We start from the raw sequence: 99,525 nt of genomic DNA, 5'->3' as shown, positions 1-99,525 counted from the left end.
ATACCTGTTACTGTTTTCGGTCTCTCTCGAGACCGGTCGCTCACTCAAAGCTGACAGGAATTTGAATTGCTTCAAAAACCTGACTTACTTTAGTGTGAGACTCTTGATACTTTTGCTGCTCCTGATTTCGCTCCGAAGAACGACGTCAGGTCGCCACCGCATCAAGCGCCCACACTTATCGGCTGTAAATTTTTAAAGAGCAATTCGTCTTAATCGCTTCGTTTTCGTTCGCAGCGATCAGCGAAGGAGGCGAATTATGCGGGTCATTCCGGATATCGTCAAGCGACTTTCGAATATTTATTTTTGGGGCCGCTACGCCGATTTTCGGCAGCCACCGGCACTCACGCCTGTGGGGTCGCCTCTTCTGTCACCAAATCGGGGAATGGCAGCTGCGCCCTGCCCTCAGCACAATCGGATTCGAACGCACTAATGTCGTTGCCGATCAAGCGCCGACGGTCTCGACGGCGCCTTCGGGAAGCGGCTGGGGCAACCCGACACAAAACCCTTGCGCGTAGTCGATGCCAATCCCGCTGAGGCGCCCGATGATCGCCTCGCTTTCCACAAACTCGGCGATGGTCGCCTTGCCCGCGGCATGGGCCACCTGGTGAATGGACTGGACGATCGTGCGATCGAGGTCGCTGCTGGCAATCCCGCGCACGAAGCTGCCGTCGATCTTCAGATAATCCACGGGCAGACGTTTGAGGTAAGTGAACGAGGACATGCCGGAGCCGAAATCGTCGAGCGCGAATCGGCAGCCGAGTGCTCGCAGGCTCTCCATGAGGGCAATCGCTTTCGAGAGGTTGGTGATCACGGCCGTTTCCGTGATCTCGAAGCAGACGCTTTCGAAACTGATTGCGCAACGCTGCTGCTGCTGCACGATGTACGCGAGCAAGTCCTCGTCGCCGAGCGACGCGCCGGAGAGGTTGATCGACCAGACGTTTGCCGCAAGATGGCCCGCCGCGATGGCTTCGAAAGCACGGCCGATCACCCATCGATCGACGAGCGGCATCAGGTTGAAGCGCTCGGCGGCGCCAATGAAATATGCAGGAGGAGTCACATCACCCGATTCGTCGACCATGCGCAGCAGCAACTCGACGTGCACTTCCTCGCCGGGACCGCCCTCCTTGAGCGACTTGATCTGTTGCGCGTAGAGGCGGAAACGGTCGTGCTCGAGCGCCGCCTTCACGCGGGCCACCCACTCCATCTGCGTATGGGTGGTCGACTGGAGCTGATCTTCCAGGCAGTACTGGTGCACGCGGTTGCGGCCTTTTTCCTTGGCCATATAACAGGCGACGTCGGCCGCCTTCATGATGTCCCATGTCGAGATTTGCGTGTCATCCACCTCCACCACGCCGATGCTCACGCCAGTCGTCAGCAAACGCTGGTCCCAGGGTAGCCGGATGACCGTCACGGCCTCCCGCAGATCCTCCGCGACCCGCAGGGCGTCGTCGATGCAGCATTCCGGCAGCACGACGCCGAATTCGTCACCGCCCAGGCGTGCGAGGATATGGGCGACACGCAGTTGTTGCTTCAAGGCGCCGCCCACGCTGCGGATCAATTCGTCGCCGGCCGCGTGGCCGCACGTATCGTTGACGACCTTGAACTGATCGAGGTCGAGGAACATCACCGCATGCGAGCGCGTCCCGGCCTTCTCGAGCAAGCCCGATAGCCGGCGCTCGAATTCGCGGCGGTTCAGCAAACCCGTCAGATGATCGTGCGTCGCCTGATATTCGAGTTCGGCGGCATGCTTGCGCTCCGTGCTCGCGTCTCGAAGCACCATCACCGTGCCCAGCATTTCCTCTTCGTCGTCGCGAATCGTCGCCACAGAGCAGGCCACGGGCAGGAGCGAGCCATCCGGGCGCGTCACCGAGAGTCTGCGCTGCGCGTCGTCGTCGGCCGCCGCTGCCCGGTTGCGCAGGCATTGCGCAGTGACGATATTGCCGGAGCGCTCGTCGTAGAGATCACAGACATCGAACAACGGCTTCTGGCAGATATCGCGCGAGGGACGCCCGAGCATGCGCTCGGCGGCGGCGTTGCAATAGGTCACGCTCGCCTGGTTGTCCATGCGGATCACGCCGTCGTCGATCGAAGCGAGCGTGGCTTCGGTGAGGCTCTTTTCCTTCGCGGCTGCCGCTTCCGCCCGCTTGAGTTCGGAGATATCGAAGAGGCAACCGACGATGCGCGTGGCCCGGCCGCTCTCATCGCGTATGGCCTTGCCGCGTCCCCGGCACCACAGGTATCGACCATCGGCCATTCGCAACCGGTATTCGACATCATAGAGGCTGTCATGCTTCAGATGGTTGATGATGGTCTCGCGCAAGCGGAGCAGATCCGCAGGATGCACGAGCGCATTGAAAGCGCGGGTATCCATGGGGAGGTCACCTTCGCCATAGCCGAGCTGCTGGTACAGATAGCGGGAATAGTAGGCACGGTCGCTGACGAGGTCCCAGTCCCATAGTCCCGCATTGATGCCCTCGAAGCCGAGGCTCAAGCGCTCCTCGCTCAAATGCAAACGGGCGGCAAGGCGCCGGGAGAGGCGCAGCAGTAACAGCATGCCGATGCAAGCGAGCACCGCAACGGGCCACGCCATGACAGCACGGGAGTACTGGGCGAGCACGGCCGCCGCTACGGCACTCATCCACACAGGGAGGAGCACCACAACGATTCGACCGCGGCGGTTGCCTTCGGTAAGCCAGCTCACTGCGCGTGTGATCAGTCTCATGGCTGATTTAGTATTCTTCTTGGTTCAGCTTCCATGCGTCGCGTGCGCGCGGCACTACGAGACAGAGTCACAGTAAAGCGTGACGGCGTGGATCCGGAAAACGCGCAAACGGAGGAAGGCCCACGGACGGGTGGCCAAGTCTACCCGCTTTCCTTATTCCGAATGAATGGGGATTACCCGCGGAAGTTATTTATGTTTGCAGGACCAGGCATTTGCGTTCTTGCGCGCGCGAATGATAGATACAGAAAGACTGGCGAGTTTGATTTTGAACCGGCTCGCAAACGTTCGCGAGCCGGCCTTCTCGAGAATAGAAAACTGAGGCCGCCAACGCGGCCTCCTGCTTACCGGCTCTGCAGGCGGATATCGCGCGACGAAGCCCCCACATACACCGCGCTGCCAGCCACATAGGCCCAGTCGTTATGCGTCGTGTCCCAAACACTCTGCGCACGTTCGGTGATCGTCACGCGCACCGGCTGCGACTGACCCGGCTTCAGGAACACCTTCTGAAAACCAACCAGACGACGCGGCGGCTCGCCGGCATAACTCACACCCAGATACACCTGTGCCGTTTCCGCACCGGCTACGCGGCCATCGTTGCGCACCGTGAACGAGGCCGTGAGCGTATGCCCCGGGCCCTGCTTCACGGTCAGTCCCGAATAGCTGAAGTGCGTATACGAAAGGCCATAGCCGAACTCGTAAAGCGGCGTGATGTTGTTCGCGTCATACCAGCGATAGCCCATGTCCAGCTTTTCGGCATACACGGGATCGGTCGCGAAGGCGCCGTTCGTCCCCCACGTCGGCGTGTCCTGGTCGTGCACCGGGAACGTAACCGGCAGCTTGCCCGAAGGGTTCACCTGACCGAACAGCACGTTCGCAATCGCCATGCCGCCGCCCTCGCCCGGATACCACGCCTCGACGATTGCCGAGACCTGGTCCTTCCAGGGCATCAGTACCGGATTGCCGCTCTCGATGATCACGATCGTGCGCGGGTTGGCCTTCGCAACGGCTTCGACCAGCTGGTCCTGATTCGACGGGTTCGCGAGGCTCAGGCTTTGCAGATCGCCGAAGTCCTCACCCGCAGGCTGCGCCACGACGACGATCGCGACATCGGACTGGCTGGCGAGCGTCGCGGCCTGGGTGATCTCCTGCTGCGTATAGGCGCGGAACGGCTGCGTCTGATCGGTATTGCCCGCGAAGCTCACCTGCGCCGTAGGCGCGAGCTGCTGGATCGCCTGGGTGATAGGCGTATTGAGCTTGAGCCACGGGTTGGTCCACCAGCCGCAGCCCGTAGACGAAGCGAACGCGAGCCCGCCACAGCCCGAGAAGTTGCCCGTGACCGGATCGCGCGTATTGCCCGAGCCGCCGCCGCTCAGCACGGCCGTATCGGCGTGAGCGCCGATCACCGCGATCTTGTGCAGGCTCGGTGCCGAAAGCGGCAGCTGGCTGCTGTCGTTCTTCAGGAGAACGATGGATTGTTCTTCTGCGGCCTGCGTGAACGCGTTGTACTTCGCGAAGTCGATCGTGGCACCGCCCTGCGCCGGATGGTCCAGCACGCCCGTGCTGATCATCACATAGAGCTTGCGCCGCACCATGTCGTCCAGACGGTCCTGCGAAACTGCCTTCGATGCGATCGCCTGTTTGACCAGGTCGGGCGTGAGGTAGACCGTCGGGCCCACGTCCTCTTCCTCGTCGAGACCCGCGTTGATCGCTGGTGCCGTGCTATGCGTCGCGCCCCAGTCCGACTGCACCTGCCCCTGGAAACCCCAGTCCTTCTTCAGCACGTCGGTCAGCACATGCGTGTTCTCGCACGCGTAGGTGCCGTTCAGGCGGTTGTAGCTGCACATCACGCTGCCCGGCCGCGCTTCCTTCGCCGCGATTTCGAACGGCAGCAGATAGAGTTCGCGCAGCGTGCGCTCGTCGATCTGGCTGTTGCCGCCCTGGCGCCCCGTTTCCTGTTCGTTGCCGACGTAGTGCTTGATGGTGGCGATCACCTGCTGGCTTTGCGTGCCGATGGTGCGCGCCGCCAGCATTTCGCCCGCCAGCACGGGGTCTTCGCCGAGGTACTCGAAGAGGCGCCCGCCGCGCGGTTCGCGCGCGAGGTTCGTGCCGCCGCCCAGCCCCATGCCGAATCCTTGCTCGCGCAACTGGTCGGCGATGCGGGCGCCGAAGTCGCGCGCGAGGTACGGGTCCCAGCTTGCCGCGAGCGCGATCGTCGCCGGAAAGGTCGTGCTCTTCTGGCTCGTGCTGCCCGAGCCCGTTGCGGAATCAACCATATTCAGGTCGGGAATGCCCAGACGCGGCACGCCCTGAATATAGCCTGCGCCGCCGCCCGGCACGGCGCTCATCTGGTATTCGGAATGGATGAACTGCAGCTTCTCGTCCTGCGTCATGCGCTTGAGCAACAGGTCGGCACGAACGTGCGCGCCGAGGTTCTGGGGGACGGCCATCAACGGCATCGGCAACGGATAAGGTACGTCGTTGCTGCTGTCGCCGGCATGGGCGGTAGCGGCCACCGCAACCAGCACGGCGGCGGTGGGCCAACGGGTGATCCTCATATGTCTCTCCGGGAGTTCGAATACGTTATGGAGTACTGATCAGACCGGTAAGCAGGGTCTGGCAGAGCGGCCGGCCGCGTCAGGCGCCGGCAAACTTCCTGCGGGGAAACCGGTTGAGTTGCAGCGCGCAAACGTTTGCTTTTATGCATCCGCTTGGGCTTCGCCGGTTGATGTAGCAAAACTCCGAATAATCATATAAAAACTATTGAGTACCCTTACGGACTTTTATCTCAGTATTTTCCCGGCTGGCGGTAGCTAACACGCATGAAAGGCGCGAAACCGACAGGCAATCGTAAGACGGCGGTAATGTGATTGTTGCGAACGCAACGGAAATTCGAAATTCGATGTGATTTGCATGACGCCCGCGAACGCCCAGCGGCGCCCTGTGAGCGCAGCGCGCAGAGCGCGTCGCGGGCCGAAAAAAGCTAATCTGTTACGAGGCCTGCGCAAGCGGCGGCGCCCGCGCCTGCGTGCGCGAAATCGACATCACTGTAAGGAGTGGCCACGATGGAAAGGCAACGCAAGGTTCCCCGAATCGCTTCGACCCTGCTCGCTGCAACGTGCGCATTCGCTCTGGCAAGCGGCGCACTCGCGCAAACGGGCATGCCCCAAACGGAGCAGCAAGGCGACATCTCGTTCGTGTCCGGCGGCGTTGGCCGCGACGAGTCCTCCGCGCTGCGGCACGCGCGCAGCCAGTGGCCGCTCTCGATGCTGTTTACCGGCCCCGGCTCGAGCTATGTGGCCGACGTGCATGTGCAGATATCGAACGCCGGCGGCACGTCCGTGCTCGACACGCGTTCGCACGGCCCGTACATGCTCGTGCGGCTGCCCGCCGGACGCTATACGATCACCGCCACCTATAACGAGGTCACGAGGACGCAGCGCGTGAACGTCGCCGGCAACGGCAGCGCGCGTGCGACGTTCTCGTTTCCGGGCAAGCACTGAGCACGAATCGCGTCTCCAGCCTGTCGAGACGGCTCACCAGGGAACGACTCTCCCGAGGTAGTCGAGGTAATGCAGGCCGGTGCGGCCTGCGTACGCTTCGATCGTGCTGACCAGGTTGGGGACGCTCTCCTCGATGCCCAGGCGCGCTTGCGGGCCGCCCATGTCCGTGCGCACCCACCCGGGTGCCATGAGCAGCAAGGTTTTCGCGTCGTCCTGATGGCGCGCCGCATAGCTGCGCATGAACATGTTCAGCGCGGCCTTGCTGCCGCGGTAGACCTCGTGGTTGCCATTCGTGTTGTTGCTGACGCTGCCTTGCCCGGACGACATGACACCTATCGTTCCGGCCGGCTGCACGAGGTCCTGAAATGCCTCGACGACGCGCATCGGACTCAACGCATTCGTCACCATCACGCGAACGAATTCATCGGTTGAGACATCTGCAATCGTTTCACGATGGTCATTCGTGACGCCGGCGTTCACGAAGAGCAGGTCCACCCGGCGATCCTGAAGGCGATCGTGGAGTGCGGCGACCTGCTCCGGCACCGTAATATCGACCGTGTCGATTTCGAGCGCACCTTGCGAGGCCTGCGCCGCCTGTGCAAGCCGGTCCATCGAACCCGCCCTGCCGGTGGCGATCACGCGCCAGCCCCGCTCGAGGTATGCCTCGACCATGGCGAAGCCGAGTCCGCGCGACGCGCCGATGAGAAGGACCGTCTTTTGATGGGGTGATTCCTGCATCGCTATTTCCCTGTATTCAGTCGATATGGGAAATATAGTGGCGCCTCACACATGGCGGAAGACGCATGGCTTGCAGCTATGAGTTGCACGCAACGCCATGCCAAAAAGTGCCGTGCTAGCATCGGGCATGTCTGAACCCGACCTGAATCTCCTCATTGCGCTCGACGCATTGCTCGACGACGGCAGCGTGGTTGGCGCGGCGCGTCGACTGGGCTTGAGCGCCTCGGCAATGAGCCGGACCTTGACCCGCCTTCGCGAGGCGACCGGCGACCCGCTCCTCGTTCGCGCCGGCCGCGCCATGGTGCTCACGCCGCACGCCCAGGCGCTGCGCGAGCGCACGCGAAACGCGGTTCACGAAGCACGCGCCGTCCTCCTGCCGTCGGCCGCCGAGCCCGATCTCGCCACCTTGCAGCGGACCTTCACGATTCGCGCCAACGATGGTTTCGTCGAGGCCTTCGGCGCGCCGCTCATCGCCGCGGCTCGAGCTGCCGGTCACGACCGAAAACATCACGGTGTCGCAGATGTGGCATCCCCGCATCGAGGCCGATCCCGTGCATCGCTGGCTGCGGCAACTCGTGCTCGCCGTATGCCGGCAACGCGTGCCGCTGCGATGTCGCCGCGATCAATGCGCCGCGGCCTAGGCGACGATGAAGTCGATGAATGCGCGCGTCTTCGCGGGCGTGTAGTGGCGCGACGGATAGTAGACGTATAGCGGGAAGCGTTCATCGGGCCAGTCGGGGAACAGGTTCACCAGCCTGCCATCGGCAATCAGAGGCTCGGCGCCGAGCAGCAGCATTTGCGCAATGCCGGAACCGGCCAGGCACGCATTGAGCAAGGCGCCCGGATCATTCACGGTCAGCCGCCCATGCGTCGCCAGCACGACATGCTTGCGCTTGCGATGAAACTCCCACGGATAAGGCTTGCCTGTCTCGGGGTCGCGGAATTCGAGGCACCGGTGAGCGGGGCCTTCGAGATCTTCGGGGCGCAGCGGCCGGCCCCAGCGCGAGAGATAGGCCGGCGCCGCGACCGTCACGACGGCGGTATCGAGCAGCTTGCGGGCGACCAGCGTCGAGGAGCGCGGCTTGCCGAATCGCATCGCGACATCGAATCCCTCCGCCACCAGGTCGCCAAGACTATCTCTTGCGATCAGCTCGATCTCGAGTTCGGGATGAGCGTCCATGAACCGGTCGAGATCCGCGCCGAGAATCGCCCGATAGCACACCGGGTCCAGATTCACGCGCAGCCTGCCGCGCACCGCCGACGCACTCCCCGATGCCGCGATGGCCGCTTCCTCGAGCCCCGCGAGATGCGGGACGACCTGCTCGTAGAAACGGCGCCCGCCTTCGGTGAGTGAAATCGATCGCGTCGTGCGATTGAAGAGCCGGATATCGAGCCGTTTCTCCAGCCTCGCAATCGCGCGGCTCACGCCGGGCGGCGACATGCCGAGCACGTCTGCCGCGGCGGCAAAGGTCCCCGCGTCGACGACGGCGGCAAACACGCTGATCGCGCCGGAAATGTTCTCGAGTGTCGTTGTTCTCAATGTCGTCGTTCCAATGGCGGCCGGTACGGCGGCCCCTGGCAGCCTTTGGCGATGATGGCCCGGCCATCCGATTCGTGCGCCCGAGTCACTGATCTCGTGCCCTTCGCGGCATTTTGCTTCGGCCGCCCTGCGTCCAGAATGCGTCTCACCGAAACGGAACCAGGCAGCACCTCGCTGCCATCGTGTTCGGCATTTTCGACGAATTCGTCGTCGCATGCGGAGGGTTTCAAGTGTACGCAATTACAGGCATTACCGGAAAAGTGGGCGGCGCACTCGCCCGTGCGCTGCTGGCCTCGGGGCAACCGGTGCGGGCAGTCGTGCGCGACGTCGCGCGCGCCGCGTCGTGGCAAGCGCAAGGATGCGAACTGGCCACGGCAAGCATGGAAGACGCCGCCGCGCTGACCGCTGCATTCAGCGGCGCGCAGGGCGTGTTCATCCTGCTGCCTCCGCAGTTCGATCCCTCGCCGGGCTTCCCCGAGTCGCGCGCGGTCATCGACGCCGTTTGCACCGCAATCCACAACGCACGGCCCGCGAAGGTCGTGTGTCTGTCGACCATCGGCGCGCAGGCGCAAGAGAGCAATCTGCTCACGCAACTCTCGCTGATGGAGCAGGCGTTGGCCGCGCTGCCTGTGCCGGTGACTTTCCTGCGGCCCGGCTGGTTCATGGAGAACGCTGCGTGGGATGTTGCGAGCGCGCGCGACGATGGCGTGATCGAGAGCTACCTGCAACCGCTCGACCAGGCCGTGCCGATGGTCGCGACCGCGGACGTCGGCCGCCTCGCCGCCGAATTGCTCCAGCAAACATGGAGCGGCACGCGCGTGGTCGAGCTGGAGGGACCGCGCCGCGTGAGCGCGAACGACATCGCTTCTGCGTTTGCCCGCGTGCTTGGCAGACCTGTGCGCGCGGTGGCGGTGAACCGGCAGGAATGGGAGTCGCGCTTTCTGGCACAAGGCATGAAGCATCCCTTGCCGCGGATGCGCATGCTGGACGGATTCAACGAGGGCTGGATCTGTTTCTCGAAGCCCGCCGACGAGATCCTTCGCGGGCATGTCGAACTGGACGCCGTGCTCGAAGCGCTGGCAAGCGGTGCGTGACGAAAGGCATTGGCGCGAATGACGCCAAAGTTGGCGGGTTCGGCCGTGGCCCGCCGAACCCCGCCTCGTCTAGACTAACCTCGCAATCCGTTCACATTCTCTACTGGAGCGCGAATCATGTTCGATGTGCTGGCAACGAAACCTGCGGGCAGCAAAACCGCGCTCGACAACGTGCCAGGGCACGCGCTGACCGGCCGCCAGCGCCATCTCGCCGTTGGGAACGCGCGCGCAGTGCGGTATGCGCCCGCCGTCGCCCCCTTTGCGGCGATGACGGACACGACGCCTGAATCGTTCGACGCCCTGCGAGGCCTGATCGAAGAGCACGCACCCGTCGCCCTGACCACGCTGGATGCCGTGGAGCCTCCCGAGGGCTTCGCGCTGATCCGGCACGCCACGCTGCTGCAAATGGTCTGGCAAGGCGAAGCGCCTGCGCCCACCGCGCTGGAGCACGTGCGCCTAACGGAACATGACGTGCCGGAAATGCTCGCGCTGGCTGCGGCAACGCAGCCCGGCCCGTTTGGTCCGCGCACCATCGAATTCGGCGGCTACCTCGGCGTGCGCCGGGAGGGCAAGCTCGTCGCCATGGCCGGCGAGCGTATGAAGGTCGAAGGCCATACCGAAATCAGCGCCGTGTGCGTGGACCCGGCCTTCCGGGGGCAAGGGCTCGCGGCGGCCCTCATGAAGCTGCTGATGGCGGCAATCTGCGCGCGCGGCGAGACACCCTTCCTGCACGTGCTGACGTCGAATCACGGCGCCATTTCCATCTATCGCACCCTGGGCTTTGTCGAGCGCCGCGAGATGCATCTCACGGTGCTCGGCATCGCGCCATAAAGAGCCCGCTCGTTCACAACAAGTCGGTACGCAGCTCCCGCACGCCTCTTCCCAGGCGCTGCCGCAACAGGCTGCGCAGCGTCGCGCCGTCGCCGTAACCGACTTCGGCGGCGATCCTCTCCAGGTCGAGCTTGCCGCTGCGCAGCAGCGACTGCGCGTGCTCGACCCGCAAATCCTGAAAGTACGCCAGCGGCGACTTGCCGAGCACCTCCTGGCAGCGGCGCTGCAATGAACGCGAACTCGTGGCCAGCGCCTTCGCGGCGTCCTGCAACGAGAATCCCGACTTGAGATTTTTTCTCGACCATTGTTCGAAGCGCTGAATGAGCGGATCGGCTTGCGCCAGATGATTCGGGATGATGTACGGCGCCTGCGAAGATCGGATGTCTGCGAGCAGATAGCGCGACACGAGCGACGCGAGTTCCGGGCTCGCCGAACGGATCAGCCAGAGCGCGAGATCGAGATGCCCCATGGCCGCGCCGGCCGTCACGCCGATATCCGAAGGCACGAGCATGCGCGATTCGTTCAACTGAACATGCGGATAGCGTTGCCGGAAGAACGGTGCGAGCGACCAGTTGGTCGTGGCTTCGCGGTGATCGAGCAGCCCCGCCTCCGCGAGGAGGAACGTCCCCACGCACGAAGCGCCGACTCGCGCGCCCCCCGTTTGCCATTCGAGCAAGCGCGCCATGCCCTCCTCGACGTCCCGCCGCTCGAACGACTGGATCAGCTCCTGTGCGGACAACGTCACCAATGCCGGCACGATCACCCAATCGGGCTTCGCATCCGGCGCGACCGTTTGCACCGGCACCGCGAGGCCGTGAGCGGAGCGCACCCGCTTTCTCACCCCCACGAGCGCGACGTCGAAACGCGGCACGCCGCCCATGGTCGTGGCCGAAAGCTTGTTTGCGACCGAGAACGCGTCGAGCGTGACGGAGAGCCCGGTATCGAAGACGCCGTCGAGAGCCAGGATAGCGATGCGCATGGCGTAAATGCCTCTAAAGTTGTCGTTTGTGACAGTACAGCCGACGAGACCCCAACGATACACTCAATCGCGTTGCAAGTCGCAACAAACATGGATCAAGGAGGTTGTCATGAAGGTTCTCGCCATTGGATCGATCGTCAAGGAACTCACGCCCGCGCAGCGCGACGAGATCATGCCGCACGAAGTGCCGGCCACGCTCAAGCTCTACCTGGACGACAAAATCGAGCAGTACTGGTTTCGCCAGGACAAGCCGGGCGTGGTGTTTCTCATGAGTTCGGGCTCGGTCGACGATGTGACGGCCACGCTGGATACGCTGCCGCTCGTCGAGGCCGGCATCCTCGCGTTCGACCTGCTGCCGGTGGGCCCGCTCGCGCCGCTCGGCCTGCTGCTTCAAGGAAAGTAAGCGCTACCCAGGAGGCGCCGTCGACGCATGCGCCATGGGTCGTCGGCGGCCTCCTGGCAGCCTTCTTCTCCTCGCCGGAGATTTCACCTACAACGTACTGATCCGCCGCTTGTTTTCGATGCCGTCCGGCGGCGGGCGCAGAACCTTGGGGAACCTGCAGCACCTGGCAAAGGGAAGAAGGATGAAAACTAACGGTAAATACCAGATCGCCCGCGCGCTGGTCCTCGCGGCCATCGCGAGTGGCGCGGGCTATGCACATGCACAAACGGCGGCGAGCGCGCCCGGCGAGGCGTCCGCTCAGGAAGGCGCGCCCGCACAATCGGCCAGATCGGACAGCGCGTTGGTGCGCGACGTCCGCCGGGCCTTCACGCGCACCACGGGACTGAATTTCGCCAGCATCCACGTGACGGCGCATAGCGGCGTCGTCTCCCTGACGGGGTCGGTACCGCACCAGTCGCAGATCGCGCGTGCCGGCGACGCGGCGGGCTCGGTGCGCGGCGTCACCTCGGTGGAGAACCACCTGACCGTGCGGACGGCCCGCGGCAGCGGACCTTGATTGACGTATCCACAAGCGGACCTGGAAGCGGAGTCTTCGGAGGATTTGACCGGCGGCACAGCAGGATCGTCCTATTCCTCGCGCGCGCGTCCTGTCAAAGTGAGACATCGAACTTCGTTCAAGCAGCCCGCCGTATCCGGCCAGCCTGCGTCCTCGAGCCTCGTCTGCGAGACTTTCACCGATTCCGACATCGGGGGCGCCCACGCGCTTTCCCTGCAAATTCCGCTGGCCGCATCGTAGCGACCACTGGCGTTTCGCCGCCGCGACCGGACAAGCGCATCGAGAAGACGGAGCACGGCGCGCCGTTGCACGTCGATACCCAGTTCAGGCAGTTTGCAATCACGAGCCAGGCAGTGTGGTGAGCGCGGCCGCGTGGACGGCATCCGGCGTGCTACCACCCGGGCAGCGAACGGATTACCATTAGGATTCTCGTCTCGAGGGTGACGGTTATGGCTACCTATGGTATCGACGGTGTCCGCATCAGTTCCTCAACGGACCGCGTAACGCACGTGCGCTGGGCGCTGATCGACCCCCAGACGCACGACTGGCTCTCGACACCCACCATCTCCGAGGTGGCGGCCGTTACCAGCGACATCCGCTCGGGCGCCGTGGTTTATTCGGTGTTTACGCTGGGCGGCATGCGATTTCTTGGCCCGAAGATCAAGCCGGTGCCGCATCCCAACGGAATCGATGGAATCGATCTGGAAGTGCCGGACGGTAACGTCGAAAAATCCATTGACGATCTACCGCGTGTCTAGCGGCGCGTCGATTGTTCTGCCGGCTACCGGATAGAAGAGCGCGATGCGCCCGGATGGGCGCACATCGGCCGCTTGTCGACAACGTCGAACCGTTGAATCGCCGAATCAGATAATTCGGAATACCGAGTATTTGACCCGGCAATCAAACTAGCGAACGTTGCTTGTCAGTTGTAGCCCAGTATCGCCGACGTAGCGACATCTGCGCGGTCGCTTGGGTTGCCAGCCAGTACGACGGTGGGTTCGTGCAATAGCGCACGATACGGATGCAGAAACGGTTCGTTTTCCGGATCAACGTCGTCCTGTTCGATCTCCTGGGAGTGGCTGTACTCACGTTTATCCATGATCGTCTCCTGATGTAGGGTCTAGTTGTTCGACCAGTAGGGTTCCCTACACACCGACTCAGCAAGTTTGATGCCGTAGCCGCAACTGCGGCGGCCCATGCCGGGCCATCGCACGGATCCGCGCGGCCGCACGCCTTGTCCCCAAATCGCCACACGGATTCGGCCTTGCATCGACTGGCGAACTCCCTGGATAGATATTACATCACATTGTGATGCTTATACTTTCTATCCCTGCCGAGGAGTTTCTTCTGCCGCGCCCGACTATTGCGAAGTCGTGAGCTTCAGGTTCGGACGCAAGTCGTGCGTAACCGCTTCACGTTGCCCTTTGCGCAGGTCCGACACCTGTTCGATGCCCGCCTTCAGCACCTCCTCGCAAAACGCAATTCGCGTGCGGTAATACTCGGCCTGCAGTTGCGCATCCAGAACCCGCTGTTCGGCCTGGAACAGTGCCATGCGCAACTCACTCATCGCGCGTTGAGCCTGCTTCTCCGGCGTTGCGGCATTGTGGGCAATCAAGTTTGAAAGCCAATGCAACATGGATAAGCCCCCCTGTCTTCGATTTCACGATCGCACGCGTCAAGTTTGATAACCGCCCGAACTGTCGCTGGGAAAAGACTATCAGAGGCGAAGAAAACCAGTGTGTGTGCAAACGAACGTGTTGTATAAACGATGCAAAAGGTCGTATCCACGACGCGCTTTCATAGCGTGTTTTCATCGCGCGCTTTCGTTGCACGCTTTGCTCGCAAATGGGGAGCGATACATGTCCGTGGTGCCGGATCAGCCGATCGAGATGGGGCGCAACCGTGACTATCCACAAACTGAGGGTTCGCACACTCGCGCTCTGCATCGCGTTCGCGTTACTGGGCCCCGGCGTGTGTCTGGCTGACCAGGTGAAAGTCATGATGTCGGGCTGGTTTGCGCCAGCGTATCGTGATCTGGGCCCGCAATTCGAGGACGAGAGCGGCTATACGCTGGCCACCGTCTGGGGGGCGGCAACAGGCAACGCCCTGAATGCGATTCCCGTGCGGTTTGCGCGCGGCGAGTGGGCCGACGTGCTGATCGTGGTCAGCAATGCGCTCGACGACCAGGTTCGGGCCGGCAACGTGGTGCCCGGCAGCAAGGTGGACTTCGCACGCTCGCCAATCGGCCTCGTGGTGCGCGACGGCGTGCCGAAACCGGACATCAGCACGGTCGACGCCTTGCGCCGCACGCTGCTTGCGGCGAAGTCGATTGTCTATCCGGATAGTGCGAGTGGCGCCTATATCGCCAACGAACTGTTTTCGCGCCTGGGCCTTGACGGGCGCGTGAAAAGCAGGAGCCGCATGGTTTCCGCCGAGCGGGTCGCCACTGTCGTCGCGAACGGCGACGCGGAGATCGGCTTGCAACAGGTCGTGGAACTGTTGCCGGTGAAGGGGATAACGGTGGTCGGCAGTCTGCCCGCGGAAGTACAACGTTACACGGTGTACTCCGGCGGCATTGCGACCACGGCGAGAAATCCGCTCGGCGCAGCAGCGCTGATCCGCTTTCTGTCCTCGCCCGAGGCGGCGGCCGCGATTACGCACAGCGGGCTCGAACCGATCACGGCGCCGCAACCTCCTCCGCTGCCGCTGCCGCTGCTGCAGCCACAGCCGCAACTGGCACCGCAAGCACCGCTGCAACCGGTACCGCCGCCGCAACCACAACAGGCGCCACAAGAGCAGCAAGCGCAACCTCAACCTCAACCTCAACCGAATTGAGCGAAGCAGTCGTCCCGCCGATCAGCCATCACCGAAAGCTGGACTTCAACTCGCCGCCATCCCTTTTTCGGCCAGTTCTTTCTTCGCGCTTTCGTTCTTGGTCAGGTGCGTCAGGCCCATGCCGCGCAGGACGTTCGGCGCCTTCGTGAACTGGATGTTGTCGTAGCCCACGATCTCGATGCGATTGCCCCAGGGATCGCGAAAATCCAGAAACGGACCGTCGAGCGGTTTCACGCCCGCCGCCGCGAGCGCGGCGCGCGCCGCCTCCTTGTCGTCGACAACGAGGCCGACATGCCGGCCGTCGTCGGCGGGCTGTTTGCGTCCCGCCTGCAACGCGATGAACTGATCGCCAAGATCGATGAACGCCATCGTCCTGCTCTTGCCGCGCAACTGAAAGTCGAAGATGCGACCATAGAAAGCCAGCGCTTCCTCGATATCGCCGACTTCCAGCGCGACGTGATTGAAGCCGATGACGCGCGGCCTGGTGGTTGTGGTGTCAACCATTTCCCTCTCCTTCTGCAGCCAGTGCATAGCGTTCGCAAACTCGCCCGGAACCGAAATTCCGGCGAGACACCTCAAGTATGGGGATTGAAGTCGACTCACACTAGCGGGTCAAACAAGATTTGTTTGAGGTATTTTTGAATAAGAATCGTACCCGATGCGGCGCGCGTGCGAAGCGTAACCTATGATGGTTCGAGCGCAATGAGCCGGCAAACCGTGAGGGCACCAGCACCATGGACAGGACAGAGCGAACCATCAAGTGGCGCAGTCTGCCAAATGTAAGCAACGGCGCGAGCGAGCCCCGCAATCCGCTGCCGGCGGTCTGCGACGTTTCGGTGACGAACGTTTGCAACGCTGCGTGCGACTTCTGCGGCTTTTCGCGCGAGAAGAAAATGGCAGGCCCGCGCCGCTATCTCGATCCCGATGCGTTCGCGCGTGCCATGCCGATGCTGCGCAGACGCAAGATCCGCTACATGACGCTCCAGGGCGGCGAGCCGCTGGTGCACCCGCAAATCGAATCGCTGGTAGGCTCGGCCACGCAAGCCGGCATCCAGTGCGGCGTGATCACGAACGGCTGGTTCCTCCCCCGCCACATCAAGCAGCTCGCTGAAGCCGGCCTCAAGCGTCTCCTGATCTCGATCGATAGTGCGGACATGAGCGAGCACGAGCGCAATCGCGGCTTGCCCGGCCTCGCGGCCCGCATCCGCGAGGGCATCGCCCAGGCGCACACCTTCGGCATCCCGGTCTGCGCAACGGTGACAGTGAGCCATCTGGTCCGCTATGCAGCGCTTCCCGAAACGCTCAGCCAGCTTGGCTTCGATTCCGTGGTGTTTTCCTACCCAAGGCGCGACGCATTCGGTTCCACATCGCTGGTTTACGACGAGAATTCGAAGCTCGTCGACCTCAGCCGTGACGAGCTGCTCGAAGCATTGAGTGCCATCGAGGCCCTCAAAAAGCGCTTTCGCGTGATGGATCCGGGCGCCGCACTGGACGAAGTCGCGCGGTTCGTGCGCGGCGAGCGGCAACTCGTTCCGTGCATCGCCGGCAGCAAGTATTTTTATATCGACTGGAACCTCGACGTCTGGCGTTGCGAACCGTGGCATGAACCCATGGGCTCCGTGTTCGACCTCGACCGCCTGCCCGATCAACGCGAACCGTGCAACGCCTGCATGATGGGGTGCTACCGCCACGCCAGCGTCCTGATGCACGGTGCCAAGGCCGTCACTGACTCGGTCTATGCGCTCGGCAGGGGCGAGCTTCGCAATGCTGTCGGCTTCTTGTTCCAGCGCGGCGTGGCGTATTCGCTGTGGGCACTGGCCACTGAAGAATTACCTCGAACGGCGTTCACCGCATTGGCAGGACGGACCGGCACGCGCCGTTCATCGCCGCAAGGCGCATGAATCGAGGCTACGGGCAAATCACCGTCATGTTGAACGGGCCGCCGTTCGCCGCAGCATGAGCGACGGCCTCGTTCGCATCGTCGAGCGCGAAGGTCGTCACATCGAAATGGCCCAGATCGAGCAGTGCGCCGCGAATCAAGCCTGACATCAGCGTCACGGCGTGCGTGGGGTACATCCACTTGCCCCGCACCGTGATGTCATTGCGCATGAGCCACGGATATGGCAGTTCAAGCCCGGCTCCGCCGAGCATGCCGACACCGCCCATCAGGACCACGCGCCCGTAAGGGCGGACCGCCATCACCGCGGCACGCACCGTCGTCGCCGGAACCGAGGGCGGCATCAGGTCCATCACGCAGTCGATCGGCCCAGGCGCCGCTCGTTGCATGCGTTCGCGGTCCGTTGCTTCGTCGCCGGAAAGCGCCACGGTTCGCACGCGCTCGCCGAATTTGCGCGCCAGCTTCTCGAGCGCCTGCACGTTGCGTCCGGGTGCAACGACGCAGCGCGCGCCCATGGCGAGCGCGACCGCAACGCACGCGCTGCCGAAGTTGCCGGTCGCGCCACTCACGAGCAGGATTTCGCCGGCCCGCAGATCGGACGCGAGCAGTCCGCCATACGGCACGAGCAGCGTATTGAGCGCGCACCAGCGCGCGGCCTCGGCCGGATCGATATCGCCGATACGCACCGCGTTCTCGGTCGGCACCCTTACCCGTTCCGCAAACGGGCCGTCATGAAAATAGCGCTGCAATTTCTGGCCGCCCTCGCCCCGCGCGCTCCAGCCCTGCAGCACGATGTCGGGCATGAGTGCGTCGTCGCGCGCACGCACCGTCGGATCGCAGAACACCCAATCGCCCGGTTGCAGCTTCGTCGTATCCGGGCCGATGGTTCGAACCCGGCCGATCGCGCCGCAGCCAGGCACGATCGGCAGCGCGATGGGATAGCGGCGCTCTCCGCTGAACACTTCCTGCGCATAGGACAACACCGGCGCCGCAACGACGTCCACGATGACCTCGCCGGTGCCGGCAGAGGGGTCCGGTATCCGTTCGATCGCGAGCGGCGTGTCGAGCGTTTTCAGAATGGCAGCTTTCATGGCGCTTCCAGAAGGGGGAACGAGCCGATTCTGGCAGGCTTAGAATGGGCAACAAGGCCCGCTGCGATCCCAGGATTGCGCCGTCCCACCCTGCACGAAGCGAACGCGATGACAGCCACGACACAAACCCAATTCGGCGATTTTCTGCGCTCCCGGCGCAAGAAGCTGAGCCCCGACGACGTCGGCCTGGGCGGCGGACGGCGCCGCCGCACGCCCGGCTTGCGGCGTGAAGAAGTCGCGGAACTCGCGGGCATCGGCGTCGACTGGTATGTCCGGCTCGAGCAGGGACGCGCGGTCAGCCCCTCGAATGCGACGCTCGATGCGCTTGCCCAGGCATTGCGGCTCGACAAGGCCGAAACCGCCCATTTGCGCGCGCTCGCGCAGCGTGGCGAGGCACGCACTTTCGCGCGTGAGAGCGTGCCGCCAACCCTTGCGCGAATCGTCGCCAGTCTCGCGCTGCCGGCCTACGTGACCGGCCGGCGCTGGGACATCCTCGTGTGCAACGAGGCCGCCTCCGATCTGCTGGGCTTCGATCGCCTCGCTGCGAAAGACCGCAACATCATGGTCTACATGTTCATCGAACCCGAGGCACGGCGGCTCTTTGGCGCGGGCTGGTCCGACGAAGCCCGCCGCATGATCGCGCTGTTTCGCACGAGCCACGACCTCCATGCGGGCGACCCGGCGTTCGTCGAGCTGGTCGAGCGCCTGCGTTCAGGCAGCGAGGAGTTCGCGAGGTGGTGGAGTGCGCACGACGTGCGCAGCGGCGCGTCGGGCCAGAAGGTCTTTGCGCACGCGAAGCGCGGTATGCAGCGCTATGAGTACGCGACGTTTCAGGCGAACGACGATCCGGCGCTGAAACTCGCAATCTATACGCCGATCGATGCGGATGCCGTTTAGCCTGTCGCGGCAACCAGCGTATGGTGCGCCCGCTTGCCGGCGTGGTGTTTGACGCTCTGCCGGTGCGCACCGGACGTCGGGGCGCTCCGGTACGATGCGAGCCGCACCCTGACGCCGTGCGAACGCGCGAGCGTCGCATAGTGATGATGCGCACGGGCGCTTGCGTAATAGCGCGGTTCGACGACCGGCGTGTCTTCGCCGTTCAGCCAACGCCGTATCGTGACGAGATCGGCAGAGCGTCCCCACGAGGTTCGCGAGCCGAGCAGCGCAATCATCACCTGCCCGTTCGGCATGTTCGCATCGACCACGATGCAGCGCCCCGCCTCGCGGATATAGCCTGTCTTTGCGACCAGCACGTCCCAATCGGCTGAGCTCACTATCGGGTCGGTGTTGTGATAGAACCGCGTCCTCGTGCCGATCGCCTCTTCGTAACGGGGAAGCGTCGTGTATTCGCTGATCAACGGATAGCGCGCCGCGGCGTCCGCCATCTTCACGACATCGCGCGCCGTCGAGAGATTCTCGGGCGAGAGCCCGGTTGGATCGTCGAAGTGCGTATTGGCCATATGCAGCGCGCGCGCCTTTTCATTCATCAGGCGGATGAACGCCGGCTGGCCGCCCGGGAACGCATGCGAAAGCGCGGAGGCAGCGCGGTTCTCCGACGCCATGAGCGCAAGACGCAGCATCTCTCCGCGCTCGAGCGACGCACCGACAGGGAGGCGGGACCCCGTATGCTTGAGCCGATCGATGTCGTCGTTGTCGACGGTCACCGTGTCTCCCAAGGGCTGGGCGCTGTCCAGCACGACCATTGCCGTCATCAGCTTGGTGAGCGACGCGATCGGCTGGGCCTCGTCGGCGTTCTTTTCGAGCAGGACTTCGTGGCGCGCGACGTCGTACACGATCGCGCTGTGTGAATGGAGCAATGGCGTCTCGCCCCACGCGACGAACGGCGCCGAAGCGAGCAATAGCGCGCTGAGGAATTTATTCATGGCGTTCACACCCTGGGACGGCAATCAGGCGATGGCGGGTCCAACGTGCAACTGATCCCCAACGATTCAACTGTAGTTGCTCGTCGCACGAATGAGTGTGGGAAAGAGGACAGAATTCTTGTCCTTCAAAGCGGCTATTCAGCGCCTTGCGAACATACCTCCGACGTCTTGAGCTAGTGCTAGTGACGCGCGCGAGGCGTGCCGCGTTTCCTTGCGCGCCGCCCTCGCCCGTTCGTCTTCCAGTTCAGGAAGCTGGCCACGGCAGCCGCAATGAATGTGACGAAAGTCGAGGCCGACGAAGCGAGGAGCGTGTATTCCCCTGGATTCATCGAGGGCGTTGCCGACTGGAATCGGGATGCGGACGAGGATGGGACTGCCGGGGCGCTTCTCGGCGAGGCTGGCGAGATGCGCGACGCTGACGCGCCTTTGAGCTGCACGACGGTTGCTGGCGGCAGCGGAGCCGCCCACTTGTAGCGCACAAAGAGGGCGGCCGTGACGCAAAAGAATCCCATGAAGAGACCCAGAAACAACCGGCAAAACAGTTCGAGCCTGAGGGAATGAGCCATGTCAGCCTCCGTCGTCGTCAACGGTTCCCACAGGCTTATATTGCGCTGGCAATGGCAAAAGGGAATAGCTTCAGACAGATAGTCGCTCGACGATTTCATCGAACGACGGCCGCATTTCGACTTGCTCGGCGAAACAGTCTGCGATCAGCGCATCGAGCCCGGTATCGCGATCGCGAGCCTCTCCGGTCAAACGCTGCGCGAGTTCTTCCAGCAGGCAGCCAAACGCACGCACCTCGATGCGCTCGAGCGCCTGCGACTGTGCGCGATCGTCGCTATCGTGAAAGGACGCCGCGCCGAAGTCGCCGAGCAAGACGTGCCCTGAGCCGTCGTGCAGGATGTTGTGCGCATAGAGATCGCCGTGCATGATCCCGCGCCCGTGCAGATGCTGCGCCGCCGATGCGATCCCGCGCGCGATCTGCAATGCAACCGGGCGGTCGAACAGAACATCGGCCGCGTAGACGTCACGCGTACACGAGTCGAGGCTCGGAGGACCGGCGAGATTGGCGAACGACGGAGGGATGAGTTCCATCACGAGGCCGTGCTCGCCCAGCGGATGACCCGTGATCTTGCCGAGCACCGGGATGAGGTTCGGATGCGAACCGGCCTGCAGACACGCCGCCATTTCCAGCTCCGGCAAACCGTCGCTCGTGACCGCGCCCTTGAACAGCTTGACGGCCACCGCCTCCACCGGATGGCCGTCGCGCAAAAGACGCGTCGCGCGATGCGTCACGCCCGATGCGCCCTCGCCGAGCGTTTGCCCGAGCGCGAGCGTATGCCAGTCGATATCGGGCACCGGCGCATCGGCCAGCGCCACCTGCTCACGCGCGACGTTCAGCGGATTGCCGGCATAGGCGAGCCACGCGAGCCGCGGCAGGCGCAACAGCCAGTCGGGCAAGGCGTCGAGCCGGTTCGCCGAAATCCGCAGCAGTTCGAGCCGGCTGCACGCGGCCATCGTCTCGGGCAACGCGCGCAGCCGGTTGCCGGCGAGCATCAGCTTCTGCAGATGCGGACGCTCGCCGATTTCGGCCGGCAGCGCGTCGACGTCGTTATCGGTCAGGATCAGCCAGCGCAATTGCGGCGGCAGCGCGCGCCCCGAAACGCGGCGGATGCGGTTCGCCTTGAAGCCGACCATGCTCAGCGATTCGCAGTCGCCGAGGACGGGCGGCAACTCGGTGAACGGATTGTTCGAGGCGAACAGAATGCGCAGACGGCGCAGCCTCGGCAGGTCGTCCGGCAGCGACGTGAGCGCATTGCCCGAGAGGTCGAGCACCTCCAGGGTGTCGGCGAGGTCGAAGATCTCGCGCGGAAATTCGGTCAAGCCGCAGGCGAGCTTGAGCTGTCGGGCGCCGGCGAGTTGTCCGTCACGCAGTTGTTCGAGGGTAGCGGTCTTCACGCGTGAATGGAATCGAGTAATGGCAAGGAAGTCACAAGCGCCGCTGCACAACTCAGCGCCGACCCTTGCAATTCTAGCGGGTGACTCGCCTGGGCCGCATTTTGGGCTGCAAGCTTCAGGAACGCGCCTGCTCGCTTGCGGCAGCCTGCTCGTGCACGCTCGTCGCCGACCAGCCGCCGCCCAGCACCTTGTACAGCGTGACCTGATTCGAGAGCTTCGCCAGCTCGTCGCTGACGAGTTGCTCCTGTGCCGTATAGAGCGTGCGCTGCGCGGTCAGCACGGTCAGGAAGCTGTCGGTGCCGGTCTTGTAGCGCGCCTGCGCGAGATCGTAGTAATCCTGCGCCGATTTCACGTAGTCGCGGTCCGCCGCGACCTGATCGACATAGGTCGCGCGCCCCGCCAGTGCGTTCGACACTTCCTTGAACGCCGTCTGGATCGCCTTTTCGTAGTCGGCCACGTCGATATCCTTCTCGATCTTCGCCACGTCGAGCGACGCCTTGTTGCTGCCGTAATCGAAGATCGGCATCGTGATCGTCGGCGCGAACGTCCACGCGCCCGTGCTCGCCTTGAACAGCTGCGAGAGGCTCGTGCTGGCCGTGCCGGCGCTCGCTGTCAGCTCGATCTTGGGGAAGAATGCCGCGCGGGCGGCGCCGATGTTCGCGTTCGCCGCCTTGAGCGTATGCTCCGCCTCGACGATATCGGGCCGCCGCGCGAGCAGATCGGACGGCATGCCCGCATCGACGACGGCGAACATGGTGTCGCTCTCGAGCAGCGTGGGCCCGGTGGCGAAGTCGTCGGGCAACGGGCAGCCGATTTCGGCAATCAGATTGTTGCGGTCCTGCGCGACCGCGCGCGTGTATGACGCCGCGCTTGCGCGTGCGCTCGCCAGCGAGGTCTGCGCCTCGCGCACGTCCTGCAGCGACGCGCTGCCGATCTTCATCATGCTCACCGTGAGGTCGTAGGTGCTCTGATCGGCCGCGACGGTGTCGGTCGAGACCTTCAGCAAGGTCTCGTCGGAGAGCAATTGCAGATAGTCGGTCGCCACGTCGGCCACGAGCGAAAGCTGCGTGCTGGTGCGCGAGGCCTGCGTCGACAGATAGTTTTCGAGCGCCTGGCGCTTGAGGCTGCGGATGCGCCCGAAAAAGTCGATTTCCCACGACGTCGTGCCGACCGACACGGTATTCGAGTGGCTGACCGCGCCATCGGTGCGCGTGTTCGTGAGCGAGCCGCCGGCGTCGATCGTCGGCGCCAGTTCGGCGCGCGTGATGCGGTACTGCGCCTCGTACTCGGCCACCTGCAGCGCCGCGACCCGCAGGTCCCGGTTGTGGTCGAGTGCGAGCGCGATCAGCTCCTGCAGGCGCGGGTCCTTGAAGTAATTGCGCCAGCCGACCTCGGCCGCGTTCGGTGCCGCAGGTGAGTTGGCAGGCGTGGGGGACGTAGCCGCCGATGCACCCGCGTCGTACGCGGTGCCCGTTGGCCACCCGGTGGCGACCGGCGCTGCGGGCCGCTGATAAACCGGGTCGAGAGAACATGCACTCAGTGCTGCCGCACAAAGCACTGTCAAGAGCTTCAGTTTCATTGCTGGTCCTTTGCGGGCTGTACGGCTTCGCCGTCGCCATGCTCCTTGAACAGCCGGCGCACGACGATGAAGAACACGGGCACGAAGAAGATGGCGAGCGCCGTCGCCGCGATCATCCCGCCGGCAACGCCGGTTCCGATCGCATGGCGCGCGGCCGAGCCCGCGCCGGTGCTGATCACGAGCGGCAAAACGCCGAACACGAACGCCAGCGAGGTCATCAGGATCGGTCGCAAGCGCTGGTGCGCCGCTTCGAGCGTGGCCTCGACGAGCCCGCGTCCCTGCTCCTGGAGGTCCTTCGCGAATTCGACGATCAGAATCGCGTTCTTCGTTGCGAGGCCGATTGTCGTCAGCAGGCCGACCTTGAAATAGACGTCGTTCGACAGCCCGCGCAAATGCGCGCCCAGCAACGCGCCCAGCACGCCGATCGGCACCACGAGAATGACCGCGAGCGGCACCGACCAGCTTTCGTACAGCCCCGCGAGGCACAGGAACACCACGATCAGCGAAATCGCATACAGATACGTGGCCTGCGAACCGGCGAGCACTTCCTGATACGACTGCCCCGTCCACTCGATGCCGAATCCGGCCGGCAATTGCTTCGCGAGATTTTCGACGGCGGCCATCGCCTGGCCGGTGCTCACACCGGGTGCAGGCTGCGCGCTCATCTGCATCGACAGTTCGCGGTTGTAGCGTTCGATCTGCGGCGGACCAAACGTCCAGCGCGTGGTGGCGAACGCCGAGAACGGCACCATCTGGCCGTCGTAGCCGGTCGTCGTCGTGGACGATGTCGACGACGAACCCGAAGTCGAACTCGACGATGACGAAGTACTCGACGACGACGAATCCGCGCGCACGTACCATTGCCCGATGTCGTCTGGCATCATCCGGTACGGTGCGTCCGCCTGCACGTAGACCTTCTGGATCCGCCCCGTATCGATGTAATTGTTCACGTATGCAGAGCCGAACGCGGTGGAAATCGTCGTGTCGACATCGGCGATCGACAGCCCGAACGCACTCGCTTTCTCCCGGTCGATATCGACATAAAGCTGCGGCGTATCTTCGAGGCCGGCCGAACGCGTCATGGCGAGCGACGGGTCCTTCGCGGCCAGCGCGAGGAACTGGTTGCGCGCCTTCAACAGCTTGTCATGCCCCTGGCCCGCGCGGTCCTCGATCTCGAAGTCGAGGCCGCTTTGCGTGCCGAGACCATGAATCGCGGGCTCGTTCATCACGAAGATCTGCGCATCGCGATTGCCCGCGAAGACCGCGTTCGCGCGATTGATCACTGCCTGCGCGCTATCGTTCGAGCCGCGCTGGCTCCAGTCCTTCAGCTGCACGAATGCGAGCGCATTGTTCTGCCCCTGCCCGTTGAAACTGAAACCGTTCACGGCCATCACGTGCGTCACCGCGGGCTGCTTCAGAAAGTACTGTTCGACGGCGCCCACGGTCTGTAGCGTCTTCGAAGAAGGCGTGCCGACCGGCGCCGAAATCGACACCATGATCGAGCCCTGGTCCTCTTCCGGCAGATACGACGAAGGCAGCGTCACGTACAGAATGCCGACCACGCCCGCGATGAGTGCATAACCGAGCATCCAGCGCGCGGGCCTGGCCACCACGCGCGCAAGCGTGGTGCTGTAGCACGCGTTGCTCTTCGTGAAGAAGCGATTGAACGCGCCAAGCAAGCCGCGACTCTGCGCGTGCTCGACGGCCGACGGGTTCAGCAGGCTCGCGCAGAGCGCGGGCGTGAGCGTCATGGCGAGCAGCACCGAGAGCACCATCGCCGAAACGATGGTGACCGAGAACTGGCGATAGATCGCGCCGGTCGAGCCGGAAAAGAAGGCCATGGGGATGAAGACGGCGGTCAGCACGGTCGTCACGCCCACGAGCGCGCCGGTGATCTGGCTCATCGCCTTCTTCGTGGCCGCCTTCGCGTCGAGCTTCTCCTCGGCCATGATGCGCTCGACGTTTTCGACGACGACGATCGCGTCGTCCACGAGCAGGCCGATCGCGAGCACCATGGCGAACATCGAAAGCACGTTGATCGAAAAGCCGATCGCCGACATCACCCCCAGCGTGCCGAGCAGCGCGACCGGCACGACGATCGTCGGAATCAGCGTCGCACGCAGGTTCTGCAGGAACAGATACATCACGAGGAACACGAGGATCACCGCTTCGAAGAGCGTCTTCATGACCTCCTCGATCGAGATCTTCACGAACGGCGTGGAGTCGTACGGATACGCGATCGCCACGTCCTTGGGCAACTGCGGCTGCAGCTCCACGAGCTTCGCGCGCACGGCCTTCGCGACCGCCATGGCGTTCGCGCCGGTCGAGAGCTTGACGGCCAGCGCGGCGGCCGGCTTGCCGTCGAGCCGCGAGGACGTATCGTATGAATCGCCGCCCACCTCGACGCGTGCGACGTCCTTGAGCCGAACCTTCGAGCCGTCGCTATTCACGCGCAGGAGAATGTCGCCGAACTGGTCGGGCGTCGTCATCAGGCTCGACGCCGAGATCGTCGCATTGATCGCTTGGGAATCCGTAGCAGGCGCGCCGCCGAGTTCGCCCACGGAAAGCTGCACGTTCTGGTTGGTGACCGCCGTCGTTACGTCGGACGCGGTGACGCCGAAGCTGCGCAGCTTCACGGGATCGAGCCAGATCCGCATGGCATGCTGCGCGCCGAACAGCGTGACGTCGCCCACGCCGTTGATCTGCGTAAGCGGGTCCTCGATCTGCGTGGCGATGACGTTGCCGAGGTCGATCGAATTGAGCGTGCCGCCCGGCGACGACAGCGCGACGATCATCAGAAAGTCGCTCGACGCCTTCGCGACCTGCACGCCCTGCTCCTGCACCGTCTCCGGCAGCGAGGCGGTGGCCTGGGTCACCTTGTTCTGGACCTGCACCTGCGCGATGTCCGGATTCGTGCCGGGCCGGAACGTCAGGTTGATGGTCGCCTGCCCCGCGCCGCTGCTAGTCGACGACATGTACAGCAGGTTATCGATGCCGGAAAGCTTCTGCTCGATCACCTGGGTGACGGTCTTCGCGACCGTGTCGGCGGAGGCGCCCGGATAGGTCGCCGTGACCTGCACCGAAGGCGGCGCGATGGTCGGATATTGCTCGATCGGCAGCGTGGTCGTCGCCGCGCCGCCGATCAACATGATGACGATCGCAACGACCCACGCGAGGATCGGGCGCTGGATGAAGAAACCTGCCATGCGCCCTCCTTACGACTTCGCCGCTGAAGCTGCTGCTGAAGTCACAGCAACGCCCGAGGCGGCATCAGCGGCCACGTGTACCGCCACGCCAGCCTGCACCTTCTGCAACCCGCTCACGATCACGCGATCGCCGGCCTTCAGTCCGCTCGTGACGATCCACTGGTCTGCATAGGCGCTGTCCGCTTGCACGGCCACCTGCTTCGCATGCCCCGTCGCATCGACGACCCACACGCTCGCGCCGCCGTCCGAAGCACGCGTGACCGCGAGTTGCGGCACGAGCAGCGCGCTCGTGCTCTCGCCCTCGTCGAGCTGCGCGCGCACGAACATGCCGGGCAGCAGTTCGCCGTCCGGGTTCGGGAAGACCATGCGCAGCGTGACCGAGCCCGTCGTCGCGTCGACGGTGATGCCCGAAAACTGCAGCACGCCTGCGTGTGCGTACGTTGTGCCGTCCTCCATCACGAGCTGCACCGCCGCGCCCGTGCCCGCGCGCTTGAGCCGACCCGAGGCGAACGCCTTGCGCAAGCGCAGCCAGTCGGCGCTCGAGCGCGTGACGTCGAGGTACATCTCGTCGTATGCCTGAATGGTGGCGAGTGCCGTGGTCTGCTCCGAGGTCACGAGCGCGCCTTCCGTCACCGACGAAGCGCCGATGCGGCCTGAAATGGGCGCCGTGATCCGCGTGTAGCCGAGATTGATACGCGCCGACTCGAGCGATGCGCGATCCGCAATCACGTCGGCCTCGTCCTCGCGAACGGCCGCGATCGCATCGTCGTTGTCCTGCGCGCTGACCGCGTTGATCTTCACGAGCTGTGCGTAGCGGTCGGCTTTCGTCTTTGCGGAAGCGAGCGTTGCCTGCGCCTTGGCGAGCGTGCCGCGCGCCTGATCGTAAGTCGCCTGGTAGGTGGCCGGATCGATCTGGTAGAGCACCTGCCCCGCCTTCACGTCCGAACCCTCGACGAAGAACCGCTTCTGCACGATGCCGCCGATTTGCGGCCGCACATCCGAGACCTTGAGGGACGAAAGCCGGCCGGAAAGCTCGGCCGTCATCACGATGCGCTGCGGTGCGAGCGTCTTGACGCCGACTTCGACGCTCTGGCTGGCGGGGTTGGCGGGCATCCCGGCGTCGTGACGTTGACAGCCGGCGATCAATATGGCGGTCGAGCAGAAAAGCGCCGCGCCCAGGCGTTGGCTCTTCCAGCTCCGCCTCTTTCTAGCATGAATCTCTTGTGGCATATATCCCATCGAATCGTGCGTTGACTCGCCTTCCCGGAACATGGGCAGGCGCAAAGCCATTGACTCGCAGTACTAAGCGGTTGAAGTCTTGCAGCCCGGAACGACTGATGCCTCGTTGCACATCAGCTTCCAACCCTGAATTGGATGTTCCCGGTCACATAACTAAACTGAACGGTATGGTTTATAATGGAACGATCGATGGCTGTCAATCGCCTTACCCGGCAACGAATGTTTCAATCCGTGACGGGCCGGGGTATTGGCGCGGGCGCTCGCGTCCCGGCCTGAGAGCGAGTGAGGAAGGGAGACCCCATGAGAAAGAAGACCGAAGAAAAGCGTCAATCCATCATCGAAGCCGCGCTGGCAGTGTTCCGGGACGTCGGCTTCGAGCAGGCGTCGATGACGCAAATCGCGGCTCGTTCGGGTGCGTCGAAGGCGACGCTGTATAGCTATTTCGAGTCGAAAGAGGCGTTATTTGCTGAAACAATGACAAGCCGCGCCGGGACGGAAATCCGCCATGCGTTCAGTCAGCTGACGCTCGATATGCCGCTGGGCGAGTCGCTCGTCGCGTTTGGGGTGCACTACCTGACGGCCGTGCTGCAGCCCTCTTTTCTGGCCACGCGCCGGCTGTGCTATCAGGAGGTCGACCGGTCGAACGTGGGGCGGACCTTGTACGAATCGGGTCCGAAACGGGGCTTGATGCACGTGCGCGATTTTCTGGCGAGCGCGATCGAAGCGGGCACAATCCGGCCGTGCGACCCAGGCGTCGCCGCGCACCATCTGCTGGCGCTGCTCGAAGCCGAGTTGGTCGAAATCGCGACGCTTGGCTATGAGGTCAAAGCCTCGCGCGCGAAATTGCTGGAGGTCGTAAACCGGGCAATCGATGTTTTCCTCGCGGGCTACGCCGTGGCAGCGCCGCAAGCGAACCGCAAGGGTTCGCAGAATGCGAAATGATGGCGGGCTTCGCGAGCGCAAGCCCGCGTCAGCAAGGCGCAACGTGCGGAATCATCGCGGCCTGCCCGTGCAGCACACCGGCTTCGTCGATCAGTTGCCATACGGTCGCGCGCTCGATCCAGAAGCGCTGCCCCGATTTCGTGATGCGGATGCCGCGATAGTCTTTCACGAAGCCTTCGCGTGTCACCGAATCGAGAAATGACTGGCGCTCGCTACGCTCGGGCGCCTGCGCGGAAAGACGCGAAGGCAGCGCCGTGATTTCGTCCCAGTCGTAGCCGAAGATCGCTTGCGCGCGACGATTGCCATACATGAACACGGGGTCCGCCTGCGTGCCGTGCGCAAGCAAGCCGAACGGCGCGTGCTCGTAGAGCCAGGCCGCGCTCTCCGTGTCGCTCATGCCTTCGGGTACGAGCGCAAAGCCCAACAGGCGACGATAGCTGTTGGCGAGAAGGCGAAAAAACTCGGTATCCGTGTTCCGTGACATGCAGACTGGCTCCTTCGAGTCGAGAGGTTGTTTGCGCGTTGCGCAATTCTATCAACCGCGCGTGAGAGTGGGCGCCCAGCCCAGCGGCAAATACACGCCGGTACATACGCGATAAAAACGGCTGCGTCTGCGCGCCGGGCCAGCTGGAATACGACCGGAACACTGAGTGTTCTGTTAGCGGATCAACATCTTGGGTCCGCCAATGAAACCTCACTATCTGAACACCGGCGCGGTGGGCTTCGGCCTCGCTACCGTCTCCCGCAACAACACGGTCCTCGACACGTGGTATCCATTCGCTTCGCTGCGAGCCGATGCCTGGCTTTCCCTGTTGTATTTGCCGTGGCTGGCCCTCATCGCCGTGCCCGCCTGGGACACGATCGATCCCATGTGGGACGGCATGCCGTTCTTCTACTGGTATCCGCTGCTCTGGCTGCTGGGTGGCTGCGTGACAAGCGGCATCGTGTTTCTCGCAAGCGACGTAAATGCCGCGAATCGCGCCGCAAGGGGCGACGGCACCTCGACGCCAGACCCGGACTCCGCGGCCGAGTTTCATTTCGAAGCGGTTGAAGGGGAGGCCGAGTTCTAGCTCGCGGCGCTGCACGCGCAAGGTGTTTACAACGGCATATGTATGACGAAAGCAGGCGTAATGCGCGAAAACTCAAGAACAGCAGGCTCGAGCCGTAATAAGGAGGTCGGCGCGCCATGCGCCCCTGCATTTACAGCCATACGACTCCCATGAAACTCAGCCGCAAGATTCCTCTCGCCTTCGCCGCGTCGCTCACCCTCATGTCGGCGGGTGCGTTCTACGGCATCCACACGCTCAACGAAGCCATCGATACTTACCGCACCACCGTGCAGGACGCTGCCGCGAGCGAGCGCATGGTGTCAGCCACGCTCGTCGAGTTCAAGCTGCAGGTGCAGGAGTGGAAAGACACACTCCTGCGTGGCAAGGACCCGCAAAAACTCGATCGTTACTGGAGCGCGTTTCAGAAGCGCGAGCGTACCGTGAACGATCTCGCCGCCGCGCTCGAAACGAAACTGCCCGAAGGCGAAGCGCGCACGCTCGTCGCGCAGTTCGCCGAGGCGCACGAGGCGATGGGCCAGGGGTATCGCAAGGGCTTCGAGGCGTTCAAGGCGGCGGGCGCCGATCCCGTTGCTGGCGATACCGTGGTCGCCGGCGTCGATCGCGCGCCAGCCCAGTTGCTCGACCGCGCCGCGCAGACCATTGCCGCCGCCAACGCGCAAGTGGCCACCCAGGCCGCGGTGCAGGCCGCGCACGCCACCATCGTGAGCGCGGTGCTGATGGTGGTCGCGTTCCTGCTCGCGCTGGCGGGCGGCGTGCTGTTCAGCCGCACGGTCACGAGCCCGCTGGGCCGCGCCGTGGACTTTGCGCGCGAGGTCGCCGACGGCGACCTGTCGACCGATCTGCATGCGCATGGCGACGACGAAACCGCGGAACTGCTCACTGCGCTCGCGAAAATGCAAGCGAGCCTCGCCCGTGTGGTGAGCGAGGTCCGCGCCAATGCCGAAGGCGTGGCAACGGCGAGCGCGCAGATCGCCTCGGGCAACCAGAATCTGTCCTCGCGCACCGAAGAGCAGGCGGCGTCGCTCGAAGAAACGGCCGCAAGCATGGAAGAGCTGACGTCGATCGTACGCATGAACGCGCAGAACGCGGAGCACGTCAGCTCGCTTGCGGGGACGGCGGCGCAGACCGCGGCGCGCGGCGGCACGGTAATGCGCGGCGTGGTCGGCACGATGCAGTCCATTGCGGACAGTTCGAGCAAGGTCGGCGAGATCATCGGCTTGATCGACGGCATCGCGTTTCAAACCAACATCCTTGCGCTCAACGCCGCCGTCGAAGCGGCGCGCGCGGGCGAGCAAGGCCGCGGCTTCGCCGTCGTCGCGGGCGAAGTCCGCACGCTCGCGCAGCGCAGCGCGAGCGCGGCGCGCGAGATCAAGGCGCTCATCGAACAGTCGAAGGAACACGTCGAAAGTGGATCGTCCCAGGTGGCCGACGCCGGCCACATCATCGACGAGATCGTCGAAGCCGTGCAGCGGGTTTCCGGCACCGTGCAGGATATTTCGACGGCGTCGCGCGAGCAGTCGACGGGCATCGAGCAGGTGAACATCGCCGTCACGCAAATGGACGAGGTCACGCAGCAGAACGCGGCGCTCGTGGAGGAAGCATCGGCTGCGACGTATGCGCTGGCCGAGCAGGCGCACGCGCTTCGCGAGACCGTGGCCGCGTTCAGGCTCAGGGAGGGCGCGATCGCCTGACTTCAAGCGGTTGCCGTGCGCGCGCTGGGGGACATAAGCGCCGCGGCATGTCCGGCATCTTGCGGGCGAGGCGCGCGTCCTCGCGCTCTGAGCCTGTTCCCCGGCTGGTCTGTGCAACGCAGGCTGGCCGTCACTGACTGACACGCCCGGCCGCGGCTCGCCTTGCAGCTATGGCAGCCACCGCCGCCGTGTTCGCGCGCCAATTTTGTGAGGCGATACGCCGCACAAAAACTTCACCTCCATTGCTTGAAAGCAAATCTTACGAAATGTAAACTTGGTGCAAGCTTTGGATTCGGACGCAGTCTTCCCGGGGCTCCCCTCGAACCTCGAGTCAATCCATCGATAATTTAGTCATCCTTTATTTCATTGCCAGGGAGAAAACCATGAACTCGTACATCAACCGACTCAACGCCTCGTTCGCGATTGCCGGCCTCCTCATGATGGCGCCGTTCATGGCTATGGCCCGCTTGCCAGCGCCGAGCACTACCCCGCACGGCGAATCCCTCGTCAAGAAGCGGACGTCGAACCGCGTCGCCGATGAGGAGCGTCGCGCCAGCGAATCCGGTGGAAGTGAATCCGTTAGCGAGTAATCAACGGTCCTAAGTAAATTTCAACTCACTTCCTTTTTTCTTGAACGCTATTTGGAACATTCACCATGAAAGCGAAAGTCACGACATTCTTCATTATTGCCGCCCTGCTCGCAACGACAGGCACCGCGTTCGCATCGCAGCCTGAACACCGCCCTGGCAACCCGCCGCCCACGTCGATCGAAAGAGCCAACCGGCCGGTCGGTGCGATTCCGCATCGCGACTGGCATCGCGGCGACCGCCTGCCGCCTGAATATCGTGACCGGATTTTCGTGGTCGAAAACTGGAACCAGCACGGCCTGAAAGCGCCCCCGCGCGGCTACCATTGGGTCGGCGTAGCCGGCGACTACGTGCTCGTTGCCAGCGCGACCGGTGTGATCTCAACGGTTCTGCCCGCCGCCACCCATTGATCATGCCGTTGTTTTCCCACGCTTTGCCCGCTCTTCGCCGCCACGCGGCCAAGGGCGGGCATCAGATAGCGACCTGAAATCAAGCCGCAACGACGGCAAATAGAGCTAGCTCTCGCAAATACCCGGCATGGCCACTTTCTGGAAGATATGCGGCGACGCGATCACCGAGGAAGGGTAAGCGCCCAGGCTCGACCGGAACGCCGGCGCAGAGAACGCCGCCCGAAAATGCGCCGTGGATTCCCAGACCGCGTAATTCAAATAAGCCGCCTGCTCTCCGAGCGCCCGATGGAGTTGCGTTGAAATAAAGCCGGCTTGCTGCTTCATGAACGCAGCGTCTTCCTGCCAGGCCTCGAGAAACTTCGCCTCATCGGCCAGATCCAGTGTGAATACATTCACGAGCACAACGGGCTCGGCGTCAATGGCAAGTTGGCGTTCGATCGGGAAAGAAGGATCAAGCGGTCGCAATTGCAGCATGGTGCACTCCAGAGTCTAAAAGCATGATGTCAACCGGTCATGGCCAATTTATAGTAAATTGACATGATGATGTCAATTTGAAAATAAGGTGACATATGCATGAACCTGCGAGAACACCGGCCGGCGAACTTCTGTCGGGCATCATGCTCGACCTCTTCCGGCTCAATAGCGGCCTGCTCACCTCGGGCGACCGCCTGGTCGAGGGCCTCGGGCTCACGAGCGCACGCTGGCAAATGCTCGGCGCCATCCGTGCCGCGGAGCGGCCGCAGCCAGTGGCCTGGATCGCCCGCGATCTGGGGGCCAATCGGCAAAACGTGCAACGGATCGTGAACGACCTCGCCAACGACGGTCTGGTCCGCTTCGAGGCCAACCCCCACCATCGCCGCGCGCAGCTTGTCGTTTTGACCGACGAGGGCCGGCAAGCCTTCGAAGCGGCCATGCGTCTTCAGGCCCCCTGGGTCAACCAGCTCTCCAATGGCGTGACCGTCAACGAAATCAAGACCTTGCAGCGCGTCACCATGAAATTGCAGGCGAATCTGGACGACATGGCCGGAGCCGACGAGCCGGACTGATCGAGCGGCGCTGCTTGCGCATGCAATGTGCTACAGCAGGGCATCGTTACCATCCGCGAGGCGAGGCCCACGCATGTCGACCATTGCCCTCATTGTCGTGACGGTCGCGGTGACGCTCGTCGTCATCCTGGTGATCGCGAACCTCACGAGCGGCGAAAAGAAGATCGAGCACAAGATCAACCGGCTCTACGCGAGCGACAGTCCGCAGTTCATCCGTTCGATGGGGCTGCTGCTCGGGCCGCCCGTCGTGGAAGGCAACCGCTTCGAGGTGCTCGTGAACGGCGACGCAATATTTCCGTCGATGCTGGCGGGCATCCGCTCGGCGCAGCACACCATCACCTTCGAAACCTTCATTTACTGGTCCGGCGCGATTGGCGAAGAAATCGCTTGCGCGCTGTCCGACAAGGCGCGCGCGGGCGTCGCTGTGCATGTGCTGCTCGACTGGATGGGTTCGTCGAAGATGGACAAGCGCTATCAACGCATGCTGCGCGAGGCGGGTGCCCAGCTCGTGCTGTATCACAAGCCGCACTGGACGGGTCTTGGCCGCATGAACGACCGCACGCACCGCAAGCTGCTCGTGATCGACGGACGCATCGGCTTTACGGGCGGCGTGGGTATCGCCGACGAATGGACCGGCCACGCGCAGGACGAAAAGCATTGGCGCGACACGCACCTTCGCATTGAAGGCCCGGCGGTCGGACAGATGCAGGCGGTCTTCATGGACAACTGGGTCAAGTCGACGGGCAATGTGCTGCACGGCCCGGAGTACTTTCCCGAGATCGACGCCGCGGGCGACGGCCTCGCGCACATGTTCAGCAGTTCGCCCTCGGGCGGCAGCGACGACATGGAGCTGATGTACCTCATGGCGATCACCGCCGCCGCGCACTCCATCCATTTGTCGACGGCGTACTTCGTGCCGGACAAGCTGACGATCAACGCGATCGTCGAAGCGGTGAAGCGCGGCGTGAAGGTGCGCATCATCACCCCCGGCAAGCGCATCGACACCCACACGGTGCGCGAGGCGTCGCGCGCGTGCTGGGGCGAGCTGCTCGCGGCGGGCGTGGAGATGTACGAGTATCAGCCGACGATGTTCCATTGCAAGCTGATCGTCGTCGACGAATATCTGGTGTCGGTCGGCTCGACCAACTTCGACAGCCGCTCGTTCAAGCTCAACGACGAGGCCAATCTCAACATTTACGACCGCGATTTCGCGCGCCAGCAGACGGCCATTTTCGATGCCGACGCCGCCCTCGCCAAACGCATCACGCTCGAAGACTGGCGCCGCCGGTCGTTACGGGAAAAGCTGCTCGAACACGCAGCCGCCCTCCTCGATTCGCAGTTGTGACGCCTGCGCGAGCGCCGCGCCGCCAATCGACAAGAAAGCGAAGATCGCCGACAATCGGTGCCCGACAATGGGCTGTCGACAAAGCAAACAGAAAAAAGGGACCGCAATCCATGCTGCACATCGAGGATCTGGCCAATCCGCCCGAGGGGTTTCTGCGCGACGAGCCGGAGGGAGCGGAGTTTTACCAAGCCTTTCAGACGGCCCGGCTAGACGATTTCAGCTTCGGTTATTTCGCCGTGTACCGGGACAGCGCGCTCGTTACCGTGGCGCCCTACTTCGTGATGGATTTCCGGCTCAACACGCTGCTGCCCAGCGGCTGGCTAAAGCACAGCCTGAGCTGGATCCGCTTCAAGCTGGCCTGCATCGGGCACCCGACCGTCGATGCCGGCCGCATCGAGGGCGAAGTCTCGCAGGAGACGCTCGCGGCCATCAGCACGGCGCTTGCGAAGAAAGGGAGCCTGCTCGCGTACAAGGGTTTCGCCGAGGACCTGCCGCTGCGCGGCTTCGTGGCCGCGAAAGGCCTGCCCGTGCCGGTGCTGTCGATCGGCCCGGACTACTACCAGGCCATGAAGAGCGACCGCAGGAACCTGCTCAAGCGCAAGCTGAAAAAGGCCGCCGCGCTGCGCTATGAAGAATGCGCGGGTCTGCCCGATCACCTCGTCGCCCGAGTGTATGCGCTCTATCTGAACACCTGGCAAAAAGCCGAGTTGAAGTTCGAGAAGCTCACGCCGGAGTATTTCGCCAATACCCGCAGCCTGAGCCATTATCTGCTGTACTTTCTCGACGACGAGCTGATCGGCTTCACCCAGTTGATCGGCAAGGGACGGCATCTCGTCAACCGCTATATCGGGCTTGACTACGACAAGAGCCAGCAATACGGCCTGTACTTCGCCATGTTCATTCGCACGGTCGAATTCGGCATTCGCGAAGGCTACGAGGAAATCGAACTGGGCGCGACGTCCTATGAGTTCAAACGCATTCTGGGCGCCCGCCAGATTCCCACCTGGAATCACTATCGGCACAACAACGCGCTCGTCAACTGGCTGCTCGGCAAGCTGCGCAGCGTGCTGGAACCGTCGGAGTCCGAACTGCGTTAGCGCTCGCCGGATTGGCCCGGTGCGTCCCCGCTGCCGGCAACGCGCGTTACAGGCGATAATGTGCCAAACGCAATCGACTTGGGAAACGGAGTAAGCATGAGCAAGCAAGGCTTCACCACTGGCATCGTTCACGGCGACAGGATCGCGGGCACCGAGCACGGCGGCGTGCGCCAGCCGATTCATACGTCCGTGCAATATGGTTTCGAGCGCGTCGAGGACCTGATCGGCGTGTTTCAGGGCACGAAAAAAGGCGGCTTCAACTACGCGCGGCAAGGCACCCCCACGACGGCCGCGCTCGAGCGCAAGATCACGAGCCTGGAAGGCGGCACCGGCACGGTCTGCTTCAGCACCGGCATGGCTGCGATCACGGCGACCTTCCTCACGCTGCTGCGCGCGGGCGATCATCTCGTGTCGAGCCGCTATGTGTTCGGCAACACCAACAGCTTGTTCGGCACGTTGCGCACGCTCGGCGTGGAAGTCACGACCGTCGACGCCTGCGACGCCGAAAACGTGAAGAACGCCATCCAGCCGAATACGCGCATGGTGTTCGTCGAGACCATCGCGAACCCGGGCACGCAGATTCCCGACCTGCAAGGCATCGGCGAGCTGTGCCGCGAGCGCGGCATCGTCTACGTCGTCGACAACACGATTACCTCGCCCGCCCTGTTCCAGCCGAAGGCGGTCGGCGCGAGCCTCGTCATCAACTCGTTGACGAAGACCATCGCGGGCCATGGCGCCGCGCTCGGCGGCGCGGTGACCGATACGGGCCTGTTCGACTGGAGCGCGTATCCGAACATCGCCGACGACTATCGGCGTTCGGCGGCGAAAGATCAGGGGCTCCTGCAGATCCGCAAGAAGGGCCTGCGGGACATGGGGGCATCGCTGTCGTCCGAGCAGGCGCACGCCATCGCCATGGGCGCGGAAACGCTCGCCCTGCGCGTGAAGCAAAGCAGCGACAATGCGCTCGCGCTCGCGCAGTTTCTCGAAGGCCACGAAGCCATCGGCAAGGTGTTCTACCCGGGCTTGAAGAGCCATCCGCAATACGAGGTTGCCCAGGCGCTCTTCAAGGGCGCGTCGTGGCTGCTCGCGTTCGAACTGCTCAACGCGGAGCGCATGATCGACGTCGTCAACGCGCTCGAACTGCCGATCAAGGCGACCGGCCTCGGCGACACGCGCACACTCATCATTCCCGTCGCGCCGACGATCTTTTTCGAGGCCGGGGCTCAAACACGCAAGGCAATGGGCATCTCCGACGGCATGCTGCGGCTGTCGGCGGGCATCGAGGATATCGACGACCTGATTGCGGACTTCTCGCAAGCGCTCAAGCTGGCGGCATAACGCCGGACGCGTCGATGTCGTGACCGGGGCCAGCACACGCTGGCCCCGTGCGTTTGCAGCGTTTGCAGCGCTTACGGATTGAAGCGTTTTGCCTCGTCGCGCCAGTAGTGCTGCTGCTGCCAGCCGAGCAGCCGCTTGAGCTTCTCGTTGCTGAGCAGCGTCTCGAACTCGCCGAGGGCCTTCTTGACCGGCACGCCCGGATAGTAGCGATCCAGCAGCGTCTGGGTCGGCAAGTCGGACGACACGTCGTCCGCCGCGACGTTCATGATCTCGAAGCCGAGGCCGTCCGTTTCGATGGCGAGGCGGCATGCGTTGGCGAGGTCGCGCCCGTCGATATAGCTCCATGCAATGCGCTTGCGCAGCGCGGGGTCCTTGAGCCACGCGGAGAACTTCGCGTAGTCCTCGGGATCGAGCACATTGCCGATGCGAAAACAGTAAATGTCCGACCCGGTGCGCGCCTGGAATGCCTTGGCGGTCACTTCGTTGACCACTTTCGAGGTGGCGTAGCTGTCCATCGGATCCACCGGATAGTTCTCGTCGAGCGGAAAGTACGCCGGATCGCGATGCCGGTGGGCGAACACCACGCCGTAAGTCGTCTCGCTCGAGGCCACGATCACCTTGCGGACCCCCAGCTTCGCAGCGGCGTCGAGAATGTTGTAAGTCCCCATCACGTTGATGCGGTAGACCTCGTTATCGGTCGTCAACATGATGCGAGGAATCGCCGCGAAATGAACGATCGCGTCGATCGGTTTCGGCTCGAGGTCGTCGGCGAATTCCACCGGCGCCGTAGTCGAGGCGATCGCATTGAAAACCTGGCCCGCGTCGGTGATGTCCGTGACCAGCGTGCGCGCGGTGCGCTTCGGCATGGGCACACGGTCCAGATTCAACACTTCGTAGCCGTGCGCGACCAGGTTCTCGACCACCCATTTGCCGGCGAGGCCGCTGCCGCCGGTCACTATCACTCGCTTTGTCATCTGTCTCTCTCCTGTTCGTGGCGTCATACCAGCCTCTGCAAACGCGCACGTTACCGCAAACATTGGCCGGCTGTAATGACCACCGCTCGCTTTCCAGCCGGATGGATTGTCTGCAGCGCGAGTAGACAAACAAGGGCTTTACGCGCCCGATTGCGCTGGCGCAGCCACTGCAGCGTGCCGATTGAACCGCTTCGCCAGAAAATCGATGAACGCTCGCGCACGCGCCGATTGATTGCGCTTGTTCGGGTAGTACACGAACAAATCGGCCAGCGGCTGCACGAACTCGGGCAGCACGACGCGCAAGCGCCCGCTCTCCAGATACTTCGCCAGGTCCCACTCCGAGCGCAGCAGAATGCCGTGCCCGTCGAGCGCCCAGCCGAGCACGATATCGCCGTCGTTGCTCGACAGCATGCCGTGGACCTTCACCGAATGAGCCTCGCCGCCGCGCTCGAGGCGCCATATGCCGTAAGCGTTGTCGTTCTGCCGATGCACGATGCATTGATGGTTGGCGAGATCGCCGAGCGTTGCGGGCGTGCCCTGCGTCTCCAGATAGCGCGGCGACGCGCACAGCAAGCGGCGGTTCGTCATGATGCGCCGCGCAATGAGCCGCTTGTCGGGCAGTTCGCCAAAGCGAATCGCCAGATCCACGCCGCTTTCGACGAGGTCGATCGGCCGGTCGGTGACATCGAGCTGCACTTCGACATGCGGATGCCGCCTCGCGAACTCCGAAACGAGCGGCGCGATCGTCGTGCGCCCGAAGCCGAGCGTCGCGTTCACGCGCAGCAAACCACGCGTGACGGAGCGGCTCGACGACACCACATCTTCCATTTCCTTCACTTCGGCAAGAATGCGCGTCGCGTAGTGGAGGAAGGTCTCGCCTTCGGCGGTCAGGCTCACGCTGCGGGTGGTCCGGTTGACGAGGCGCACGCCCAGGCGCGCCTCGAGCTGCGCGAGCCGTTTGGTTGCCGCCGGCGGCGTGATGTCCATGTCCCTCGCAACGCTTGAAAGGTTTCCGTAACGTCCGAGCAGGACGAAAAACTCCAGGTAGGAGGTCAGGTCATTCTTCACCGTGAGTTAATAAAGATGTGAAAACAAGTGAATCATAGTGCCGATCCGGGCGCATAACCTAGCGTCTCCCACAGCCAGCGAATCGCAAACGACCGCGAGAACGAGCGCGCATGCTGGCCGTGCCACCAGGAGACACCCGTGAGAATCGTTGAAATCCGCGAAAAAACCGTGCCGATCAGTTCCTCGATCCGCAACGCCTATATCGACTTCAGCAAGATGACGCTCAGCCTCGTCGCCGTGGTCACCGACGTGATCCGCGACGGCAAGCCTGTCATCGGCTATGGCTTCAACTCGAATGGCCGCTATGGCCAGGGCACGCTGATGCGCGAGCGCTTCATCCCGCGCATTCTCGAAGCCGATCCCGCCTCGCTCGTGAACGACGCGGGCGACAACCTCGACCCGCACAAGATCTGGGCGACGATGTTCACCAACGAAAAGCCGGGCGGCCATGGCGAGCGCTCGGTTGCCATCGGCACGATCGACATGGCGGTATGGGACGCCGTGGCGAAGATCGAAGGCAAGCCGCTTTTCCAGCTGCTCGCCGACCGATACGGCAACGGCCAGCCCGACCGCAAGATCTTCGTGTATGCGGCGGGCGGCTACTACTACCCGGGCCAGGACCACAGCAAGCTCAAGGACGAAATGCGCAGCTATATCGACCGCGGCTACACGGTCGTGAAGAAGAAGATTGGCGGCGCGTCGCTCGACGAAGACCTGCGCCGCATCGATTCAATCCTGAGCGTGCTGGGCGACGGCCAGAAGCTTGCTGTCGATGCCAACGGCCGTTTCGATCTGGACACCGCGATCCAGTATGCGAAAGCGCTCTCGCAATACGACCTGTTCTGGTACGAGGAGCCGGGCGACCCGCTCGACTTCGAATTGCAGGCGACGCTGCGCAACTACTACGACAAGCCGATGGCGACCGGCGAGGATCTGTTCTCGATGCAGGACGCGCGCAACCTCATCCGCTACGGCGGCATGCGTCCCGACCGCGACTGGCTGCAGTTCGACTGCGCGTTGAGCTACGGCCTCGTCGAATATCTGCGCACGCTGGAGATGCTGCATCAGCACGGCTGGTCCGCGAGCCGCTGCATTCCGCACGGCGGCCATCAGATGTCGCTCAACATCGCGGCGGGTCTCGGGCTCGGCGGCAACGAGTCGTACCCAGACCTGTTCCAGCCTTATGGCGGCTTCCCCGACGGCGTGAAGGTCGACAACGGCTACATCACGATGCCCGACCTGCCCGGTATCGGCTTCGAGGGCAAGGCCGATCTGTTTGCGGAAATGCAGAAGCTCGCGGGCTGACGCCGCAGCGAAGAGAAAAGCGCGACCGGAAACACAACCGCTGCACGCATGGCGGTTGGCGGTCGCCGGAATTCACCTGGATGGCGCCATGCTCAGGAGACAGACATGCGGCCCTCGAAACTCAAAAAGTATCTTTCGAAGCTCTACATACAGGTCTTGATCGGGATCCTGGCGGGCATTCTCGTCGGCCACTTCTATCCGGATATCGGAGCCGATCTCAAACCGCTTGGCGACCTCTTCATCAAGCTGATCCGCATGGCGCTCGCGCCGATCATCTTCGCTTCGGTGGTCGTGGGCATTGCCCGCATGAACGATCTGCACGAGGCGGGCCGCGTAGGCGTGAAGGCGCTGCTCTACTTCGAAGTGGCATCGACCATCGCGCTTCTCCTGGGCCTCGTCGTCGTGAACGTGATCAAGCCGGGCAGCGGCATGAACATCGATCCGGCGCACCTCGATAGCTCGGCGATCGCCAGCTACGCGCACGCGGCCCACGATCACACGGCGCTCGGGTTCCTCATGAGCATCGTGCCGAATAGCATCGTCGGCGCGTTTGCGAACGGCGAGATTCTGCCGATCATCTTTTTCTCGGTGCTGTTCGCCATTGCGCTGGCGAAGCTCGGCCCGCGTACCGCGCCGCTCGTCGATATGCTCGACATGTTCTTGCAAGGCATGTTCGGCGTCGTGCGTATCGTCATGTATGTCGCGCCCGTGGGCGCGTTTGGCGGCATGGCGTTCACCATCGCGAAGTACGGGCTCGGCACGCTGGCGTCGTTTGGCGAGCTGATGCTTTGTCTGTACGTGACGTCGATTGTCTTCGTCGTGGTGGTGCTCGGGCTCGTCATGCGCGTTTGCGGCTTTTCGCTGTGGAAGTATCTCCGCTATATCCGCGACGAAATCCTGATCACGTTCGGTACGGCGTCGACCGAAGCCGTGCTGCCGCAGATGCTCGTCAAGATGGAGAACCTCGGCTGTTCGCGGCCGGTTGTCGGCATGGTGTTGCCAACTGGGTATACGTTCAACGCGGACGGCACGGCGATTTATCTCACGATGGCGGCCCTCTTCGTCGCGCAGGCGATGAACATTCATCTCTCGTTGCTCGATCAGCTTGTCGTGCTGAGCGTTTTGCTGCTGACTTCGAAGGGGTCTGCCGGGGTGGCCGGAGCGGGGTTTGTTGCGCTCGCTGCTACGCTTGCTTCGATGCATAAGATTCCGGTTTCCGGGCTCGTGCTGTTGTTGGGCGTGGATCGCTTTTTGAATGAAGCTCGTGCTGTGACTAATTTGATCGGTAATGGCGTGGCTACGATTGTGGTCGCACGGTGGGAAGGTGCGATGGATGTTGCGCGGGCTCGGGCGGTTTTGAATGGGGAGGTCGAGGTTGAGTTTGGGGAGGCGGCGGGTGCCGGTGACATGTCTTTGCCCAGCGGCGAGCCGGTTTCTGGCTCAAGGGGGCTGGTGGAAAACCATCTGTGAATTGAATGTTTTGGGGTTGCCTTGTGTTCGCTTCGGTCTGCCTGAGTTGCCACGATAGCGATCTGCCGATACCCGCTTACGCCCGAATCGTTGGCTCGAAGTAGCCGTTGACCGACAGCACGTCAGCAGCGCGGCAAACAGCCAGCTACACTACGGGCGCAGAGGCAATTGCAACGCCTGCGAGACAACTGCGCAAACCCCAGGAGGAGCACGCAAATGACGCTTTCGAAGAGAAAATTTGGGCGGACCGGCTGGAATGTGTCCGAAATCGGCTTTGGTGCATGGGCAATCGGCGGCTCGTGGGGCAGCGTCGGCGAAGACGACGCCAAAGCCGCGCTGAACGCCGCGCTCGATCACGGCGTCACGTTCATCGACACCGCCGACGTCTACGGCGACGGCCGCTCGGAGCGCATCATCCGGGACGTGCTGCGCGAACGCGGCGGCGAACGTCCCATCGTGGCGACGAAGCTCGGACGCCGGCTCGACCCGCATGTGACCAGCGGCTATCTGAACAAACGCGAACTCGAAGGCTTCATCGACCGGAGTCTCGCGAACCTGGGCGTGGACACGCTCGACCTCGTGCAACTGCACTGCCCGCCGACGGAGGTCTATTACCGCCCCGAGGTGTTCGACGCGATGGACAGCTTTGTCGCCGCCGGCAAAATCCGCTTTTACGGCGTTTCGGTCGAAAAGGTGGAGGAAGCGCTGAAGGCGATCGAATATCCCAACGTGGTTTCGGTGCAGATCATCTACAACATGTTCCGTCAACGTCCTGCCGAGCTGTTTTTCCGCGAGGCGCTCAGGAAAAACGTTGCGGTCATTGCGCGAGTGCCGCTCGCCAGCGGCATGCTCACCGGCAAATTGTCCGCCGATTCCGCTTTCGCGGCAGACGACCACCGTGCGTTCAATCGCCATGGCGAGGCATTCGACGTGGGCGAAACGTTCTCGGGCGTGCCGTACGACGTCGCCTTGAAGGCGGTCGATGAACTGCGCGGCCTGGTAACCGGGGACGCCTCGATGGCACAGCTCGCCCTGCGCTGGATACTCATGGAGGACGCCGTCTCCGTCATCATTCCGGGCAGCAAGAACGCGGCCCAGGCGGCGGCGAACGTCTCGGCGGCGAACCTCGCGCCGCTCTCCGGCGCGGCGATGCAACGCGTGCGGGACGTTTACGAACGCCTGATCGCGCCTCACGTCCACCAGCGCTGGTAAAAGCCCTTGCGGTCGAGGCCGCTGGAATTTCTGCGCCCGCTTACTCCATTTTGCTGCGCCCCGATTGTTCGGCTGATCCTGCCAGTCAATTCGCGCCGGGCCGCTTTATCGCGGCGGCGCGGACCTTTAGATTCGTGGTGATCGCCGGCTGATGGCTTCATACGAGTCTAGACGCCGGTTCCATTCGATGCTGCGACTTACGGTAAGGAGAACATGATGGGCAAACTTGCAGGCAAGGTGGCGGTCGTCACGGGCGCGTCGAAAGGCATTGGCGCCGCGATTGCCAAGGCCCTCGCGGCCGAAGGCGCTTCGGTGGTCGTGAACTACGCGAGCAGCAAGGCGGGCGCCGATGCGATCGTGAGCGCGATTGCCGCGGCTGGCGGCAAGGCGGTCGCCGTTGGCGGCGACGTGTCGAAAGCGGCCGACGCGCAAGGCATCATCGGCACGGCCGTCGAAACTTACGGTCGTCTCGACATCCTCGTCAACAACTCCGGCGTCTACGAGTTCGCGCCGATCGAAGAGCTCACGGAGGCGCAATACCGCAAGCAGTTCGACACGAACGTGCTCGGCGTGCTGCTCACCACGCAGGCGGCCGTGAAGCATCTTGGCGAGGGTGCGAGCGTCATCAACGTGAGTTCGGTCGCGACGACGGTTACGCCGCCGACAACGGCTGTCTATAGCGGCACGAAGGGCGCCGTGGATGCGATCACGGGTGTGCTCGCACGCGAACTGGGACCGCGCAAGATCCGCGTGAATGCGATCAATCCTGGCATGATCGAGACAGAGGGCACCCACGCGGCCGGCGTCATCGGCTCGGATTTCGAAAGCCATACGGTCAGCCAGACGCCGCTCGGACGCCTGGGCCAGCCGGACGATATCGCCTCGGCCGTCGTATTCCTCGCATCGGACGACGCCAAATGGTTGACGGGCGAGCATATCGTCGCCAGCGGGGGCCTGCGCTAAGGCGGGTGGGTGAAACCGGCTGGCGCGAAAAAACGCGTGCGTGCTACTCTCCCGAAGACCGGTCATGTCGCCCTGGCGGCGGCACGACCGGCAACGCTTCGGAACGAGGGGTTTGGCCCAGCCGCTTCATGCGAGTCTCCGACCTTGTAGACAGCCGCACGATCCTGCGCAGCCGGCGACGCTGGCTGTATTTCGGCGTGTTCTGGCTCGGCGCCATCGCGACCGGGCTCGTCGCGGTCGTGTATGCGCGGCTCGTCGACTTCGGTTACTCGCTCTTTGTGCAGATGACAGGCCACAACCGGTGGCTGCCACTCGTCATCACGCCGGCGATCGGCGCATTCTGCGTCTGGGCCACGCGCCGCTGGTTTCCGGGTTCCGAGGGCAGCGGCATCCCGCAGGTCATCGCAACGCTGCACGACGTGCGCAAATTCGGCCCGCGCCTGCTCACGCTGCGCATCCTGATCGGCAAGATCGCCCTGTCGTTCCTCGCCATTGTCGGCGGATTCACGATCGGCCGCGAAGGGCCGACCATCCACGTGGGCGCCGCGCTGATGTACAGCCTCCGGCGCTTCTATCCGGCGCGGCTGCGCAGCATGTATGGGGTTGGCCTCGAATACAAGCTCGCGCTCGCGGGCTCCGCCGCAGGCCTTTCTGCCGCGTTCAATGCGCCGCTCGCGGGCGTGGTCTTCGCCATCGAGGAACTCACGCGCAGCTTCGAGGCGCGAACGAGTGGCGTGATCATCGCGGCGATCATCTTTTCGGGCATCGTCTCACTCGCGCTCCAAGGCAACTATGTCTACTTCGGCACCATCGCCATCGGCAGTCATCTGCCCGATCTGCTCGCGGTCGCCGTCATTCTGGTCGGCGTGATTACCGGCCTCGCGGGCGGCGTGTTCTGCTGGCTGCTGCTCAACACCGAGCGATGGATGCCCGCCCGTTTATTGGTTCTCCGAAAGGAACAGCCCGTGGCGTTCGGTGCCGTGTGCGGATTGTTCATCGCCGTAATCGGCGTGGCGAGCGGCGGCAATCTGTTCGGCAGCGGCTATGCGGAAGCGCGCGGCATGCTCGAGGGTCATTCGCAGCTCGGCGTCGCGTATCCCGTGCTGAAAATGGCCTCGATGGTGGGCTCGTATCTGCCGGGCACGCCGGGCGGCCTCTTTGCGCCGTCGCTGGCGATCGGCGCCGGCATCGGCAATGCCCTGCACATGGTGTTCGGGCAGATGCAGTTGCCGATGCTGATCGCGCTCGGCATGGTCGGTTATCTGGCCGCCGTCACGCAGAGCCCGATTACGGCATTCGTCATCGTCATCGAAATGATCGACGGGCATGCGCTCGTGATCTCGTTGATGGCGACGGCGCTCGTGTCGAGCCAGGTTTCCAGGCTATTCGCTCCGCCGCTGTACGAAGCCCTGGCGCAACGCTTCCTGAAGCAGTGAAGCGCGCTCACGTCAGTTGACCGGCACGCGCCGCTACCAGCGCAGCAGCCGCGGCCCCAGCCACGCGCCAATGCCGGCGGGCAGCAACATGCCGATCACGTACCAGACGCTCCAGAACGCCGGGCTCATCTCCGGGCAATGCAGGCAATACGCAATGGTCGCGAGCGCACTCGCAAAGAGCCCGGCTGCCGCGCCCGCCGCGCGCAGGCGGGTGGGCGCGAGACCGCGCACGGCCCAGAACACGGCCGCAAACGTGGGCACCGAAAGCAGCACGATATTGAACGGGCACGTGCGCCATGTGAGGCCCATCACGAGCGGCATGCGCTGCGCGGATGCCGCGTCGGCCAGCGCGAGCCATGCGCCCGCCAGCACGGCGACGAACGGCAGCGCCACCAGCGCCCACGCATAGCCGCCGCGCCGGCCCGGCCGCCCGAGGCGGCTGACCGCGAGCGCCGCAGCGGCCGCGACGCACAACGGGAACGCGACCTTCGCCCAGAAGATCGGCGTGTGCATGACACTCATGAGATCGTGCCGCACGCCGAACACCACGCTCATCAGCACGACCGAGCCCGCAAAACCGAGCGCCAGCGCCCGCGCGAAGCGGCGCAGCACCGCCTTGCGGTCCACGCGCGCATCGCCGGCGGCGAGCAGGTTGATCAGATCGTCGGTTTTCATCGCGCTCCCCTGATGCGCGCGGCAAGCGCCTTCAACCCGCGATGAATGCCCACTTTGACCGCCGATTCGGAGAGTCCCGTGAGCTTCGCCGTTTCCACGACCGAAAGCCCTTCGAGCTTCACGTGGACGATCGGCAGGCGCTGCTTGTCGGGCAACTGCTCGAGCAGCTTGCCGATATCGCGGCGCGCCTGCGCGGGTTCGTCGTCGGGCGCGGCGAAGAGATCGGTGTGATCTTCGAGCGGGTCGTTGAGCACGTCGCGGCGTGCGCGCGAGCGGAAAAAGTCCATCAGCTTGTAGCGGGCGATCGCGTGCACCCAGGCCGTGAGTGGTTCGTCGGGGCGCCATGTGTGACGCGCGTTGTGAACCGCCAGCAGGATCTCCTGCACGAGGTCCTCGACGTCGTCGCGCAACTGCGGGATGCGGCGGCGCAGGTAGCCGCGCAAATGGCGCGTGAGTTCCTCGAGGAAGTCGCGATACGCTTGCGCGTCGCCTTCCAGGCCGCTGACGAAAAGCGCTTTGAGACGGGTTTCCGCGGAGTGCAAAGGTCGTCCTGGATGGTCGCGACGAATGGTTATCGGGCTTGCGGGCATGGTGCTCGCCGGGTCTTGCAATGGCGAGCTTTCAAACTGATTACGAACGCCGCCGCTTTCGCGTCCGTTCGCGTGAGCGTAGCCGAACGCTTCGCGCCCCGCAACGGCATGCGCTGCCCCGGCGCGCGCGCCGGGCGTCGCCCCTTCCGTCATCGCCGCCCATGTGCTGGTCAAACCCACCTTCGGCCTCTTTCGCGTAACGCGAGCGTGCGCCCGTTGCGGGTAGTTCGTTCGCCATGCCCGTTGGGTTACAGCCTCGGCGACTTATTTTTAGCCGCCCCGGGCGCGCGAATTTATTCTCGACGCGATGTAACCGGCACGCGCGCCACAGCGAATTCACTGTCAACTCTGCGCTAACCAGGAATCGCCATGCACACGTCGATCGGTGAATCGCCCGCACTTGCCGCCAGCGTGCGCCGCCCGCGCGCCATCCAGCCGCTCTGGCTGCGCGTCACGCATTGGCTCAACGCGCTCGCGGCGCTGGTCATGATGTTCTCCGGCTGGCGCATTTACGATGCATCTCCCGTGTTCGCGGGCTTCGTCATTCCCACCTCGGTCACCCTCGGCGGCTGGCTCGGTGGCGCACTGCAATGGCATTTCGCGGCAATGTGGCTGCTGTTTTTCAACGGCCTCTTCTATCTCGCCATGAATCTCGCCACCGGCCGCTGGCGCACGAAGTTCTTCCCGCTGAGCCCGCGCGCCGTGCTGCACGACCTGCGCGCCGCGCTCACGGGCCGGCTCTCGCACGCCGACCTGAGCCAGTACAACGCCGTGCAGAAACTCGCCTATCTCGTTGCGATCGCCGACCTCGTCGTCCTCGTGCTGTCGGGCCTTGCGATCTGGAAGTCGGTGCAGTTTCCGCTGCTGCGCGAGTTGATGGGCGGATACGACCGCGCGCGCGTCGTGCACTTTTGCGCGATGTCCGTGCTTGCGGCGTTCGTGCTCGTTCACGTGACGATGGTCGCGCTCGTGCCGCGCTCGCTGCTCACCATGCTGCGCGGACGCTGAACAGGCCGACCGATGCCATTCGAGTCACTATCCTTCGATATCGATAAGGATTCCAGATGAACACGCAAGACCGCAAGATCATCGCAATCGACCGCGCGGCGATTCTTGCCGATGCACGGCGCGAACTCGACATGCCGTCACGGCGCCTGTTCGGCAAGCGCATGCTCACGCTCGGCGGTCTTTCGCTGCTGACCGGCTGCACGATCACCGACGACGCCTCGGTCAACACGTTCCTCAGCGCCGTTTCCCGGCTCAACGATCGCGTGCAGGCATGGCTGTTCGACCCAACCCGGCTCGCGCCCACCTACACCGAAGCCCAGATCACGCGGCCCTTCCCCTTCAACGCGTTCTATAGCGAGAGCGAGGCGCCCGTGGTCGATGGCGGCGACTATCGGCTCAGGCTCAGCGGGCTCGTCAAGGGCCAGCGCGTCTGGACGCTGCCCGAGTTGTACGCGCTGCCGCACGCCGAGCAGATCACGCGGCATATCTGTGTCGAAGGCTGGAGCGCGATAGGCCGCTGGGGCGGCACGCCATTCGCGCATTTCCTGCGCCGGGTCGATGCGGATCTCACCGCAAAATACGTGGGCTTTCGCTGCGCCGACAACTACTACGAAAGCATCGACATGGCGACGGCGCTGCATCCCCAGACCTTGCTCGCTTTCGACTACGACGGCGAGCGCCTGCCGGCGAAATACGGCTATCCGATGAAGCTGCGCATGCCGACGAAGCTCGGCTACAAGAACCCGAAGCACATCGTCGAGATTTTCGTCACGAATACGTATCCAGGCGGCTACTGGGTCGACCAGGGCTACAACTGGTTCGGCGGTTCGTGACGTCTTCCTGCCGCCGCCTGATACGCCACTTCATGCGACGGCTCCATTTCACTTCCGCCCGCAAAAGGGGCAACGGTTTTTTCCACCCAGCAAGGAGCAATGCAAATGAACACGATCCGATTCGCAGCCATCGCCATCTCGGCCGCCCTGTTGAGCATGAGCGCGGGGGCATTCGCGCAGGCTAGCGGCGCGATGTCGAACGACGCCATGTCGAAGGACTCGATGCAGAAGGACACCATGGATAAAGGCGCCATGTCGCACGATACAATGAGCAAAGGCGGCGCGATGAGCCATGATCAGATGAAAAAGCCGATGAAGCACGACGCCATGGGCATGGATCACCCGGCATCGGGCGCCATGGCGCATTGAACCGTCGTAACGCGCTCCCGGCGTAGCTTGCGCCAGGAGCGCAGCGCCCCGGCACAATGCGCAAGCGATGCACGATTTCCGCGGGGCCGCACACCCTGCACCGGGAGTATGTGATGGGAAGCGAATGGCAACGCCGCCTGAAATTATTCGTTCAGCGCTTCTGGCAGCCAACCAGCGCATGCATGACCTGCATGCCGGGGAGCTGGGGCAACATCATGAGCCTGCCCCATTGGACCATCGCATTCAAAACAGGACTGTTCACCGGCGCGCTGGCGGTGCTTCTCACCTTCACGCCAGCAACGAAGTGGTACGCGAATCGCTATGGCAACGCGCTGCTGGTGGGCTGCCTGACCATCATCGGCGATGCCTACGCACACACGAGTCACTATCGCATTCATGTTCTCGAACACATTGCGACGGGGGTCGTCGCTGGCCTGATCGCGCTCGCAGCGTCGTATCTGTTTGACGAGCGCGCGCGCCGCATACGAACGCTATGGACGCGCCTGACCGGGTGATTCACGAGGCGAAGCGGGCTTCCGCATAGGCCATAGGTCCGATTGACTGCGCACCCACGCATGGCACTCTTCGACAAAGCCGTCCTTTGGCTCATCGAAGGGGAACCCAATGCGCGCTTGCCGATACGTGGTCCTTTGCGCTTTGCCATTCACGATCGTCGGCTGCAACACGCCGCCGATCCCACCGGGCAAGCCGGTTGATATTCCGACCGCTCTCGAGCAGGTTCTCACGGGCCTGTGCAATTTCAGGAAGGAACAGGCCGAGCGCAAGCAGGATATGGGCGTCGCAATCGACACGGTCACCGTGGAACTCGACTTGACCGTCGACGGCGCAAGGAATCCCCCTGTCGCGGTCGCACCGGATATCCAGTTCATTCCCACGGTGAGCTATGGGCAGATCATCACGGCGAACCGGGGCAGCCGGCTTACGCTCACCCTGAAAGGCACTGGCACGCACGGCGGCTGTGACGTCATGACATCGGCAAAGTAGCGGCTGTTCGTTTTCGCTATAGGACCATGGGCCCATAGCCAGATCGTGCGGTTGTGACATGATGGGAGGGCGCGTCACACTCGGCCCTGGCACCATGCGCATTGTTCATACGTTGCTGATCATCCTGGCTTTCGGGATGACTATTGCCGGCCGGCCGACAGGCTGCCTCGCGGTCCAGGGAACGCCGGCGCCAGCCGCGGCATCACAGGCCGCGGCGGCTGCGCCAGCCAGTGCGCCATCGCCCCCCGCGGCCCCCACGCCCACCACCACGCGCCGGCTCAACCTCGCCATCCAGCCGAAGTTCGGCGATTTCGATGCCATGCTCGACCGCAGGCTGATCCGCGTGCTGGTGCCATACAGCAGGACGCTCTATTTCAACGAGCTCGGTCATGAGCGAGGGCTGACCGCCGGGCTCATGCGCGACTTCGAGCGTTACCTGAACAAGACGTACCAGAGCAGCCTCGGCAAGCGTCCCTTGACGCTCGTGATCATCCCGACGACGCGCGACCAGCTCCTTCCCGCTCTGCTGGCCGGGAAAGGGGACATCGCCGCCGGCAATCTCACCGCCACGGAAACGCGGCTCAAGCAGGTCGACTTCGTCGCGCCGCGCGACCGCAAGCCGGTCCGGGAGCTGGTCGTCACCGGTCCGAAGTCGCCCGCGCTCACCAAACTCGACGACCTGAGCGGCAAGACCGTGCACGTGCGCGCGAGCAGCAGCTACTTCGAGAGTCTGACCGCCCTGAACGCGCGCTTCAAAAAAGACGGCAAGCCGCCGATGAAGCTGGTATTGCTGCCCGATGCGCTGGAGGACGAGGACGCCATGGAGATGCTCAATGTCGGGCTGGTCCAGATTCTCGTCGTCGACGACTGGAAGGCAAAATTCTGGGCGCAGGTGCTGCCGGGCATCGTAGTGCACGACGACATGGCCGTGCGTGACGCCGGCTATATCGGCTGGGCGATCCGCAAGCAGAGTCCGAAACTCCAGCAGGCCATCACCGATTTCTACGTTGGCTACGTGAAAAAGCAGAGCGTGGCGGAAGTGCGTTTGCAGCAGGAACTGCAGCGCGTCAAGCAGATCACCAGCAATACCGAGGACGCCGAACTGAAGCGCTTCACGCAAACGGTCGGTCTCTTCGAAAAGTACGGCGCGCAATATCACTTCGATCCATTGATGCTCGCCGCGCAGGGGTTCCAGGAATCGCAGCTCGATCAGAGCGCCCGCAGCCACGTTGGCGCGATCGGCATCATGCAGCTCATGCCGGCGACCGGCAGGGAGCTGGCCGTCGGTGACATCCGCGTGACGGAATCGAACATCCACGCCGGCGCGAAATACCTGGACCTCCTGATGTCCCGCTACTTCCCGGATGCGCACTTTTCCGACTCGGACCGCGCCCTGTTTGCGTTTGCGAGCTACAACGCGGGTCCGGCCAGGATCGCGAAGATGCGCAAGGAGGCGGCCGCCCGAGGGCTCTCGCCCGACAAGTGGTTCAACAACGTCGAGATCGTGGCCGGCGAGAAGATCGGGATCGAGACGACCACCTACGTGCGCAATATCTACAAGTACTACGCCGCCTACCGGCTCGTACAACAGGCGCAGGCGGCACGCGAACGCGCCATCGGGCAGGTGCGCAAGCAGGGCTGAGGCAGACTTACGTGTCAGGCGTCCAGCACCGCGAGATGAATCTCGCGATCTCGTCCAGCGCATACCGCGCACTCGACAGCTCGTGGGTCGATCGCTGGAAGACGTGGTGCAGTCCTTCGTAGATTTCCAGCTGGACCTCGTTGCCCTGCTCCGCCGCGGCCGCCGCGTAACGGCGCGCGTCGTCGAACAGCAGCTCGTCCGTGCCCACCTGGAGCGCGATGGGCGGCAGGCGCCCGGGAATGGCATGCAGCGGCGACGCGCGTCCATCCGCGGGATCGGAAGCGCCCAGGTACGTCGCGGCGGCATTGGCGAGCACAGGCCGCGTCAGGACGGCATCCCTCGTCGCATCGCTGTGAAACGACGGCCCCGTCAACCCCAGATCGACCCACGGCGAGAAAGCGGCCACGCTCGCGACGTTCAACGTGCGCCGCTCCTCGACACCCAGAGCCGCCAGTGCAAGGCCCCCGCCTGCGGAGTCGCCAACCAGGGCGACTTCGCGTATGCCGCCGTGCGCCAGCCATCGCAGCGCGGCGAGCACGGCATCGTGCGCCGCGGGAAACGGATGCTCGGGCGCAAGCGGATAGTCGAGCACGAACGTGTCCACGCCGGCGCGCACCGCGATCTGGCTCGCGAACCCGCGATACCCCCTGGCAGACCCGAGCACAAAGGCCCCGCCGTGCAGGAACAGGATCGCGCGATGGGCAGGCGCGGCGCGCGGCCGAATCCACCACCCTCGCACGTCCGCGTTCGCGATGCGCTCCATGCCGACGCCCTCCGCCACCGGCGTCTGCGCGGTCATGGCGTCGTACGCCTCGCGCATCGTGCCATGGAATTCGTTGAAATGCCGTTGCGTGCGCTCGATCGAGGCCCTCGCCGCCTCGCGGTCGTCATCGCTGAGGCTGTGCCGCACTTCGATCAGGTTTGCGCGTTGTCCGATGCTCATCATGGCTCCGTCGTTGCGTGAATGCGTTGTCGATGGGCATGACGATATCGATTCCATCTACACCATGGAAGAAGGCCAAATGGAATAGAATCCATTCCACTCAGGAAGTTTTGGAGAAGAAGCAATGGACCGGCTCGACGCGCTCAAGCTTTTCATTCGCATCGTCGAAAGCGGGAGTTTCGCCGCGGCGGCGCGCGACATCGGCGTGGGTCAGCCTGCAGTCAGCAAGCAGCTTGCGTCGCTCGAGCGCTATCTTGGCGCTCAGCTGGTGCGGCGCACCTCGCGCAGCATGACGCTTACCGAGACCGGTCAAACGGTCTACGAAGCGGGCTTGCGCATCATTGGCGACTTCACCGATCTCGAGTCCTCCGTCGGGCATGGCCAGCTGTCTCCGGGCGGGCTGATCCGCGTCACCGTGCCGCCAGTCTTTGGGCGGCTGTATGTCGTGCCGCACCTGCCGGCGTTTTTCTCCCGCTATCCGCAGGTGTCCGTGGACCTTTCCGCAACGGAGCGAATCGTCAATCTCGTCGAGGAAGGTTTCGATCTTTCGATCAAGAGCGGACCGCTCGCCGACTCCTCGATGATTTCGAGGCATCTGGCCTCGAGTCCGGTCGTTGTCGTCGCAACGCCGCAATACCTCGAAAAGCACGGGCGCCCCGAACGGCCACACGAAATCGAACGGCATGCCTGTGTCGTTTTCGCGCCCCTGCACGAGCCGCGGCCATGGCGTTTCGGGAACGTCGAAGGATCGGGTCTGCAGGTTCCGTCCGGCAATTTCCGCACTGGCGACGCGGAGCAGATTCGCGCGGCCGTCCTGGCCCATATGGGCCTGGTTCAGGCGCCCGCCTGGCTCTTCGCCGCGGAGATGGCGAGCGGCGAGGTCGTCAGCGTGCTGGAGGATTTTGCGCCGCCGCCATTGCCGATCCATGGGGTGCATCCATCGGGCAGGCGGCTGCCGAACAAGACTCGCGTGTTTCTCGACTTCGTTGCCGAAATGCTCGCGGCCGATCCGCGCCCGGCTTTCGTGGCGGTCTGATGACTTTGCGTGGTCTTCGCGCGCCTGTGCGGAACGGTGCTTGCTGGGATGAGAGGGTCACTCATCAAGGAGAGCCAAAATGCCCGAGAAGAAAACGATCGAGCGTGCGCGCGCTGACAAGCGCGCGGGGAAATCCGCAAGTACCCAGGCCGGCGAATTCGTGAAGGAGGAATTCGATCGCGTACGCGAAGGCAAGCATGGCGTGCGTTCTGCGAAGCAGGCCGTCGCAATCGGCCTTTCGAAGGCACGGCGCGCCGGTGTGGACCTGAAACCGCCGGCGCCCGGCAAGACCAGCGAAGCGACACGCAAGAAGGCCGCCAAGGATAGCGCGGCGGGCCACGGCGAGAAAACGGCCCGCGCGAGCACGGAATCGAAGGCCAAACGCTCGCGCACGACGACGCAAGTGCTCAAGGGCGAAAGCCGGGCGGGCGCGTCGCCACAGGCCGTGTCGAAGCAGGCGAAGAGCGCGGCGGCGCGCCGCCCCGTGGCAAGCCGCTCGGCGGCGGCGAAGAAGGCTGCGCAGACCAAGGGCGCAGCGGGCCGCTCCGCCGCGGCAAAAAAGGCAGCGAAGACACGCGCCGCACGTGCGCAACACACCCGCCACTAGCGGGGCGCGGGGTTATGAGACTATGTTCCTCATCGCCCCGCACGCGCATGCTGCACAACCGCCGATGTCCTCACCCGCTCTGCTGCTCGAACAGATCCTTCGCGACGTCCCACGCCGTTATCGCTTGCCGCTAGAGGCCGCGGCTTCGGCGCTGCCGCCTGGAGACGCCAATCCGGCGACGGCGCTGGCACGCGTCATCGAACAGGCGCGAGAAGCCATCGCGCATGGCCGAGCGCCGGACGCGACGCTGAAGCCGCGTTTCACCGACGCGCTCGCGGCCATGATCACCGAGGCCATGCACGCCGATTCCGGAGACCGCGCATTTCAGGCCATGGTGCTGCGGCACCGCGCCCCGCAGGTGCGCGAATTTGCGTCGCTTTCGGCACAGGCCGATCAGGACCGCCGGCAGATCCATGCGGCCGTCAATGCGATTGCGCATCCAGCCAAACAGCAGCGCGCCCTGCAAGCCTGGCAGCGCGAAGCCCTTGCGCGGCTGCATGCGTCCGCGTCTCTGGCGCACCACGAGGCCCATTACGCGGGACTTCACGAAACGGTGCTAAACGTCCTCGCCTTGCCGGAGCTTGCGAAGGGCTCGGACTTCGAGCCCGCGCTGGCGGATCTGCGGGACAGTCCGGCGCTTGCGCGCTTGTGCCGGATCGAAGCCCTGGCGCCCGATCCACTTGTGCAGCAGTACGTATCATTGCTCGATGCATATGGTCCGCGGCCGGGTACGCCGGCAGCCGTGGCGCAAGGCCGGGCGTCGCAGCGGCGCGGCGCGGCTGTCGAAGCGCTGGCCGTACAAGCCCTCGAAACTCTGGCTCAAAGGCTCAACGCCGCGCAGGAGAACCCGCACGCGTACCGTGTCGTGAGTTCAATGCGCGTTCCGGCCTCGATACCGGGCACGCACGAGCGCGCCAAAACGGAATGGGACGTGGTCCTGCTGGAGCGGCTGCACGCGAAGACCTTCGATATCGTGCCCGTCTGGAACGTGCGCCTGCTCGTTGAAGCGAAGGCATCCGTCGAGTCCGCGACGACCGACCTCCCGCGGCTCATGCGCGGTTTGCGCCTGCTCGCGCACGCCGAAGAAAACATCGTGTATACGTTCGAAACCCAGCAGGGGCCGGTACGACTGCACGGCGCCTCGCTACGCGCACAAGGCATCGACGAGTCCGGTTTGCTGAACGCCGTACTCTATTGCTGCGATGCGCCCGTCAACGGCGCTTCGCGAATGCTCAACGCCGCGAGCCGCATGCAGCTTTTGTCCGCACCGGCGAGCCTCGCATACGCCAGCGCCCAGTGGGACGGGCACCGTGCAGATCCGGAAATACTGGCTGCCGTCTGGCAGCACCTCACGCAATCGCCGCGTTGGCATGCCGTGCTCGATCAGTATTCGATGCTGCGTCTCGTGCGCGAATTGATGGTCCACCCCGAAGACCTGATGGCCACGATTCGCGATGCAACGGGGTGTTCACCGGGGTGTTCACAGTACACGGCGAACGAACGCCCTTAATGACGTGTGCGTGCGTTCGTTCGAGAGAGGCGCGCTGACGCCTCAATGCTCCGTGCTTGCGCGCGCCGCCGCGGGGCACGCCGGATCCTTGCCCCAATGCCCGTCGCAGACGCGCCAGCGGCAAAGCTGATCCTCGAAAAAGCCCTGTTCTCCGCACGCCTTGACTTGCTGCGCGAGCGTGAGCTTGCTTGCCGCCGGCTTCGACGCGTGCGCGGACGCGTCCTTGCCATCGCCCGGCTTCGTGCGGGCAACGAGCACGGCTAGCAGGTCGACATCGGAATCGTCCTTCTGGCCGCCTGGACGCCCATCGTGCCGCTTCTTCGCCAGGGCTTCCGTCCTGGCGTTGCCTGCATGCGCGGCGCTTTTCGCTTCGTGGCGGGATTCTGCGCCCCTGGCCGGATGCTTGTGATTCGCGTCTGCGGACATGCTCGCCAGCGGCGCGGCGCCGCCTGCCGGCGCGCTCGCTCCGGCATCGCGCGCGCCATTGGCCAACGCACGCGAAAGCCGGCCATCGTCGGGTACCGTTGCGGACGCAACGGCGTCGGGTGCGGGCTTCGCGTTGTCGGCGCTTTCGTCGTCGCTCACGATGGTGGCGGCGTGCGAAGCCGACGCCGTATCAGGCGCGCTCGCCGCGTTTGCAACGGCTGGCGCAGCGCCTGCGGGGGCAACTGTTGGGGTCACTGTCCCGGCAGCCGCCTGCGTCCCGGCGTTCGCCGGCGCGCTACGCTGGGCCACGTGCCAGGCGCCGAAACCGGCAGCGCTGATCAGAACCAGCGCGCCAATCAGCATCGGCGCGCGCGAGCGCCGGCCTGTGCCGGGCGGCGTAGCTGGCGGCACGACGCGGCCCTCGAGATTCGCGAGGATGCGCGAGCCGCCCGGCTGTGCGCCCGGCACGCTGGCAGGCGTGTCGGCGAGGAGGCTGGGGGCAGCCTTGGGGGTAGAGTTGTCCGGCGCACTCATTCACTGTCTCGTTGGAATCGTGCTCATTGTGCTCATTGAATTGAGCCTGTTTCACCGCAATAATACGGGGCGGCCCGACTTCGGGCAGCGCTGATTCTAAAATCAAGCATTACAAAAAACAATTGCCACTCCGCGGGTTCGCTTTTGGTCGCCATTGCTCTCGTCGCCTATTTTGCCATTGCCGTACCACTGGCCGCACTATTGCTGCTGCCCGCCGTACGTGCAGCGCTTTTCAGCACAATATTCGAATTGCATAATTTGATTATGCGCCGCGCTTCAGCGAGTGCCACTCACGCCCGGAGTCAGTTCTTTAAGTCGGCAAAATTTTCTCATTCGAGAATGGCCGATATGAAAAATATACTCATCAGGCGGCGCTTGCTGATTTTCATTACCGCAGGTATTCTTGCGACGCCGCCGCTCATTGCCATTACATTGCGCGGTCACCTGTTATTTCAATACGATGACACGCCCCGGGTGCCGGACGAAAAAATCGCTGCCTTGCTGAATGGCGAGCAGCTGGTTCCACCGCCGCCGCTGCCTCCCGAGGTATTCGCCACGAAGGAGGTCGAGCAGGTGCGGCCCGCGCTGCACGACGCAAGCCGCGACTGGAATCTGCTGGACGCCGATTTCCGCACGCGGCTATTGCTCGTCTACAAAATCATGCGCGAGCAATACGGTTATGAAATGGCACTACTGGAGGGTTACCGCAGCCCCGAGCGGCAAAACCGGCTGGCGCAATTAGGCGGTAATGTGACAAATGCGGCAGCTTTCCAAAGCTATCACCAATATGGACTCGCGGCCGATAACGCATTTCTGCGTGACGGCAAGCTTGTCATTTCAGAAAAAGATCCCTGGGCGATGCGGGGTTATCAGTTATACGGCCAGGTGGCCGAGCAGGTTGGCCTGACCTGGGGCGGACGCTGGAAATTGATGGATCTGGGCCACGTCGAATATCACAAACCCGGCTTCGTTCTGGGTCGCGCGCCGGTAATTGTTAAATGAGGCGCAGCGGAAAAAAAATGGGGAGTTTATGGGGCGTTCATTCATTCTGCCGTGCGGCAAAACCTCTTGCTGCGTGACGACACCGCACACCACGACAAACAGCACCCAAGGCACCAGGACCTGAACGGCTTATGCAACGCTTCTTCAACGTGTTGACAAACACGCGCACGCTCTCTGTCGTCGGCGTGATAGCGCTCGCGGCCGCATTGTTCATCGCGGCCGATGCACTGCAAATCAGTCCCGTCTGGCCCGCTGCCGTTCTCGGCGCGCTGTTCGTGCTCTGGCTCGTGTTCTGGCTCTGGCGCCGCGCGCGCGTGCGGCGCGCGAACCGCAAGCTCGGCGACATGCTGGAGCAGCAGGCGCAGACCGACAACGCCGCGGCGCCGGCAGCCGCGCCCGCCAGGCAGGCGGAGCTGGACACGCTGCGCACGCGGCTCGTCGACGCCGTCAAGACCATCAAGACCTCGAAGATCGGCCAGCTTTCGGGCGGCTCAGCGCTGTATGAGTTGCCGTGGTACATCGTCATCGGCAATCCGGCGGCCGGCAAGAGCAGCGCCGTGCTGAACTCGGGCCTGCAGTTCCCTTTCGCCGACAAGCACGACGCCGTGGTGCACGGCATTGGCGGCACGCGCAACTGCGACTGGTTCTTCACGACCGAAGGCATCCTGCTCGACACGGCGGGCCGCTATTCCGTCCACGAGGAAGACCGCAGCGAATGGCTCGGCTTTCTCGGCCTCCTCAAGCGCCATCGTCCGAAGGCGCCGATCAACGGCATCATCGTCACAGCGAGCATCGCGGAACTCACGGGCAACCGCCCCGAGTTCGCCATCAACCTCGCGAAGAATCTGCGCCAGCGCGTGCAGGAACTGACCGAGAAGCTCGAAGTGTTCGCGCCCGTGTACGTGATGTTCACGAAGGCCGACCTGATTACCGGCTTCACCGAATTCTTCAGCAGCAACGACCGCCAGGAGTACGACCGCGTGTGGGGCGCCACCCTGCCCTACGAGCCGGACGAGAAGCGCGATATCGTCGCGCTGTTCGACGAGCGCTTCGAAGAGCTTTACGAAGGCCTCAAGGAAATCAGCATCGCGCAGATGTCACTCAGCCGCGGCAAGCAGCTTTCGCCCGGGCAACTGAGCTTCCCGCTCGAATTCTCGGCGATCAAGCCGGCGTTGCGCGCGTTCCTCGCCACGCTGTTCGAGAACAACCCGTTCCAGTACAAGCCGATCTTCCGCGGCTTCTATTTCACGAGCGCACTGCAGGAAGGCGAAACCAGCAGCGCCGCCGCGCAGCGCATTGCCAACCGCTTCGTGCTCTCCGCCGAGGGGCTGCCCAAGCCGCATAGCGCGTTCTCCAAAAACGGCTTCTTCCTGCGCGATCTGTTTTCGAAAGTGATCTTCGCGGACCGGCAAACGGTGAAGCAGTTCGCGAGCCCCGCCAAGACGCGTCTGCGCTATGCCACGTTCTTCGGCTTCGTCGCGGTGCTCGCGCTCGCGCTGGGCGGCTGGACGTGGTCGACCATCGGCAACCAGCAGCTCGTGGCGAACGTGCAGGCCGACCTCGACAACGTCGAGCGCCTTCAGCAGAACCGCAACGACCTGCAGTCGCGCCTGCAGGCCATGGACATTCTCGAAGACCGCATCGAGCAGCTCGAGCAGTTCCGCCGCGACCGCCCGCTCGCCGTTTCGCTCGGACTCTACCAGGGCGACCGGCTCGAACAGCATCTGCTCGAGGAGTATTACAGCGGCGTACGGCAGATCATGCTGACGCCCGTCTCGCAGAATCTCGCCTCGTTCCTCAAGGACGTGGACGCGCATCCCGAACTGCTCGCGCCGATGTCGCATACGCCCGATTCGGGTGCGATCCCCGTCTCCGCGCACACGGCGATGGCGGGCAGCAGCCAGGGCGGCCTCTATAGCGCGGCCTCGCCCACGAGCGTCGAAGACGCCTATAACGCGCTCAAGACCTACCTGATGCTCTCCGACAAGCGTCACGTCGAGGCCGCGCACCTGACCGACCAGATCGCGCGCTTCTGGCGCGGCTGGCTCGAAACGAATCGCGGCAACATGCCTCGCGACGAGATGATCAAGAGCGCCGAGCGCATGATCACGTTCTACCTCGCGCGCGTATCCGACGACGACTGGCCGATGATCGACGCGAACCTCGCGCTCGTCGACCAGACGCGCGAAAACCTGCGCCACGTGGTGCGCGGCATGCCGGCGCGTCAGCGCGTGTACGAGGAGATCAAGGCGCGCGCCTCCACGCGCTTCGCGCCCATGACGGTGGCGCGCATCGTCGGCGACACGAATACCTCGCTGATTGCGGGCAGTTATGCGATTTCCGGCACCTTCACGCGCGAGGCGTGGTTCCAGTACGTGCAGCCCGCGATCCGCGACGCCGCGACGAAGGAACTGCAAGCGAAGGACTGGGTGCTCAACACCTCCGCGCAAGACGACCTCACGCTCGAAGGCAGCCCCGAGCAGATCCAGAAGGCGCTGGTGTCGATGTACAAGACCGAGTACGCGCAGAACTGGCAGAAGTTCATGCAGGGCATTGCCGTGCAGGACTTCGGCACGTTCGGCCAGGCCGTCGATGCGATGAATCGCCTGGGCGACCCGCAGGATTCGCCGATCCGCAAGATCCTCGAAACCGCGTACGACCAGACCTCATGGGACAACCCGTCGCTCGCGAGCGTGAGCATCAAGCGCGCGGAAAGCGGCGTGACGGGCTGGGTCAAGCAGTGGTTCTCGCGCATGTCGGGCAACACTGCCACGGCCAATCTCGACCTCAACGGCAATCCGGTCGAGCCCTCGATGGGTCCGATCGGCCAGGCATTCGCGGGTCTGGGCCGCATGGTCGTGACGCACGACAACGCGTCGCTGCTCGGCGGCTACATGGATTCGCTCTCGAAGGTGCGCACGCGTCTGAACGTCATCAAGAATCAGGGCGACCCGGGACCGGGCGCACGTCAGCTCATGCAACAGACGCTGGACGGCAACGGCTCCGAACTTTCCGATTCGCTCAAGCTCGTCGACGAGCAGATGCTCACCGGCTTGACCGACGCGCAGAAGAAGGCCCTGCGTCCGCTCCTCGTGCGCCCGCTCATGCAGGCCTACGCCGTGGTGATCCAGCCCGCGAGCGTGGAAGTGAACAAGGTATGGAATGCACAGGTGTACCAACCGTTCCAGGCCTCGCTCGCGAACAAGTACCCGTTTGCGGGCAGCGCGAAGATCGAGGCCGGCGCAAGCGAAATCGCCCAGATGTTCGGGCCGGAGGGTGCGATCTCGAAGTTCGTCGGCACGACGCTCGGACCACTCGCCGTGCGCCGCGGCGACACGCTCTCCGCACGAACCTGGGGCGACATGGGCCTCACGCTCACGCCCGACTTCACGAACGGCTTCGCGCGCTGGGTGGCGCCGCTCGCGGGCGGCGCGGCGGGCGCGGGACAAGGATCGTCCGAACCGCAGACCGTGTTCCAGATCCTGCCGCAGCCTTCGAGCGGCACGACCGAGTACACGATTGCGATCGACGGCCAGCAAATGCGCTACCGCAACACGCCGCCGCAGTGGACGAACTTCGTCTGGCCCAATCCGCAGGGCGCGCCGGGCGCGACGCTCTCGGCCACCACGTTCGACGGTCGCACGATCCAGTTCGTCAACGAGCCGGGACGTTACGGCCTGGAGAAACTCATCAACTCGGCGCAGCGCACGCGCCATCCGGATGGCACGTTCGACCTTTCGTGGACGCAAGGCAGCGTGACCGTGTCGGTGAGCATGCGCATCGTCAGCACCTCGCAGCCCACGGCTGCGAGCAGTAACGCGCCGCAGCAGCAAGGCTTGAGCGGCGTGCAACTGCCCTCTTCGATTGCAAGCGTCGGGACGATGAACAGTGCGGCTGCCAACCCTGCGGCCGGCGTGAGTGCGTCGCCCGCCGCCGTGGCTGCCGTGACAACATCGGCGGCCGCCACTCAGACAGGAGGAACCGCGCAATGACGCAGTCCGTTCAGGCGCAGATCGCGTACTTCGGCAAGATTCCGTCGCGCGGCGACTTCGTCAAGAGTGCGCACAATCCGCAGCTGCTGCAGACACTGGACCGCTGGATCGCCCAAGCGATGGAACTGCTCGCCGACGACCCGCGCTGGAAGATCGTCTATGCCGAAGCGCAGCCTATGCACTTCGCGTTTCTCGGCTCGCAAAGCAAACTCGCGATCGCCGGGCACATGGTGGCGAGCCAGGACCAGTCATCGCGGCGCTTTCCGTTTCTCGCGGCCACCGCGCTCGAAGTCGAGCAGCCGCTCGCCTTTCTCGCGCGCAGCCCGCTCGCCTTCGCGCGGCTGTGGTCGCGCGCGGCCCAGCAAATGCAGCCGCTCCTTGGCACGAGCGAGCCGGCGGGCGCGCTGCACGCGCTCGGCGAAACCCAGGTGCCCGTAGATGTGGGCGGCGTGGGCAACCCGCACGACGGCACCTTCAATGACTTCGTCGAACACCAGACGCTCGAAGGCCTCGAGCGGATGCTGCTCGCGAGCGGCCACCCCGTGCGCCTGCGCGGCGCGATGCTCGCGCTCGGCTCGCTGCTGCGGCCCGTGATGACGAGCGGCTCCTCGCATCTGGAGCGCGGCCTCACGCTGCCGCTGCCGGTCGACCCGTTCTACCGCAGCCTCGTGGCCGCATTCTGGCTGGAGCTGATCGCGCCGTTCGTTTCGAAGGCGGACTTCGAACTCGCCATCTTCATCGGCACCATCGCGCAGCGCGAGCGGCTCATCGTCGGCTTCAACGGCGCCTCGGCCCGAACCCTGCACAGCGTGGTCGATCCGCAAACCTACGCCGCCCACAACATCGATATCGACGATCCCGAATGGATCGACGGTCACGCACAAAGCGACCATGGCATCAGCAAACTCGTCAGCTACCTCGATCAGCCGCAACTGTCGCTGCGTCTTGCGATCGACACGTTCCAGGAAGCGTTCGTTGGGGAGGCTGGGCATGCGCGGCGCGGATAAACGGGCGCGGATTCCTGTGCGTACTGCGGTGGTTGCGGCGCTCGCGGCTGGCGTGTTCGGGTTCGCTGGCGCGAACGCGTGGGCCGACGATGCGAGCCCTGCTCGCGTCACGCCCGGGAACAACAGCGGCGCGCAGGTCAGCACGACTGAGCTTCCTGCGGCGAACCCGACGGCCTCTACTGCTGCCACTGTGCCTCCCTCGACCGCCACGTCCACGCCAGCGCCCGTCGATACGGTGCCCGGTCAGGTCGTGGCAGGCGGCAAGGTACCCGACGAAGCCACGCACGCGGCCGTGCTCGCGCGCCTGCGCGAGACCTATGGCGCGGGGAACGTCGTGGATCAGATCGAAGTGGGCGACGTTGCGACGCCGCCCAACTGGTCGGACAACGTGCAGAAGCTGCTCAACGCGCAGCTCAAGCAGATCCACAAAGGACAGCTGAGGATCGACGGCACGCAAATCGACGTGCGCGGCGAGGTCGGCAACGAGGCCGCGCGCCAGCAGATCGCGAGCGACATGGCCACCGCGCTCAATCCGACCTATACGATTCGCAATGGGTTGCGTGTGAGTGCGTCCGAGCAGGGCCTGCTAGATCAGACGCTCGCGAATCGCACGATCGAGTTCGAAACGGGCAGCGCGACGCTCACGCCGCAAGGCCGCGCGATTCTCGATCAGATGGCCGCAGTGCTCGTGAAGATGAATACGCGTACTGTGGCGATCATTGGGCATACGGACAATGCGGGCAATCGCACGTCGAATATTGCGCTGAGCCAGGCGCGCGCCGATGCTGTCAAGGGTTATCTCGTCGGCAAGGGGATCTCGCCGCAGCAGATGACTGCGACGGGTGTGGGTCCTGATCAGCCGATTGCTTCGAATGATACGAGTGATGGGCGGGCAAGGAATCGGCGGATTGAGTTTCGGGCGGGGTTGTAGGGGGGCCGGGAGACGGGAAGGCGAACTCACTGTCTTTTCTCTTCCGGCGCTGGACGTTCATCGACGTATTCTTTGGATGCTTCAGCCACGGCGGTTTCATTTGGATACACATGCATCGTGAGTACTCTGGAGTCTCCCGGCAATTCCCGCAAGACGGCGGTTGCATGAATTCTTTCGCCTAATCTTGGGGCGCCCTCTGGCCCGCCCAGCGAATAATCGATCGAAATCGGGCCAGGCTTCACATTCACGCAGCAGACGGTCGAGCCACCCGCACCGCCTGGGTGATAGGCCATATAAGCACCACCTGCGTATTGACCGTTGACCGCGACATCGTAGATCGCGCGGGGCCAGTAGTTGTAGATTGAGACGTCGATGTTCATCGGCCGCTCCGAGCAAGCGGCGAGCGGCAATACGGACAGCAAACCGACGAGCAAGCGGCGGGTTAAGGTGTTGAACGCAGCGTCATACATCATGCATCGACGGACATGGACTGCTGCGATGCCACAAGCTTCGGCGGCGGATCGCATTTGCAAATACAGAGGTCATCGCTCAATGCCGCATGTCGTCCATCGCGCGCGGTCATCACCTGACGCGGTCCATCGCATTTGATTTTGCCCGTGGTGTTGCATGCGGGGCATTGCACATCATCGCCTTCGTGAGCGACGTCATGGCCTTCAAGTTGAATTGTGGTTGACATAGCGACCACTGTTCCGTTCGCGGTAGTTTTGTCGCCGTTGAGTATCAGGAAGCGTTGCATGGTTTTTAGTGCCTTCAGCGTTGCAAGATGGCCACGTCGGTCATCAGGTACGTCACATCAAATTTGATGTCGGACTGCTTTCCGGGGTTCGCTACCCGGCCACCAACACCGGCTTTCCGCGTTCCTTCTCAAGTTGTCTCGGTAGGAAGACCATGACGACATAGACGCGAACCAGCCCCCCCCCAAGCCACAAGGACACTGGCATGCCCAACACCGCCAGAAAAAACAGGACACCGTTCGTTCCGAAACTGGCACTCAGCACCCGACTTAAAATAAGATAAAACGGTGCAACACCGGAGACGATCCAGTAATAAATCTTCGGAAACGGCAAACGCTCGCTGTGGAGTTGGTCGAACAGCGTCATTCCAGGCTGTATCCGGAAGCCGAGGCAGGATTGCTGTTCGATAAAAGCCCGCTCGACGAAAGGAGTCGCCGTGATCGTATGAAGGACGCTTCGTTTGATACTGGCCAGCCAGTAAAACGTCAACGCGATGCCACCCAGAAGCCCCGGCCATTTAACCAGCGGCTGCAGGGGCGCAAAGATGAAATAGTAAAAGTACGCAAAAATTCCGAAAAAGAAGTAGACCGCAAATATGCCAATCGACTGCACCAGCCCACACACACCCACAGCAAGTTCGTGCGGCGGTACATCATGTAGATCATGAAGGGCGAGAAAAAACACGTCAAAGTGACAAGCATCGCGATTTTCCATGGCCATCCAGAGACTGACAGGTCATCGGCATAGGCGGCGTATGAAACGCCAGTACCTAGCAGAGGCAATAGCAGGCTCATCGGTGTGACTCTTCTCACCATGTGCCACACCGAATCCTTGGGTGCCGCGTCCCGGCCGTCTGTCGCGGATATCACTTGGCGCAGACCGTCGCGGTCGCCTTCGCCCGCGGTATTGCATGCCGGCCGCCGCCGCCCATCATCGCTATCGTGTGGAATGTCACGACCTCCAGATTGGATCGTGGTTGGCGTCGCGACTCCCGTTCCGTTCGCGGTGGTCTTGTCGCAATGAAGTATCCGGTAACGTGGCACGGTTCACCCCGTTTCGACGTCGGGTCATATTAGTGAACGTCATCACTAACAACGACGACCAATTTCCCTTGCGTGCGCTCCAGCTTTCTGGGCAAACGTATCATCACGATATACTGCCTCACGCCGATTGCGGCAATCCACTGCGAAACGGGAAATAGAATCAGGGCGACCAGCAGGATCGGGCCGTGCGCACCGAAAACTGGAGTCAGAATTCGCGCGATCACGAGCGAAAGAGGCGCAATCAGCAGCACCAGGTACATGTGAACCTTTCCAGACGGGCTGCGTGAACTCAGCACTGCCTCCAGCTTGGCGATACTTTGCAGCCGATACTGCAAGACACTCCCTTTGTCCTCAAAGGCCTGATGAACGAAGCGCGAGGTCGCTAGCGCCTTATTGACATCCCGGGCTGTAAATGCCATCCAGTAGCCGGTCAGAGTGATGCCGAGCGCGAGACCGCCGGCCTTTGCATACAGAGGCATCGGGGCGAACAGAAAGTAGAAAAAGAAGCAAACGATGCCAAAGAAGAAGTAAAACGCCGCCACCATGATCGCATTCGCGAGTCCCAGCGAAACGAGCCTCGATTGATCTCTGTCGATCAAAACAATGACGCATGGTCCCACAACGGCAACTATCAACATCGCCGTAGCCAGCCAGAAAGGCGCTAGTGACACACGAAACGCCAGCGCGTAAAAGCCATAGGCGACGGCGATCGAAACGACATTGACGAACAGCGTCAGCGGAATTGTCTTCTTCACCAAGTTCCACAGAATATGGTTCGATTGAGTCGTGGTTGTAGTCATGGCATGAACATCATAGGATATCCGTTGTAATCTTTCGGGTAGCTTTCTTCCAGAGCTTTAGCTGCGTGGCGTAACTTTTCGGCAACCCAGTGCGTAATGTGAAATTCATTATCGGCCAGATTGATCAAATATCCTACCGCCACCGCTACGCCGATTGCAGCGGCGGCCACCGCCCATACGGGTGCGCTGGCAATCAAACCCGCGGACAGTAACGCCGTCGTCACAGCACCCACCAGTGCTGTCGAAACAGCCGCGGTGATGCCGGCTGCCACGAGGTCGACGCCGACCTTTGCAAATAGATCGTACAAGTCCTTCGAGTGCTTTCCATCCGGGCCAACCTTCGAATAGTCGTGGTACCACTCGGCAGCATCGAGTGCAATCGTGAACACCAGCGCAATTCCGGTCGCACGTTTGAATGCACCCTTACTGGCCTCCCATGCCGCCGCCGTCGCCGATTCGAATGTCCCCGTACCTGCCGTAATCGCGAGAATCTTCGAGCTTTTCGCACCATACCGGGTGCCAGTAATCACTTTTCGTAACCCAGCATTGCCACGGAATACGACATACGTCTTTGCTCCCGCCTTCGGATGCACGATTTGCATCACGCGGAAGCTACGGTTCCAGAGGTCTCGCAACTCCCCAAAGTTATCCTTCACAAACGACGTTCCTCCGGCCAGTTGCCCCAATAGCCAATTGCGTGTGACGATCTTGTTTGTGTCAAGCGCCGTGTCTTCACCACCGTTTTCCGCAAACGCGACGATCTCCGCTGGCGCGTTTGACAAACTCACCTCAAAGACGTGAACAACCGTGTCTTCTTCCGCATGCGCCTGCAAAGCAGCCGGCATCGACGCAGTTGTGCTAACGTGCGCCTGCTCCCCGAAGTCGAGCGGGATCATCCCACCCCACCACGCCGCCCCAGGCAATTCGCCGTTTGTATTGCGACAAACTAACGTATTCGGCTTTGCAAATAGGCTCATACCCTGTTGTAGACCGCCTGTAAATTGAGCCTGCGTTTTCGAGCCGGGCTGATTACCAAGTGTCAAGATCAGCGGCGCCGGCTTGACCTTGGGATCGCTACTTTCGCCCCGCAGATTGAGAGCCGCAAGCGAATAGCGATGGAGCACGGTGCCGTTCATGCTCAGTACCAGTTCACCCTTGAAATCTCTCCCCACCCACAGGTGGTACCGCTCTCCGTCCTGGAACTGGCCTTTCTGCACACGCTTTTTCTTCTTGACGTCGTACATCCAGTCCTGCGTGGCTTCAACCGAATATGTAGCGCCTTTTTTTAATTCGATATCGAAAATCACGTCACGATGCTTGCGCAAAAGCACGGTCAAGTCTGTTTCGGCCCAACAGTTGACAGGTTCCCCGGGAAGGTCGATACAGGCTGTATGCTGCACCAGTGGACGTTCGCCCATATTCAATCTCCAACACGTTTCGTCTGAACCGCGGTCAAAGAGCCAAAATCGATATTTTTCAACACTGCCTTACCTTCTCTGTCAAGTGAAACGCTATGAGTTGCGCCATCCTGCGCAGCTAGCCGGAGTGGCTCGCCGGTGGGTACATTGCCGTCGGCATCGACGTAGCGGAGGCGCATTTCAGCCTTCTTGCCTTCGAGGTTGTATGCCTCGCCAAGACTTGTTGGACCAGCGAACGAATGTTGCGCGCCCTTGATATCAATCTTTCCCGGCGCATGAATCTCGATGTTCCCGTCTTTGACCCTGATGTATGCGCCGCCAGAGGTCAGGAGAACTTGTTCCTTCGCGGTCGCTTCTATGCTTCCTGTCGCTGAAAGCAGCTTGACCGTCTTTTGCGCCGTGACCTCCACATTGTCGGAATATGCGCGCAACTCAACCTTCCCCTTGGCCGCAAATAGTTTCATGCCCGCGTTCTGCACGAACAGACTGATCTTCTCGGCAGCACTGGCTACGAGCGACTTCCCGCTGGCGATGAACGTGCTCTGTCCACTAATGAGGTTAGTCTGCTGATCGCTCGCCACATGCACCGACTGCTGTGTCGACAACGCAATACCGGACGGACTCGCAACCAGCATGACGGGCGACTTGAACGCGTTCGCACTGCCGGTGCCCCCTCCGGCCGTTCTGCCACCAGACGACGCCCCACCCTGCGCACTGCTCTGTGTCGCATCGGTAAAGGACTTGAGCGCATCCTGCCCGTCACTGAGACTCTCCGCCTGATGCGCCTCACTAGCCTGCGACATCGACTCGACCACGCTCTCGGCGCCCATGAGTTGCTGTCTGGCCTCGCTCACGTCCAGTTGCTGGCTGCCAGCCTGTTTAGGATGCGTCGTGACATACAGCCCCTGCGAAGCACGCACCGCACCGTACGAATCCGTCTTCAGATCGAATCCCGATCCAAGGTATGAACCGCGCGTATTTCCGCTCTGGTCGATCAGATACCCCAGGTGAAGCACGCTGCTTCCCGTACTACTGAATAACCGAGCCCGATTCTGCCCCGTCGCATCGTCGAGCACCATTTCATTAAAGCCGGAACCCGAATACTCCTTCGACCGGTAGCCCGAGAGAATCCCGTTGCTGTGCCATTGCGGCTGGACGCTCCCGTTGTAGACGCGATGCAAGACGATAGGTCTGTCGCAGTCTCCGCCCACATACCCGATCAGCACTTCTTCACCGACTCGCGGAACGTGAACGCTGCCGTACCCTCCGCCCGTATCCGACTGCGCGACCCGCACCCAGCACGAAGCACCCACATCTCCAGAATTCTGCCGGTCCCAGATGAACATCACCTTCACGCGGTTCAGTTCGTCCGTGTAGACCTCTTCGCCCTGCGGCCCGACGACGATAGCCGTCTCCAGGTGCATCTCCGGCTTCTTGTGCTCGAACGGGCTGCGGTACGGAACCGTCACACGCTGCGCCTCGACTTCGACCAGATAAAAACCCGCGGAACCGTCTTCCTGGGTCACAGTCTCTCCGGTGTATCCGGATTTGGCTCGCGCCAATTCGTTCTGCAGGCCGTGTGGAAAGCTCGCTTCGTGGTCCGAAAGCGGCAGGTTGTTCTCGATGTACCGGCGCACCTTGATCGCGGCGAATTCTCGCTGGCTCGCCGAATCGTGATCGTGTTCCGGGTGACCGGTCAATTCGAAGCGCAGTCCCGCATCGATACCGCGAACCCCACCCGCCGCGTAGAAGCGCTTGGCCCGCGATTCCCACTCCTCCAGATGAACCCTTGAAAGCTGCTCACCGCGAGTCTGATCCGAGTACGTATATGCACCGGTATATTCGTAAACTTCGGTCTGCTCGGGCAAATCCCCCTGGTTCGCCATCGTCGGCAGCGTTGTCCCTTTGGGGTTGACCGCCGACGACGGCGCCTTGTAGTCGAACGTGCGCGTCGTATGCACAGTACTCTGCAACGTCCGCGAACCCGACCACTGCGTGAAGGCGTCCGTTTCGCTGCCAGTGCCCGACCGGTAGAACGTAACCGGATTAGGCGACACCTCGTCGAGCGAATGAATGTCGTCGGTCACAACCAGTGTATGTGACTTGCCGTCCTTGGCCTGGCGCCAGAAGCCGAACAGGCCTTCCTCCTCCATCAGCCGGTGAACAAAGTTCCAGTCGGTTTCGCTCTGGCGACAATACGAGCGTTGCGGCAGCGGCTTGCTCAAGGCGAACTGGAACTGGCCTCGCGCCTGCGGATGCTCGTTGAATACGTCCGTGATGATGGCGTCGGCGCTCTTGTCCTGCCAGTACCGCATGTCGCTGCGAAACCGGAGAAAGTGCATCCATGAGGCGTAGATCAGCTGGTAGCTCGTGAAGCTGCCGTCCGCGCCGAGCCTTCGGGCCGTATGAATATAGCCGTTGACCGGGAGATAGGACTTGTCCGCTTGCTGAATCCACAGCGTCATTGGCTGCGCGATGAGCTTCTTGAGCTCGATGTCGCCAGCCGTAGACACCATGTCGAGCGTGCCGTTGAAATCGCGCGCCAATTCCGAACAAAGAACTGCCCTGCGCGGCACGAGCGCACTATCCGGCAAGGCTGGAATATCGGTCTTGATCAGGCGGTCCTGCTGGATCAGACCGCCCTGAATGACTTGAACAAGTTCAGTGAAATTCATGCTCAACCCGCATCATCCGTCTTCACACCAAGCATCTCGCGAATCTGCGCGAGCGTGCCATCGTCTTTCACCACCGTCGAAAGCCACTTGTGCAGCGGCATTTCCGCCCACTCGGCCGCTTTGTCCGCAAGATAAGCGGCTGGGCTATGCGGTTCGGTCTCGCGAAAGAAGACCGCCACCGCACGCAGTTGCGCAACGGCTTCGGCACGGCTCTGTATGCCCGCGTACGCGCGGACCGGCATTCGAATCGGATTCGCCATGGTGTCCTCAACGGCCAAAGGTGTCTTGAAGCTCGGTTCTGCGCGTTCGACAGCCACGGGCGAAGCGGCCGGCTGCACGGCAGGCTCCAAAGCCCCCGCATTCAGGTTCACGCCCACGTCACGCGCGAACCGCTCCGCAAGTCCATACACGCTCTCGCTGGCCTCGCGCGCTTGCCGGAAGCTCGGCGCCGCATCACCGGCTCGCGCCTCGAGCACCATATCGAGCGCAGCGAGAGCGGCTTCGAATGCTTTCAACTGCGCGAGCAACGTTCGATAGAACGAAGCCGGCGTGGCCCGCTTCGAGGCGTCGATCTGCTCCACCGAAGGCTTGCCGCGCGCGATATCGTCCGCATGATCCGGATCGCGCTTGACTGCCTGCGCGACGTGCATCGCGACATCCCAGTCGATCGCGCTGAAAGCCACCCCCGACTGCGTGAGCGGCACCGAACGCAGCAATTCCGCCGTGCGGCCCGCGAGCCACGCGACGTTACCAAGTCGATATTCCGTGTCGTCGCCTTCGGGTAGCGGATGCACCTGTTCCCAATACTGCTCGACCAGTCCGCTCAGGAGCACATAGCCCTGCGTGAGGCCCGGCACGCCCTCCTGAATCGCGAGCGCCTCGGTGAGCCACACGGCGAGCCGCAAGTCCTTCGTCTGCGTGCGCAGCAACGCCGTGCAGCGTTCGACGACGAAAGGCCAGTCGGCTTCCTTGATCTCGGTGATCCACTCGCCCTGGTCGAGCGACGGGTCATCGAAGCGGCGTGCATGCTGGATCGCGTCGAAATCCGCCGAAAACAGCAGGTCGGCGCCGCACGGCGATGCTTCATTAATGGGCGCTAGCAGCGCGGTCGTGTCAGTCGACATGGCGTTCTACATAATGGCTAAGGCGGTGCGCTTCGAGCGAGGCATGGCGGCCGCGTTTCATGGACATGGTCATGGTCATTGCACCGCGTACTCGAACTCGCCTGCCTCATCGGCGCGCACGCTCACGCGCGCGAGCGACGTGCCCTGCGCGATGCGCTCCAGAATCTGCTGTGCGAGTTCCGGCAAGAGCGTGCCGTTCAGAATGTGATCGACGTTCCGCGCGCCCGAATCGACTTCGGTGCATCGCGCGAGCACCGCATCGACGAGCGACTCGTCCCATTCGAATGTGGCACCGTGGTTCGCCTCGACGCGGCGGCGGATGCGTTCCAGCTTCAGCTCGATGATCTCCGCGAGCACGTCATCGGAAATCGGGTAATACGGCACGACTTTCATGCGGCCGAGGAAAGCAGGTTTGAACGACTTGTACAGTTGCGGGCGCAGCAGCTCTGCCAGCGCCTGTGCGTCGGGCAGTTCTTCATTGGGCTTGTTCAGGCAGGCCTGCATGACAGCAGTCGATCCCACATTCGACGTAAGGATGATAAGCGTATTGCGAAAGTCGATCGCACGCCCCTCGGCGTCGTCCATCGTGCCTTTGTCGAAAACCTGGAAGAACATTTCCAGCACGTCCGGATGGGCCTTTTCCACTTCATCGAGCAGCACGACCGAATATGGATTGCGGCGCACGGCCTCGGTCAGCACGCCACCCTCGCCATAGCCCACATAGCCGGGCGGCGAGCCCTTCAGGCCCGACACGCTGTGCGCCTCCTGATACTCGCTCATATTGATGGTGATGAGCTTACGCTCGCCGCCGTAGAGAATGTCCGCCAATGCGAGTGCCGTCTCCGTCTTGCCCACGCCGGACGGTCCCACGAACATAAAGACCCCGCGCGGCTTGTTGGGATCCTCCAGGTTCGCGCCCGCCGTGCGCACGCGCTGCGCGATGGCTTCGAGCGCGTGATCCTGGCCGATCACGCGCTCGGCCAGCAGCGGATGAAGATTCAGCATGGTCTGGATCTCGTCCTTCACCATGCGGCCCAGTGGAATCCCGGTCCATGAAGCGACGATTTCCGCCACCACGTGCGCGTCGACCTGTAGCGGCACCATCGGCGCGTTCTCCTGCAGCGCGTGCAGGCGCGCGATGAGCGGCGGCAACGATTCGCGCGCGGCATCGGCTTCGCGCATTCGTTCGGATGACGTACTGTCATCGCGCGCCGCGTCGATCTGGCCGCGCAGCTTCGTGATCTGCGCCACGAGTTCGCGCTCCTCGGCGTGGCGCGCCTCGCTTTCGGCCAGCTCGCGAGCGGCAGCGTCGCGCGCCTCGCGCAGCGCCACGAGGCGCTCCTCATGCACGGTTTCCCGCTCGAGCGAGGCGATCTCCGCTTCGATACGTTCGATGCGCTTCTTGCCGTCATCGATCGCACCAGGCGTCGCGCCCTGCGCGAGCGCCACCCTGGCGCACGCGGTATCGAGCACGCTCACGGCCTTGTCGGGCAGTTGCCGCGCGCTGATATACCGGTGCGAAAGCCGCACGGCTTCGGTAATCGCCTCGTCGAGAATGCGCACGTCGAAGTGGCGCTCCATGAGCCCCACCATGCCGCGCAGCATGGCCGCCGCAAGCGTTTCGTCGGGTTCCTCGATCTTGACCACCTGAAAACGCCGCGCCAGCGCCGCATCTTTCTCAAAGTAGCGCTTGTACTCGCTCCACGTCGTCGCGGCGATCGTGCGCAGTTCGCCACGCGCGAGCGCGGGCTTGAGCAGGTTCGCCGCATCGTTCTGGCCAGCCTGACCGCCTGCGCCGATGATGGTATGCGCCTCGTCGATGAAGAGCACAATGGGCTGTGCACTCTTTTTGACCTCGTCGATCACGCTTTTCAGACGGTTCTCGAATTCGCCCTTCACGCTCGCGCCAGCCTGCAGCAGCCCCATGTCCAGCACGCGCAATGCAACGCCGCACAGCGCCTCTGGCACATCGCCCGCGGCGATGCGCAGTGCAAGCCCTTCCACCACGGCCGTCTTGCCCACGCCCGGTTCGCCGGTAAGGATCGGGTTGTTCTGGCGGCGACGCATCAGGATGTCGATGGTCTGGCGGATCTCCGCTTCGCGTCCGATCACAGGGTCAACAAGACCCTCGCGCGCGCGCTGAGTCAGGTCGGTCGTGTAGATGTCGAGCGCGGGCGTTTTCGAAGGAGCTACACTCGTTGTGCTTGCAACTTCACTGTCGACTTCACTCGTGCTTTCCCCCGGCTCGACCTCGACCGAACCTTGCGTCACTTCATCAAAGCGATGCTTGAGTTCGCCGACGGGAACCTCGGCGAAGCGCGCCGACATGCGCTGCGCGAACTGCGCAAGATCGGGCGCGCTCAACAGCGCGAGCAGCAGATGACCGGAACGGATGCGTCCGATCTGCGAGTCGAGCGACGCAATCAGCCAGGCCTGCTCGAACAGCGCGATCAGATGCGGGGAGAACACCGGCGTGCGCGTATTGCCCGTCTTGAGCCGTTGCAGTTCGCGCTCCAGATCCGCACGCAGCGCATGCGCATCGACGCGCGACGCACGCAGCACGCACGCGAGGTCGCTGGCCGGTTCCTCGAGCAGCGCGAGCAGCACATGTTCGAGGTCCACTTCGTAGTGCCCGCGCGACAGGCACGCACTGGCCGCACGCTCGGTAGCCAGCCGGCAAGTCGTGTTCAGCTTCGCGATCAGGGTTTTCAGGGGCGTGCTCATGTGGTCCGGTCCGGCCTCGGGTCTCGTGTGTTCAATGAATGACGTGCAGTTCGTAGCGCGCGTCGCGGCGGTCGCGGTCGGCTTCGTGCGTGCACAGGAAGGCATCCCAGCCCAGACGCGCGCCGGCGCCCAGGCGGCTTGGCCCGACTTCCTCGCGGCGCAGCACCAGCAGCACCTCGTATTCGAGCGTCACGCGCGCGAGCAGCGTGAGCATGCGTTCGAGTGCGAGCGCGTGTTCCGCGCCCGGCAGGAAGGCCTCGTAGTCGGTCTTCGAAAGCGGCCCGATCACGAGGCGTGCACGCATGTCGCGCTGCCAGACGCGCTCGCCCGCAAGCGCCGTTGCACCGAGCAACACGTTGCGCTGGCCGAGCATGGAAAGCTGGTCGGGCGGCACGTCGTACCACTTGCCCACGAACTGCTCGACCTGCACGGGCACGCCGAAATAGTCGGAGAGCGTCTGGCGCAAATACGCGGCGGAAACCGGCTGATGACGCGCGGCCACGGCATGACCCGCGATCGCCTCGTCGAAGAGCGCGCCGCCGCCGTCCTGCAGGCTCTCGCGCGATGCATCGTTGGCCACGCCCGCAAGCGCGAGCAGCAGCGGCAGATAGCGTTCGTCGCGATCGAGCTCGTAGTGCAACGGCAGCCGGTACTTCTTCCACGCCGAATAGAACAGCGCCGTGGCGCGGTTCGAAAACACGTCGAAGAACTCGCGCGCCGCGCGGTCGCGCCGCAACTGCTCGCGCACGACGATCTGCTCGGTATAGTTCAGCGGCAGCGCGCCTTGCGCGCCCAGCAGCCCGAAGAACGCGGGCGTGAGATCCACGCGTTCGAGTTCGCCCGCATCGAGCGCGGCCGTGCGTTGGCCGGCATCGGCCAGTGGCGCGCCAGCCGCGTCATACGACACGGCGCCCGCGATCTCGCTGGCCGGAAACGCAAGCGACAGCGTGTTGCGAAAGCCGATACGCTGTGGGAGCACGTCGCGCTGCCGCGCGCCGGCCTTGTCGACGAACCAGCGTTCGAGCAGGCGCACCGCCTGGAAAAACCCAAAGCGGTGCGGCTCATCGAGCAGCCGCTCGATTACGCCAGAATCGATTCGCCGCTGCGGGGACTGCATCGCATGATCTCCTCGCCGGTGCGCCGCGAGACGACGACCAGTTGCACGAAGCTGTTGATGTGCACGTAAAGCCCGAAAAACACGTCGATGACGCGTACGAACGTTCCGAGGCTTGTGCCGACGAAGTGATCCTCGTCGACGGTCAGGCGGATCTCGATGCCGCGCACGAAAGTCGCGAATGGCTTGCCGGGCAGCCATTGCACGGCGGCGCGCTGCTCGACGTCGACAATGCCGTCCACGTGCCGCGCCGACACCGCCGTGCGCCGCAGGTCATACAGCGCGAGCATTTCCTTGAGCGTGGTGCCGCCGTGGTTCACGAGCGAGACGTGGTTGAGCGCGAGATGCGAAATGAGCCGCCAGTGCGCGGCCTGGCGGCGCTCGAAGCGCACGCACGGCGTGGGCCGCATCAGGAGCGCGATGCTGCTCGCAATCGCGCCGCCCTCCAGAAACAGATCGCCGCCTTCGAGTCCAGTCGCGAGCGCCGTGGGCAAATCGCGGTTGGTACAGGTCAGCTCGAGGCTCAATGTTTCGTTTTGCTCGGTATCGACTTCGAAGTCGATGTCGACGATCGAGATTTCGGTTTCGTAGCCCGGGCTCTTTTGCGCGACGGCTTCGTCGCGCCGGGCGAACCAGTAGTGGCCGGCGCGCATCGATTCGCCATGCCGCAGCGAATAGAAAGGCCGGAACTCGACGACCGTTTCTTCGTGCGCGCGTTGCCGTACCAGTTGCACGGAGTCGATCGAATAGACCTCATAGGCGAACGCGCGCCGCCCCTCTGCCACCACCGGATACGAGACCGCCTGATGATCGAGGCGAATCGGCTCGCCGTGCTGCTTGAAGAGGTTCACCACGGGCGTGCAGAAGAGCCGCAGGTGGTGCGCCGCGAGCGCGTCGAGCAAGCGCGCCACGTGCGAGTCGCCGCGCACGTCCTTCAGCACGATATGAAGCGTGAGCCGCTGGCAGCGGCCCGCCGCGGCGGTCATTGCCGCGAGGTCGAAGTCGACGAAATCGAACTTGTCCGGAAACGCGAAATACTCCGTGAGCAGGCGGTACGCGGGGTGCGATTTCGCCGGATAGTCGATCAGCGGGTCGGCCACGTCGAAGCCGGCCTGCGCGAACGGCAGCGCGGCGAGCGCGCGCCAGCGGCCGTTGCGTTCGGGCTCGGCGTACGCGGCGATCGCGTGCACGAACAGGCAGTCGCCGAGCGCCGCGATGAACGACTGCTCGCCATTCAGATAAGTGCGCAGCCCGCCGCTTCTCCACGCCGAGAGGTCGAACTGCGGTGACGTCGATTCGAACGTGATCGACAGGATGCCGGTTGCATTCGGCGGGAGCACGGTCGCGCTCGGTGCGATCGCCGCCGGCACGTAACGTGCCTCCGAAACGCGGATTGGCGCGAGCGTCACGTCGTAGGCGGTGCGGAAGCGGCATTGCACGCCGCGGATCGGCCGCGACTTCAGTTCCGTGCCGCGTTCGATCACGGCCGGCTCGGTGAGATTGCCGAGCGTGCCCGCAGCGCCGAACTGGGCGATCGAGCACGAGGGGAACGGACGCAGATAGTGTGGGTACAGCACCTCCAGCAGCGCCTCGGTGAACTCCGGGTAATCGTCGTCGAGGCGCTTGTTGATGCGCGCGCCGAGCAACGCGAACGACTCGATCATCCGCTCGACGTGCGGGTCTTCGCAGTGCTCCCCCGTCATCGCGAGGCGGGCCGCGATCTTCGGGTAGCGCTGTGCGAATTCGCGCGAATAACGCCGCAGGAACGACAATTCGCGCTCGTAATACGGCAACAACTCTTCCATCGGTACGCTCCCGCCCCCCAAAACTACCTTTGTTTCATGCCATGTCGCGCGCCGCCGGTCGCGGCCGCATCATGCTTTTGCGCGTGCGCGCGAGACCGAATACTGCAGCGTCGAAGGCTGCAGCATCGCGTCGAAACTCACCGGCTCTTGTGCCGGATGCACCACCAGCAACGCCTGAATCGCGAAGTACAGTGCGTTGGTCGAGCGCTCGTTCAGTTCGAGCGTAACCGTTACGCGCTGCAAACGCGGCTCGTGCCGCTCGATCGCCTGCTGGATCGACTTGCAGATGAACGCGCGATCGTAATGACTCGCCAGGCTCAAGCCCGCGAAATCGTTCAGCCCGTAGGTCAGAATCGAACGGCGGCACTCGGGCAACATCGCGAGTTCGTGTTCGGTGAACGCGATGCGCGAGTTCAGGATCGACTCCAGATCGCGCGCAACGGTCCCCTTGATCTCTTCGATCGAAAACTGCCGCACTGCCGCCGGTGCCGGCGAATGCGGATCGTCGTCGAAGAGCTTGTCGAGCAGTCCTGGCTCGAAACGCTTCATCGGTTCAAATAGAGTCGATCAACAAGAAAACTTGCGCAGGCAGTGCACGCGATCGCGCGCGCCGCCTGCGCGCGCCGCGTCAGACCGCGTAGGTCTTGTCGTTCTTCGTGAGGCTCCATGCGCCTTGCGCATTGCCGCCCTGGTTGCCGCCGATCTTCTGCTGCGTGTACTTCCACTGCACGGCCGCATATTTCAGCGAGAACTGCTCCGTGGGCAGCCCTTCGCCGACCACTTCCGGCGTGATGCTGGAAATGATCACGTACTTGAGCTTGATTTCGAGGTACTTGATGCGGTTGCCCTCGCCGTCCGAGCGCATGAAGTCGATGGTGACTTCGTCGAAGGTCGTGCCGCCCGAAGCGTGCTGATAGAGCAGCGGGCTCACGACATCGATGTCCTTCAGGAAGCGCATGTCGGCATGCTCGCAACGCTCGACCGTGTGACCGCCGGCCGTCGAGGCCGTTGCCGAACGCGGCTGCAGAATCGAGTGATTCCACGAATCGATTTCGATCCAGCCGGCATGGTCCTTGTCCTGCGACTCGCCCTTGATGGCCGGATTGCCGAATTTTAGATAGATGTCCTTCATAACGCCTCGACTCCCCAGAGTGGTGGTTTACAGTAGTTTGCTAACGCGGGCCCGAGGCCGATTCCTCGGGTTGCTTCCCGGAACGATCCGCGGATCAACGGCGGACCGCTCCGGCTCAACTCATTCGCACGCTTGCGCGACTTTACGAATTAGCCGGCTTCGGCAGATCCGCCACGAGCCGCAGCGAAATCGACAGTTCGTCGAGCTGGAAGTGCGGCCGCAGGAACGCGACCGACCGGTACGAACCCGGCTTGCCCGGAATCTCGCTGACCTGGATCGATGCCTCGCGCAACGGAAACTGCGCCTTTTGCTCCTGCGAGGCGTTGTCGTCGAGCAGCACGTACTGCGAAATCCAGCGGTTCAGGAACACTTCGACGTTCTGCGCGGATGCGAAGCTGCCGATCTTGTCGCGCATCATCGCCTTCAGATAGTGCGCCACGCGCGACACCGAGAAGATGTATTGCAGCTGCGCCGAAAGCACGGCATTCGCGTTCGCGTTGTCGGTACTGTATTTTTTGGGCTTCTGCACTGACTGTGCGGCAAAGAACGCAGCGTAGTCCGAGTTCTTGCAATGGACGAGCGGAATGAAGCCGAGGTCGCTCAGTTCCTTTTCGCGCCGGTCGGTGATGGCGATTTCGGTCGGGCATTTCAGCGCGATCTCGCCGTCGTCGGTCTTGAACGTGTGCGTGGGCAGGTCTTCCACGAGGCCGCCGCCTTCCACGCCGCGAATCGCCGCGCACCAGCCGAAGTCGTCGAACGCCGCGGTCAGGCGCGCCGCGAAGGCCCAGGCCGCGTTACACCACAGGTATTTGGCGTGATCGGTGCCGTCCACGTCTTCGACGAAATTGAAGCCTTCCGCCGTCGCGCCGTCCTTCGGATTGAACGGCAGGCGGCCGAGAAAGCGCGGCAGCGTGAGACCCACGTAGCGCGAATCTTCCGCGTCGCGAAACGACTTCCACTTCGTGTATTCGACGGTGTCGAACACCTTGCCGAGATCGCGCGGCTTGCCGAGGTCGGCGAACGACTCGAGCCCGAGCAGTTCCGGCGACGCCGACGCGACGAACGGCGCATGCGCCGCCGCCGCGACATGCGACATCTGCTCGATGAAGTACACGTCTTCGGGCTGGCGCGTCACTTCGTAGTCGCCGATCAGCGCACCGAAGGGCGCACCGCCGAAGGTGCCGAACTCTTCTTCGTAGATCTTCTTGAAGAGCGCGCTCTGGTCGAATTCGACGGCGGTCTTGAAGTCGCGCACGATGTCGCGCTTGGGCGCGTGCAGCGCCTTGATCTTGATGGTCGAGCCGGTATTGCTTTCCTTGCACAGATACTCGAGGCCGCGCCAGGTGCCTTCCAGCCCCTGGAATTCCGGCGCGTGCATCACGGCGCTCAGTTGCACCGAAATCAGGCGGTCGAGTTCGGCCACGCGGGCATCGATCGTCGCGGATAGATTGTTCGAGACGATCACGGTGCCGTCCAGCACCTGATGCACGAGCTCGCCGATGAGGTCTTTCGCGCGCGCGTGCTCGGATTCGGATTTGGCCACCTTGCTCTTTTCGACGATCTCGTCGAGCAACGAGGGCGCGGCCTGGGCTTCTCCCAGGACCGGTACGCGAACTGCGCCAGTCTGTTGATTCATGTCGATCTCTCCTCGCGCTTATTACTCGTTGCCTTCGCCGGATTCGTTGCGTTCGCCACGACCCACTTCGCCAGCGCCACCCGTGTTGCCCGCGAGCGCCTGCAATTGCTGCGTATTGGCCAGCACCTCGCTCAGGAGGTCTTCGAGCTTGTCGTTGCCGGCGAGCTTGTTGCGCAGGTCCGCGAGCTTCGAGCGCGCCTCGAGCAGACGACGCAGCGGCTCGACCTGCGCGACGACTTCGTCGGGATTGAAGTCGGCCATCGAACGGAAGCGCAAGTCCACGGCGAACTTGCCGCCCGCCTCGCTCAAGCGGTTCTCGACCTGGAAGGCCGCGCGCGGCTCGATGCCCTTCATGACGTCGTCGAAGTTGTCACGGTCGATATTGACGAACTTGCGGTCGCGCAGCCGCGGCTGTTCGACTTCCGATTGCCCCGCGAGATCGCCCATCACGCCGACTACGAACGGCAGCTCCTTCACCTCAATGGCGTCGCCGAGCTCGACCTCGTACGTCAACTGGACGCGCGGCGGCCGCACTTTCTGCAAGCGCTTCTGAATACTTTCCTTCTTGGCCATCGAGGGCTCCCCTGTTCGAGTCGTTCAAGACCTGTTGTCTGCAATTCACCGCCGGGCGGTTCAGCGCAGTGCGCTGAACGGATCGGACGCACCACCGCTTGCCGCCGCTTTGGCCGGCGCCGCTTTGGCGGGCGCGGGCGCGGGAGCCGCAGCCGAGGGGGCGGCGGGCGCAGCCGGTGCAGCCGGCGCGACCTCCGCCGTTTCAACGGGCTTCGCCGCCGGCTTCTGCACGTGGCGCACGATGCGGCGCTTCTTGGGCGCGGGCTTTTCCGCCTGCTCGGGCGGGAACAGCGAATCCTCGCCGAGCGTGTCGCGCAACTGCTTCGCGAGCGCCTGGGCATCGGACTTCGCGTCGCCCTGCAGCGAGGCATCCTGGCGCAGTTCGCCGAGCGACTGCGTCGCGACCCGCAGGCCGGCCACGGCCAGCACGCTCTTCGCGGCGCGGTCGGTCTGGTCGCGCTGCAGCGCTTCCTGCGCCGCCACGATGGCCTGTCCATAGTGTTGCTGCTGGAACTGGATCTGTGCGATGCGCGACCACGGCTCTTCGCGCGTGGGATCCGCCGCGGCGAGTTTCTGGTAAAGCGCGATCGCGCGATCCTGATCGCCGCCCTTCGCCGCGGTATCGGCGTCGGCTAGCGCCTTGTTGAATGCGTCTGGCGATGCCGCGAGATTATGGTCCTGCGTAGCGCAGCCCGCGATTACCCCGCATGCCAGCACCACCCCGGAGAGCCTTGAAATGACCCGGTTTATCATTCTTTCACCAACGTGTAATTATTAATTCGATGGGAGGGAACTAGAGTTTTGCTTTAGCTCTAGCGCGCGGGTATAGTACAGCCCAAATTTTGATAATTCAACTTCTTAATGTAATGCGCCGACACTAAATAGCTTCTTTGACGCGGGGTTTACTGCCACAAGAAATTCACACAGGAAAGAATTTCTCACTCGTGCAATTGAAAACACGAGCGAGCCGGAAAAGTTTGCCGCCTCACATAATCGACCGCTTATCGGCTCCACGCGGGGTTAAATGCGCCTTTATGCGGATAGCATTATCCGGATCGCATATCACCACTTAACGGACCCCGGGCATTCGCGCCTGGCCAACAAATAATGAATGCGCGTCTTATTCGTTTCGCATCGATCCTCATGGTCACGGCGCAACTCGCCGGCTGCGCGGCGGCCGTGCCGGCGCTCGGCAGTGCGGCGTCGGCGGCCTTGCAGCTCGCGGGCATCGGCAAGCCCGACGTGCCGGACAGCCAGAAACCCCCGCGCGACCTCGGCATCACGCTACTGGCGGCGCAAAACCTCAACGCGGCGACCGACCACAAGCCGCTTGCGCTCGTCGTGCGGCTCTATGTACTGAAGGACCCGACCTCATTCCAGCAGGCGTCGTTCGATACGTTCACCGACCCGGCAAAGGAAAAGAGTGCGCTGGGCGCCGACCTGCTCGGCGTGCGTGAAGTGACACTCATTCCCGGCCAGCGATATAACGCCACCGAAAAGGTTTCGCGCGAGGCGCAGGCATTCGGCATCGTCGCGCTATTCCGCGATCCGGCCATGCAGCGTTGGAAGTTCGCCTTCGATCCTGCGAAATCCGAGAAATCCGGCATAATGGTCGGCCTGCATAACTGCGCAATGACCGTCACGAGCGGCACGGTGATCTCGCCGGACCAGGGATTACCGCCGCAGCAGCTGAATATGCTTTCGTCGGTGACTTGCGGGTGAATAAAGGACAAAGCACCGGGCAGAGTAACGAGCACGCGGGATATTTAACAATTTCAGTCCGCCGATCGCCGGCGCGAGCGGCACGGGCCGAATCACGCATAAAGCCGATTTAACATGAGTTATTCCTCGAAAGTGCTTTGGGGAGAAGGCCTGTTCCTGAGGCCTCAGCACTTCCAGCGGCAGGACGCCTACCACGAAGCGCGCCTCTTTGAATCCATCCAGGCCATTGCGCCGTACAACTGGGGCGTGCGCACCGCGCGGCTCGACCAAGACGCGCTGGGCAGCAACATGCTGCGCATGAGCGAGCTCGCGCTCGTGTTTCCGGACGGCACGCTCTACAGCGCGCCGCAGGCCGACGACCTGCCGCCGCCCGTCGCGCTCGACACGCTGCCCGAGGGCATCAACGAATTCACGTTCTACCTGGCGCTGCACCAGATGCGCGAAACCGGCACGAACTACGCGCCGGATCGCAACAATGGCTTCGTCACGCGCTACGTGAGCGAGCAGGCGAGCGTTGCCGACCACTACACGGACGCCGCGCAAGCCGACGTGACGTTCCTGAAAACGAACGTCAAGCTGATCGCGCACAGCGAGCCGCGCGACCAGTTGCTCTCGGTGCCCGTCGCGCGCGTGCGGCGCACCGCGACGTCGGGATTCGAGGTCGACGAAAGCTTCGTGCCGCCGAGTCTCGCCATCGAAGCGTCGCCGCTCCTGCACCAGCGGCTGCGCCGCCTCATCGACGCGCTGCAGGCCAAGGTCAATGCGCTCTATGGCTTTCATCGCGAGCCGACCAAGAACATCATCGCGTTCCGTTCGGGTGACATCGCCTCGTTCTGGCTGCTGCATACGGCGAGCGGCGCGTTCGCCACGCTCGCGCATCTCTATCAGCATGCGGCGCTTCACCCCGAGCGGCTCTTTCACGAGCTGCTGCGCCTCGCGGGCCAGCTCATGACGTTCTCCAAGGGCTACGCGCTGGCCGACCTGCCCGCGTACCGCCACGACGATCCCGGCCCCGGTTTTGCGCGCCTCGATACGATTCTGCGCGACCTGCTCGAAACGGTGATCTCCACGCAATACTTCGCCATTGCGCTCGAAGAAGTGCGCCCGTCGTTCCATATCGGCCGGCTCGATTCGGGCAAGATCGACGACAAGACTACGTTCTATCTCGCCGTTTCGGCGGACATGCCCGCCGTCGATCTCGTCGAGGCGGTGCCGGCGCGCTTCAAGGTCGGCGCGCCCGACGACGTCGACAAGCTCGTGCTCTCGGCCATGCCGGGCGTGCGGCTCGTCTACACGCCCCAGGTGCCGCCCGCCATTCCCGTGCGGCCCGGCGCGTGCTATTTCGCATTCGAGGCGCGCAGTGCGCTCTATGAGCGCATGATTCAGTCGCAGTCGGCCATGGTCTACGCGCCTTCGGGCATCAACGATCTCAAACTCGAACTCATCGCGGTGACGTCATGAGCAATGCCCCTTCCCTTTTCGGCGACGCGGCGCCGCCCGTGTATCACCCCGCGCCTGCCGGGGAGCCCGCTTACCAGGTGCGCTCGCTGCTCGATCTGCTCTACGACGGCTTCTTCATGCTGTTCCTGTTGAAGAACGGCCGCGAGCCGGGCGACGCCAGCGAATTCGGCGCGCGCGTGCAGCAGTTCCTGGGCGACTTCGAGCGCGGCGCGAAGAAGCTGAACGTCGCGGCCGAAGACGTGTACGCGGCCAAGTTCGCGTTCTGCGCCGCCCTCGACGAATCGGTGCTGGCGTCATCGTTCCGCATTCGCGCCGAATGGGAGCGTCGCCCCTTGCAGCTCGCGCTGTTCGGCGAGCAGCTTGCGGGCGAAAAGTTCTTCCAGTATCTCGAGGAAGGCCGCGCGCAGGGCGCACCGCGGCTGCAGTCGCTCGAGGTCTTCCATATGTGCCTGCTGCTCGGCTTCCAGGGCAAGTACATTCTCGAAGGGCCGGAAAAGCTCGCCTATCTCACGGCGCGCCTGGGCGACGAGATCGCGCATATCAAGGGCAAGCGCGCGGCCTTCGCGCCGCATTGGCCGCTGCCCGATCAGGTTGCGCACCGCCTCAAGCGCGAGGTGCCGCTATGGTCGATCGGCGCGGTGTTCGCGCTGGTGGGTCTGCTCGCGTGGCTCGGCCTCAGCACCTGGCTGCGCGACAACACGGTGCACATGCTCGCGCCGTATACGCAACTCATCAAGCTCGGGCCGCAATCGGCGAATCTGACGATCTCGTTGCCTTGAGCGTATGAAAGGGGCGTGGCGTGCAGCCCGCCCCATTTCGCACTCGATCAACACGAAAAGCCGGACCAAAGCAGCAGCAGCGGATATTTCGAAGCTACCGCAGAAGTAGCGGGATTGACGCATTGTCGATACGAACAACTAAGCAAATCATAATTCGTTGGTTTGCCTGAAATCGTTGCAGATCGACAATCATCGAGCATCGTCAATTCACTTACCTACCTGCTCGTTGCCGAGTCTCCGCTCATGAAGGCGTCCCCCCCGAAATTCCGTCGGCGCTCCGCCGGAACCGTTCTGCTTGCCGCGTGCGCCGCTGCGGCCCTGATGCTCCAAAGTGGTTGCAAACCGCATGGGGAGCAGGCGCAAGACGCGTCTGTCACGACCCAACACGCGTCGGCGCAGCAGGCAATCACCTACTTCAAGTACCCCGACAATCCCGCGTTCGACCTGGTCTATCTCGCCGACAAGCTCGGCTATTTCGACAACACGAGCACGCGGCCCAGATATGTCGGCAAGATTTCGGCGCCGCAGATCATTCCGCTCGTGGGTACCGGCGATATCGATTTCGGCACGCGCATGGTGCCGCTCGTCATCTCCGCGATTGCCAGCGGCGCCGATATCAAGGTCGTTTCCGCAGGCGGCGAAACGCTGCCCGACGCGCCGCACATGAAGTATTTCGTGCGCAAGGATTCGGGCATTCTCGGGCCGAAGGACTTCGAGGGCAAAACCGTGGCGTTCAACAGCTTCGGCGCGTGCGCGGAGTTCGTCACCAAAAAGTATCTGGCGCAGCACGGCGTGGATGTCTCGAAGGTGAACTGGCTCGTCGTGCCCGACAACCAGTCCGAGCAGGCGCTCGTCACGAAGAACGTGGACGTCGCGATCATTCATCCGCCCTTTTCCGGCTCGGCCGAAGCCGATCCGCAATTGCGCAAGCTATGGAGCGACTGGGACGAAGATCACGGCCTTGGCGGCATGGCGCCCTATAGCGTGAACGGCGCGTTCGCCCGCGCCCACCCGCAGGCGGTGCGCGACTTCGTCACGGCCATCGCGAAGGCGGGCAACTGGGTCAATGCGCATCCCGACGAAGCGCGCAAGCTGACGGCCGAGCGACTCGGCATCGACGTTCGGCTCGTGGAGCGCTATGCCTACGTGAAGGACCTCGTGGTCACGGAGCCGCCCATCCAGTACTACATCGATATCCTCGAGCAGGCCGGCAAGATTCCGAAAGGCAAGGTCAACGTCAAGGATGTCTACACGAACGACTTCAATGAGTTCGCGAAGCACGAGGCCCAGGCCAGCGCCGCGACCTTGCCGAACGGAACACGCTCGTGAACACGGAAGCTGCACTACGCGAGAAGATCGTCGCACGCGATCTCTCGCTCACCTATGGCAACGTCCAAACGGACACGCACCATACGGTCCTCAAGCGCTTCGATCTCGCCGTGCGCGAGGGCGAATTCATGGCGCTTCTGGGCCCGAGCGGCTGCGGCAAGTCGACTTTCCTCAACGTGCTCGCCGGCCTCACGCCGCCAACCTCGGGCGATATCCGCGTGGACGGCGCCCCTGTGAGCGCCGTGCGGCAAAAGCTCGGCTTCGTGTTTCAGGGCTACGCGCTCTTTCCGTGGCGCACGGTGCGCAAGAACGTGGAAGCGGGACTCGAAATTCGCGGCATGAAGCGCGCCGCGCGGCGCAGCGAGGCCGAGCGCTTTTTGCGCCTCGTGGGCCTGCTGGAGTTCGCGGATCACTATCCGCATCAGCTTTCCGGCGGAATGCGCCAGCGCGTGGCCATCGCGCGCGCGCTCGCTTATGGGCCCGAGATTCTGCTGATGGACGAGCCGTTCGGCGCGCTCGACGCGCAGACGCGCGAATTGCTTCAGCAGGAACTGCTCGCAATCTGGGAGCAAAGCGCCACGACCGTCGTGTTCGTCACGCACAGCATCGACGAGGCGATCTTTCTCTCCGATCGCATCGCCGTTCTCGGGCGTAGCCCCGGCCGCGTGAAAGAGATCATCGACGTCGATCTGCCGCGCCCGCGCGACGCCGCGCTGCGTCACTCGCCGGCGTTCGTCGTGCTGCGGCAGCGCGCGTGGGCGAGCCTCAGCACGGAACTCGACACGCGGCTCGACGCACAGCCGCAAACCCATGCATTGACGGGAGCCGATCATGTCCGATTCGATGTCTGACTCGATGTCCAACCCAGGCGCGGTCCGCGAATCCTCGCGCAGCCTGCGGCGCGTGCGTGCCGCTTCCTCTTTCGCGCACCTTTACGTAGGCGTGGAGCGCTCCATCGCGCTCGTCGCCTTCCTGCTGTTGTGGGAGTTGCTGCCCCGGCTCGGCGTGGTCAACGCGGCTTACCTGAGCCCGCCTTCACAGGTCGCCCTCGCCATCGCGCGGCTCTTCGAAAACGGCGACGCGTGGACCCATATCGGTGCGAGCGCCGTGCGCTCCGTTAGCGGCCTGCTGCTCGCCGTGGCGGGCGGCATCGTCTGCGGCTTCGTGCTGGGATGGTTCCGGCGCGTCGAGCGCATCGTCGATCCCGTCTTTCAGTTGCTGCGGCAGGTGTCGGCCTTCGCGCTCTTTCCGGTGTTCATGCTGTTTCTCGGCATTGGCGAGTCGTCGAAGATCGCCATTGTCGTGTGGGCCGCGTTCTGGCCGGTGCTGCTCAATACCATCGCGGGCGTGAAGCAGGTCGAGCGCGTGCTGATCGACTGCGCGCGCTCGATGGGCGCCTCGCAGCGCTTCATCGCGACGAAGGTCGTGCTGCCGGCTGCCCTGCCGCAGATCCTCACGGGCGTGCGTCTGGCGGGCGCGTACAGCATTACGGCGCTGGTGGCGGCGGAAATGATCGGGGCGCGTTCGGGGCTCGGCTTCTATACGCTCAATTCGCAGGAGACGTTTCAGATTCCCGACATGTACGCGGGCATCGTACTACTCGCCATCTTTGGATTACTGATCAATCAGAGCCTGTCGATACTCGAGCGGCAATTGCTGCGCTGGCGCGTCGGGCTCGCGCAGAATGGCTAGGAACGCTCGACTCGAAGTGTCGCCAGTTCCGCGGCGCTGGCCGTGGCCGGCCACCGCGCGAACGGCCACGTTCGCAGCGCTTGCATTACTCGCGGTGCTCGCGTGGGCGCTGAACGACGACTTGCCACGCGCCCTTCCCGAGAGCGACCGGCCTTTCGCTGCTGCAGCAGCGCGCGGCGTTCTGATCGTGGCGGTGCCGCCGCGCCCCGCGCCCACGCTTTACGTCGGCAAAGTCGACCGCACGCTGCGCGCGCCCGATCCGTTCGCGGCGGCGCTCGCTTCGGACCTTGCTCGCCGCGCGGGGCTGCCCGTGCAATTCCTGCTGGCCGAGCCGGCCGCCGCGCGCGCCGCCCTGCAGTCGGGCAAAGCCGATGCCGCCATCGCTGGCCTGGGCTTCTCGCCCGACGCGCGGGTTGCGTTCGCACCGGCTTCGTATTCGAGTGGCCGTGGCATGGCGCTCGTGCTGGGCCATGGCGACGCGCGGACATGGCGCGACCTGCGCGGCCGCGCGATTTGCGCATCGCGAGGCAACCCTTATGCACAGCGCGCAGCGCGCGAATACCACGCGAGCGTGCACGGTTTCGACCGGCCGCTCGATGCCCTGCTGGCATTCCAGGCAGGCGATTGCGCCGCGCTGGTCGACGACGAGTTCGTGATCGAGGCGCTGCTCAAGCAGGCGGACTGGTCCTACTATCGCCCGCTACGCGGAACGATCGCTGCGCAGGCCGCGTTCATCGCCACGCGCGCGGGCGACACGGCAAGCACCGTCTTCGTCGGCGACACGGTGATGGCGTGGCGACGCAGCCGGTGGCTGGCGACCGTGCGCAAAGATCAGGCGATCAGCCTCGCGTTCGACATGTTCAATGCAGAAAACGACCTGTATTGCCACTAGTTGCCACTAACCACGTCGCTTCAGTTCTGCCACGCGCAGCTGATAGCTTTTCAACAGGCACGCCTTGTCGCCGCACGCATTGCGTGAGTTTCGAAGCCATGCCCGTTGCTCCGCCCTTAGCCGGTCTTTGTTGGTCGATACCTTCAGCTTCTGGTTAAAGAGTTCGGCCATGGTCTTATCGATGCTGGCGAGTTCCGAATCTCCGCAAACCAGCTGTGCCTGAGCAGAGATGAGTTCGCTGCAATTGAAGCTTTGCGCCAGCGCCGCTTTCGTTGCGGGCTGCGCTTCCAGCAGCCCCGGCCTGCAAAGCCCGTGAAGCAAGGTGCACGCGACACTGCGCCCGACCCACGCCATGTCCGACGCGCCATATTGCTCGACGAAGCGATTGATGCCGGCGTGGCTCACGCCCCGTTGCATGGCGTTCGCCGCGATGATTTCGTTGCAGAGCGAGTCCTCGGCATAGGTGCTGCCGGCGCGCCGATAACAACTGTGAAAGCCAAGCTGTCCCGTGCCCATGACACTTCTGCGCTCCCCAGAGGCAAACAGGATCGAGGCGCATGCGGACGCGCACCTCGCGTTATCCGCAACGATCGTATAGACCCTGACCCGGTCCATGGCGTCTACCACGCGAAACGCTGCTTCGACATTTCCGCCAGGGCTATCGAGGACCAGGGGAACGAGTCCTTCGCGATCACGGCCGGCGAGTCTGGCGGCCGCCAGAAACTTTTCGGCATCGCCACTCTGAATCTTTCCCTTCCCGATCACCATGTTCAGTTTTAGATCGGGTTGGTAGTAGATCTTGAACTCCATGGCCCGCAAGACGCCCGGCGGCGCGAGCAGCGCAGCCAATAGCCACGCACGCGCGAGGCGGTGCGGGGTCGTCGAATGCCGCGCGTTACGCATACGCGCCTCCGTGAGGCGCAAGCCTCTGAACGGAACCTGGTCTAGAACCCGCGCCTCAGGTTCCGGTCGCGTAATGGATCGGGCGTCTTCTGCGTGAGCCGCAAGATGCCCTGATCATCGAAGTAGAAATGAAACATCATGTAATCGACGTTGTTCTCGATGTAGCGATAGGACCAGACTTCCCGCTGCATGCGCGAAAAGTAGGCCGTTTCCGCGGGCCGGCCGAAATTGATCAGGACGTCGTTACGTGTCCACTCGTTGACCTTCGCGCGATAGAACTCGCTCGCCTGCATGACCTGACGCACGCTCACGACCTTGCCGCTCGCGTCGATGTCGGCAACGGTGTTCGTCGACCCCATTGGCTGGGTCGGCCACATGAGACGTTTGCCGCCTTCCGGCAGGTTATAGGTTTCGCGCGGCGGCCCAAGACGCGCGATCAACGCGGACTGGTCGGCGCCGGGCTCGACGCTTTGCCACGGCTGGGCGCAGCCGGCCACGAGCGCCACCACGGCGGCAAGCCACGCTTGCTTCACGAACCTGGACAGAGTCCCCATTCTCGCTCCCCTGAGCAACGAACCTGGCGAGCAACACGTGCAGATCATGCCGGCCGCGCGGGCCGCGGACAATCGGACCATGGTCCTACCGGCAAGGCAGCCGTGGCGGCGCGCGAGCAAGCGCTGCCAACGCGCATGCCCGTTGAAAACGAAGCGCCAAAGAGTATGCTTTGCTCTGATATTCGGGCTCCCGGGCCTCTGAGGCGCCCCACCTGTGCGTCCAGTCTGTGGTTCGTTGCCTAACGTTCCATCCTCCGGGGTGCGAAATGATCAAGCGCATCACGCTGATTTCGGCTTCGGTCGCACTCGGGTGCCTCGCTACCCTCGTCCCCGTTTTCACGAGTCTTTACGTCGCGGACATGGACGTCCAGCGGCGCGATCGCGCCGAGCTCAGGGAGTTCGCCGACAAGGCGGTCATGCGCACGGACCTCGTGACGTACCAGGCCTTCGCCGCGCTTTCCGACCTGGACCGGGAAGCGGGCACACCCTGTTCGCCGTCCAGCCTCGAACGGGCCGCGCGCGTCATCTACAACTACCGCTATGTTCAGGATGCCGGCGCCTACGCCGAGGGGCACTATCTCTGCTCTCCGCTGCTTGGCGACGCGCGCGGCAAGGATCTCACGCTCCCGCCGCCCGACTATCGCAGCAACGACGGCTACCTGGTGTGGTTCGAGCAGAAGAGCCCGCTAAGCGATGTCCGCAAGGACATCCAGATTGGCCGCAATGGCCACTACGTCTCCATCGACCCGGGCTCCTATGTCGATCTCATCGATCCGGCGAGGCGCCCGATCGCCGTGATCCAGATTACGACAGGCAGGCTCCTCGCAGTCTCGGCCGGCGCGGATCCGGACGACATGCTCGACGCGTGGAAACGCAACGGCAACGTGAACAGCGATGACTGGAATTACGCTGTCGCCCGCTCGGCGACACGCCCGCTCGGCGTCGTGGTGAAGTCGCCGCGCAGCAGCGTGGCGGGCGACTGGCCCAAGCTGCTCGCCGCGTGGCTGACCATCGGCGTGTTCTCGGGCGCCGCGCTCGGCTGGCTCGCCTACAAACGCGTTTCGCGGCAGCTCTCGTTCCCTTCGACGCTGCAATGGGCCATCACCCGGCGCAAGATCGAGGTGGTTTTCCAGCCCATCGTGCGGCTCGAGGACAACCAGTGTGCAGGCGTCGAAGCGCTGGTGCGGTGGACACTGAACGGCCGCGCCATCTCGCCCGAGGTCTTCGTGCGCGTGGCCGAAGACAATCATCTCATTCAGCCCCTGACCGATCTCGTGCTCGAAAAGACCATCGCGCAGCTTGGGAAACTGCTCACGGCGAACCCGGCTTTATATGTCTCGATCAACGTGGGCGCCGAGGATCTGCAAAGTTTGCGCTTCCTGAACCTGCTGACCGCCTCGCTCGAAGGCACCGGCATCGCGCCCGCGCAAATCCGCATCGAGGCGACGGAGCGCAGCTTCATGAACGCCGAAGCCACGCGCGGTGTCATCGCAGCGTTCCGGGCCGCGGGCCATCCCATCTATATCGACGACTTTGGGACCGGCTACTCGAGCCTGGCGTATCTGCAGTCCTTCGAGATCGATGTGCTGAAGATCGACAAGTCGTTCGTCGATACGATTGTCCAGGATACCGCTTCGAGCGTGGTCGCGCCGCACATCATTTCGATGGCGCATGAGTTGGGTCTGGCAATCGTCGCCGAGGGTGTGGAGACGGGCGCACAGGTGACGTGGCTGCGCAGCAAGGGCGTGCAGTATGGCCAGGGCTGGTACTACTCGAAAGCGATGTCCGCCGCCGATCTCGCGAAATGGCTGGGCAAGCAGCGTGCGCCGCGCGAGGCGAACAGCATGCCGGCGAATCTCAGTTGATAAAAACACGGCGAGCCGCTGAGGCCGGCCACGCCGTGTGCAATACTGGCGCAACCTTGTTGCGCGTCCTGAACGGAGCCTCGATGACTCTCACCCCTCCTGCCCCCGCCCTCGTCGGCGACCCGCTTGCCTTGGTCGGCACCCCTTCGCTCCTGATCGATCTCGACGCATTCGAAGCGAACCTGCGCGACACGGCGGCGTTCGTCGCCGGCCACGGTGTTGCCTTGCGGCCTCACGCCAAGGCTCACAAGAGCAGCGCCATCGCCCTGCGGCAGCTCGAAGCCGGCGCGGTGGGCATCTGTTGCCAGAAGCTGAGCGAAGCGTATCCGTTTGCCGCTGCCGGCGTGCGTGACATCCACGTCACCAATGAGTTTGTCGGCAGGGACAAGCTCTTGATGGCCACCGAACTCGCCTCGCACGTCCGTCTGAGCGTTTGCGTGGACGCACTGCCACAAGTGCGCGCGCTTGGCGAAGCCGCGGCGTCCGCGAGCGTCACGATCGACGTGTTGCCGGAGATCGATGTCGGTCAGAACCGTTGCGGGGTGACAACCCATGACGCCCTGTTCAAACTGGTCGATGCCCTCGCCGCGCATCCGGGCCTGCGCTTCGCGGGTTTGCAGGCCTACCACGGCGGTGCGCAGCACATTGCCGACTGGGCGGCAAGAAAGGACACGGCCAGCCGCGCCGCCGAGCGCGCCGCAACCTTCGTCCGCGCACTCGAGGCGCGCGGCGTGCGATGCGCGCGCGTGACCGGCGGCGGCACCGGCACGTTTGAATTCGACGCTGCCAGCGGCGTTTACACCGAAGTGCAGCCGGGCTCCTACGCGATCATGGACGGCGAGTATGGCGGCATTGCGTGGCATGGCGCCATACGGCCGCGCAACAGCCTGTTCGTGCTATCCGCGATCATGAGCGCAACCCGCCCCGGCATGGTGGTATGCGATGTTGGCCTCAAGGGGCTGGCCGTCGATGCCGGACTGCCGCGAACTGTGACGTGGGCGGGGTCCGAAGGTCCGCCGCTCGCCTACATCGCGGCCAATGACGAGCACGGCAAGCTGGAGACAGTCGGTGCGCCGGAAACCGATACGACCGAACTCCTGGGGCAGCGCGTTCTCGTGACACCGGGGCACTGCGACCCGACCGTGAATCTCTATGATCAGTACGTCTGCTTCCGGGGCGAGCGCGTGGAAGCGATCTGGCCGATCGACGCACGCGGTCTCTCCCGATGACGCCCTGATGCCGCAGCCATCGCTACGGCATCGGCTTTAACGTCAAGCGCCAGCGAACCTGAAAACCGACACCGCCTGCTGCAACTGCGCCGCCTGATCGGCCATCGAGCTTGCCGCGGCAGCCGCCTGCTCGACCAAGGCCGCGTTTTGCTGCGTGACCTGGTCCATTTGCGCGACCGCGCGATTGACCTGCTCGATGCCGGTGCTCTGCTCGCCCGAGGCGGCGACGATCTCGCCCATGATGTCCGTGACGCGCTGCACGGCCGCCGTCACCTCGACCATCGTCGAGCCCGCGCGCTGCGCCAGCGTGGCGCCATTGGCAACGCCCGCCGTCGAGGCTTCGATCAGCTCCTTGATCTCCCGCGCCGAAGCCGCGCTGCGCTGCGCGAGCGCGCGCACCTCGCCCGCCACGACTGCGAAGCCACGCCCCTGCTCGCCGGCGCGCGCCGACTCGACGGCGGCGTTGAGCGCAAGGATGTTGGTCTGGAAGGCGATCTTCTCGATGGTCGCGATGATGTCGGTCATGCGCTTCGCGTCCTGCGCGACCTCGCCCATCGTCCTCGCCACGTCGCTCACCAGTTCGCTGCCGCGCGCCGCGACTTCGGACGCACCACGGGCGAGCCCGCCCACCTGTCGCGCGTTCTCGGCATTCTGCCGCACGGTCGAGGTCAGTTGCTCCATGCTCGTTGCGGTCTCGCCGAGCGACGCCGCCTGCTCTTCGGTGCGCTGCGAGAGGTCCGTGTTGCCTTGCGAGATCTCGCGTGCGGCGAGCAGGATGGAACCGCTCGAGTCGTGAATGTTGGCGACGATGCCAGTGAGTTGCGTACGCATCTCGCCCAGCGCGTACAGCAGGCTGCCCGTATCGCCGCGACGCGTTGCTATGGATACCGAAAGATCGCCGGCCGCGATACGGCCTGCGATTTCCATGGCGCGAGCCGGTTCGCAGCCCAGCTGGCGCGCAAGCCGTTGCGAAATCAGCCAGGCCAGCAACGCGCCGGTCGCGACCGCCCCAAGCAGAATCGCCATGATGAGGGTGCGCATGTGCTGGAATTGCGCCGTGGCTTGGGTCTGCGCGCTCTTCGCCTCGCGTTGCAGCGAATCGATCAGCGCGGCCACGCTGCCGCCTGACGCAACGCTCGCCGCAATGGCACGGCGTACGAGTTCGGCATTGTCCACGCCTGCGGGCACGGGCGCTGAACCGATCTGCTGATGCACGATCGCCTCCCATGCCGAGGTTTTCCCGAGCACGTCGTCGTAAAGCGCGCGGTCGCTGGCCGAGACGCCTGCAGCGGCATAGCGATCCAGCGATTCGTGCATGCGTTTGAGTTGCGCGACGATGTCTTCCTTCAGACGATGGCGTCCCGCTTCGTCGGCGAAGCCCAGATTTGCGGCGTCCAGGTCGGTGCTCAGCTTGCTGCGGGCCGCTTCCTCCAGCCAGAACTGGCCGCTCATGTGGCGGTTGCAGATTTCATCGGCGATGTCATGCATCGATGCCAGCGACGCAACGCCAGCCACACCGATGGCCACCGCAAATACGATCACAACGGCGAATGCTGTCAGCAGCTTTTTGAACACCGTCATGCGATCGAGCCACTTCATGGCTGTCCCCTTATCCGTTTCCGTTTTATGTGGCTCACGGCAAGAGAAAGCCTCGACGCGAGCGCGCCAAGCTTGACGCATTCCCCCCCACCAGGGGTAGGCGTGCAACGGATATAGGGAGAATCAGCCAGCGCTTCTAGCGGTGTCGGCGGAGTTCTGCTAACCGGCCGCGCGCGCCAACCCGAGCACCCTCAGTTTGCGGCCTGCTGCGCGCCGGCCGGCACGAGCTTCAGCGTATGCACCGCTGTGCCCGGCAGGAACGGCGCCGCGTCGCCATGCACCCACGTTTCGTGCCCCGCGAGGAAATACGGCGACATGGGATTGCCCGACTGCCCGCCCGGCATCTCGAAGATGCCGTCCTGCTCGCGCCCCGGCGACACCGCGAAACGCTCGGAGGCGCCGAACGCCGGCGTCTGCACGCGCGGCATGTTGATGTCACCCGGCAGCAGGTCGTGCGGCGCGCTGAGCCAGCCGCGAACCCACGGCACCCACGCCGGCACCATGCGCGCGAACGGATGCGCAATGACCGAGTGGTTGCGCTCGCCCCAGCGCGCCGCTTCGAGCGTGGTGCCCTTGGGCAACCGGGCGATCGCATGATCGATGCGGTCCAGCATGAACGCGCGCCAGTCCGCGAAGCCGCCCGGTATCCACGCGCGATGGTCGGCCAGCGTCTCCATCGTCGCTTCGTAACGCGAGTTCGCCGCGCGATAGCTGAGGTCCGGCGCAATTGCAGCCATCTGCTTGTCCAGTACACCGAACCATGCTTCGTAGAGCGAGTCGTAGAACGCGCGTACCAGCCGGTAGCCGACTGCATTGACATCGGCGCGGCCATCCCACGCCTGAACGAGGCGCTGGAACTCGGCGCGTTGGGGATGGCCATCGAGCGCGCGCGCATCGAGCGCGTCTAGCGCCACGCGTCGCCAGTACGCGATCCAGAACGCGTGGTCGTCGGTCTGTACCGCGAGCATGTCGCGCTCGCTCGCGCGCGGCAGCGCGAGCAGGTCGTTGCGAATCTGCGTGGCGCGCGCGCCGAGATCGGTGCCGGCGTCGCCGATTCGCGCCACATCTTCCATCGGCAAAGTGCGGTTGTTCGCGGTCCAGATGCGGCCGGCCGGCGGATCGATGCGCACTGGATACGCATCGGGCGTCCGATACCCTTGCCAGCCGGCGTACGTTCCGGAGGGGAATGGCAAGCTCGCGAGCGCTGCCGCCTGAGCGTCCACTTCAGCGTCCGCATCGGCATCCGCGAAGCGCGGCAGCGGGCCGGCAAGCGTCCAGCCGATATGGCCTTGCGCGTCGGCCACCATGAAGTTCTGCGTCGGCAGGCCGAAAGTCTGCGCGGCGCGCAACGCGTCGGCAACGTTCGTGATGCCTTCGAGCCGCATGAAGTTCATGTTGGTCGCCTGCGGATCCTGCGCGACCCAATGCAATGCATACGCGCGCTCGCCGGCCACGATCTGCGGCCCCCAGCGCGTTTGCACGACCGGCAGATCGACGCTCGCGCCGCCGTTCACGTCGAGCCGCTCGTGGATCACCTGCGCACGCGCCCATCCACCGTTCGGGACACGGTAGCGCAGTGGGTCGGCCGGATCACGTTGAAGTTCGACCAGATCGACGAAGCGCCCATAGCTGTTCGTGAAGCCCCACGCGATATGGCCGTTGCTGCCGGCCACGACGAACGGCGTACCCGGCAAGCTGACGCCCGTGATGCGCCGCTCGCCGCCCCCCGGCGCGGGATAGACGAGCGAGATCCGGTACCAGATGTTCGGCAGCGACAGGCCGAGGTGCATGTCGCTTGCGAGCAGCGCGCCGCCGTGTGCGCTGTGCGCGCCGTCGACCGCGAAACCGTTGCTGCCGACCATCGAATCGACCGCGCTCCCGGCGCCCGCAAAAGCGTTCACAAAACCAGGCAGGCCGGCGAGCAGCGCGGTGGCCTCCGGTTCGGCATCGACGGCGGACTGCGTTGACGGGAGCCATGACGGCGGCGCGGCGGGCAGTGCCGCCGGCGGCTGCGCCAACGCGCGCAGCCCGTCGAGTGGGGCGTCCCAGTGGCTCGTCTCAGGCAGCAGGAACGCAAGCAGATCGGCCGGCACGCGCTCGCGCAACGCCGCGCGCGAGAGCACGCGCCTCACCTGGTCATACTGCAGATCGAAGTACATCGCGTAGACGGCGAGCACGGTGTCTTCGGGACGCCACGGCGCCGGTTGCGCGCGCAACAGCCAGTATTCGAACGGCCGCGCGCGAAGCGAGCGCAGGCCGTCGTTGACGCCCGCCGTATAGCGCTCGATCAGCTCCCGCTGGTCGGCGGAGAGTGCGGCGAGCGCCGCCTGCGCGTGTTCGCGAAAGCGCAAGGGCCGGTCGCGGCGGTCCAGCGGCAGCGCCGCCGGGCCGATGAGCGCCGCCATCTCGCCGGCGGCGACCCGGCGCAGCAAGTCCATCTGGAAGAAGCGGTCCTGCGCGTGAAGGAAGCCGCTCGCATACGCAACGTCGCCACGCGTGCCGCCCTGCACCGTCGGCACGCCGAGCGCGTCGCGCCCGATCGTCACCGCTGCGGAGAGCGGCGCGGCACGCGTGCCGTCCAACTGCGGCAAGCTGCCGCGCAACGTCAGCCAGCCCGCCAGCACCATGGCGGCCAGAATGATGACGACGGCACACAACAGCATCAGCGGCCACGCACGGCGCCGCTTTGACGGGAAAGGACTCGAACGGGTCATGGAGAAGCACGCGGGTCGTTGTGTTCAGCGCTTCCGGGCGCGGCGACCGGATCGGCCGGACGCCGTACGACCATAGCATGACCCTGTGGCAATAACACACAGGCAGAGCGCCGCGACCTTTCCCCCTTCACCGCGCTTCCTGGGCGCGACACTCTGCCATCTGCCACCGTGCCGCGGAAAGAACACAATCTCAATATTGCGTTCTGCCCGAGACCGCACAGGGGCGACATCATGGCAAAGAAGTTTCCGATTCACCCGCTGCACCCCGAGCGCCTGTGCTGGGGCTGCGACCACTACTGCCCGGCCAACGACATGCGATGCGGCAACGGCCAGAGCCGCACGCAGCATCCGGCCGAGCTGCTCGGCGACGACTGGCTCGAACAGGGCGACTGGGGGATCGAAGCCGACGCCTCCGGCAAAAGTGTCACGCCCTAACGCGCGAAATCAACCGCGCAATCAGATATGAATGCCGCCGGCCACCTCGATGCGCTGCGCGTTCACCCAGCCGAAGTCATCCGACAGTAGACCCGCAATCACCGGCCCCACGTCAGTCGGTAATCCCACGCGGCCCAGCGCGGTATGTTCCGCTACCGCCTTGTTGACCTCCGGATTGTCACGCACGATGCCGCCGCTGAAGTCGGTCGCAATGGCGCCCGGCGCCACGACGTTGACCGCGATCCGGCGCGGCGCGAGTTCGAGTGCCATGTAGCGCGTAAGCGCTTCCACGGCCGCCTTCATCGGGCCATAAATCGCGCGACCCGGATACGCGAAGCGTGCAAGGCCCGAGGAAATGTTCACGATCCGGCCGCCGTCATGAATGAGCGGCAGCAGCTTTTGCGTCAGCAGAAACGGCCCCTTGAAATGCACCGCGAATTGCGCGTCGAGTTCCGCTTCGGTGCCGGCTGCGAGCGTGGCGGTCGAAGAGATGCCGGCGTTGTTCACCAGATAATCGAAGCCCGTTGCATTGAGCTTCCCAAGCGCTTCTCGCAGGCGCGCGACGAAGCCGTCGAACGTGCCTGAATCCGCGATGTTCAACTGCAGGGCGATCGCCCGGCCGCCCGCTTGCGCGACCTCGGCACAGACCTTCTCTGCCTCGGCGTGATTGGTGTTGTAAGTGAAAACCGAGTGGACGCCGCGGCTTGCCAGCCGCAGCACCGTGTCGCGGCCGATGCCGCGGCTGCCTCCGGTGACGACCGCGATTTTCGGGCCCGACTGACTGCCGTTGTGCGTTGCCATTTGGCACCTCGCGCTGTGTTGGGTAGCGTCGATTCTGCGCCTGACGCCACCGGCGAGTGAATACCCGAACCTGCCGGATTCTTGCCTAATCCTGCTTCGCTGACTAAGATGGGTCGGCGCGCACCTTCCTTCGCGCGACCCTGATCGAGCCGCCATGACGAACGAACTGGCCGCCGCCATGCTGCGCTACACGCAAACGCAGCCGGGCACGAGCCCATACAGCACCGCTGTCGACGGAATGCTCGTCCTGCGTTCCGACCACCCCGCGCCGCCCACCTTTCGCTCGGCGAGCCCGGCTTTGTGCATCGTCGCCCAGGGCGCCAAATGGGCCAGTTTTGGCGGGGCGCAACTGGAGTACCGGGCCGGTCAAGCGCTCGTGGTGGGCGTGGAAACGCCGTCGCGGGGCCGCGTGTTCGAGGCGAGCCCGGACCAACCTTGCCTGGTTCTGGTTCTCGAGCTGGACCTGGCCATATTGCGTGCGGTAGCAAAGGAGATGTCGCCTGCACCCGTGCCGGCGGCGGACGCAAGCCGCGGCGTGTTCGTCGCGAACTTCGACGGCCCCCTTGCCGATTGCGCGCTGCGCGCCGTGCGCCTGCTGGACACGCCGAACGCCATCGGCATGCTGTATCCCATGC

General features: G+C 63.7%; 90 protein-coding genes and 1 pseudogene (1 of these 91 running past the window's edge). 49 read left to right on the top strand and 42 right to left on the bottom strand.

Annotation, left to right across the window (positions count from 1 at the left end; all coding sequences use genetic code 11):
• Positions 1-442: 442 nt before the first annotated feature.
• Both AB4Y40_RS29165 and AB4Y40_RS29160 read right to left on the bottom strand, forming a co-directional pair.
• Entirely contained in the window at positions 443-2,722 is a 2,280-nt protein-coding gene (locus tag AB4Y40_RS29165) for an EAL domain-containing protein (RefSeq protein WP_368690808.1), read from the bottom strand.
• 341 nt (positions 2,723-3,063) lie between these two features.
• Positions 3,064-5,277 (bottom strand): glycoside hydrolase family 3 C-terminal domain-containing protein, encoded by a 2,214-nt coding sequence (locus AB4Y40_RS29160; RefSeq protein ID WP_368690807.1) that lies wholly within the window; start codon positions 5,275-5,277, stop codon positions 3,064-3,066.
• 507 nt (positions 5,278-5,784) lie between these two features.
• On the opposite strand from AB4Y40_RS29160, the gene AB4Y40_RS29155 reads away from it, so the two are divergent.
• Positions 5,785-6,222, top strand: a complete 438-nt coding sequence (locus AB4Y40_RS29155) for a carboxypeptidase regulatory-like domain-containing protein (RefSeq protein WP_368690806.1) — start codon at positions 5,785-5,787, stop codon at positions 6,220-6,222.
• 33 nt (positions 6,223-6,255) lie between these two features.
• On the opposite strand, the gene AB4Y40_RS29150 is transcribed toward AB4Y40_RS29155, so the two are convergent.
• The gene (locus tag AB4Y40_RS29150) at positions 6,256-6,960 is read right to left on the bottom strand and encodes an SDR family NAD(P)-dependent oxidoreductase (protein WP_368690805.1); all 705 of its coding nucleotides are present in this window, start codon (positions 6,958-6,960) and stop codon (positions 6,256-6,258) included.
• Between the two features lie 127 nt (positions 6,961-7,087).
• Here AB4Y40_RS29150 and AB4Y40_RS29145 point away from each other — a divergent pair.
• Positions 7,088-7,601, top strand: a pseudogene (locus tag AB4Y40_RS29145) (LysR family transcriptional regulator).
• On the opposite strand, the gene AB4Y40_RS29140 reads toward AB4Y40_RS29145, so the two are convergent.
• Positions 7,598-8,500, bottom strand: coding sequence for a LysR family transcriptional regulator (locus AB4Y40_RS29140; protein ID WP_368690804.1), 903 nt, complete (start codon positions 8,498-8,500; stop codon positions 7,598-7,600). The pseudogene AB4Y40_RS29145 and the gene AB4Y40_RS29140 sit on opposite strands and share 4 nt — an antisense overlap.
• Positions 8,501-8,730: 230 nt before the next feature.
• Between AB4Y40_RS29140 and AB4Y40_RS29135 the strand changes: the two genes are divergently transcribed.
• Complete coding sequence (locus AB4Y40_RS29135) at positions 8,731-9,594, top strand: NmrA family NAD(P)-binding protein (RefSeq protein WP_368690803.1); 864 nt, start codon at positions 8,731-8,733, stop codon at positions 9,592-9,594.
• A gap of 117 nt (positions 9,595-9,711) precedes the next feature.
• On the top strand, positions 9,712-10,425 hold the full coding sequence (locus tag AB4Y40_RS29130; RefSeq protein WP_368690802.1) for a GNAT family N-acetyltransferase: 714 nt from the start codon (positions 9,712-9,714) through the stop codon (positions 10,423-10,425).
• Between the two features lie 13 nt (positions 10,426-10,438).
• On the opposite strand, the gene AB4Y40_RS29125 is transcribed toward AB4Y40_RS29130, so the two are convergent.
• Complete coding sequence (locus AB4Y40_RS29125; protein ID WP_368690801.1) at positions 10,439-11,404, bottom strand: GlxA family transcriptional regulator; 966 nt, start codon at positions 11,402-11,404, stop codon at positions 10,439-10,441.
• A 109-nt stretch (positions 11,405-11,513) separates the two neighbouring features.
• Here AB4Y40_RS29125 and AB4Y40_RS29120 point away from each other — a divergent pair, with 109 nt between their 5' ends.
• The 3 genes from AB4Y40_RS29120 to AB4Y40_RS29110 all read left to right on the top strand — a co-directional run bounded on the left by AB4Y40_RS29120 (position 11,514) and on the right by AB4Y40_RS29110 (position 13,121).
• Positions 11,514-11,807: a hypothetical protein gene (locus AB4Y40_RS29120; protein WP_368690800.1), complete on the top strand. Its 294-nt coding sequence runs from the start codon at positions 11,514-11,516 to the stop codon at positions 11,805-11,807.
• Between the two features lie 181 nt (positions 11,808-11,988).
• Positions 11,989-12,363 (top strand): BON domain-containing protein, encoded by a 375-nt coding sequence (locus AB4Y40_RS29115; protein WP_368690799.1) that lies wholly within the window; start codon positions 11,989-11,991, stop codon positions 12,361-12,363.
• A gap of 449 nt (positions 12,364-12,812) precedes the next feature.
• A complete protein-coding gene (locus AB4Y40_RS29110) occupies positions 12,813-13,121 on the top strand; it encodes a hypothetical protein (protein WP_028207982.1) in 309 nt (102 codons plus the stop codon).
• A gap of 164 nt (positions 13,122-13,285) precedes the next feature.
• On the opposite strand, the gene AB4Y40_RS29105 is transcribed toward AB4Y40_RS29110, so the two are convergent.
• Both AB4Y40_RS29105 and AB4Y40_RS29100 read right to left on the bottom strand, forming a co-directional pair.
• Positions 13,286-13,462 (bottom strand): hypothetical protein, encoded by a 177-nt coding sequence (locus tag AB4Y40_RS29105; protein WP_368690798.1) that lies wholly within the window; start codon positions 13,460-13,462, stop codon positions 13,286-13,288.
• A 261-nt stretch (positions 13,463-13,723) separates the two neighbouring features.
• Entirely contained in the window at positions 13,724-13,999 is a 276-nt protein-coding gene (locus AB4Y40_RS29100) for a hypothetical protein (protein ID WP_342924756.1), read from the bottom strand.
• Positions 14,000-14,265: 266 nt separating this feature from the next.
• Between AB4Y40_RS29100 and AB4Y40_RS29095 the strand changes: the two genes are divergently transcribed.
• Positions 14,266-15,198 (top strand): substrate-binding domain-containing protein, encoded by a 933-nt coding sequence (locus tag AB4Y40_RS29095; RefSeq protein ID WP_368690797.1) that lies wholly within the window; start codon positions 14,266-14,268, stop codon positions 15,196-15,198.
• A 45-nt stretch (positions 15,199-15,243) separates the two neighbouring features.
• Here AB4Y40_RS29095 and AB4Y40_RS29090 read toward each other — a convergent pair whose 3' ends face one another.
• Positions 15,244-15,702 (bottom strand): VOC family protein, encoded by a 459-nt coding sequence (locus AB4Y40_RS29090; protein WP_368690796.1) that lies wholly within the window; start codon positions 15,700-15,702, stop codon positions 15,244-15,246.
• A gap of 230 nt (positions 15,703-15,932) precedes the next feature.
• Between AB4Y40_RS29090 and AB4Y40_RS29085 the strand changes: the two genes are divergently transcribed.
• A complete protein-coding gene (locus tag AB4Y40_RS29085; RefSeq protein WP_368690795.1) occupies positions 15,933-17,099 on the top strand; it encodes a radical SAM protein in 1,167 nt (388 codons plus the stop codon).
• Between the two features lie 7 nt (positions 17,100-17,106).
• On the opposite strand, the gene AB4Y40_RS29080 is transcribed toward AB4Y40_RS29085, so the two are convergent.
• Positions 17,107-18,186 carry a zinc-binding dehydrogenase gene (locus tag AB4Y40_RS29080; RefSeq protein WP_368690794.1) on the bottom strand — a complete coding sequence of 360 codons (1,080 nt, stop codon included), beginning with the start codon at positions 18,184-18,186 and terminating at the stop codon, positions 17,107-17,109.
• 108 nt (positions 18,187-18,294) lie between these two features.
• Between AB4Y40_RS29080 and AB4Y40_RS29075 the strand changes: the two genes are divergently transcribed.
• Positions 18,295-19,083: a helix-turn-helix transcriptional regulator gene (locus tag AB4Y40_RS29075; RefSeq protein ID WP_368690793.1), complete on the top strand. Its 789-nt coding sequence runs from the start codon at positions 18,295-18,297 to the stop codon at positions 19,081-19,083.
• On the opposite strand, the gene AB4Y40_RS29070 is transcribed toward AB4Y40_RS29075, so the two are convergent.
• On the bottom strand, positions 19,080-20,069 hold the full coding sequence (locus tag AB4Y40_RS29070; RefSeq protein WP_368690792.1) for a D-alanyl-D-alanine carboxypeptidase family protein: 990 nt from the start codon (positions 20,067-20,069) through the stop codon (positions 19,080-19,082). The genes AB4Y40_RS29075 and AB4Y40_RS29070 overlap by 4 nt on opposite strands.
• A 270-nt stretch (positions 20,070-20,339) precedes the next feature.
• Between AB4Y40_RS29070 and AB4Y40_RS29065 the strand changes: the two genes are divergently transcribed.
• A complete protein-coding gene (locus AB4Y40_RS29065) occupies positions 20,340-20,543 on the top strand; it encodes a hypothetical protein (protein ID WP_368690791.1) in 204 nt (67 codons plus the stop codon).
• A 162-nt stretch (positions 20,544-20,705) separates the two neighbouring features.
• Here AB4Y40_RS29065 and AB4Y40_RS29060 read toward each other — a convergent pair whose 3' ends face one another.
• From AB4Y40_RS29060 to AB4Y40_RS29045, 4 genes are all read right to left on the bottom strand, one after another.
• The gene (locus tag AB4Y40_RS29060; protein WP_368690790.1) at positions 20,706-22,028 is read right to left on the bottom strand and encodes a leucine-rich repeat-containing protein kinase family protein; all 1,323 of its coding nucleotides are present in this window, start codon (positions 22,026-22,028) and stop codon (positions 20,706-20,708) included.
• A 115-nt stretch (positions 22,029-22,143) separates the two neighbouring features.
• Complete coding sequence (locus tag AB4Y40_RS29055; RefSeq protein WP_368690789.1) at positions 22,144-23,607, bottom strand: efflux transporter outer membrane subunit; 1,464 nt, start codon at positions 23,605-23,607, stop codon at positions 22,144-22,146.
• A complete protein-coding gene (locus tag AB4Y40_RS29050; RefSeq protein WP_368690788.1) occupies positions 23,604-26,813 on the bottom strand; it encodes an efflux RND transporter permease subunit in 3,210 nt (1,069 codons plus the stop codon). The genes AB4Y40_RS29055 and AB4Y40_RS29050 overlap by 4 nt, the downstream gene beginning before the upstream one ends.
• 9 nt (positions 26,814-26,822) lie before the next feature.
• Positions 26,823-27,926 carry an efflux RND transporter periplasmic adaptor subunit gene (locus tag AB4Y40_RS29045; RefSeq protein WP_368690787.1) on the bottom strand — a complete coding sequence of 368 codons (1,104 nt, stop codon included), beginning with the start codon at positions 27,924-27,926 and terminating at the stop codon, positions 26,823-26,825.
• Positions 27,927-28,352: 426 nt separating this feature from the next.
• On the opposite strand from AB4Y40_RS29045, the gene AB4Y40_RS29040 reads away from it, so the two are divergent.
• On the top strand, positions 28,353-28,994 hold the full coding sequence (locus AB4Y40_RS29040) for a TetR/AcrR family transcriptional regulator (RefSeq protein WP_368690786.1): 642 nt from the start codon (positions 28,353-28,355) through the stop codon (positions 28,992-28,994).
• Between the two features lie 28 nt (positions 28,995-29,022).
• Here the strand turns inward: AB4Y40_RS29040 and AB4Y40_RS29035 are convergent, their stop codons facing one another.
• A complete protein-coding gene (locus tag AB4Y40_RS29035) occupies positions 29,023-29,478 on the bottom strand; it encodes an MEKHLA domain-containing protein (protein ID WP_368690785.1) in 456 nt (151 codons plus the stop codon).
• Between the two features lie 202 nt (positions 29,479-29,680).
• Here AB4Y40_RS29035 and AB4Y40_RS29030 point away from each other — a divergent pair, with 202 nt between their 5' ends.
• From AB4Y40_RS29030 to AB4Y40_RS29015, 4 genes are all read left to right on the top strand, one after another.
• On the top strand, positions 29,681-30,064 hold the full coding sequence (locus AB4Y40_RS29030) for a DUF3311 domain-containing protein (protein ID WP_368690784.1): 384 nt from the start codon (positions 29,681-29,683) through the stop codon (positions 30,062-30,064).
• A gap of 149 nt (positions 30,065-30,213) precedes the next feature.
• Entirely contained in the window at positions 30,214-31,755 is a 1,542-nt protein-coding gene (locus tag AB4Y40_RS29025; protein ID WP_368690783.1) for a methyl-accepting chemotaxis protein, read from the top strand.
• A 383-nt stretch (positions 31,756-32,138) separates the two neighbouring features.
• Positions 32,139-32,345 (top strand): hypothetical protein, encoded by a 207-nt coding sequence (locus AB4Y40_RS29020; RefSeq protein ID WP_368690782.1) that lies wholly within the window; start codon positions 32,139-32,141, stop codon positions 32,343-32,345.
• A 65-nt stretch (positions 32,346-32,410) separates the two neighbouring features.
• Positions 32,411-32,752: an RcnB family protein gene (locus AB4Y40_RS29015; protein WP_368690781.1), complete on the top strand. Its 342-nt coding sequence runs from the start codon at positions 32,411-32,413 to the stop codon at positions 32,750-32,752.
• 105 nt (positions 32,753-32,857) lie between these two features.
• Here AB4Y40_RS29015 and AB4Y40_RS29010 read toward each other — a convergent pair whose 3' ends face one another.
• Complete coding sequence (locus AB4Y40_RS29010) at positions 32,858-33,226, bottom strand: antibiotic biosynthesis monooxygenase (protein ID WP_368690780.1); 369 nt, start codon at positions 33,224-33,226, stop codon at positions 32,858-32,860.
• 95 nt (positions 33,227-33,321) lie between these two features.
• On the opposite strand from AB4Y40_RS29010, the gene AB4Y40_RS29005 reads away from it, so the two are divergent.
• The 4 genes from AB4Y40_RS29005 (at position 33,322) to AB4Y40_RS28990 (ending at position 37,578) form a co-directional block, all read left to right on the top strand.
• Positions 33,322-33,798 (top strand): MarR family winged helix-turn-helix transcriptional regulator, encoded by a 477-nt coding sequence (locus AB4Y40_RS29005; RefSeq protein WP_368690779.1) that lies wholly within the window; start codon positions 33,322-33,324, stop codon positions 33,796-33,798.
• A 73-nt stretch (positions 33,799-33,871) separates the two neighbouring features.
• Complete coding sequence (cls, locus tag AB4Y40_RS29000; RefSeq protein WP_368690778.1) at positions 33,872-35,143, top strand: cardiolipin synthase; 1,272 nt, start codon at positions 33,872-33,874, stop codon at positions 35,141-35,143.
• Positions 35,144-35,253: 110 nt separating this feature from the next.
• Entirely contained in the window at positions 35,254-36,240 is a 987-nt protein-coding gene (locus tag AB4Y40_RS28995; protein ID WP_368690777.1) for a GNAT family N-acetyltransferase, read from the top strand.
• 96 nt (positions 36,241-36,336) lie between these two features.
• Positions 36,337-37,578 (top strand): cystathionine gamma-synthase family protein, encoded by a 1,242-nt coding sequence (locus AB4Y40_RS28990; RefSeq protein WP_368690776.1) that lies wholly within the window; start codon positions 36,337-36,339, stop codon positions 37,576-37,578.
• Between the two features lie 71 nt (positions 37,579-37,649).
• Here AB4Y40_RS28990 and AB4Y40_RS28985 read toward each other — a convergent pair whose 3' ends face one another.
• Both AB4Y40_RS28985 and AB4Y40_RS28980 read right to left on the bottom strand, forming a co-directional pair.
• Complete coding sequence (locus tag AB4Y40_RS28985; protein ID WP_368690775.1) at positions 37,650-38,552, bottom strand: NAD-dependent epimerase/dehydratase family protein; 903 nt, start codon at positions 38,550-38,552, stop codon at positions 37,650-37,652.
• 138 nt (positions 38,553-38,690) lie between these two features.
• Positions 38,691-39,620 carry a LysR substrate-binding domain-containing protein gene (locus AB4Y40_RS28980; RefSeq protein WP_368690774.1) on the bottom strand — a complete coding sequence of 310 codons (930 nt, stop codon included), beginning with the start codon at positions 39,618-39,620 and terminating at the stop codon, positions 38,691-38,693.
• Positions 39,621-39,758: 138 nt separating this feature from the next.
• Between AB4Y40_RS28980 and AB4Y40_RS28975 the strand changes: the two genes are divergently transcribed.
• The 5 genes from AB4Y40_RS28975 (at position 39,759) to AB4Y40_RS28955 (ending at position 46,006) form a co-directional block, all read left to right on the top strand.
• Positions 39,759-40,925 carry a mandelate racemase/muconate lactonizing enzyme family protein gene (locus tag AB4Y40_RS28975; protein WP_368690773.1) on the top strand — a complete coding sequence of 389 codons (1,167 nt, stop codon included), beginning with the start codon at positions 39,759-39,761 and terminating at the stop codon, positions 40,923-40,925.
• A gap of 105 nt (positions 40,926-41,030) precedes the next feature.
• Positions 41,031-42,395 carry a C4-dicarboxylate transporter DctA gene (gene dctA / locus AB4Y40_RS28970; protein ID WP_368690772.1) on the top strand — a complete coding sequence of 455 codons (1,365 nt, stop codon included), beginning with the start codon at positions 41,031-41,033 and terminating at the stop codon, positions 42,393-42,395.
• 216 nt (positions 42,396-42,611) lie between these two features.
• The gene (locus AB4Y40_RS28965; protein WP_368690771.1) at positions 42,612-43,607 is read left to right on the top strand and encodes an aldo/keto reductase; all 996 of its coding nucleotides are present in this window, start codon (positions 42,612-42,614) and stop codon (positions 43,605-43,607) included.
• A gap of 216 nt (positions 43,608-43,823) precedes the next feature.
• The gene (locus AB4Y40_RS28960; protein ID WP_368690820.1) at positions 43,824-44,570 is read left to right on the top strand and encodes an SDR family NAD(P)-dependent oxidoreductase; all 747 of its coding nucleotides are present in this window, start codon (positions 43,824-43,826) and stop codon (positions 44,568-44,570) included.
• A 128-nt stretch (positions 44,571-44,698) separates the two neighbouring features.
• Entirely contained in the window at positions 44,699-46,006 is a 1,308-nt protein-coding gene (locus AB4Y40_RS28955; protein WP_368690770.1) for a chloride channel protein, read from the top strand.
• Between the two features lie 33 nt (positions 46,007-46,039).
• On the opposite strand, the gene AB4Y40_RS28950 is transcribed toward AB4Y40_RS28955, so the two are convergent.
• Both AB4Y40_RS28950 and AB4Y40_RS28945 read right to left on the bottom strand, forming a co-directional pair.
• On the bottom strand, positions 46,040-46,681 hold the full coding sequence (locus tag AB4Y40_RS28950; protein ID WP_368690769.1) for a DUF1109 domain-containing protein: 642 nt from the start codon (positions 46,679-46,681) through the stop codon (positions 46,040-46,042).
• A complete protein-coding gene (locus tag AB4Y40_RS28945; protein ID WP_324159364.1) occupies positions 46,678-47,223 on the bottom strand; it encodes a sigma-70 family RNA polymerase sigma factor in 546 nt (181 codons plus the stop codon). Before AB4Y40_RS28945 ends, AB4Y40_RS28950 begins: the two co-directional genes overlap by 4 nt.
• Positions 47,224-47,640: 417 nt before the next feature.
• On the opposite strand from AB4Y40_RS28945, the gene AB4Y40_RS28940 reads away from it, so the two are divergent.
• The 6 genes from AB4Y40_RS28940 (at position 47,641) to AB4Y40_RS28915 (ending at position 52,128) form a co-directional block, all read left to right on the top strand.
• Complete coding sequence (locus tag AB4Y40_RS28940) at positions 47,641-48,279, top strand: cytochrome b/b6 domain-containing protein (protein WP_368690768.1); 639 nt, start codon at positions 47,641-47,643, stop codon at positions 48,277-48,279.
• A gap of 56 nt (positions 48,280-48,335) precedes the next feature.
• Positions 48,336-49,112 carry a molybdopterin-dependent oxidoreductase gene (locus AB4Y40_RS28935; RefSeq protein WP_368690767.1) on the top strand — a complete coding sequence of 259 codons (777 nt, stop codon included), beginning with the start codon at positions 48,336-48,338 and terminating at the stop codon, positions 49,110-49,112.
• 105 nt (positions 49,113-49,217) lie between these two features.
• The gene (locus AB4Y40_RS28930; RefSeq protein ID WP_368690766.1) at positions 49,218-49,481 is read left to right on the top strand and encodes a pentapeptide MXKDX repeat protein; all 264 of its coding nucleotides are present in this window, start codon (positions 49,218-49,220) and stop codon (positions 49,479-49,481) included.
• 113 nt (positions 49,482-49,594) lie between these two features.
• Positions 49,595-49,996 (top strand): hypothetical protein, encoded by a 402-nt coding sequence (locus AB4Y40_RS28925; RefSeq protein WP_368690765.1) that lies wholly within the window; start codon positions 49,595-49,597, stop codon positions 49,994-49,996.
• A 109-nt stretch (positions 49,997-50,105) separates the two neighbouring features.
• Positions 50,106-50,486, top strand: coding sequence for a hypothetical protein (locus AB4Y40_RS28920; RefSeq protein ID WP_368690764.1), 381 nt, complete (start codon positions 50,106-50,108; stop codon positions 50,484-50,486).
• Positions 50,487-50,580: 94 nt separating this feature from the next.
• Positions 50,581-52,128, top strand: a complete 1,548-nt coding sequence (locus AB4Y40_RS28915) for a transporter substrate-binding domain-containing protein (protein WP_368690763.1) — start codon at positions 50,581-50,583, stop codon at positions 52,126-52,128.
• A 7-nt stretch (positions 52,129-52,135) separates the two neighbouring features.
• On the opposite strand, the gene AB4Y40_RS28910 is transcribed toward AB4Y40_RS28915, so the two are convergent.
• On the bottom strand, positions 52,136-53,074 hold the full coding sequence (locus tag AB4Y40_RS28910; protein WP_368690762.1) for an alpha/beta hydrolase fold domain-containing protein: 939 nt from the start codon (positions 53,072-53,074) through the stop codon (positions 52,136-52,138).
• A 121-nt stretch (positions 53,075-53,195) separates the two neighbouring features.
• Between AB4Y40_RS28910 and AB4Y40_RS28905 the strand changes: the two genes are divergently transcribed.
• From AB4Y40_RS28905 to AB4Y40_RS28895, 3 genes are all read left to right on the top strand, one after another.
• Entirely contained in the window at positions 53,196-54,107 is a 912-nt protein-coding gene (locus AB4Y40_RS28905; RefSeq protein WP_368690761.1) for a LysR family transcriptional regulator, read from the top strand.
• Between the two features lie 79 nt (positions 54,108-54,186).
• Complete coding sequence (locus tag AB4Y40_RS28900) at positions 54,187-54,714, top strand: DUF6496 domain-containing protein (protein WP_368690760.1); 528 nt, start codon at positions 54,187-54,189, stop codon at positions 54,712-54,714.
• A gap of 64 nt (positions 54,715-54,778) precedes the next feature.
• Positions 54,779-56,224 carry a 3-deoxy-D-arabino-heptulosonate 7-phosphate synthase gene (locus AB4Y40_RS28895; RefSeq protein ID WP_368690759.1) on the top strand — a complete coding sequence of 482 codons (1,446 nt, stop codon included), beginning with the start codon at positions 54,779-54,781 and terminating at the stop codon, positions 56,222-56,224.
• 42 nt (positions 56,225-56,266) lie between these two features.
• On the opposite strand, the gene AB4Y40_RS28890 is transcribed toward AB4Y40_RS28895, so the two are convergent.
• Entirely contained in the window at positions 56,267-57,184 is a 918-nt protein-coding gene (locus AB4Y40_RS28890) for a hypothetical protein (RefSeq protein WP_368690758.1), read from the bottom strand.
• A 144-nt stretch (positions 57,185-57,328) separates the two neighbouring features.
• On the opposite strand from AB4Y40_RS28890, the gene AB4Y40_RS28885 reads away from it, so the two are divergent.
• The 4 genes from AB4Y40_RS28885 to AB4Y40_RS28870 all read left to right on the top strand — a co-directional run bounded on the left by AB4Y40_RS28885 (position 57,329) and on the right by AB4Y40_RS28870 (position 64,116).
• Positions 57,329-58,186: a M15 family metallopeptidase gene (locus AB4Y40_RS28885; RefSeq protein ID WP_368690757.1), complete on the top strand. Its 858-nt coding sequence runs from the start codon at positions 57,329-57,331 to the stop codon at positions 58,184-58,186.
• A gap of 131 nt (positions 58,187-58,317) precedes the next feature.
• The gene (gene tssM / locus AB4Y40_RS28880; protein WP_368690756.1) at positions 58,318-62,178 is read left to right on the top strand and encodes a type VI secretion system membrane subunit TssM; all 3,861 of its coding nucleotides are present in this window, start codon (positions 58,318-58,320) and stop codon (positions 62,176-62,178) included.
• The gene (gene tagF / locus AB4Y40_RS28875) at positions 62,175-63,185 is read left to right on the top strand and encodes a type VI secretion system-associated protein TagF (protein WP_342948813.1); all 1,011 of its coding nucleotides are present in this window, start codon (positions 62,175-62,177) and stop codon (positions 63,183-63,185) included. Before tssM ends, tagF begins: the two co-directional genes overlap by 4 nt.
• Positions 63,169-64,116: an OmpA family protein gene (locus AB4Y40_RS28870; protein ID WP_368690755.1), complete on the top strand. Its 948-nt coding sequence runs from the start codon at positions 63,169-63,171 to the stop codon at positions 64,114-64,116. The genes tagF and AB4Y40_RS28870 overlap by 17 nt, the downstream gene beginning before the upstream one ends.
• Positions 64,117-64,142: 26 nt before the next feature.
• Here AB4Y40_RS28870 and AB4Y40_RS28865 read toward each other — a convergent pair whose 3' ends face one another.
• From AB4Y40_RS28865 to AB4Y40_RS28795, 15 genes are all read right to left on the bottom strand, one after another.
• Complete coding sequence (locus tag AB4Y40_RS28865) at positions 64,143-64,496, bottom strand: hypothetical protein (protein ID WP_368690754.1); 354 nt, start codon at positions 64,494-64,496, stop codon at positions 64,143-64,145.
• A gap of 89 nt (positions 64,497-64,585) precedes the next feature.
• Complete coding sequence (locus AB4Y40_RS28860; RefSeq protein WP_368690753.1) at positions 64,586-64,873, bottom strand: PAAR domain-containing protein; 288 nt, start codon at positions 64,871-64,873, stop codon at positions 64,586-64,588.
• A gap of 91 nt (positions 64,874-64,964) precedes the next feature.
• Positions 64,965-65,585 (bottom strand): hypothetical protein, encoded by a 621-nt coding sequence (locus AB4Y40_RS28855; protein ID WP_368690752.1) that lies wholly within the window; start codon positions 65,583-65,585, stop codon positions 64,965-64,967.
• A gap of 358 nt (positions 65,586-65,943) precedes the next feature.
• The gene (locus tag AB4Y40_RS28850; protein ID WP_368690751.1) at positions 65,944-66,714 is read right to left on the bottom strand and encodes a hypothetical protein; all 771 of its coding nucleotides are present in this window, start codon (positions 66,712-66,714) and stop codon (positions 65,944-65,946) included.
• Positions 66,711-68,132 (bottom strand): hypothetical protein, encoded by a 1,422-nt coding sequence (locus AB4Y40_RS28845; protein WP_368690750.1) that lies wholly within the window; start codon positions 68,130-68,132, stop codon positions 66,711-66,713. Before AB4Y40_RS28845 ends, AB4Y40_RS28850 begins: the two co-directional genes overlap by 4 nt.
• Positions 68,133-68,134: 2 nt before the next feature.
• Positions 68,135-70,807 carry a type VI secretion system Vgr family protein gene (locus AB4Y40_RS28840; protein WP_368690749.1) on the bottom strand — a complete coding sequence of 891 codons (2,673 nt, stop codon included), beginning with the start codon at positions 70,805-70,807 and terminating at the stop codon, positions 68,135-68,137.
• Positions 70,808-70,809: 2 nt separating this feature from the next.
• Positions 70,810-71,931, bottom strand: coding sequence for a type VI secretion system protein TssA (gene tssA / locus AB4Y40_RS28835; protein WP_368690748.1), 1,122 nt, complete (start codon positions 71,929-71,931; stop codon positions 70,810-70,812).
• Positions 71,932-72,006: 75 nt separating this feature from the next.
• Positions 72,007-74,655, bottom strand: a complete 2,649-nt coding sequence (tssH, locus tag AB4Y40_RS28830) for a type VI secretion system ATPase TssH (protein ID WP_368690747.1) — start codon at positions 74,653-74,655, stop codon at positions 72,007-72,009.
• A 31-nt stretch (positions 74,656-74,686) separates the two neighbouring features.
• On the bottom strand, positions 74,687-75,772 hold the full coding sequence (tssG, locus tag AB4Y40_RS28825) for a type VI secretion system baseplate subunit TssG (protein ID WP_368690746.1): 1,086 nt from the start codon (positions 75,770-75,772) through the stop codon (positions 74,687-74,689).
• On the bottom strand, positions 75,736-77,574 hold the full coding sequence (gene tssF / locus AB4Y40_RS28820) for a type VI secretion system baseplate subunit TssF (protein ID WP_368690745.1): 1,839 nt from the start codon (positions 77,572-77,574) through the stop codon (positions 75,736-75,738). The genes tssG and tssF overlap by 37 nt, the downstream gene beginning before the upstream one ends.
• A gap of 69 nt (positions 77,575-77,643) precedes the next feature.
• Positions 77,644-78,123: a type VI secretion system baseplate subunit TssE gene (gene tssE / locus AB4Y40_RS28815; RefSeq protein ID WP_368690744.1), complete on the bottom strand. Its 480-nt coding sequence runs from the start codon at positions 78,121-78,123 to the stop codon at positions 77,644-77,646.
• A 79-nt stretch (positions 78,124-78,202) separates the two neighbouring features.
• Positions 78,203-78,706, bottom strand: a complete 504-nt coding sequence (locus AB4Y40_RS28810) for a type VI secretion system tube protein Hcp (protein WP_028206760.1) — start codon at positions 78,704-78,706, stop codon at positions 78,203-78,205.
• A 142-nt stretch (positions 78,707-78,848) separates the two neighbouring features.
• Positions 78,849-80,342, bottom strand: coding sequence for a type VI secretion system contractile sheath large subunit (gene tssC / locus AB4Y40_RS28805; RefSeq protein WP_368690743.1), 1,494 nt, complete (start codon positions 80,340-80,342; stop codon positions 78,849-78,851).
• A gap of 21 nt (positions 80,343-80,363) precedes the next feature.
• Positions 80,364-80,915 carry a type VI secretion system contractile sheath small subunit gene (gene tssB, locus AB4Y40_RS28800; protein ID WP_368690742.1) on the bottom strand — a complete coding sequence of 184 codons (552 nt, stop codon included), beginning with the start codon at positions 80,913-80,915 and terminating at the stop codon, positions 80,364-80,366.
• Between the two features lie 60 nt (positions 80,916-80,975).
• Complete coding sequence (locus AB4Y40_RS28795; protein WP_368690741.1) at positions 80,976-81,668, bottom strand: tetratricopeptide repeat protein; 693 nt, start codon at positions 81,666-81,668, stop codon at positions 80,976-80,978.
• 354 nt (positions 81,669-82,022) lie between these two features.
• Between AB4Y40_RS28795 and tssJ the strand changes: the two genes are divergently transcribed.
• The 7 genes from tssJ (at position 82,023) to AB4Y40_RS28760 (ending at position 88,790) form a co-directional block, all read left to right on the top strand.
• Entirely contained in the window at positions 82,023-82,637 is a 615-nt protein-coding gene (gene tssJ, locus AB4Y40_RS28790) for a type VI secretion system lipoprotein TssJ (protein ID WP_368690740.1), read from the top strand.
• Between the two features lie 114 nt (positions 82,638-82,751).
• The gene (tssK, locus tag AB4Y40_RS28785; protein WP_368690739.1) at positions 82,752-84,098 is read left to right on the top strand and encodes a type VI secretion system baseplate subunit TssK; all 1,347 of its coding nucleotides are present in this window, start codon (positions 82,752-82,754) and stop codon (positions 84,096-84,098) included.
• A complete protein-coding gene (locus AB4Y40_RS28780) occupies positions 84,095-84,877 on the top strand; it encodes a DotU family type IV/VI secretion system protein (protein WP_368690738.1) in 783 nt (260 codons plus the stop codon). The genes tssK and AB4Y40_RS28780 overlap by 4 nt, the downstream gene beginning before the upstream one ends.
• Positions 84,878-85,198: 321 nt before the next feature.
• The gene (locus AB4Y40_RS28775) at positions 85,199-86,206 is read left to right on the top strand and encodes an ABC transporter substrate-binding protein (protein ID WP_368690737.1); all 1,008 of its coding nucleotides are present in this window, start codon (positions 85,199-85,201) and stop codon (positions 86,204-86,206) included.
• Complete coding sequence (locus tag AB4Y40_RS28770) at positions 86,203-87,057, top strand: ABC transporter ATP-binding protein (RefSeq protein WP_368690736.1); 855 nt, start codon at positions 86,203-86,205, stop codon at positions 87,055-87,057. The genes AB4Y40_RS28775 and AB4Y40_RS28770 overlap by 4 nt, the downstream gene beginning before the upstream one ends.
• Positions 87,038-87,898: an ABC transporter permease gene (locus AB4Y40_RS28765; RefSeq protein ID WP_368690735.1), complete on the top strand. Its 861-nt coding sequence runs from the start codon at positions 87,038-87,040 to the stop codon at positions 87,896-87,898. The genes AB4Y40_RS28770 and AB4Y40_RS28765 overlap by 20 nt, the downstream gene beginning before the upstream one ends.
• Positions 87,899-87,914: 16 nt before the next feature.
• Complete coding sequence (locus AB4Y40_RS28760; protein WP_368690734.1) at positions 87,915-88,790, top strand: transporter substrate-binding domain-containing protein; 876 nt, start codon at positions 87,915-87,917, stop codon at positions 88,788-88,790.
• A gap of 6 nt (positions 88,791-88,796) precedes the next feature.
• Here the strand turns inward: AB4Y40_RS28760 and AB4Y40_RS28755 are convergent, their stop codons facing one another.
• Together AB4Y40_RS28755 and AB4Y40_RS28750 are read right to left on the bottom strand one after the other, a co-directional pair.
• Positions 88,797-89,693, bottom strand: a complete 897-nt coding sequence (locus tag AB4Y40_RS28755; RefSeq protein ID WP_368690733.1) for a lysozyme inhibitor LprI family protein — start codon at positions 89,691-89,693, stop codon at positions 88,797-88,799.
• Between the two features lie 41 nt (positions 89,694-89,734).
• Entirely contained in the window at positions 89,735-90,247 is a 513-nt protein-coding gene (locus tag AB4Y40_RS28750) for a hypothetical protein (protein ID WP_368690732.1), read from the bottom strand.
• A gap of 266 nt (positions 90,248-90,513) precedes the next feature.
• Here AB4Y40_RS28750 and AB4Y40_RS28745 point away from each other — a divergent pair, with 266 nt between their 5' ends.
• Both AB4Y40_RS28745 and AB4Y40_RS28740 read left to right on the top strand, forming a co-directional pair.
• Complete coding sequence (locus tag AB4Y40_RS28745; RefSeq protein WP_368690731.1) at positions 90,514-92,112, top strand: EAL domain-containing protein; 1,599 nt, start codon at positions 90,514-90,516, stop codon at positions 92,110-92,112.
• A gap of 83 nt (positions 92,113-92,195) precedes the next feature.
• Positions 92,196-93,341, top strand: a complete 1,146-nt coding sequence (locus tag AB4Y40_RS28740; protein WP_368690730.1) for a DSD1 family PLP-dependent enzyme — start codon at positions 92,196-92,198, stop codon at positions 93,339-93,341.
• Between the two features lie 42 nt (positions 93,342-93,383).
• Here the strand turns inward: AB4Y40_RS28740 and AB4Y40_RS28735 are convergent, their stop codons facing one another.
• Both AB4Y40_RS28735 and AB4Y40_RS28730 read right to left on the bottom strand, forming a co-directional pair.
• Positions 93,384-94,940 (bottom strand): methyl-accepting chemotaxis protein, encoded by a 1,557-nt coding sequence (locus AB4Y40_RS28735; protein WP_368690729.1) that lies wholly within the window; start codon positions 94,938-94,940, stop codon positions 93,384-93,386.
• 191 nt (positions 94,941-95,131) lie between these two features.
• Positions 95,132-97,654 (bottom strand): penicillin acylase family protein, encoded by a 2,523-nt coding sequence (locus AB4Y40_RS28730; RefSeq protein ID WP_368690728.1) that lies wholly within the window; start codon positions 97,652-97,654, stop codon positions 95,132-95,134.
• A 231-nt stretch (positions 97,655-97,885) separates the two neighbouring features.
• Here AB4Y40_RS28730 and AB4Y40_RS28725 point away from each other — a divergent pair, with 231 nt between their 5' ends.
• Positions 97,886-98,089 (top strand): DUF3079 domain-containing protein, encoded by a 204-nt coding sequence (locus AB4Y40_RS28725; RefSeq protein ID WP_368690727.1) that lies wholly within the window; start codon positions 97,886-97,888, stop codon positions 98,087-98,089.
• 21 nt (positions 98,090-98,110) lie between these two features.
• Here the strand turns inward: AB4Y40_RS28725 and AB4Y40_RS28720 are convergent, their stop codons facing one another.
• A complete protein-coding gene (locus AB4Y40_RS28720; protein WP_368690726.1) occupies positions 98,111-98,890 on the bottom strand; it encodes an SDR family NAD(P)-dependent oxidoreductase in 780 nt (259 codons plus the stop codon).
• Between the two features lie 178 nt (positions 98,891-99,068).
• Between AB4Y40_RS28720 and AB4Y40_RS28715 the strand changes: the two genes are divergently transcribed.
• Positions 99,069-99,525: the 5' portion of an AraC family transcriptional regulator gene (locus AB4Y40_RS28715; protein ID WP_368690725.1), read on the top strand. Its footprint extends 416 nt past the window's final position; 457 of the gene's 873 nt are visible here — the first part of the coding sequence; its start codon is at positions 99,069-99,071; the stop codon falls past the right edge of the window.

Source organism: Paraburkholderia sp. EG287B (assembly GCF_040965595.1).
Lineage (GTDB): Bacteria > Pseudomonadota > Gammaproteobacteria > Burkholderiales > Burkholderiaceae > Paraburkholderia.
This window is presented reverse-complemented; position numbering and strand designations above follow the sequence as displayed.

Bases quoted from the DNA above. Each gene is read 5' to 3' on its own strand.
- AB4Y40_RS29165 (WP_368690808.1), bottom strand. From the start codon at position 2,722: ATGAGACTGATCACACGCGCAGTGAGCTGGCTTACCGAAGGCAACCGC.
- AB4Y40_RS29160 (WP_368690807.1), bottom strand. From the start codon at position 5,277: ATGAGGATCACCCGTTGGCCCACCGCCGCCGTGCTGGTTGCGGTGGCC.
- AB4Y40_RS29155 (WP_368690806.1), top strand. From the start codon at position 5,785: ATGGAAAGGCAACGCAAGGTTCCCCGAATCGCTTCGACCCTGCTCGCT.
- AB4Y40_RS29150 (WP_368690805.1), bottom strand. From the start codon at position 6,960: ATGCAGGAATCACCCCATCAAAAGACGGTCCTTCTCATCGGCGCGTCG.
- AB4Y40_RS29130 (WP_368690802.1), top strand. From the start codon at position 9,712: ATGTTCGATGTGCTGGCAACGAAACCTGCGGGCAGCAAAACCGCGCTC.
- AB4Y40_RS29125 (WP_368690801.1), bottom strand. From the start codon at position 11,404: ATGCGCATCGCTATCCTGGCTCTCGACGGCGTCTTCGATACCGGGCTC.
- AB4Y40_RS29120 (WP_368690800.1), top strand. From the start codon at position 11,514: ATGAAGGTTCTCGCCATTGGATCGATCGTCAAGGAACTCACGCCCGCG.
- AB4Y40_RS29115 (WP_368690799.1), top strand. From the start codon at position 11,989: ATGAAAACTAACGGTAAATACCAGATCGCCCGCGCGCTGGTCCTCGCG.
- AB4Y40_RS29110 (WP_028207982.1), top strand. From the start codon at position 12,813: ATGGCTACCTATGGTATCGACGGTGTCCGCATCAGTTCCTCAACGGAC.
- AB4Y40_RS29105 (WP_368690798.1), bottom strand. From the start codon at position 13,462: ATGGATAAACGTGAGTACAGCCACTCCCAGGAGATCGAACAGGACGAC.
- AB4Y40_RS29100 (WP_342924756.1), bottom strand. From the start codon at position 13,999: ATGTTGCATTGGCTTTCAAACTTGATTGCCCACAATGCCGCAACGCCG.
- AB4Y40_RS29090 (WP_368690796.1), bottom strand. From the start codon at position 15,702: ATGGTTGACACCACAACCACCAGGCCGCGCGTCATCGGCTTCAATCAC.
- AB4Y40_RS29085 (WP_368690795.1), top strand. From the start codon at position 15,933: ATGGACAGGACAGAGCGAACCATCAAGTGGCGCAGTCTGCCAAATGTA.
- AB4Y40_RS29080 (WP_368690794.1), bottom strand. From the start codon at position 18,186: ATGAAAGCTGCCATTCTGAAAACGCTCGACACGCCGCTCGCGATCGAA.
- AB4Y40_RS29075 (WP_368690793.1), top strand. From the start codon at position 18,295: ATGACAGCCACGACACAAACCCAATTCGGCGATTTTCTGCGCTCCCGG.
- AB4Y40_RS29070 (WP_368690792.1), bottom strand. From the start codon at position 20,069: ATGAATAAATTCCTCAGCGCGCTATTGCTCGCTTCGGCGCCGTTCGTC.
- AB4Y40_RS29065 (WP_368690791.1), top strand. From the start codon at position 20,340: ATGAATGTGACGAAAGTCGAGGCCGACGAAGCGAGGAGCGTGTATTCC.
- AB4Y40_RS29055 (WP_368690789.1), bottom strand. From the start codon at position 23,607: ATGAAACTGAAGCTCTTGACAGTGCTTTGTGCGGCAGCACTGAGTGCA.
- AB4Y40_RS29050 (WP_368690788.1), bottom strand. From the start codon at position 26,813: ATGGCAGGTTTCTTCATCCAGCGCCCGATCCTCGCGTGGGTCGTTGCG.
- AB4Y40_RS29045 (WP_368690787.1), bottom strand. From the start codon at position 27,926: ATGCCCGCCAACCCCGCCAGCCAGAGCGTCGAAGTCGGCGTCAAGACG.
- AB4Y40_RS29040 (WP_368690786.1), top strand. From the start codon at position 28,353: ATGAGAAAGAAGACCGAAGAAAAGCGTCAATCCATCATCGAAGCCGCG.
- AB4Y40_RS29035 (WP_368690785.1), bottom strand. From the start codon at position 29,478: ATGTCACGGAACACGGATACCGAGTTTTTTCGCCTTCTCGCCAACAGC.
- AB4Y40_RS29030 (WP_368690784.1), top strand. From the start codon at position 29,681: ATGAAACCTCACTATCTGAACACCGGCGCGGTGGGCTTCGGCCTCGCT.
- AB4Y40_RS29025 (WP_368690783.1), top strand. From the start codon at position 30,214: ATGAAACTCAGCCGCAAGATTCCTCTCGCCTTCGCCGCGTCGCTCACC.
- AB4Y40_RS29020 (WP_368690782.1), top strand. From the start codon at position 32,139: ATGAACTCGTACATCAACCGACTCAACGCCTCGTTCGCGATTGCCGGC.
- AB4Y40_RS29015 (WP_368690781.1), top strand. From the start codon at position 32,411: ATGAAAGCGAAAGTCACGACATTCTTCATTATTGCCGCCCTGCTCGCA.
- AB4Y40_RS29010 (WP_368690780.1), bottom strand. From the start codon at position 33,226: ATGCTGCAATTGCGACCGCTTGATCCTTCTTTCCCGATCGAACGCCAA.
- AB4Y40_RS29005 (WP_368690779.1), top strand. From the start codon at position 33,322: ATGCATGAACCTGCGAGAACACCGGCCGGCGAACTTCTGTCGGGCATC.
- cls (WP_368690778.1), top strand. From the start codon at position 33,872: ATGTCGACCATTGCCCTCATTGTCGTGACGGTCGCGGTGACGCTCGTC.
- AB4Y40_RS28995 (WP_368690777.1), top strand. From the start codon at position 35,254: ATGCTGCACATCGAGGATCTGGCCAATCCGCCCGAGGGGTTTCTGCGC.
- AB4Y40_RS28990 (WP_368690776.1), top strand. From the start codon at position 36,337: ATGAGCAAGCAAGGCTTCACCACTGGCATCGTTCACGGCGACAGGATC.
- AB4Y40_RS28985 (WP_368690775.1), bottom strand. From the start codon at position 38,552: ATGACAAAGCGAGTGATAGTGACCGGCGGCAGCGGCCTCGCCGGCAAA.
- dctA (WP_368690772.1), top strand. From the start codon at position 41,031: ATGCGGCCCTCGAAACTCAAAAAGTATCTTTCGAAGCTCTACATACAG.
- AB4Y40_RS28965 (WP_368690771.1), top strand. From the start codon at position 42,612: ATGACGCTTTCGAAGAGAAAATTTGGGCGGACCGGCTGGAATGTGTCC.
- AB4Y40_RS28960 (WP_368690820.1), top strand. From the start codon at position 43,824: ATGGGCAAACTTGCAGGCAAGGTGGCGGTCGTCACGGGCGCGTCGAAA.
- AB4Y40_RS28955 (WP_368690770.1), top strand. From the start codon at position 44,699: ATGCGAGTCTCCGACCTTGTAGACAGCCGCACGATCCTGCGCAGCCGG.
- AB4Y40_RS28950 (WP_368690769.1), bottom strand. From the start codon at position 46,681: ATGAAAACCGACGATCTGATCAACCTGCTCGCCGCCGGCGATGCGCGC.
- AB4Y40_RS28940 (WP_368690768.1), top strand. From the start codon at position 47,641: ATGCACACGTCGATCGGTGAATCGCCCGCACTTGCCGCCAGCGTGCGC.
- AB4Y40_RS28935 (WP_368690767.1), top strand. From the start codon at position 48,336: ATGAACACGCAAGACCGCAAGATCATCGCAATCGACCGCGCGGCGATT.
- AB4Y40_RS28930 (WP_368690766.1), top strand. From the start codon at position 49,218: ATGAACACGATCCGATTCGCAGCCATCGCCATCTCGGCCGCCCTGTTG.
- AB4Y40_RS28925 (WP_368690765.1), top strand. From the start codon at position 49,595: ATGGGAAGCGAATGGCAACGCCGCCTGAAATTATTCGTTCAGCGCTTC.
- AB4Y40_RS28920 (WP_368690764.1), top strand. From the start codon at position 50,106: ATGCGCGCTTGCCGATACGTGGTCCTTTGCGCTTTGCCATTCACGATC.
- AB4Y40_RS28915 (WP_368690763.1), top strand. From the start codon at position 50,581: ATGCGCATTGTTCATACGTTGCTGATCATCCTGGCTTTCGGGATGACT.
- AB4Y40_RS28910 (WP_368690762.1), bottom strand. From the start codon at position 53,074: ATGATGAGCATCGGACAACGCGCAAACCTGATCGAAGTGCGGCACAGC.
- AB4Y40_RS28905 (WP_368690761.1), top strand. From the start codon at position 53,196: ATGGACCGGCTCGACGCGCTCAAGCTTTTCATTCGCATCGTCGAAAGC.
- AB4Y40_RS28900 (WP_368690760.1), top strand. From the start codon at position 54,187: ATGCCCGAGAAGAAAACGATCGAGCGTGCGCGCGCTGACAAGCGCGCG.
- AB4Y40_RS28895 (WP_368690759.1), top strand. From the start codon at position 54,779: ATGTCCTCACCCGCTCTGCTGCTCGAACAGATCCTTCGCGACGTCCCA.
- AB4Y40_RS28890 (WP_368690758.1), bottom strand. From the start codon at position 57,184: ATGAGTGCGCCGGACAACTCTACCCCCAAGGCTGCCCCCAGCCTCCTC.
- tssM (WP_368690756.1), top strand. From the start codon at position 58,318: ATGCAACGCTTCTTCAACGTGTTGACAAACACGCGCACGCTCTCTGTC.
- tagF (WP_342948813.1), top strand. From the start codon at position 62,175: ATGACGCAGTCCGTTCAGGCGCAGATCGCGTACTTCGGCAAGATTCCG.
- AB4Y40_RS28870 (WP_368690755.1), top strand. From the start codon at position 63,169: ATGCGCGGCGCGGATAAACGGGCGCGGATTCCTGTGCGTACTGCGGTG.
- AB4Y40_RS28865 (WP_368690754.1), bottom strand. From the start codon at position 64,496: ATGAACATCGACGTCTCAATCTACAACTACTGGCCCCGCGCGATCTAC.
- AB4Y40_RS28860 (WP_368690753.1), bottom strand. From the start codon at position 64,873: ATGCAACGCTTCCTGATACTCAACGGCGACAAAACTACCGCGAACGGA.
- AB4Y40_RS28855 (WP_368690752.1), bottom strand. From the start codon at position 65,585: ATGGAAAATCGCGATGCTTGTCACTTTGACGTGTTTTTTCTCGCCCTT.
- AB4Y40_RS28850 (WP_368690751.1), bottom strand. From the start codon at position 66,714: ATGACTACAACCACGACTCAATCGAACCATATTCTGTGGAACTTGGTG.
- AB4Y40_RS28845 (WP_368690750.1), bottom strand. From the start codon at position 68,132: ATGGGCGAACGTCCACTGGTGCAGCATACAGCCTGTATCGACCTTCCC.
- AB4Y40_RS28840 (WP_368690749.1), bottom strand. From the start codon at position 70,807: ATGAATTTCACTGAACTTGTTCAAGTCATTCAGGGCGGTCTGATCCAG.
- tssA (WP_368690748.1), bottom strand. From the start codon at position 71,931: ATGTCGACTGACACGACCGCGCTGCTAGCGCCCATTAATGAAGCATCG.
- tssH (WP_368690747.1), bottom strand. From the start codon at position 74,655: ATGAGCACGCCCCTGAAAACCCTGATCGCGAAGCTGAACACGACTTGC.
- tssG (WP_368690746.1), bottom strand. From the start codon at position 75,772: ATGCAGTCCCCGCAGCGGCGAATCGATTCTGGCGTAATCGAGCGGCTG.
- tssF (WP_368690745.1), bottom strand. From the start codon at position 77,574: ATGGAAGAGTTGTTGCCGTATTACGAGCGCGAATTGTCGTTCCTGCGG.
- tssE (WP_368690744.1), bottom strand. From the start codon at position 78,123: ATGAAGCGTTTCGAGCCAGGACTGCTCGACAAGCTCTTCGACGACGAT.
- AB4Y40_RS28810 (WP_028206760.1), bottom strand. From the start codon at position 78,706: ATGAAGGACATCTATCTAAAATTCGGCAATCCGGCCATCAAGGGCGAG.
- tssC (WP_368690743.1), bottom strand. From the start codon at position 80,342: ATGAATCAACAGACTGGCGCAGTTCGCGTACCGGTCCTGGGAGAAGCC.
- tssB (WP_368690742.1), bottom strand. From the start codon at position 80,915: ATGGCCAAGAAGGAAAGTATTCAGAAGCGCTTGCAGAAAGTGCGGCCG.
- AB4Y40_RS28795 (WP_368690741.1), bottom strand. From the start codon at position 81,668: ATGATAAACCGGGTCATTTCAAGGCTCTCCGGGGTGGTGCTGGCATGC.
- tssJ (WP_368690740.1), top strand. From the start codon at position 82,023: ATGAATGCGCGTCTTATTCGTTTCGCATCGATCCTCATGGTCACGGCG.
- tssK (WP_368690739.1), top strand. From the start codon at position 82,752: ATGAGTTATTCCTCGAAAGTGCTTTGGGGAGAAGGCCTGTTCCTGAGG.
- AB4Y40_RS28780 (WP_368690738.1), top strand. From the start codon at position 84,095: ATGAGCAATGCCCCTTCCCTTTTCGGCGACGCGGCGCCGCCCGTGTAT.
- AB4Y40_RS28775 (WP_368690737.1), top strand. From the start codon at position 85,199: ATGCTCCAAAGTGGTTGCAAACCGCATGGGGAGCAGGCGCAAGACGCG.
- AB4Y40_RS28765 (WP_368690735.1), top strand. From the start codon at position 87,038: ATGTCCGATTCGATGTCTGACTCGATGTCCAACCCAGGCGCGGTCCGC.
- AB4Y40_RS28755 (WP_368690733.1), bottom strand. From the start codon at position 89,693: ATGCGTAACGCGCGGCATTCGACGACCCCGCACCGCCTCGCGCGTGCG.
- AB4Y40_RS28750 (WP_368690732.1), bottom strand. From the start codon at position 90,247: ATGGGGACTCTGTCCAGGTTCGTGAAGCAAGCGTGGCTTGCCGCCGTG.
- AB4Y40_RS28745 (WP_368690731.1), top strand. From the start codon at position 90,514: ATGATCAAGCGCATCACGCTGATTTCGGCTTCGGTCGCACTCGGGTGC.
- AB4Y40_RS28740 (WP_368690730.1), top strand. From the start codon at position 92,196: ATGACTCTCACCCCTCCTGCCCCCGCCCTCGTCGGCGACCCGCTTGCC.
- AB4Y40_RS28735 (WP_368690729.1), bottom strand. From the start codon at position 94,940: ATGAAGTGGCTCGATCGCATGACGGTGTTCAAAAAGCTGCTGACAGCA.
- AB4Y40_RS28730 (WP_368690728.1), bottom strand. From the start codon at position 97,654: ATGACCCGTTCGAGTCCTTTCCCGTCAAAGCGGCGCCGTGCGTGGCCG.
- AB4Y40_RS28725 (WP_368690727.1), top strand. From the start codon at position 97,886: ATGGCAAAGAAGTTTCCGATTCACCCGCTGCACCCCGAGCGCCTGTGC.
- AB4Y40_RS28720 (WP_368690726.1), bottom strand. From the start codon at position 98,890: ATGGCAACGCACAACGGCAGTCAGTCGGGCCCGAAAATCGCGGTCGTC.